This is a genomic window from Pseudomonas sp. NPDC090592 (assembly GCF_044769185.1).
Classification (GTDB): Bacteria; Pseudomonadota; Gammaproteobacteria; order Pseudomonadales; family Pseudomonadaceae; genus Aquipseudomonas.
In genome coordinates this window covers 115,344-229,634 of record NZ_JBIVXJ010000005.1, presented here as the reverse complement: position 1 = coordinate 229,634, position 114,291 = coordinate 115,344, and the positions used below count along the sequence as shown (strand labels likewise).

Below are 114,291 nucleotides of genomic sequence, written 5' to 3'. Positions count from 1 at the left end.
GCCGCGTATGCGCAAGGTCCACGGCGACAGCGACATTCGCCTGAAACCGCTGAGTGCATACCCTGGGCTGGCCACGCCGGAGGACAGCGAAGCTGCGCGGCTGGTGGCGTTGCTCAGTGGCTCGGATGAATTCGGCACGGTGGCGTTTGGTACCGAAGGTGGGCTGTTCGACCAGGCGGGCATTCCGACCGTGGTGTGTGGACCTGGCAGCATGGACCAAGGGCACAAGCCGGATGAATTTGTCAGCGTCGAGCAGTTGCAGGGCTGTGATGCCATGTTGTTCAGGCTGGTGGATTACCTTAAGCAGGACTGATCGAGTTGGCTTCTTCGCGGGCTTGCCCGCTCCACAGGTATTGCGCAGCCCGTGAGACCAGTGGGATCCCTGTGGGAGCGGGCGAGCCCGCGAAGAGGCCAGCAGCCTGAAACTCAAATCTCGATCGCCCCACTGACCAACCCATAAACGGCAATCACCGCCCCCAGCACCACCACCGCAAAAACCACCCGCTCGAATCCGTTGAACACCTGCCGCTGCTGCTCCTTTCGCGCCATGATGTACAGCACCGTCCCCGGCCCATAGATCACCGCCGACAGCAGCAGGTACTTCATCCCGCCCGCCCAAACCATCAGCACCGCATAGGCGGTTGCCAGCAAGGCCACCAGCAGGTCCTTGCCGCGTTCGGCCGTGTCATTTTCATAGGTCTCCCGGCTTACCGCCAACTTCAGCGCATAAGCCGCCACCAACAGATACGGGATCAAGGTCAGCGAACTGGTCAGCTCCAGGGCCAAGGTAAAGGCATACTCGGTAAACCATGTCAGCAACAGGAACAGTTGCACGAACAACGTAGTGAGCCACAGCGCCGCCGAGGGCACCTGTTGCGGGTTCTGCCGGGTAAGAAAGGCCGGCATGGCCTGGTCGTGGGCGGCCGAGTACAACACCTCGGCGGCCAGCAGGGTCCATGACAGGTACGCACCCAGCACCGAGATGATCAGGCCGATGCTGATGAAGATCGCGCCCCAGCGCCCGACAATCGCCTCCAGCACCCCGGCCATCGACGGCTGCCGCAGGCCGGCCAGTTCCGGGCGAAGCATCACGCCATAGCTGAGCAGGGTGATCAGCACCAGCAGGCACAGCACGCCGACAAAGCCGAGCACCGTGGCAATGCCCACGTCACGGCGGTTGCGCGCGTAGCGTGAATAGACGCTGGCGCCTTCGATACCCAGGAACACGAACACCGTGACCAGCATGGTGCTGCGTACCTGCTCGAACAGCGGCTCGCCCGGCGGCAGCAGTTCGGCCGCAGCATGGCCGACCCGGCCAAAGTCGTCGAGGTGGTCCAGGTCGGCTGCCGGGCCGGCCATGGGGGTGCCCCAGAAGTTCTGGCTGAACAGCCCTCCATCGAACGCGGCGATGATGACCACGATGAACACCAGGATCGGGATCATCTTCGCCACGGTGGCAATGGTGTTGATGACTGCCGCCTGTTGTACGCCGCGCAAGACCAGGAAGTGGAAGGCCCACAACAATACCGACGAAACGGCGATGGCAGCCACGGTGTTGCCTTCGCCAAAGACCGGGAAGAATGCACCGAGCGTGGATTTGATCAGGATGAAGTAGGACACGTTGCCGATACAGGTGCCGGCCCAGAAGCCGAAGGCCGAGGCAAAGCCCAGGTAGCTGCCGAACCCGGCGCTGGCGTAGGCATAGATGCCCGAGTCAAGGTCCGGGCGGCGGCGGGCCAGGGTCTGGAACACGAAGGCCAGCATCAGCATGCCCAGGCCGGCGATGCACCAGGCAATGATGGCGCCAAGGCCCCCGGTTGCACGGCCGAAGGTGGCCGGCAGTGAGAAGATGCCGGCACCCACCATGGAGCCCACCACCAGGGCGGTGAGCGACCAGACGTTGAGTTTGCCTTCCGTTGCGCTGCTCATTGGCATTGCTCTCCCTTGCGGTGAAGGGTTGAGTAAAGACCGGGGAGAGGGGGTGTGCCAGTTGTTGAGGGTTATGGCTGATGGCCTGATCGCCGGCAAGCCAGCTCCCACAAATGCTGCACATGGCTTGAAACCGGCGCGGTCGGTGTGGGAGCTGGCTTGCCGGCGAATGGGCCGCAGCGCGGCCCCGGCGACTCAGAAGGTTGCCTTGACCTGCAGGCCAACCACCAGCGCGTTGTCGATGTCTTTCCCGGAGAACGCCCCTGGCTCGATGATGTATTGCACATCCGGGCGCAGGTTCAGCCACGGCGTGGCCTGGTAACCGTAGCTCAGTTCGATCAACTGCTCGGCGCTGTCGATGTCGGGGAACTGCTGGCCAGCATTGAAAGCGGCATCTTCCAGCACATCGCGGCTACGCGGGTTGGGAACGGCGCGGCCGTAACCCAGCGCCACGGTGTCTTTCGGCCGGCCTTCGAACGGCTTGTACAACACCACGCCCGCGCCATACCACTTGGTGAACGGCGAGGCGGCCTTGCTTGATGCCGAGTATTGGCCGAAGGCATGCAGGCTGCGGCCTGGCGAGCCTTGGTCATTCCACACGGCCTGGTCGACCAGCAGGTAGTGGCCGCCGCGGCCGGACACTTCATCATTGCTGCCGATGCGTTTCACATCGGAGCTGTCGTAGTAGTAGCCCAGCTTGTACTCGCCCGGCAGTTCGCCCTGCAGCTTGTATACCAGCTCCACCGGTACCACGGTGCCGGTAGTGTGCTTGGGGCCCAGGTGCCAGGCACGGCTGGAGTTGCCATTGCTCTCGGGGTCGACGTTGAATGCCGCCACACGCAGTTGCCAGGCAGGCGACAGGTCGTACTTGACCCGCACGCCCAGGTGGGCGTTGGGGTAGTTGGTCCAGCCGCTGCCACCGGACATGTTCAGCGGGTGGCCGCAGAAGCCGGCGTTCATGAAGTTGCACAGGATGCCGCTGTCCAGGCCGCCCAGGTCGTTGCCCATGGCCATGTAGCCGAGCTTGACGTTGAGTGCCGGGGTGAACAGGGTGCGCTCGTAGCTCAGCTCGGTCAGGCGGGTGTACAGGCCACCGAAGTTTTCCTGGATCGGCAGGCGGTTGCCTACCAGGTCTTCCGAAGCGCTGTTGCCGCGGCGGTCGTTGATGGTCAGCTGGACCTTGCCGCCGTTGTCCAGGCCATACAGTTTCGACAAGTCGAACTGCACGCCCAGCTTGACGTTCTGCGAATAGCGCGCCGAGCGGTGCAGGCCACCGTGGGCGTTGTAGGCGGTTTCGCCGCTGTAGTCGCCGGTGATTTTAACGCCGTCTTCTTCCAGCTGGTGACGCAGGCCGCCCCAGTCACCGGTCAGGGTGCTGCGGGTCAGCAGGTCGTCGTTGGCGAAGGCAGTGGTGCTGGCCAGGGCCAGCAGCAGGGTAGGGGTGATGCGGATTGCGGATGGCATTGCGTTGTCTCGAATTGTCTATGGGCCATTCGCGGGCGCGCCCGCTCCCACAAGGATCAAGGCAGAACCTGTGGGAGCGGGCGTGCCCGCGAAGCAGGCGACGCGGCTTTACGGCAGAGCGTAAGAAATCACGTAGTCGCCACGGTCAGTCGACTGGCGCGCACCGCCAGCCGTGATCACCACGTACTGCTTGCCGGTCTTCGGCGAAACGTAGGTCATAGGGCCACCCTGGCTGCCCACAGGCAGGCGGGCCTTCCAGATTTCGTTGCCGTTGCTGCTGTCGTAGGCGCGCAGGTAGAAGTCCTGGGTGCCGGCGATGAACACCAGGCCGCCTTGGGTCGACAGGGTGCCGCCCAGGGTTGGCAGGCCGATCTTGATCGGCAGGTGCATGCGGATGCCGAGCGGGCCGGTGTCTTCAACAGTGCCCACCGGTACCTGCCAGGCAACCTGGCGGGTCTTCATGTCGATGGCGGTCAGGGTGCCGAACGGCGGTGCCTGGCACGGAATGCCGGCTACCGACAGGAAGCGGTTCTTGTTCACGGCATACGGGGTGCCCTTGAGCGGTACAGCGCCCATGCCAGTGTTCAGTGCTTCGCCACCGGAAGCCGCGCCGCCCTTGTTCTGCGACGGGATCATCTGGATCCACAGGCCCAGGCGCATATCGTTGACGAAGATGAAGCCATGTACCGGGTCGGTGGAAATGCTGCCCCAGTTCATGCCACCCAGCGAACCCGGGAAGCTCAGCGACAGGTCGGTGCCCGGCGCGGTGTACAGGCCGTCGTAGCGCATTTTCTTGAAGTCGATGCGGCACAGCAGCTGGTCATACGGGGTGGCGCCCCACATGTCCGATTCGGTCAGGGTCTGCGCGCCGATCTGCGGCATGCCCACCGATTTCGGCTGGGTTGGGGAGTACGGCTCGTTCGGGATGTTGCTTGGCTTGACCGGTACTTCGTCGACCTGGGTCAGCGGCTTGCCGGTGGCGCGGTCGAGCACGTAGATCTGCCCGGCCTTGGTGCCGATCACCACCGCAGGTACCGACTGGCCGTCGTCCTTGGTGAAGTCGATCAGGCTTGGCTGCATCGGCAGGTCGAAGTCCCACAGGTCGTTGTGCACAGTCTGGTAAACCCACTTCTGGTTGCCGGTGGTAGCGTCCAGGGCCAGCACCGAAGCGCCATAGGTGTGGTCCAGCTTGTTGCGTTCTACGCCGTAGATGTCGGTGGACGACGAGCCCATCGGCAGGAACACGGTGTTCATCGCCGGGTCGTAGGACATTGGCGCCCAGCTGTTCGGGGTGCTGCGCACGTAGGTGCTATCGCCCTGCGGTGCCTGGCGGTCTTCCGGGTTGCCCGGGTCGAAGGCCCAGCGCATTTCACCGGTGATTACGTCGAAGCCACGGATCACGCCGCCTGGCATGTCGGTCTGGACGTTGTCGGCGACACGGCCGCCGACCACCACGGTGGTGCCGGCCATCAGCGGCGCGGAGGACAGCTGGTAGTAGGAGTCCGGCACATTGCCCAGGCCGGCCATCAGGTTGACCTGGCCGTTGTTGCCGAAGCCCTGGCAGAACTCGCCGTTGTCGGCGTCGACGGCAATCAGGCGGCCGTCGATGGTGTTGGTCAGCAGGCGACGCTGGCAGTTGGCACCGGCCGGCACACTACCGCCGGCGACCGGGGAGCTGTTCGGCTGGGTCGGCTGGGCGATGGCGGCAGTGGCGTCGAAGTAGGCCATGCCACGGCAACGCTGCCAGACCTTGGACTGGGCGTTGATCTCGTTCTTCCACAGCTCTTTGCCGGTGTCGGCATCAAGGGCGATCAGGTTGTTGTGCGGGGTGCAGATGAACACCTTGTTGCCGATCTGAAGCGGGGTCAGCTGATCTTCGGCACCGTTGCCATCGCTGATGGCCACGTCACCGGTGTGGTAGGTCCAGGCCACTTTCAGCTTGTTGACGTTGTTGCGGTTGATCTGGTCCAGCGCGGCGAAGCGGCTGCCACCTTCGGTGTTGCCGTAGTGGGCCCAGTCTTTCTGCTCTTTGCCGGCTTCGACCGGGGTCATGCCCGGGCCTTTGCCGGTAGGGGCGACGCTTGGGTGGGCAACGAACATGTTGCCTGCAGCGATCACCAGTGCCACGGCCATCACCCCGGCAACGCCGTAGGCACCACGGCCAGCGCTGGCGCCATTGGCACGCGCCAGCAGCGGGTAGACCAGCGCCACCACTATGCCGATGGCGGCAAACATGAACAGGCGCGAGAACAGTGGCCAGAACACCAAGCCAGTATCGATCAGCGCCCACACCGCAGTACCGACCAGGAATGCAGCATACAGCCAGGCACCGGCCTTCTTGCGGCGGGCGATGAGGACACCGGCGATGGCCATGGCCAGGCCGCCGATCAGGAAGTACCAGGAACCGCCCAGGCCGGCCAGCTTGACGCCGCCAGCAGCCAGGACAAGACCGAGCAGGGCGATGATCACGCCCAGGCCGATCAGGATGATGTTTGTGGCGCCAGAGGCGCGCGGTGTTTCGTTCATGCCAGGGATCTCAGCAGGTGGAATGCGCGCAGTCTAAGCCCTTAGCTTGCTAATTAACAAGTTAGTACATAAATTTATGAGACTGATTGTCGCAGGGCTGAACTCGCGAACGTGTGGCTAAAAGTCTAGATCATGGGCTGAAAAATGCACTAAACGAGGTGTTCATGCAGGTTGGTCAACCTGCATTCATACTTTGGTCTACTGTGCTGCGCCTACACCGGCCACGGCGCGTTGCTGCTGTAAAACACGGCGAGCCACACGGTGGCTTTGCCGGGCGCAGTCCACTCCACGCGGTGGCGGTAGTGCGGCGGAATGTCGAGGCAATCGCCCGGTGCCAGCAGGCGGGTGTACTGCTCGTGTTCGAAGCGCAGGCCGGCAGCACCACTGAGCAGCACGATCCATTCGCCTTCGACCTGGTCGTACCAGAACCCGGGCGGGCTGGCCTGGCCGCTGGAAACGATACGCTCCACCCGCACCCCAGGGCGGCTGAGCAATTCATCTACGCATTCGGCACTGGTGGGGTCGCAGGGGGGCAGGGCAGTCAGCAGGTTGTTCGGTGTCATGGGAAGCCTCGCTTGAACAGGAGTGGTTCCACTATGGACGTGATTGCTGCGTAGCGCGCTTCTTGACCCACCCCGCGGTTTGTAAGAACTTTCTGAGATTTGGAAAACGGGCAGCAGATGGACAAACTCCTGGCGATGAAAATGTTCGTGACCACCGTCGATGCCCAGGGCTTTTCTGCCGCTGCGCGCAGGCTTGGGCTGGCGACATCGTCAGTAACCCGGCTGGTCGATGCCCTGGAAACCGCGTTGGGTGCCACCTTGCTCAACCGCTCGACGCGCCAGGTCAGCCTGACCGAAGCCGGCGCCCGTTACTATGAGCGCGCCCGGGGCATTTTCGAGGCGCTGGACGAAGCCGATGCCAGTGTTGCCGACCGCGGCGACGAGCCTGTGGGTGTCTTGCGGCTGTGCCTGCCGGTGGAGTTCGGCAGGCGGGTCATCGCACCGTACCTTGGGCCTTTTCTGGCGCGGCACCCGGCGCTGGAGCTGGACATCGACCTCAGTGACCGGCTGGATGACCTGCTGGACGGGCGTTATGACCTGTCGATCCGCCTGGGCGACCCTTCGCCCAATGACGAACTGGTGTGCCGCCAACTTGGCCACTTCGAGCGCTGGTTGGTGGCCAGCCCGGTTTATCTGGCCGGGCGTGACCCGCTGCAGCACCCCCGGCAACTGCTGGAGCACGCCTGCCTGCGTTTTCGCTATGGGCAAAAAGCACGGGCCTGGCGCCTGGCGCGTGGGCAGGACAGCCTGGAGCTGGACGTAACCGGGCCGCTGCGCAGTGCCAATGCCGATATGTTGCGTGAAACCGCGCTGGCGGGCAGCGGCATCGCGCTGCTGGCCGACTGGCTGGTGCGCGAGGATGTGCTGGCCGGGCGCTTGCAGCGGGTATTCCCCGACTGGCAGGTGAGCCCCGGCATGGCCAACAACAGCATCAACGCCCTCTACCTGCCCAACCACCGGGGTTCGCGGCGGGTGAATGCGTTCATGGACTTTTGCGAAAATGTGCTCAAGAACGGCGCTTAGCGTTGCGCAAGGCGCAAAACCGCATTGCGCACAGGCTGGATTCTCCCCAACGACGTGCATGGGTAAGGTAGCCGGCATAAACCACCCCTTGTCGAGGAACCTCGCATGAATCCCTCCCTTGCTGCCGCGCAGCCCGCAGCCACCAGTCTGAGCCGGGCTCTGGTCGTGCTGCTGGCGTTCTGCTGCGGCGCGATCGTTGCCAACATCTACTACGCCCAGCCTATTGTCGGTTTGATTGCCCCGGACCTGGGGCTGTCCACCGAGCATGCCAGCCTGATCGTTTCGCTCACCCAGTTGGGTTATGCGTTGGGCCTGCTGTTACTGGTCCCGCTGGCGGACCTGCTGGAAAACCGCCGCCTGATGGTAGCCACCGCTGTGCTGGCCTGCGTCAGCCTGCTGCTGGCGGGCACCAGCAGCAGTGGCCAGGGTCAGCTGTTCCTGGGCTATGCGCTGTTGATCGGGTTCAGTTCGGTGGCGGTGCAGATGCTCATTCCACTGGCGGCGCACCTGGCGCCGGAGCAGCAGCGTGGCCGCGTGGTCGGCAACATCATGGGCGGGTTGTTGCTGGGTATCCTGCTGGCGCGGCCGTTGTCCAGCCTGGTGGCCGACCACTTTGGCTGGCGCGCGGTGTTCATTGGCGCTGCCGGGGTGATGCTGGCGATCATCCTGCTGCTGGCCCTGACCCTGCCGCAACGGCGGCCGGAGCACAAAGCCAGCTATGCCGGTCTGATGCTGTCGTTGCTCACCTTGTTGCGCCGCTACCCGCTGCTGCGCCAGCGTTCGTTGTACCAGGCACTGATGTTCGCGGCGTTCAGCCTTTACTGGACGGCAGTGCCCATGGCGCTGGCGGGTGAGCATGGCCTGTCGCAGAGCCAGATCGCCGTGTTCGCCCTGGTGGGCGCGGTGGGGGCCGTTGCCGCACCGTTGGCTGGGCGCCTGGCAGACGCCGGGCATGCGCGGGCCGGATCGCTGCTGGCGCTGTTGCTGGCGCCGGCTGCCTTGTTGCTCGGCTTGACGGTGCCGGGCTACAGCGTGATCGGCCTGGGCCTGACTGGCGTGCTGCTGGATTTTGCGGTGCAGATGAACATGGTCATCGGCCAGCGGGAAGTGTATGCACTGGACCCGGCCAGCCGTGGTCGGCTGAACGCGGTGTACATGACCAGCATCTTCCTGGGTGGGGCGCTGGGGTCGGCCGTGGCCAGTGCGCTGTTCAGCCAGTTTGGCTGGCAGGGGGTGGCGCTGGTGGGGGCGGGGTTGCCGGGGGTGGCTTTGCTGGTCTTCCTGCTCAAAGCCCGGAGTGCCTGAGCGATGGTCTGCCGACGTTCGCTGTCGCCGTGGGGGATTGCCCAGCCCATTGGGCTGCGCTGTCGCGCAGAGAATTGATTTCGGGCGCACCGCGTACCCTGTGGGAGCGGGCGTGCCCGCGAAGAATCCAACGCGGTGCATGGCACCGGCTGCGCCGGTGTTCGCGGGCATGCCCGCTCCCACAAGGGCCTTGGATACCTGCACCAGGTGTTAGCGGCTTAGCGGCAACGCCACGCCGATCAAGGCAAACAGGCTGCCGCAGCAGCGGTTGAAACCTTTACCACCCTTGGCCAGCCACGGCCGCACGCGAAACGCCAGGCGTGCCAACAGGTACTCGACCAGAAACTCGACGCTGGCAAAGGTCGCCGCCATCACCACGAACTGCAGCATCAGCCCGCGCTGCGGGTCGATGAATTGCGGCAGGAAAGCGCCATAAAACAGCAGCACCTTGGGGTTGGCCATGGCCGACAACAAGCCTTGGCGGAACAAGCCGGCATTGCCAAGCCGTGCGCTACGCTCGGTCAGTTCCAGGTGCAGGCCCGGGCTGTGCCACAGCTGGATACCCAGCCAGACCAGGTAGGCGCCGCCCACCCACTTCAGCACGCTCAACACCGAAGCCGAGGTTTGCAGCAACGCGCTGAGGCCAAACATGGCCAGGGCAATGAGTGCGCTGAAGCCGAACACGCCGCCAACAATGGTGAACAACGTGCGGCGGGCGCCATACAGGGCGCCATGGGTCAGGGCCAGCAGGCTGTTTGGGCCTGGCGTCAGTGACAGGCCGATGCTGGCCAGCAGGTAGATGAGCCAGGTGTCGAGTGCCATGGTGGTTGCAGCCTTGGTGATGGAGAGGGTGCCAGTCTATGGCGCGATGACCGATCAGCAAGAGTATGATCTGGACATTGAATAGTCATTTCTGGACGCAATGCCATGCTGCCTGATATCCGCCTGCTGATCCTGCCACTCCCGGATTTTGCCCTGCTGCCATTCGGCGGTTTTCTCGACAAATTGCGCTTCAGCGCCGACGACGAAGACTACAGCCAGCAGCGCTATTGCAGCTGGACCGTGGCAGGGCTCACCCTTGACCCGGTACCGTCGAGCAGTGGGGCGGTGGTGCAGGTCGAGGCGGTGGCCGGCCAGCTTGCGCTGGCCAGTTTCGACTACCTGGTGGTGTTCGGCGGGCGCAACGCCATGGCTACAGCTGCTTTGGCGCCGCACTACCAGAGCTTGCTCAGGCAGGCCGGCAAAGCCGGGGTCAAGCTGGTGGGGGTCGACAATGGCGCCTTCCTGTTGGCCGCGTGTGGGTTGTTACGGGGCCACAAGGTGGTCGTGCACTGGCGTCACGAAGCCGAGTTTCGTGCAGCGTTCCCGCAGTTGCAGGTGCTGCGCGATCAACTGTATTGCATCGACGCAGGCCGTATTACCTGCGCTGGCGGCACGGCAGCCATCGACCTGGCGGTGGCGCTGTTGTCACAAGCCTGTGGGCGCACCCGGGCGCTCAAAGGGCTGGCGGATATGCTGGTGGACGAAACCCGCGACAGCCGCCACGCCTTGCGCTCGCTGGAGCTTGGTGTGGGCCAGGGGCGCCAGGTGCAGCGGGCGCAGGCGTTGATGCGTCACCACTTGGGCACCCCGCTGGCGGTGGAGCAGCTGGCTGCAGAACTGGGTATCAGCCGACGCCAGCTGGACCGGCAGTTCCAGGCCAGCCATGGCATGAGTGCCAAGGCCTGGTGGCTGGAGATGCGCTTGCAGCAGGCGCGCTGGCGCTTGCTCAATTCCAGCCACAGCCTGGCGCAGATTGCCGACGAAACAGGGTTAGGCGATGCCAGTTACCTGGGCAAGTGCGTACGGCGGCGGTTTGGCTGCACAGCCCTGGCGTTGCGGGCAGCCAGACACCCGGCTTACTGCGGCGTCCCGAACAACCCTGTCCAGTAGATCCCGGCATCGCTTTTCGGGTCCACGGCATAGGCGGCGCCCAGCTCACGGAACTCCGGGTTCATCAGCGTGGCGCAATGCCCGGGGCTCTGCAGCCAGCCATCGACCACCTTGTGTGCGGTGTCTCGCCCGGCGGCGATGTTTTCGCCCACTTGCTGGTACTGGTAGCCGGCCAGTTCCGCCCGGTCACCGGGGGTGCGGCCATCCTTGTCGATGTGGTCGAAGAAGTTCTGGTTGGCCATGGCCCGTGTGTGGTTGGCGGCGACCCCCGCCAGTACCGTGCTCCAGCTCAGTGCGGGGGCTGCAGCGAATGGCTGGCCACCGCATTGGCGCGGTACCTTGCGCGCAGCGTTGATCTCTTGCAATACCTTCTGCCCCTCGGCCTGCCAGTCGCCCAGGCGGCCGCTGAGCAGCGGCCGGGCCAGCACGATGCGCCAGTCGCGGCCCTCCTGGCTGACGCCGATATCGACGAACTGCGGGTCGAGCACCACCTGGCAGAAGCTCTCTTCGATGGCATGCATGGCCGCGCGCGCATCGCGTGGCCCCGACAGGCTGATGGCCTGTACGTTGACCATGGGGTAGGCAGCGCGGGTCATGGCCTGCTGCAGGTCACGGGTACCCTCTGGCGACAGCGCCAGGCGGGTATCGCTATTGAGCGGCGGCAACTCCAGCGACGCTTCGCCACCGCAGCGCTGGGCCTGGCTGCGGTAGACATTGATCGAATCGATCAGTTGCGCCTCTTCGCCGGTGACAGCCAGCGCCCCGGTCGAGACGACCAGGCCCAGCGACAAGGCGGCAACGGATGACAGGACGCGCATGTGGATCTCCCTATGACTGGCAGCGTCGTGGTATGCGCTGCTCATCCTACACAAGCCCGGGGCTTTTGGCCCCTGGCCGGTGCAAAGCAATGAAAACGCCGGCAATCGTTGCTGGCGGCAAAAGAGGGAGTAGACCACTGGTCGCCGGAAAAGTGCGATCACTTGGTAATCATTCGTAACATCGACTAGAAACAATACTCAAACGCCAGTTATTCCCAACCTGCCAGGAAGGCCCTTACCGATCGGGAGCCTTCCATGGCACGAGTCCGTCCGTATCAATCGACCTTTCTTGCTGTCTGCTGTTCCGTTGCGGTCAATGCCCAGGCCGCCGAGGGTGTCATCGAACTGGATGCCACCGCCGTCAATGCCGAGGCCACAAGGCCCAAGGGCGAGCCACCGGAGCCATTTGCCGGCGGCCAGGTAGCGCGGGGTGGGCAGATGGGTATCCTGGGCAACCAGGACATGATGGATGTGCCATTCACCATGACCAGCTACACCTCGCAGTTGATCGAGGACCAGCAGGCTGAAGACATTGGTGACGTGCTGCTCAACGACCCCTCCGTGCGCCAGTCGTTTGGCTTCGGCAACCAGTCGCAAGTGTTCGTCATTCGCGGCCTGCCGCTCAATGGTGATGACGTGGCGTTCAATGGCCTGTACGGCGTGCTGCCACGGCAGATGATTTCCACCGATGCCATCGAGCGGGTGGAGGTGCTCAAAGGCCCCAATGCCTTCCTCAACGGCGCCAGCCCCACAGGCACTGGCCTGGGTGGCAACGTCAACCTGCAACCCAAACGTGCCGGTGATAAACCCACCCGGCGCTATACCCAGGACATCAGCAGCGATGGCCGCCTTGGCGAACACCTGGACATCGGCCAGCGTTTCGGCGAGGACAACCGCTTTGGCGTGCGCCTGAACCTGTCGCAGCGCGAAGGTGAAACCGCGGTGGACGACCAGCACCAACGTAGCAAGCTGTTCATCGTCGGGTTCGATTACCGCGGTGACAGCTTTCGCTTGTCTACCGATATCGGCTACCAGAAGCAACGCGTCAACCACATGCGCAACAGCGTGCGCCTGGGGGCTGGCCTGACTGACATTCCGCGTGCACCGGCTGCCGACCATAACTACGGCCAGGACTGGTCGTGGACCGAAACCGAGGACACCTTCGGCATGGTCCGTGGTGACTACGACTTCAACGACAACTGGAGCGGCTACCTGGCCGGTGGCATCAAGCACACCCACGAGAACGGCTTCTACGGCACGCCGATCCTGACCGATGCGGCCACCGGCGATGCCACCATCGCCGGCTCCGAGATCCCTCACAATGAAGACAACACCACGTTGATGGGCGGCATCAACGGGCGCTTCCAGACTGGCCCGATCAGTCACCAGCTCAACTTCGGCGCGGCCAGCATCTGGACCCAGCAGGAAAACGCCTTCGTCTTTTACAACTCGCAAGACACCAATATCTACCACACCGACCCATTGCCAAGGCCAACCACTCCGACCTTCACTGGCGGCAAGCTGGACGACCCGGGGGTTACCGGCAAAACGCGCAACCGCAGCCTCGCGGTGTCCGATACGGTGGGCCTGTTCGATGACCGCTTGCTGGTAACACTGGGCGTGCGCCGTCAACAGCTGCGGGTGGAGGGCTACGCCTACGACGGCGAAGGGCCGGATCTGGGGCGCAACGCGTTCTACGACGAGTCGGTCACTACGCCGGTGTATGGCATCGTCTACAAGGTCAACCCGTCGATCTCGCTGTATGCCAACCGCATCGAAGGCCTGGCGCAGGGGGCGACGGCTTCCGGGCAGGGTATCGTCAACGTGGGCGAGGTGTTTCCACCGGCCAAGACCAAGCAAGTGGAAGCGGGCGTCAAGCTCGACTACCAGACGTTCGGCGCCAACCTGGCAGTGTTCCGCATCGAGCGGCCCACCGATGGCTTTGTCCAGGGCAATGTGTTTGTCCAGGATGGCGAGCAGGTCAACAAGGGCATCGAGCTGAGTGTGTTTGGCGAACCGTTGCAGGGGCTGCGCCTGATGGCGGGTGGCACGCGCATGGACACCGAACTGAAGAACACCCAGGGTGGCGCCGACGACGGCAACCATGCCGTCGGGGTGCCCACTTTCCAGCTCAACGCCAGTGTCGATTGGGATGTGCCGGGGCTGCAGGGCGTGGCAGTCAACGCCCGCATGCTGCGCACCGGCGGCCAGTACGCCAACCCGTCCAATACCCTCAGCCTGCCGACCTGGAACCGCTTCGACGTGGGCGCACGGTATAGCTTCAAAGTACAAGACAAAGCCGTCACGCTGCGCATGAACGTGGAAAACCTGACCGACAAGAATTACTGGGCATCAGCCAATGGCGGCTATCTGACCCAGGGTGACCCACGGCTGGTCAAGTTTTCGGGCACCGTGGATTTCTGATTCAGCGCGCCAATGCCTGGTTCGGCTTGTAGAACAGAAAGTGCGTGGTCTGTGCAGTCTTGCGGTAGGCCTTGGTCCAGTCGGGGTGCACCGTGCGGTCGTGGAAGTACAGCGCACCGCCGGTGGGGTCTTTCAATTGCTGGTTGAGCGCCTTGCGGGCGATCTCCTTGGCAACATCGTAGCGCTGCGCTTCCTCGACCTGGTCCGGGCGCCCGTCGCACCACCAGGAAAACTGGCAGGCCTTGGTCTCCACGCCCTGCTTGACCACGCCGCAGATGGTATCGGGGAAGCCGTCATGGCCCAGGCGGTTCAGCACCACACTGGCCACGGCCGACATGTCTTCGGCATCGGCACCTTTGGCTTCCCAGTAGATGGTCCGGGCCAGGCAGGTGAGGCTGTCGTCCAGCGGCGCCTGCCCGGCCGGGTCCACGGCCTGGGCTTCGCTTGAGGTCAGTTTTTCGGTTTTTTTCGGCGGCGGCGCATCGTTGACCACCTTTTCCTCGAGCACTTCGGCTTTCTCTTCAGCCACCGCAGCCTTGGCCGTGTCGGCTGCGTGCAAGGGGCCTGCGAGCAGGGCCGAGGTCAAGCTGATCACGATGCAGGCAAGGCGCATGGCAAAGCTTCCGGATGGGGGCTGATACCAGTCTAGCCAAGCGTAAGCATTAGTACCAAAGGCAGGGTTGCAGCGGCAGCAACAGTCTGCAGGGCAATGATGGTGGCCATCAGGGGGGCGTTGCCACCCATTTGCCTGGCCATCACATACGACGACGAAGCAGTGGGCAAGGCCTGGAACAGCACCGCCACCACCGCTGCCTGGCCACTCAGGCCAAGCACGCGGCACAGGCCCCAGGTGGTCAATGGCATGACCAGGAACTTGAACGCCGACGCAGCCATCAGCGGGCGCACCTGCTGGCCCAGGCGGGCCCCTCCCAGCGCCGCGCCCACACACAGCAGGCCCAGCGGCAGAGCGGCCTGGCCCAGTGCCTTGACCGTGGGTTCGATGCCTGGCGGCAGGCCCAGGCCTGTTACCCGCAGCAGCAGCCCACCTGCACAACCGACGATCAACGGGTTGGCGAAGATTGCCCGTAGCACCGTGGCCGCCGAGCTGTGGCGGGCGCTGAAGCGGGCGAACACCAGCACGCACAGCAGGTTGACCAAGGGTACGATGGCGGCATTGGCCACTGCCGCCAGGGCGATGCCGGCACTGCCGTAGATGCCGGCGGCGAGGGTGGCGCCAATGTAGTTGTTGAAGCGAATGCCGCCCTGGAACACCGAGGTGAAGTCAGCGCCGTCGTGGTTGATCGCACCCTGGTACAGCACCAGCAGCAAGGCCCCGGCCAAGGTCGAGAGCATCAGCACGCCGACCATGCCCATTACCGGCACGCCGTCGAGGTTGGCAGTGGCCAGGCCGTGCAGGAACAGCGAGGGAAGCAGTACGTAATAGCTCAGGCGCTCGGCGCCGGGCCAGAAGCTCTCCGCCAGGAAGCCGCGCAGGCGCAGGAAGGTGCCCAAGGCAATCAGCAGGATGATCGGTAGCAGGGTGGTCAGCAGCAAGTGGAGCATGGTCGACGTTCCGTGGTCGGGTACGTGCATAGACTAGGGGTGACAAAGCATTTGTAAAAACGTTGTTTTCTGCACTGACCGTTGAGAAATAATGCATGGTTGAGGTATTACGCAGGTCCTGTGGGAGCGGGCATGTCGAGGCGTCGAACCGCCGCGAAGAATCCAACGCGATGGATGGCACCGGCTATGCCGGTGTTCGCGGGCACGCCCGCTCCCACAGAGGTCCCGCTAGAACAGCCGGTAATGCGCTACTACGCCTCCAGCGCAGTTTTCAGCACCGCACTCAAATGCCTGCGCTGGCTCTTCTCATGCTCCAGCAACACCACCCGCCGGGTCAGCTGCGGTTCGCCAAATGGCAGGCAGGTGGCGGGTGGCAGGCGTTGCAGGTCGTCGTTCGCCATGGGGATGATCGCCACGCCCAGGCCCATTACCGCCATGCTTGCCAGGGCTTCCTGGCTGTCCAGTTCCATCTGCTCGCTCACCTGTAAATGCTGCCGACGCAGTTCCTGTTCGATCTGCCGCCCGGCCCAGGCGCGTTTGTCGAAGCGCAGGAACGGTTGGCTGGCCAGCAATTCAGGCACGCTGTGCCCGGCCAGTTCGGGGCTGGCGATAGCCCAGAAGCGGTCTTCGAACAGCGGTGTGAAATCCAGGCTCTGCGGGTACGGGCTGACCGGCTCGGTGGTGATCGCCGCGTCCAGCTCACCGTCTTCCACACGGCGTGCCAGCTCTGCCGACATGCCCGAGGCCACGCTGATATGCAATTGCGGGTGGTTGGCCTTGATCCATACCAGCGCCTTGGGCAGGCGTCGTGCCAGCACGGTGTGGATGGCCCCCAGCCGCAGGCGGCCGCGCAGGCTCGGGCCGCTGGCCAGCGCGTCGGCCAGTTCGTCATAGGCGCCCAAAATGGCCTCGGCGCGTGCCACTGCCAGCTGGCCGGCTTCGGTCAACACCACTTGCCGGCGGCTGCGGTCGAACAAGGTGACCTGCAGCTCGTCTTCAAGGGTTTTTATGTGCAGGCTCACCGCCGACGGCGTGAGGCTGAGCAGGTCGGCGGCGCGGGCGAAGGTGCCGTGGCGGGCAATGGTCACCAGGGTGCGCAGGGCTTTGAGGGACATGCGGGTGAGGTCCGGTTGCAAGCTGACAGAGCGGTATTGTCAGGCCCGGCCCTTTCGCAGCACAAGGCTGCTCCTACAGCGGCCTGCACAGTACCTGTAGGAGCAGCCTTGTGCTGCGAAAGGGCCGGTACAGGCAGCACTGTTCAGCGCACAGGGCGCCCATACGCCTGGCTGATCCGGTCGATCACCATGGCCAGCGCGACAATCGCCAAGCCGGCCTCCACACCCTGGCCCACGTTCAACGTCTGGATCCCCGACAGCACATCCTCACCCAGCCCGCGGGCGCCGATCATCGACGCTACCACCACCATCGACAAGGCCATCATCACCGACTGGTTCAGCCCGGCCATGATGCTCGGCAGCGCCAGTGGCAGGGCAATACGCCGCAAACGCTGCCAGCGGCTGGCACCCAGGCCGTGCGCGGCCTGCAACAACGAGGGGTCGATCTGGCTCAGGCCCAGTTCGGTCAGCCGCACCAGTGGCGGCAGGGCATAGATGAGTGTGGCAAACACGGCGGGCACCTTGCCCAGGCCGAACAGCATCAGCACCGGGATCAGGTAAACGAAGGCGGGCAGCGTCTGCATCACATCCAGCACCGGCAACAGCAGGCGCTTCGCCAGGGGGCGGGACGCCAGCAAGATGCCCAGTGGCACACCCACCAGCACGCACAGGCTGGTACTCACCAGCACCAGGGCCAAGGTCTGCAGCAGTTTGTCCCACAACCCGAGCATGCCGATCAGGGCCAGCAGCGCCACCAGCACCGCGCTGCGCAGCAGGTTGCGACTGGCATGCCAGGCCAGCAGGCCAACCAGCAGCAACAGCAGCCACCAAGGCAGCAGGCGCAGCAGGTTTTCCAGGCCAACCAGCAGTTGCAGCAACTGGTCCGAGACGGAGCGCAGGTGATCGCCGTAATGCATTACCAGCCAGTCAACCAGCCGGTTGACGCTGTCGGCGAAGGAAAACTGCAAAGCTTGCGGGAAGCCATCGCTCACAGGCTGGCCTCGACTTTGGCTGCGACTTCACCGGGCAGCCAGGCCTTCCAGACTTCCCGGTTGTCACGCAGGAAGGCGAGGGCGGCTTCGCGCGGTGGCGTGCGCTTCTCGCTCATCCTGGCCAGCGCCTGGTTGAGCCGGTCGATCGGCAGGTCGACCTGTTCGAACACCGCCACCAGGTCCGGGTAGCCGTCGCGAAAGGCCTTGGACACACCAATCGACAACTTCGCTGGCAGCGAGCGGCTGCCCTTCGGGTTGGGGTTGCCGGCATCCGTCAGCGTGGCCCAGGCCTGGGGATCGAATACTGGCTCCTCCAGGCGGATCAGTTTGTAGCGCCCCATCAGCGGCGTCGGGTTCCAGTAATAGAACAGCACCGGCTGGCCGCGGCGAATGGCCGAGCCGATTTCGGCATCCATCGCCGCCCCGGACCCGCTGCGGAAGTTGCTGTACAGCTCGTTCAGGCCATACGCCTTGAGCTTCTGGCTGTTGACCGTTTCTGATGTCCAGCCGCTGGGGCTGTTCAGGAAGCGGCCCTTGTCGGGCGATTCGGGGTCACGAAATACTTGCGGGTAGCGCTTGAGGTCGTCGACGCTGCGCAACTCTGGCGCCACGGGCTTGAGCTTGCGGGCAGCGTCGCCTTCGATCACATACGCCGGTACCCACCAGCCTTCTTCGGCATGCTTGACCGTGTCACCCAGCGCGAATACCTGGCCCGCCTGCTCGGCCTTGACCCATGCAGGGCTGCGTCCGGCCCACTCTTCGGCAATCACTTGCAGGTCGTTGCGGGCCAGCGCCACTTCCATGCTGACCGTGCTGCCCGGCAGGGTATCGGTGGGGTAGCCGTAGCCGCGTTCCACGATCAGCCGCAGGATTTCGGTGGTGAGGGCGCCGCTTTCCCAGCCGATGGCGCCAAAATGGATGGGCGGGCGTTGCTCTGCCGAAGCGGCAGTGTCGGTACTCGCCAGGCCTGCAGCCAGCAGCAGGCCGGCCAGCAGTGTTTGAAATGTCTTCATCCAGACCTCGTCGTTTGCCGCGCCTTGGGGGGGTGGGGCAAGTGTAGACGACGAGGTCGCGGCGGGATTCAGGGCCGCACGCGGCGGCCCGGTTTGCCTCACACGCGGAACTGGTCCATCAGTGCCTGCTGCTGGTTGGCCAGGCTGTTCAGCGACTGGCTGACCCGCGCCGATTCGTTGGCCTGCCCCGACAGCGATTCGGTGACATCGCGGATGGTCGCCACGTTGCTGTTGATCTCCTCGGCCACCGCACTTTGCTCTTCGGCGGCAGACGCGATTTGCAGGTTCATGTCAGTGATCACCGTCACTGCCTGGCCGATGCGCTGCAACGCAGTGACGGCCTGGCCGACCTGCTCGACACCGCCCTGGGCCTGGCGGTGACTGTTGTCCATGGCGCCGACCACTTCGCGGGTGCCGTCCTGCAAGGCCTCGATCACCTGGCGGGTTTCTTCCACCGACTCCTGGGTGCGCCGGGCCAGGTTGCGTACTTCATCGGCAACCACGGCAAAGCCACGGCCGGCTTCGCCTGCGCGGGCCGCCTCGATGGCGGCGTTGAGAGCCAGCAGGTTGGTCTGTTCGGCAATCGAACGAATCACCTCCAGCACCGAACCGATCTTCTCGCTGTTCTGCGCCAGGCCTTCGACTTCGGCCATGGCGTCGCTCATGTTGGCGGCCAGGGCATCGATGCTGGTAGTGGTGCGGTCGATCACCGCCAGCCCCTCGCGGGTGGCCTGGTCGGCGTCACGGGCGGCCTGCGCAGCCTGGGCCGCGCTGCGGGCCACGTCCTGTGCGGTGGCACTCATCTCGTGCGAGGCGGTGGCCACCTGGTCGACCTGGCGGTACTGCTGTTCCATCCCAGCGCTGGTTTGCGTGGCGATGGCCGAGGACTGGTCAGCGGTGCCGCGGGCAGCCTGCACCGAGCGTTTTACTTCGGCGATGGTCGGCTGCAACTTGTCGAGGAAGCGGTTGAACCAGCCGGCCAGCTCGCCCAGCTCGTCCTGCTTCTGGTAGGTCAGGCGGCGGGTGAGGTCGCCTTCACCACTGGCAATGTCCTTGAGCATGGCGGCCACACCAAGAATCGGCCGGGTAACCCCGCGTGCCATCAGCCACACCATAAGCAGGCCGGCAATGGCCGCCGCCAGGCCAAGGCCCAGCTCCAGCAGGGTACCGCTGGTGTTCAGTGCGTCCAGTTCCTGCTTCAGTTTTTCGGCAGGCCCGGTCAGGGCGTTTTCCGGCACGTCCAGCAGCACACCCCAGGGTTGCGCGTCGGGGATCGGGCGGAACGCGGCCAGCACCTTCAGGCGTTGCTGGTCGTGCAGGATGGTCATCTTGCCATCGGCCAGCTTGCGCACCAGCTCGGCACCTTTGGCCGAGTCCACCTGATCGAAGCGCTGGGCCAGCTTGCTGGCGTCGGCGCTGTAGCCGGCAAGCAGGCCGACCGGGCTGAGGATGCCGACCGTCGTGCGGCCTTCGTACAGGCTGCGGCTTGCTTCCTGGCTCAGGGCTTGCAGGCTGTTGAGGTTGATGTCGATGGACAAAGTGGCAATGGTCTTGCCGTTGACGGCCAGCGGGAAGACGATGCTGGTCATCAGCACCTGTTGGCCATCAATGTCGTAGAAGTAGGGCTCCACCACGCACACCTTGCCGGTGGTGCGCGGGCACACCCACCAGGTGTTGGCCGGCTGCCCGCTGGGGCCGATCTCGGTGTTGGCCATGTCATGCTCGGGCAACGCCATGGCGGTCAGTTGGCCGGCACGCGGCTGCGACCAGTACAGGGCAAAGCGCCCGGTTTCGTTGCTGCCCAGCTCTGCCTTGCCGGCGAACAGGCTGTCCTTGCTGTCCAGTGCGTTGGGTTCGAACACCAGCGACAGGCCAAGCAGGTCGGGGTTGGCTTGCAGGGCGGCGCGCACCTGGCGGGTCATGTCCTCGCGCAGGTCGAAGGCATCGAGATAGCGCTTTTGGGCCTGCTCGCGCAGGAACAGCACCTGGCGGGCGAAGCCTGCGCCGTATTGATAGGCGTCCATGAACTGGCGGCGGATATTCAGGGCTTGCACCTCACCCTGCGACTCGATGCGCGACTGCGCCGCTTCGGTCAGCATCTGCATGCTGCTGGCCTTGACCAGGTCCGAGCTGTGGTCCATGCGGTACAGTGACAGGCCGACAAGCAAGGTGACGATACCGGCCAGGCAGAGACCGGCGAGCAGGGTGATCTTCCACTGGATGGAAAGTTGTCGCAAAGGCATGGGGCGGATCCCTTTTTTGGCTGTAAGGGTTATGGCTTTGGGGCTGGATAGGGCTGGCAGGTGCCTGGCTGGAGATTTGTGGCGCCTGTGAGATCGAGCGCCGCCCGCGCGGCGCTTCGCGGGGCAAGCCCGCTCCCACATCTGTTTCGGGCCAATCCCTCCTGTTCCACGTGCGCGCGCACCTTTGGTGCATGGCTCGAAGAGGATGGAGGGCGGTTGCGCATGCCTCGGTATCGAGTCGGACAGGCAAGGCGGGCACCGGTGACATTACAGGCATGACTGGCCCGAAACAGATGTGGGAGCGGGCTTGCCCCGCGAAGCGCCGCGTGGGCGGCGCTCGATCTCACAGGCGCCACAAATCTGCAGCCAGGCCCCCAGCCTCCCACAGTATCGGCCCAGCCTGATTTTTCTTTATTCAAACATTCAATTAAAAATACGGCCTCTGTGAAATCCGCCGCAGCATGGCATTTTTGACATCTGCCCCCCCACTGCTTCAGAGTTCGCGCTTTTTTCTGTCGCAATGAGGTAAGCCAACCATGAATGCAGTGATCGCCGCGGTCGGCATCATGCTGATACTCAGCCTGTCCCGCGTGCACGTGGTCATCGCCCTGATAATTGGCGCCCTGGTCGGTGGGCTGGTCGGAGGCCTGGGTATCGAAGGTACGCTCAAGGCCTTCAACGGCGGGCTGGGCGGTGGTGCTACGGTGGCCTTGTCCTATGCGCTGCTGGGGGCTTTTGCCGTGGCCATTGCCAAGTCCGGGCTGGCGCATGCGCTGGCTGACCGCGCCCTGGCCATGATCGACCGCCAGGGCCACGCCAATGGCGGCAAGGTGAAATGGTTGATGATCGGCCTGATGCTGACGGTGGCGGTGGCGTCACAGAACATCCTGCCCATTCATATCGCCTTCATTCCGCTGCTGGTGCCGCCGCTGCTGTACGTGCTGACCCGGCTGCGCATCGACCGCCGGCTGATCGCCTGCGTGATCACGTTCGGCCTGATTACCCCGTACATGTTCCTGCCGGTAGGCTTTGGCAACATCTTCCTCAACGAAATCCTGCTGGCCAACGTGGCCCGTGCCGGTGTCGATGTGAGTGGTGTCAATGTCACCCACGCCATGGCCATTCCGGCTGCCGGTATGTTGGTCGGCCTGCTGCTGGCGGTATTCATCAGCTACCGCAGGAAGCGTGATTACGACCTGGCGCGCATCGAGCAGGTGGAGCAGGTGAGCGTGCAGTACAACCCGCTGACACTGCTGGTGGCGGGGTTGGCCATTGCCGCGGCATTCATTGTCCAGCTGTTGCTCGACTCGATGATCATCGGTGCCATGGTCGGTTTCCTGATCTTCTCGCTGTCGGGCATCGTCAAGTGGAAGGACACCGACGACCTGTTCACCGAAGGCATGAAGATGATGGCCATGATCGGCTTCATCATGATTGCCGCCTCGGGCTTTGCCGACGTGATGAAGGCCACCGGTGAAGTGAAAAGCCTGGTGGAAACCTCGGCGCAGTGGATCGACCATAGCAAGGGGATTGGTGCCTTGCTGATGCTGCTGGTAGGCCTGTTGGTGACCATGGGCATCGGCTCGTCGTTCTCGACGGTGCCGATCCTGGCTGCGATCTTTGTGCCGCTGTGCGTGCAACTGGGCTTCGACCCGGTGGCCACCGTGTGCATCGTCGGTACTGCGGGTGCCTTGGGCGATGCAGGTTCGCCGGCCTCGGACTCCACGCTGGGGCCGACCTCGGGCCTGAACGTGGATGGCCAACACCACCATATCTGGGACACTGTGGTGCCGACCTTCATCCACTACAACCTGCCGCTGCTGGCGTTCGGCTGGCTGGCAGCAATGACCTTGTAAAACGGGGAGGGTGTCAGCCCTTGTCGGGCGGCGGCGAGATGCGGTTCAGCACGGTGCTGCCGTCCTTGCTGCGGGTCAGGTAGACCGGCAGCACCTTGGGCAGGTTATTGACCAGGCGAGCCACCTCGCGGGTGTTGTAGATGCCACTGATACGGATGCGGCCGGTGCTGGCATCGGCCAGCAGCAGCGGCGCGTCGAGGTAGCGGTTGATCACCGGTAGCGCCTGTTCCAGGCTCAGGTTGTCGAGCACCAGCTTGCCGCTGCGCCAGGCCAGGCTGTTGCCATAGTCATCGCTCTGTTCCAGCTGCGGCTCAAAGTCGCCCTTGTGGTAGCTGGCCTGCATGCCTGGGCCCAGGCGGTAGCCGCCGGCACTGCCGTCACTGGTCACCAGCACCGAGCCCTCCACCAGGGTGACCTTGACCTGATCCTGGTACTTCCACACGTTGAATTGTGTACCGGTAACGCGGGTCTGACCACGGCCGGCATGCACGATGAACGGGTGGCTGCTGTCGTGCTGCACCTTGAAGAATGCCTCGCCACGCTTGAGGGTGACCTGGCGCTGGTCCTTGTAATTGAGGTAGGTCAGTTCGGTATTGAGGTTGAGTTGCACCGTGCTGCCGTCGCTCAACTCCACGGTCTGCATGCGGTCGCCGGCTTCGAAGTGCTGGTAGTGGTTGGGCAGCCAGCCTTGTTCCCAGCCCACCCAGCCGGCCAGCGGCAGTACTGCCAGGGCAATGGCGGCGGCGGATGCCAGCGGGCGCCAGTTGCGCGGGCGCGCAGGTTGGCGAACGGGCGGGTTGAAGTCGACGACGGTAGCGTTGCGCGGCAACAGGTCGGCGGTTTGCCAGATCTCCAGCATCGCCTGGTATTCCTCGGCATGCCGCGGGTCCGACGCCAGCCAGCCAGCAAACGCCTCGCGCTCGGCCGCCGTGCAATCTTCGGCATGCAGGCGCATGCACCAATGCGCGGCAGCGTCGGTGATGGCATCGTCTGGGCTGGGGTTGAGGCGGTCTTGGTTCATTGCGGCTCCGGGTTTTGCGCATTCTACCCTTGCTAGAGGGCTCCCGAGAACCGACGTAATGGCGAATGACTATCAGTTGTGACGGTTTTTCGTCGGATTTGCAATGGTTTTTCAGCGTTTGAGAACCCTTCGCGCACGCATTTACCCGTTGAGATCGCAGGGGGCTGCTTTGCAGGCCATCGCCGGCAAGCCAGGCTCCCACAGGGATTGCATCAGGGCTGACAGGTGTTGGCCGCAAGATATGCAGCGCCTGGGAGACCGAGCGCCGCCCGCGCGGCGCATCGCGAGCAAGCTCGCTCCTACATTTGTTTCGGGCCAATCATTCCTGTGGGATTTGCGCGCGAACGCTTTGGCGCATGACTCGATAGTGGGTCGTACGAACAAGGCGGTCGCGCGCGCATGGCACAGGCGTTACTGGCCCGAAAAAAATGTAGGAGCGAGCTTGCTCGCGATGCGCCGCGCGGGCGGCGCTCGATCTCCCAGGCGCTGAAGATGCCGTGGCGAGCACCTGGCAACCCTGATGCCATTGCCAGAAACCATAGAATCTCCCACAGAGATCTCGCCAAGTCTCCAAACAACGCACGCAGCAAGTGCCAGAAACGCCATTTCATGAAATTTTCCATAGCAAGCTAATCAAAGCTTTGACATTCACTGCCTAAGCAGTAATATTTTTAAACAATTGCCCGAGCAGTCCCCAATGGCCCATTTCTCACCCGAAAACTTCCAGACCTGCGCCATCGGCATGCTGCTCGGCCGCGCGGCGATCCTGAAGGACCGCATTCTCGACTGGCACCTGGAATCAGAGGGTGTCACCGCCGCGCAGTTCAAGGTGCTGATCATCGTCACCCAGTACCAGGTGGACACCCCGGCCGAGCTGTGCCGCTACCTGGGCCTGGACAGCGGTTCGATGACCCGCATGCTCGACCGCCTCGAGCAGAAGGAGCTGATCGTGCGCAACCGCTGCGCCGACGACCGCCGCCTGGTGCGCCTGGCGCTTACCGCCGACGGCCAGCGCCTGGCCGACCGCCTGCCGGAAATTGGCGCTGCCGCCATGAACGAATTGTGCGGCGTGCTGGCCCCAGAAGAGTTGAAGACCCTGGAAGGCTTGCTGGCCAAGGTCCTGCTCGGTGCTGGCGACCCGTTGACGATCCGCCGCTTTGGCGACCGTTGAACCCTGTCACGAATTATCCAAGGTATTGTCATGGCTACCCCCGCAGACACCCCGACCCCCTCCGCCACGCCCGAGCCGTCACGCAAGCGCAAGGCCTGGGTGCTAGGCCTGCTGTTGCTGCTGATCGTTGCCGGTGCGTGTACCTGGGCCTGGTACAGCCTGGTCGGGCGCTGGCACGAAAGCACTGACGATGCCTACGTCAATGGCAACGTGGTGGAGATCACCCCGCTGGTTACCGGCACGGTCACCAGCATTGGTGCCGATGACGGCGACCTGGTCCACGCCGGCCAGGTGTTGCTGCAATTCGACCCGGCCGACAGCGAGGTGGCCTTGCAGTCTGCCGAAGCCAAGCTGGCGCGCAGTGTGCGCCAGGTGCGCGGGCTGTACAGCAACGTCGACTCGCTCAAGGCCCAGCTGGAAACCCGCCAGGCCGAGCTGCGCAAGGCCCAGCAGGACTTCAACCGGCGCAAGGTGCTGGCCGACAGCGGTGCGATTGCTGCAGAAGAGCTGTCCCATGCCCGTGATGACTTGAGCGTGGCCCAGGCTGCCGTCAACAGCGCCCGCCAGCAACTCAGCACCAGCAGTGCGCTGGTCGACGACACCGTGGTGTCCTCGCACCCTGAGGTGATGGCCGCTGCAGCCGACCTGCGCCAGGCCTACCTCGACCACGCCCGCACCACCCTGGTGGCTCCGGTTACCGGTTATGTTGCCAAACGTACCGTGCAACTGGGCCAGCGCTTGCAGCCGGGCACTGCGACCATGGCGGTGATCCCGCTGGACCAGGTGTGGATCGACGCCAACTTCAAGGAAACCCAACTGCGCGAGATGCGCATCGGCCAGCCGGTGCAGATCAGCGCCGACCTGTATGGCAGCGAGGTCAAGTACAGCGGTACGGTCGACAGCCTTGGCGCTGGTACCGGCAGCGCCTTTGCCTTGCTGCCAGCGCAAAACGCGACTGGCAACTGGATCAAGATCGTGCAACGGGTCCCGGTGCGGATTCACCTGAGCCCGGACCAGCTCAAGGACCACCCGCTGCGCATTGGCCTTTCCACCGTGGTGGAAGTCGACCTTCACGACCAGAGCGGCCCCGCGCTGGCCCAACAGCCGCCGCAACAGGCCAGCTACACCACGCAGGTGTACGACCGTCAGCTGGTCGAGGCCGATGACCTGATCGCCCGCTTGATCCACGAAAACAGCGCAACCGGCAAGACGGCCCAGCGATGAGCAACAACGCCGCAGCCCAGTTCACGCCGCCCAGCCTGCTGCTGACCACCATCGGCCTGTCACTGGCGACGTTCATGCAGGTGCTCGACACCACCATCGCCAACGTGGCGCTGCCGACCATTTCCGGCAACCTTGGGGTGAGTTACGAGCAGGGCACCTGGGTTATCACCTCGTTCGCGGTGAGCAACGCCATTGCCTTGCCGCTGACTGGCTGGCTAAGCCGGCGGTTTGGCGAAGTGAAACTGTTCATCTGGGCCACGCTGCTGTTCGTGCTGGCCTCGTTCCTGTGCGGGATTGCCCAATCGATGCCTGAGCTGGTCGGGTTTCGCGTGTTGCAGGGCGTGGTAGCGGGGCCGCTGTACCCCATGACCCAGACGTTGCTGATTGCTGTCTACCCGCCCGCCAAGCGAGGCATGGCGCTGGCGCTGTTGGCGATGGTCACGGTGGTGGCGCCGATTGCCGGGCCCATTCTTGGCGGTTGGATAACCGACAGCTACAGTTGGCCGTGGATCTTCTTCATCAACATACCCATCGGCCTGTTTGCCGCTGCCGTGGTGCGCCAGCAGATGCGCACGCGGCCGGTGGTCACCAGCCGCCAGCCAATGGACTACATCGGCCTGCTGACGCTGATCATCGGTGTTGGTGCGTTGCAGGTGGTGCTGGACAAAGGTAATGACCTGGACTGGTTCGAGTCGTCGTTCATCATTATCGGTAGCCTGATCTCGGTGGTGTTCCTGGCCGTGTTCGTGATCTGGGAGCTGACCGATCGCCACCCGGTGGTGAACCTGCGCCTGTTCGTGCACCGCAACTTCCGCGTCGGCACCATTGTGCTGGTAGGTGGCTATGCCGGGTTCTTCGGCATCAACCTGATCCTGCCGCAGTGGTTGCAGACGCAGATGGGTTACACCGCTACCTGGGCGGGCCTGGCGGTGGCGCCGATCGGCCTGTTGCCGGTAGTCATGTCGCCGTTCGTGGGCAAGTATGCGCACCGCTTCGACCTGCGTGTGCTCGCGGGGTTGGCGTTTCTGGCGATTGGCACCAGTTGCTACATGCGTGCGGGCTTCACCAGTGAGGTGGACTTCCAGCATGTGGCCTTGGTGCAGTTGTTCATGGGCATTGGCGTGGCGTTGTTCTTCATGCCGACCTTGAGCATCCTGCTGTCCGACCTGCCGCCGCACCAGATTGCCGATGGCTCTGGGCTGGCGACCTTCCTGCGTACCCTGGGCGGGAGTTTCGCGGCCTCGCTGACGACCTGGATCTGGATTCGCCGGGCGGACCAGCACCATGCTTACCTGAGCGAGAACATCAGCCAGTTCGACCCGGCAACGCGGCATACCCTTGAGCAGCTGGGCGGGGCCAACCCGCAAAGCTATGCGCAGCTTGAGCAGATACTCAACGGGCAGGCGTACATGATGTCTACGGTGGACTACTTCACCCTGATGACCTGGGTATTTGCAGGCTTGATCTTGCTAGTGTGGTTCGCCAAACCGCCGTTTACCGCGAAGGCGGGGCCCGCGTCGGCGGGCCATTGAGCCAATCCGAGAGACCAGACGATATGTATTGCTCTTGCTCTTGCTCTTGCTCTTGCTCTTGCTCTTGCTCTTGCTTCGGCTTTTGCTTCTAAGCGCGCGATAGTTCAGGCGCCGCCGATTGCGACTTCAGGAGGCCGAGCGAAGGGCTTGCGGAGGGAGGTGACGGGCATGGATGCCCGTCAAGCGCTGAGGCCCCATGGATGGGGCCTGCAGTGCGTACTCCCGGGAGCAAGCCCGTAGCGAGGGGACCCCGGAGCGCAGCGTAGGGGCCGGATGATGGGAGCGAACGGTTTTTGGTTCCTTTTTGCCACGACAAAAAGGGACCCGCCGTAAGGGCGGAAAGGTGATTGAGCGCCACCCTAGGTAATGAATACCTACGCGATGTGAATGCCCACACCCAAAAACCAGACCCAAACCCAAACCCAAACCCAAACCCAAACCCAAACCCAAACCCAGGAAGTGTCTGTGCTGACCATGGTCATTCCCCTGCACAGATATTTCGCCTATTGTCGGCTCTCCCTCCCCAGAGCGATCGACAAAGCCATGGACAAAGTCATCGTCATCACCGGCGGCAGCCGTGGCATCGGCGCTGCCACGGCGCTGCTGGCCGCCCGCCAGGGCTACCGCATCTGCATCAACTATCACGCCGACGAGCAGGCCGCCGAAGACATCCTCGGCCAAGTCCGCGCCCTTGGCGCCGAAGCCATTGCCGTGCGCGCCGACGCCAGCGTCGAGGATGAAATCATCCAGCTGTTCCAGCACGTCGACGAGGCACTCGGCCCGGTTACTGCACTGGTCAACAACGCCGGCACCATCGGCCAGCAAAGCCGGGTCGAGGACATGTCCGAGTTCCGCCTGCTCAAGGTCATGAAGACCAACGTCGTCGGCCCCATGCTCTGCGCCAAGCACGCCCTGCTGCGCATGGCCCGTCGGCATGGCGGGCTGGGCGGCGCCATCGTCAACGTGTCTTCGGTAGCGGCACGCCTGGGCTCGCCCAACGAATATGTCGACTATGCCGCCTCCAAAGGTGCGCTCGATACCTTCACCATCGGCCTGGCCAAGGAAGTGGCAGGAGAAGGCGTGCGGGTCAATGGTGTAAGGCCGGGCTACATCCACACCGGTTTTCATGCGCTATCCGGCGACCCCGACCGGGTCAGCAAGCTCGAACCCGGCTTGCCCATGGGCCGCGGCGGGCGCCCTGACGAAGTGGCGCAGGCCATTCTCTGGCTGCTGTCGGACAACGCGTCCTACTCCACGGGCAGCTTCATCGACCTGGGCGGTGGGCGCTGAACGCGCCTGTCACGCCTCAAGCAGGGTACGTACCTGCTCGGCCAACACCTCCAGTTCGAACGGCTTGGTCAGCACCACGGTGCCTTGCAGCAGCTGGCCGTCACTGAGCGCCGCGCTTTCGTCGTAACCGGTGATGAACAGCACCTTGAGGTCGGGGTAGCGCTCGCGGCAACACTCGGCCACCTGGCGGCCATTCAGGCCACCAGGCAGGCCGATATCGCTTAGCAGCAGGTCTGGCTGTTCACTGTTTTGCAGGTAGGCCAGGGCAGAGGGGCCGTCCTCGAATACATCGACCCGGTAACCCAGGTCCTCCAGCACTTCGCGAACCACCACGCGCAACGCCGTCTGGTCCTCGATCAGCAGGATGCGCTGCGCCAGCGTGCCGGTTCTTTCCTGCAACATGCGCGGTGGCTTGGGGGCAGGTGCCTTGGGTTGCTGGTAGTGGCGGGGGAGCAGCAACTCGATGCGCGTGCCTTGGCCCAGCGTGGAAAGGACGCGCAGTTGGCCCCCCGACTGGCGGACGAAACCGTAGGTCATCGACAAACCCAGGCCGGTGCCCTGGCCCATGGGTTTGGTGGTGAAGAACGGGTCGACGGCACGCTCGGCCACCTCTGCCGACATGCCATTGCCGTTGTCGGCGATGCTCAGGCGCACGTACTCGCCGGCGGGCAGTTCCAGCGCCTGGGCCTGCACCTGGTCTAGCAGCAGGTTGTCGCCGATGATCTCGATCACACCGCCTGCCGGCATGGCATCGCGGGCGTTGATGCACACGTTGAGCAGCGCACTTTCAAGCTGCGGCGGGTCGATAAAGGTCGGCCATAGCTGGGTGGGGAACTGGCTGCCCAGGGTAATGGCCGGGCCCATGGTGCGGCGCAGCAGTTCTTCCATGCCGGCCACCAGCGTGGCCACCTGCGTGGAGCAAGGTTGCAGGGTTTGCTGGCGAGAAAAGGCCAACAGCCTGTGAACCAGTGAGGATGCCCGTTGCGCCGAGCTGCTGGATAGCTCCAGCAGGGGTTCCAGGGTGTCGAAACGGCACTCGTGCAGGCGTTGGCGCATCAGTTCCTGGGCGCCCAGGATGCCGCCCAGCAAGTTGTTGAAGTCGTGGGCGATGCCGCCGCTGAGCTGGCCCACCGCTTCCATCTTCTGGGCCTGGCGCAGGGCCTCCTCGGCTTTGGCCAGGCGCTCATGCTCCTGCACCCGCTCACTGATGTCATAGGCGAACAGGAAGGCGCATTGTATTTCGCCTTCAGGGTCGCGCAAGGCATTGAAGCGCAGTTCAAAGTGGCGCTCCCCGGGCGCCTTGCCGAAGGTGCCGATCTCGACGAACTGCTCGCCTGCCAGGGCACGCTGCCACATGGCCACGCTCAGCGCATGGGCATCGGGGTCATGACCGATCAGCTCTGGCAAGTAATCACCGATTTCAGGCGTACGCCCGAACAGCATGTGAAAGTCACGTTTCGCCTGGCTATTGATGGCCAGCCAGCGCATGGCCCTGTCTACCACATGCACATTCGCCATGCTGTGGTCGACCAATTCGGCAAACAGCCGGCGCTCTGCCAGTGCAGCGCTCACCCGCAGTTCAAGCTCTTCGTTCAGGCGCTGCTGGGCCTGCTCTGCCCGCCGTCGTTCGGTAACGTCCTTGCACAGCACGGCTACCTGGCGTCTTTTGGCAGGTTCTATGCGAAACGTGGTGACGGACAGTACATGACCGGTGGCAACCAGTTCTTGCTCGAAATGCAGGGGCTCTCCCGTACGCAACACCGCGCCATAACGGGCCACCCACTCATCGGCCTCATCGGGCACCATTTCACGCAGCTTCTGCCCGACCACGTCGGGGATGCCGGCATGCTTGGCATAGGCTGCGTTGGCCAGCACATGCACATAGTCACTCAACGGGCCGTGTGGGCCGTCGAAGAACTCGATGATGCTAAAGCCTTCGTCCATGGTGTCGAACAGCGAACGATAAAAGTTCTGATCGTGGGCCTGATGGCTGGCAAGCTGTAACTGCAACTGCGCGTTCTGCCGCTGAAGGGCATCGACTTGTTGGCGCAGTGAGTGCAGGTCGTGGGAGGGCATGCCGACGTCCTACAAAAGGGGAGGCACAGACTTTATCGCGTTCACCTTCAAGCGAACAGTGGCCCACCAGGCCATCAGCCATCAGAACGAGCGAATGATCCGCCCCAGGGTGTCCATGGCCTGTTCGGCCCCGTCATGCCAGGGGCTGCCATAGTTCAGGCGGATGCAATTGCCGAAGCGCCGGGTAGGCGAGAAGATCGGCCCGGGGGCGATGCTGATGCCTTGGGCAAGGGCCATGTGGAACAACTTCAGCGCGTCGATCTGCTCGGGCAGCTCCAGCCACAGGAAGTAGCCACCAGACGGCTGGCTGACCTGCGTGTGCGCAGGGAAGTAGCGGGTGATGGCCGCCAGCATGTTGGCCTGTTGGCCTTCAAGTGCATAGCGCAGCTTGCGCAGGTGGCGGTCGTAGCCGCCGTGCTGCAGGTAGTCGGCAATCGCCGCCTGGGCTGGCATCGACGCGCACAGCGAGGTCATCAGCTTGAGCCGCTCGATTTTCTGCGCAAAGCGCCCGGCCGCCACCCAGCCGATGCGGTAACCGGGCGCAAGGCTTTTGGCGAACGAACCGCAATGCATCACCAGGCCTTGCGTATCGAAAGCCTTGGCGGGTTTGGGCGCCTGTTGCGCGTAATACAGCTCGGCGTATACATCGTCTTCGATCAACGGCACCTGGTGACGCGCCAGCAGTTCCACCAACGCCTGCTTCTTCGCCTCCGGCATGCTCGCGCCAACCGGGTTCTGGAAGTTGGTCATGCACCAGACGGCTTTTACCGGGTGCTTTTCCAGCGTCTGTGCCAGTACCCCGAGGTCCATGCCTTCGCGCGGGTGCACGGGGATTTCCACCGCCTTGAGCTTCAGGCGCTCGAGTACTTGCAGGCAGGCGTAGAAGGCAGGGGCTTCGATGGCCACCAGATCGCCCGGCTGGGTCACCGCCTGCAGGCACAGGTTCAGGGCTTCCAGTGCACCGTTGGTGATCAGCAACTCTTCCATTGGCAGCATCAGCCCGCCGACCATGTAGCGCAGGGCAATTTGCCGGCGCAGCTGCGGGTTGCCAGGCGACAGGTCGGTTACCACCATGCGCGGGTCCATGCTGCGGCTGGCGCTGGCCAGCGAGCGCGACAGGCGCTGCAGCGGGAATAGCTCGGGGCTGGGGAACGCTGAGCCGAACGGGATGGTGTTGGGGTCCTTGATCGAGTCAAGGATCGAGAACACCAGTGCGCTGACGTCGACGTCAGTGGATTCGCTGACGGGCTGCAACGCCTGGGGCTCGCTGAACTGGCGTGGGGCGTGGGCGTTGACGAAATAACCCGAGCGCGGCCGGGCGCGGATCAGCCCGCGCCGTTCCAGCAGGTAGTAGGCCTGGAACACGGTAGACGGGCTGACCCCGTGGGTCTGGCTGGCATAGCGCACCGAAGGCACGCGCTGGCCGGGGCCCAGTACCCCGGAGCGGATCAGTTCGGCAATGTCGTCGGCGAAGCGTTCGTAGCGTTTCATTCTGGCCTTCTGTCGAAGCCTGGCAGGCAAGGTGGAGTCAGTGTAAGGGATCAGCGGTTCATCGGTGCGACGAAGCGGCTTTGGGCAACGCTGCGGATGGCGGGGTCGTCACGCTCGCGAATTTCGAAACTCAGCGCTTGCGAGCTGCTGGCCGGGCGCTCGGCCAGCATCGCGACCGACACCGGCAGTTCGCTCATCTCGCCAGCGGGGATCACCAGGGTGGTGTTGCCCTGCAAGGTGAAACCCTCTGCGTCCAGCAGGCGCAGTTGGTAGTGCTGGGTGCGCTCGGTCTTGTTGATGACCTTGAGCAGGTAGATGTTCTCGATCTGGCCCTGGGCATTCTCGCGGAACAGGCCGCGGTCCTTGATGACGTCCAGCGATACCATCGGGCGCAGTTGCAAGGCCACCACCAGTGCACCGATCATTACCACCAGCGCGGCGGCGTAGCCGATCAGGCGTGGGCGCAGCCAGTGGGTAGTGCCGCCCTGCAGGCTGTGCTCGGACTTGTAGCCAATCAGGCCGCGGGCGTAGCCCATCTTGTCCATCACCCCGTCGCAGGCGTCGATGCACGCTGCGCAGCCGATGCAGGCCATTTGCAGGCCATCGCGGATATCGATGCCGGTGGGGCACACCTGCACACACAGCGTGCAGTCTATGCAGTCGCCGAGGCCCTGGGCTTGTACGTCACTGCCTTTCTTGCGCGGGCCGCGGGCCTCACCGCGGCGCGGGTCGTAGGCAACTGCCAGGGTGTCCTTGTCGAACATCACGCTCTGGAAGCGTGCATACGGGCACATGTGCAGGCATACCGCTTCACGCAGCAGGCCGGCGTTGATGTAGGTGGCGGCAGTGAAGAACAGCACCCAGAACAGCGCCACGCCGCCCAGTTGCAGGGTGAACAGCTCTGCGGCCAGCGGGCGGATGGGCGTGAAGTAGCCGACGAAGGTGAGGGCAGTGGCGACACCGATGGCCAGCCACAGGCTGTGTTTGAGGGCGCGCCGCGCCAGTTTGTTCAGGCTCCAGGGTGCGGCTGCCAGCTTGATACGCTGGTTGCGATCACCCTCGGTAACCTTTTCGCACCACATGTACAGCCAGGTCCAGGTGCTTTGCGGGCAACTGTAGCCACACCACACGCGGCCAGCGTACACGGTGATGGCGAACAGGCCGAAGGCACAGATGATCAGCAGCGCCGACAGCAGGATGAAGTCTTGCGGCCAGAAGGTGGCAGCAAAGATATGGAATTTGCTGTTGGCCAAATCCCACAGCACCGCCTGGCGGCCGTTCCAGTTCAGCCAGGCTGTGCCGAAGAACAGCACGAACAGGGCGCCGGCAAAGCCGATGCGCAGGCTGCGGTACAGCCCGGTGAAGCTGCGGGTGTGGATGCCATTGTCGGCGCGTCGCGGTTGAGAACTGGCTGGGGCGGTGGCGATCTCTGTGAAAGGGATTCTATTGTTCATGGCTCGGTGCTCATCAGGCCTCGATCAGGCATGAGCACTATGGCCCTGAGGCTGTTATCAGCACAGGCTCAGGTTTCGCGATAAAAACCGTATCAGATTGTACCCCGCACCCCGCCAGCCCTTAGATTACCGAGCCTGGCACGCTAGCCTTCAGGTGCCTGCGGCTATCCACCGCACCCGCCACGGTCAGTGCATCGGCCTCGGCTTCGGTGATGGGCACGCGTTGGCCCGCGAGCAAGGCCACTGACATGTGCAGTTGTTCGTCGGTGACGATTTCGATATCCGGGCCATCACCCTCGATGCGCGCGTCTTCGCCGATCAGGGTACAGCGGCGCGTGGTTTCTTCAATTTCAACCGGCATGGCGTTGTCCTCCTGTGGGGTTACAGGGTGGACCGCAGTACAAGGCAGATTGCTGCATCGGCAGGCTGAACGGGGAGGGAAGGCGGGAGCCAGAAAGCACTAAGGGGAGCCGAAGCTCCCCCCAAAGCGTTGTTGCTTGCTCTTTTTTATTATTGAGACGGGCTTTTTGTTGTTTTTGTAAGCCTGCCTTGGTGTTGCGGGCGACCCCCATGCGGGGTCAAGAGCAAACGTATTTTTTTGAGCGCTGACCTGCCTTCATCATGACTGATCCGAACCTGGCTGCTGCTACCTTGAGGTAGTTTTATTATTCTGTGCCAGACCGCGGGGCGTACCCCTGAAAAGCGTGTCGACTCCAAAAAGATCTGCTTGCTACGCCTCTGCCGTGTTGTTCTTGTTATGTCAGAGCCGTTACCTGTTGTTTTTATTGGGTGTCACGTTGTTTTTTTTGTTCTTGTACCAAAGATATAGCAGGGTGCGTGCCAACTTTTGAAAATCCTTTGAAATCAGGCACTTAGCGAGTTTGGTCAAAATATCCAGACCTGAAATTCTGTCGATTTGTTTCCCTGTTACCCGATTTTCTGCTGTAAAACGTGGGGGTGGTAACACTCCGCCCACACCTTTGTGACACCCGTGTGACTTACTGCGCGCTACGCGCTCGTGCTACCCGCGACCCGTTGCCGCGGCCCAGCACGCTGCTGATACGCTGGCCTGCGGCAATCAGCCGGTCCAGGTCGATGCCGGTCTGGATCCCCAGCCCCTGTAGCAGGTACACCACGTCTTCGGTGGCGATGTTGCCCGTCGCGCCTTTGGCGTAAGGGCAGCCACCCAGCCCGGCTACCGAGCTGTCGAACACGCTGATGCCTTCGAGCAGGCTGGCATAGACGTTGGCCAGGGCCTGGCCATAGGTGTCGTGGAAGTGCCCCGCCAGCTGCTCACGCGGTACCTGGGCCGAAACCACCTCGAACAGGCGGCGGGTATCGCCGGCCGTGCCGGTGCCGATGGTGTCACCCAGCGACACCTCATAGCAGCCCATGTCGTGCAGGGCGCGGGCCACCGGGGCTACCTGCCCGGCGCTGACCTTGCCTTCATAGGGGCAGCCGAGTACGCATGACACGTAGCCGCGCACGCGTACGCCGTGGTTACGGGCCGCTTCCATGATCGGTTCGAAGCGCGTCAGGCTGTCGCTGATCGAGCAGTTGATATTGCGCTGCGAGAACGCTTCGGAGGCGGCGGCGAAAACCGCCACTTCCTTTACCCCCGCCGCCAGGGCGTCCTCGAAACCGCGCAGGTTGGGGGCCAGTGCTGCGTAGGTAACGCCAGGGCGCTGCTGGATACCGGCGAACACCTCGGCGGAGCCGGCCATTTGCGGCACCCACTTGGGCGAGACAAAACTGCCCACTTCGATGTAGGCCAGGCCTGCCTCGGTAAGGTCGTCCACCAGGCGCACCTTGTCGGCGACGCTGATGGGCTGTGCTTCGTTCTGCAAACCGTCGCGGGGGCCGACTTCGACCAGGCGAACTTCTTTGGGCAAGGACATGGCGGGTTTCCTGTGGCGTTCAGCGGTTGTCTTTGTGGTTCAGGGTGGCGGCCAGGGCTTGTTCGCAGCGCTCCTGGGCGGTGTCCAGTTCCAGTTGCATCTGGTGGATGTCGAGCATCTGCTGCTCCAGCTGGGCGCGCCGTTCGGCGATTTTCGCCAGCATGCTGTTGAGCTGTTTGAGGTTGCCGCTGGTGGGGTCGTACAGTTCGATCAGTTCACGGCACTCCGCCAGCGAAAAGCCGATGCGCTTGCCGCGCAGGATGAGCTTCAGGCTGACCTTGTCGCGGGCCGAGTAGATACGTTCCAGGCCACGGCGTTCGGGGCTCAGCAAGCCTTGCTCTTCATAGAAGCGGATGGCCCGGGTGGTGATGTCCAGCTCGCGGGACAGGTCGGAGATGCTGTAGGTCTGGGTACTCATGCTGGGGCTCGGCGTGGGGTATGCCGGTATCCTGAGGGCAGGTTGACGTATACGTCAAGCAGGCGGTAGATGTGTGTCGCCTGTACCGGCCTCTTCGCGGGCACGCCCGCTCCCACATGAAGTTTGCGCAGTACCTGTGGGAGCGGGCGTGCCCGCGAAGAGGCCGGCACAGGCCACAGCAATCATTCAGCCAAACCTGCGATATCCATTGGGCGTCTGCCCACTCAAGCGCTTGAACCACCGCGCAAAATAGGTCGGGTCGGTAAACCCCAGGCTATCCGACAACTGCCCGATGCTCATTCGCGTGTAAATCAGGTTACGCCGCGCCTCCAGCAGCAACCGCTGATGCACCACCTGCAATGCGGTCTGTCCGCTCAAGGCCCGGCACAGCTGGTTCAGTTGCAGGCTCGGCACATTCAGCCGGGCGGCAAAATCCTCCACCGACAGGTGCTCACGGTAATGCGCCTCGACCAGGCGCAAGTACTGCCCCAGCAACTGCCGGTCACGTTCATCCCGGTTTCGCGGCGCCTGCCCCAGTTGCTGGCGACGGCTGATCCATACCATCAACGCAGTCACCAATGCTTCCAGCAGCGTCGCCCGCGCCGGCGCACTGCCTTGGTACTCCTGCTGCAAGGTGCCGATCAGGCTGCGCAGGTGCACGCGATCACGGCCCAGCGGGTAACACGCCGGTTTTGCCAGCACCGTCAGCGGCGCGCCCAGGCGCTGCTCCAGGTTCGCCACCAGCGCCGTGCCGAAGGTCAGCACATAGCCCTGGATATCGGCGCTGAAGCGGAAGCCGTGCACGGTCATCGGCGGCACCACCTGGATCGCTGCCTCGCCGATGGCGCTGCGCACGCCCTCGATCTCCACCTGGGCCTGGCCGCGCTGTACGTACAGCAACTGGAACAACTCGGCATGCTGGTGCGGCTTGATCTCCCAGTGGTGCAGGCGGCTGCGCGCCGGGATCGACTCACAGTGCAGCAGATCGGTGCCGGGCCAGGCCTGGTTTTCGCCATACAGCTTGAACAACGGGACGCCGTGGAGGGTGGATTTCATGCAGGTTGGCCTGTCCGCTAATCGAACGTTTTTTGTAAAAGTGCAGGTTTTATATGGAATAGCACACTTATCCGGCGGTTTCTGCCAGTAAAAATGCAAGGGCAAACCCTAACAGCAGATGCCGCCCCACTGCCAGTCCAGGGCCGGCATCGTCCGAACAGAGACAACAACAATGAAAACTCAGGTTGCAATTATTGGTGCAGGTCCGTCTGGCCTGCTGCTGGGCCAGCTGCTGCACAAGGCCGGTATCGATAACGTCATTGTCGAACGCCAGACGCCCGAGTACGTACTGGGCCGCATCCGCGCCGGTGTACTGGAGCAAGGCACTGTCGACCTGCTGCGCGAAGCCGGTGTAGCCGAGCGCATGGACCGTGAAGGCCTTGTGCACGAAGGTGTCGAGCTGCTGGTTGGCGGGCGCCGTCAGCGCCTGGACCTCAAGGCCCTGACCGGTGGCAAGACGGTGATGGTGTACGGCCAGACCGAAGTCACCCGTGACCTGATGCAGGCCCGGGAAGCCAGCGGTGCGCCGATCATTTATTCAGCCAGCAATGTCCAGCCACATGAACTGAAGGGCGAGAAGCCTTACCTCACCTACGAGAAAGACGGCCAGCAACACCGGGTGGATTGCGACCATATCGCCGGGTGTGACGGCTTCCACGGTGTTTCGCGGCAAAGCATTCCCGAGGGCGTGCTGAAACAGTACGAACGCGTCTACCCGTTTGGCTGGCTGGGCCTGCTTTCGGACACGCCGCCGGTCAATCACGAGCTGATCTATGCCCATCACGAGCGTGGTTTTGCGCTGTGTAGCCAACGTTCGCAAACACGCAGCCGCTACTACCTGCAAGTCCCCTTGCAGGACCGCGTCGAGGAATGGTCTGACGAGCGCTTCTGGAACGAGCTGAAAGCCCGTTTGCCTGCTGACGTAGCGGCTGACCTGGTCACAGGTCCTGCTTTGGAAAAGAGCATCGCCCCGCTGCGCAGCCTGGTGGTCGAACCGATGCAGTACGGTCATCTGTTCCTGGTCGGTGACGCGGCGCACATCGTCCCACCCACTGGAGCCAAAGGTTTGAACCTGGCGGCCTCGGACGTCAATTACCTCTATCGCATTCTGCTCAAGGTGTACCGCGAAGGGCGTACCGACCTGCTGCAGCAGTACTCGCCACTGGCCCTGCGCCGGGTATGGAAGGGCGAGCGCTTCAGCTGGTTCATGACCCAGTTGCTGCATGACTTCGGCAGCCACAAGGATGCCTGGGACCAGAAGATGCAGGAGGCCGACCGCGAGTACTTCCTGAACTCCCCGGCGGGGTTGGTGAATATTGCCGAGAACTATGTGGGGCTGCCGTACGAAGAAGTGGCCTGATCTGGCCAGCAGGGTTGCCAGGTGCTCGCCTCGGAATCTTCAGCGCGTTTGAGATCGAGCGCCGCCCGCGCGGCGCTCGATCTATCAGGCGCTGCCTATCTTGTGGCAAGCACCTGAGCCCTGATGCGACCTTTGTTGGAGCGTGCTGGCAATCAAGAAAAACACATCGCTTCTTGAACTCTAGTTCGCGCATGACCGACAGTGGTCTGCTGAATACACAAGGCAGGAAGCAAAACGATGAAGTTCTCCACACCGCTGATGAGCGCGCTGTGCCTGGCGATCGCGAGTGGGTGGGCATGTGCCGAGCAGCTGTTGCCCACGCCACCCGAGCTGGGCTCCGGCTACCGCACTGGCCTGCAGCCGGTGCACGCCAACCGGCATATGGCCGCCGCAGCCAACCCGCTGGCCACCGAAGCGGGGCGAGCGATGCTGCGTGACGGGGGCAGCGCCATCGACGCGGCGATCGCCATGCAAATGGTGTTGACCCTGGTCGAACCGCAATCAAGCGGCATTGGTGGTGGGGCGTTCATTCTTTACTGGGACGGCAACCGCGTGCAGGCCTTCGACGGCCGCGAGGCTGCCCCGGCGAGGGTAACGGAAAAGCTGTTCTTGCAAGCCGATGGTTCACCTATGCCGTTCAGGTCGGCACAGATCGGCGGGCGTTCTGTGGGTGTGCCCGGGGTGCTGCGCGCGCTGGAGCTGGCCCACGCGCAGCATGGCAAGCTGCCTTGGCGGCAACTCTTTGCCCCGGCCATTGCCTTGGCACGAAACGGTTTCCCGGTTTCCGAACGCCTTCACACCCTTGTGGCCGGCGACCCGTACATTGCCCGTTCACCGGCCATGGCCCGCTACTTTCTGGATGAGCAGGGCAAGCCGCTGGCGGTGGGCGCGACGTTGCGCAACCCCGAACTTGCGCAAACGTTCGAGCAAATTGCCGCGCACGGGCCTCAAGCCTTCTACACCGGTGAAATCGCCACGGCCATCGTGGCCAAGGTGCGCAGCCATGCCAATGCCGGTTACCTGTCGTTGCAGGACTTGCAGCAATATCAAGCCAAAGAGCGCAAGCCGTTGTGCGGCCCTTACAAGGCGTGGCGCATCTGCGGCATGCCACCGCCGTCTTCGGGCGGGGTAACGGTGTTGCAGACCCTCGGCATCCTCGAAGCGGTGCAGCGCATCACGCCACAACGCGACCTGGCGACGCTGCGGCCACTCGCCAACAGCTCTGCAGCGGGCCTCGAGGCATCGCCGCTGGCCGTGCACCTGATCGCCGAGGCCGAGCGCCTGGCCTATGCCGACCGGGCGCAATACCTGGCCGACAGCGATTACGTGCCGGTCCCGGTGAAAGCCCTGACCGACGCCAGCTACCTGGCCAGCCGAGCAGCACAGATCGGCGAATACAGCATGAAGCGCGCTCGCCCAGGCCAACCGCAAGGCGTTGATCTGGCCTTGGCGCCTGACCGCTCGCCACTGCGCATTTCCACTTCACACCTCAGCGCAGTGGATGACAGCGGCCAGGCACTGGCCATGACCACCTCGGTGGAGGCCGCGTTCGGCTCGCACCTGATGGTCAAGGGGTTCCTGCTCAACAACCACCTCACCGACTTCTCGTTCATCCCGCAGGAACAAGGCAAGCCCGTGGCCAACCGGGTGCAGCCGGGCAAGCGGCCGTTGTCGGCGATGGCGCCTACCCTGGTATTCTTGCGTGGCTCCGGCGAGTTGGTGGCCAGCCTCGGTTCGCCAGGCGGCTCGCAGATTATCGGTTATGTGAACAAGGCGCTGGTCGGCCTGCTGGATTGGCAACTCGACCCGCAGCAGGCCACCGGCCTGCCCAACTTCGGCAGCCGCAATGCTGGTACCGAGGTTGAAGCGGGGCTGGCGAGCCCTGCGCTGATTCGCCAGCTGGCGGCCTGGGGGCACGAGGTAACACCAATGACCATGACCAGCGGCATGCAGATCATCCAGCGCAGTGGCCCGGGCTGGTCGGGTGGTGCCGATCCGCGGCGTGAAGGTGTGGCCCTTGGCGACTAGGCGTGATAGAACCCAGTCTTGCCATTCAGTAGTTGAATACCAAGATGACTATCAGCGCGAAATCGAATAGAGCCCTGTTCGACCTCGACCTGCTACGCGCCATTGTGGTGGTGGCCGATTGCGGCAGCTTCACCACGGCGGCTGCCCGCCTGCACTCGACCCAATCAACCATCAGCCAGAAGGTGCGCCGCCTTGAAGACATGGTTGGCCATCGCCTGCTGGTGCGTGGCAACCGTGACGTGCTGCCGACCGATGCCGGGCAGACGCTGCTTGGCTATGCCCGCCACATGCTGGCGCTGAACGACCAGATGCTCGAAGCCCTGGCCGGGGCGATGGTGGGCACCACCGTACGCCTTGGTGTGCCCGAGGACTTTGTGGGCGGGCGTACCACCAATGCGCTGTCGGCGTTCAGCCGCCTGCACCCGCAGGTGAAGCTGGAAGTGACCAGCGGCCTGTGCCGCGACCTCAGCCAGGCTTATGACAATGGCGAGCTTGACCTGGTGTTGCTCAAGCAGCGGCGCAACACCCGCGAGGGCGTGGCCTGCTGGCCCGAGCGCTTGCAGTGGATCGACAGTGCGCGCACGCCTGCCTTCGAGTTGGACCCGATTCCGCTGGTGACGTTTCCGCCGCGTGGCCTGTACCGCGAAGACATGATCAACGCCATCGAAGGCATGGGCCGGCGCTGGCGCATCAGCTTCACCAGTTCCAGCCTCAGCGGCATTCAGGCGGCAGTGGCCGATGGCATGGGCATCAGCCTGTTGCCGCCAAGGGCGGCAACCGGGGAGCACCGGGTGTTGGGGGCGGGGCAAGGGTTACCTGAGGTTGACAGCTATGAGATCGTCATTGTGCATCGGCCGACGGCGGATGTGATGATCAAGGCCTTGGCTGAGGTTATGACAGAGTTGCTGGCAAGTGGCGGCATCTGACAGGGCTGGGGCCGCTTTGCGGCCCATCGCTGGCAAGCCAGCTCCCACAGGTACAGCGCTGCCCATGGGAAATGCGCGTCCCTGTGGGAGCTGGCTTGCCGGCGATGGGCTGCGCAGCAGCCCCAAAACTGCAGCACCATCAGGGGATTCTGGGCGACAGGTGAATCCCCGCAATCATGCAGCGCACCGAGCCGCCGGCCATCTCGATAGTCGGCACATCCAGCGGCACCAACCGGGCCGAGCGCTCGATACGTTGACGCTGCTCAGCGGTCAGGCTGTCGAAAGCCTTGCGTGACAGCGCCAGGATGCGCCCGTCACGCCCGGACAATTCGATGGCGTTCCCGGCAAATTGGCTGATCTGCTGGTTGCTCAGGTCGATCACATCGCGACCCGATTCGATCAGGCGCATGCGCACCTCTTCAGCACGCGCCTTGTTGGTGAAGGTGCCAAAACCCACCAGCGCGAACTCGGTTGCCACGCACATCAGCACATTGGTGTGGTAGATCGGCGTGCCTTGTTCGTCGGCCGTGTCGAACACCATCGGCTCGAAGTTGAAATGCGTGCTGAAGCGCTCAAGGGCGATAGGGTCGGCGCGGTTGGAGCGCGCCGTGTAGGCCACCCGCGACAGGTGGTCGAACACCATGGCGCCGGTGCCTTCAAGGAACAACTCGTCCTGTTCCAGCCCGGAATAGTCGATTACATCCTGCACCCGGTATTCCTGCTTGAGCATCTCGATCACGTCCGCACGCCGCTCGCGGCGGCGGTTGCGCGAGTACATCGAGTAGATCGCGATGTGCCCTCCGGGGTGGGTGGAGAACCAGTTGTTAGGGAATACCGAATCCGGGGTGTTGTGCTCGCCGAAGTCGTCGAACAGGTGCACGCGTACACCTTCGGCCTCCAGCGTGCCGACGGCCTGGGTGACTTCATCGCGCGCCACGTTGGCCAGGGCCTGCGCTGCGATGTCGGGGCTGTTGCGCTGGAACGAGTTGTCGGCTGCGGTTTCCGGGTTGGGGGTGAAGGCATGTGGCCTGACCATGACCACTGCTGCCGGGGCTTGAATCGAACGCGTTGGGAATGCCATGTGCAAATACCGGGTTGGGAGCAGGGTTAGGCAACGCGTCGGATGCGGCTTTTGGCAGCGCGGCCACGGGTGTGGCTGAACAAGTCTTTCGGGTCGTCTTCCACCCAGGGCACCAAGTCGATCTTGCACCCCATGCCTCGCTTCTCGGCTTGCTGTAGTACGTAACGTAGTACGGTGTAGTCTTCCAGGGCGAAACCTACCGAGTCGAACACGGTGACCTGGCTGTCGCTCTGGCGGCCTTCGGTCTCGCCTCGCAGCACACGCCACAGGTCGACCACCGGGAAGTCCGCTGGCAGTTGCTGGATATCACCTTCGATGCGGGTTTGTGGCTCGTACTCGACGAACACCCGGGCGTTGCGCAGTACATCGGCGTGCAGTTCGGTCTTGCCCGGGCAGTCGCCGCCCACGGCATTCAGGTGCATGCCGGGCTCCAGCATGTCGGGTGTGATGATGGTGGCGTAGGCCTTGTCGGCGGTCACGGTGGTGATGATGTCCACGCCCTTCACCGCTTCGGCCACCGAGCCGGCGCGGCGGATGGTGAGGTCGCTGTATTCCTTGAGGTTGGCGATCAGCTTGGCGGTGGCCAGCGGGTCGGTGTCGTAGGCAACGATTTCTTCGATGCCCAGGTGTTTGTGGAAGGCCAGTGCCTGGAATTCGCTTTGCGCGCCATTGCCGATCAGTGCCATCTTGCGCGAGTTCGGCCGGGCCAGCGCTTGGGCTGCCATCAGCGAGGTGGCAGCAGTGCGCAGGGCAGTGGCAATGGTCAGTTCGGACAGCAGCACCGGGTAGCCGGTGTCGACATCGGCCAGTACGCCGAAGGCCATTACGGTGTGCAAGTCGCGAGCGGTGTTGGCGGGGTGGCCGTTGACGTACTTGAAGGCATAGCGGCTATTGTCGGCAACCGGCATCAGTTCGATCACGCCCACTTGCGAATGGCTGGCAACCCGCGCGGATTTATCAAACTCCTGCCAGCGCATGAAATCTTCGCGAAGGGCCGCGGCCAACTCGCCAATGAATGGCGCTACGCCAATATCATGTACCAAGTCCGACATGGTTGGAACATCAATGAAATACGTCATGGGCTTGCACCTTGTTATTGCGCTATCACCCCGGCCATTGCAGGGTGCACGCTTGGGATTGTTGAAGTGGCGTTGAACATTTTGCTGAAAAGTTGCGTCAATCGGAAGAATGCAGGTTGCCAGTTTCATCAACTTTCTAGACAATCTGCCACCCCAAAGTAGCAATCTGATTAATTGGCAGGCTTTATGGACACTATCGATCGGGAACTGATTGCGCTGTTGCGGGACAATGCACGCACCCCTGTGCTGACCCTGGCGAAGAAGCTCAAGGTGGCCCGGGCGACCGTGCAAAACCGCATCACCCGGCTGGAAGAGCAGGGCGTGATCATTGGCTACACGGTACGCCTGCGCTCCGATGCTCTGGAGCAGGGCGTGCGGGCGATCACCAGCATCGGCATCAGCGGCCACCACGCCGCAGAGGTCAAGCACGCGCTGCGCGGGCATCCCAACGTGGTGGCCATCCACACCACCAATGGCCGCTGGGACCTGATGGCAGAGTTGCGCGCCGACACCCTGGAAGCCTTCGACCGGGCGCTGAACACCATCCGCTCCATCCCGCACATCGAGAATACCGAGACCAGCATCCTGCTTTCGACCTACAAGATGTGACCGCCGGGTCAGGCCTTTTGACAGGCGCATTGCGCAAACTGTCACCCGGGCTTTCCACACTGCACAAAATAGCGTGAGTGGTGTGCATTCTGTAGCGTTCCGCTTGACCGCAGCCACTGGCAGAATGAAACGGCTTTCGCGGGGCGGTTTAAGGCGCACTAACCGACGGTGCGTTCTAGAATAAGAAAGTCCGCTGCGAAGTTGCATCGGGCATTAGTTTCAATCTTTGTTGTTTTCTGCGCTTACATCATTTCAATGACAAGCAGTCTGCACCTTGGTACCAACTTGTTGGTGCGGTGCGGGGCGTGGATGTTTTACAAAAAAGAATAAGAGTCGACCATCTCCGCGGTGATGATCATCGTTACGTGGTCGCTGATTTTGCTGTCCTATTTCGCTTACTGCCGACAGAATCCGCACGCGCATGAGCAGTCGAATGGGGCTGCTGCGCAGCCCATCGCCGGCAAGCCAGGCTCCCACAGGATTGCATCAGGGCTGACAGGTGTTGGCCACAAGATATGCAGCGCCTGTGAGATCGAGCGCCGCCCGCGCGGCGCTCGATCCCACAGGCGCTGAAGATGCTACGGCGAGCACTTGGTAAACCTGAAGCCATCGCCACAAACCATGGAATCTCCCACAGGTCCAGCGCAGGTCTTGACTTGTGGGAGCTGGCTTGCCGGCGATGGGGCGCAAAGCGGCCCCAATTACCTGTTCAACTGCCGGGCTGGTTGTCGCGCAGCCAGTCCACCAGCCCCAGGATCGTCGGGGTGGTGGTGCGCCCGTGGGGCACTATCAGGTAGTACGCTTCACGCGGCCGCACCACCAGGTCAGTCAGGCGTACCAGTTCGCCGGAGGCCAGCAGGTGGTCGAGCATGCGCCCCCAACCCAATGCCACCCCATGCCCGTGCAATGCGCCCTGGATGGTGTCGGTGTACAACTGGCAACGCAGGTTGTAGTGCAGTTTTGGCGGGTTGCCGCCCAGTGCGCGGAACCAGGTGGGCCAGGTCATCCAGCCTTCGGTAGTGGCGTCGGCATCGAGCAGGTCGGCACGGTACAGTGCCTCCAACGATTCCGGCTGCGGGTTGCGCGCCAGCCACGCCGGTGAGCACACCGGGAAAATCTCTTCATCGAACAGGTGCAGGGCAATGCCGTCTTCCCAGCGGCCATTGCCAAAGCGCACCAGCAGGTCGACATCGTGGTTGCGCAGGTCGCCGGTAAACATCTGCGTGGCCAGGCGCAGGCGCACCTGGGGCAGGGCGCTGCGCAAGTTGCCCAGGCGCGGCATCACGCGCAACTGGGAGAAGGTGGCGGTGGAACTGAGCACCAGCTCCTGCTCGCTGTCGCCTTCGCTGAGGCGGTCGAACACCGAGGCGATCTTCTGCATGGACTCGGAAATCACTGCGTACAGCGCCTGACCTTCACTGGTCAGGCGGATGCCGCGGTGCAGGCGCTGGAACAGCTGGCGGCCGAGGTTTTCTTCCAGCAGCCTGACTTGCTTGCTCACGGCTGCCTGGGTCACGCCCAGTTCCTGGGCGGCTTGGGTAAAGCTGTTGTGACGGGCTACCGCTTCGAATTCGAGCAGCGCGGTCATCGATGAAATGATGCGCCGATAGCCTTTATGTGTGTTGCCGTTTTCTTGTGTTTTCATGCGACGTCCTGGCAAGGCGCGGCGCGCTGGTCCGCGCCGCGCGGGCACAGTGGCAGAAAAAGCATCATGGCGGTAGCTCTGTGGGAGCGGGCGAGCCCGCGAACACCGGCAAAGCCGGTGCCATCCACCGCATTTCCTGATTCGCGGGCGCGCCCGCTCCCACCCTGACCGCATCGCCTTGCGCATCGTTTTTCGATTGCTCTGGAGGGTACTGGCTAGTGCCTTCAGGGCTGACGTTCGGCTACGGCCCGCAAGGTCCTGAGCGTCACCACCGGCGCATCCACCACAAACCGGTTGGCCAGCCACCCCGGTACATCCCCGGCCGGGTCGGCCTGCAACTGATAGGTCACCTCGGTCAACCGTTCCCCCAGCGGCTTCATCCGCCACTCACCGCTCAGGTGCTGCACCCGGATCAGTCCGTCAACCTTGGGGATCCTGTCGGGCTCGGCGCTCAGGTGCCGCAGCAGCGTGCCGTCATCCAGCCGTTCACTGGTCACCTTCAGCACAATGTCCCGCGGCATCGTCGGCCAGGGCAGGTTGGTGGTCAGGTAGACCCAGGTATTCTCGCCATCCACGTCCAGTAAACGCATCTGGTCGCAGGCGTACAGCCACTTGCAGGCTACCCGCAGGTTCTCTTGCAGGTCGGTGAGGGTACGCACACTGGCCTTCATGGTGCTGATACCACGGAACTGCTGGTAGGAAGTGCCGCTGGTGTCGCTCAGGTACACACGGATGCCTTCGCGGTCATAGGCCAGCTTCCAGTCATCGGCGGCCAGGGCAGGGGTGCACAGCAGCAGGGCGGCGAGCAGCAGGCAGCGGTTCATGGCCGGTACCGCGCAAGGGGTGGGTAATTGAGTATGTGCTGCAAACAGAAAGCCCGCCAGGTTGGCGGGCTTGCGGGTATCAGCGTGAACTTAGCGCTTAGGGTTCAGCGTCAGGTGCACATGGCGGTTGACGTCCTTGTACAGCAGGTAGCTGAAGTTGCCAGGGCCGCCGGCGTAGCAGGCTTGTGGGCAGAAGGCGCGCAGCCACATGAAGTCACCGGCTTCCACTTCGACCCAGTCCTGGTTCAGGCGGTACACCGCCTTGCCTTCCAGCACATACAGGCCGTGTTCCATCACGTGGGTTTCAGCGAACGGGATAACGCCGCCCGGCTGGAAGGTGACGATGTTCACGTGCATGTCGTGGCGCATGTCGGCCATGTCGACGAAACGGGTGGTTTTCCAGCGGCCTTCGGTGCCTGGCATTTCGATGACGGTGGCGTTGTCGCGGTGGGTAACGAACGACTCCGGTACGTCCAGGCCTTCGACCTTCTGGTAGTGCTTGCGCAGCCAGTGGAAGGTGACGTTGGACTTGCTGTTGTTGCGCAGGCTCCACTCGGCGCCCGGGGCCAGGAAGGCGTAGCCGCCCGGTACCAGGGTGTGGTTTTTGCCTTCGACGGTGATGTCCAGTTCGCCTTCGACGATGAACACCACGGCTTCGGCATTCGGGTCCAGCTCAGGGCGCTCGCTGCCGCCTTCCGGGGCCAGTTCGACGATGTATTGCGAGAAGGTTTCGGCAAAGCCGGTCAGCGGGCGGGCGATGACCCACATGCGCATCTTGTCCCAGAACGGCAGGTGGCTGGTGACGATGTCACGCATCACGCCTTTAGGGATGACGGCATAGGCTTCGGTGAACATGGCACGGTCAGTCAGCAGCTCGGTTTGAGCCGGGTGCCCACCGTGGGGGGCGAAGTACGAATGGTTCGACATGGACGATCTCGACTTGTTGTTCTCTCCCCATGCCGTGAACCGCACCGGCCGGTGCGGCGCAGGGGATGTGGCGACAGGATAGGGTCGAGCGCATGCCATCCACAAATTAAATGTTGGAATACCCGGTATTTGATCGCTGAATGTCGACCTGGCGTCCAACGTGCTGCTCCGGCAACTGGTCGCCTTGGCCGAACAGCTTGTGGCGCAGGGTGCCCTCGGTGTAGCTCGACGGGTAGCGGCCACGGCGTTGCAGCTCGGGCACCAACAGCTCGACCACCTGGGCCAGGTCGTCCGGCTGCACGGCATACGTCAGGTTGAAACCGTCGATGCCGGTCTGGTCCAGCCAGCTTTCGAGCTGGTCGGCAACCTCGCTGGCTGAGCCGATCAGCACCGGCCCGCGACCACCCAGGCCAACAAACCCGGCAGCCTCGCGCACGGTCCAGCGGCGGTCGGGATCGGCGGCGGTGAAGGCGGCCAGGGCAGCGCGGCCGGCATCGTTTTCGACGTATTCGATCGGTGCATCGGGGTCCAGGCCGGCGAAGTCGATGCCGGTCCAGCCCGACAGCAGCGCCAGGGCTGCGTCCAGGTCGACATAGCGGCGGTACTCGGCGAAACGGGCTTCGGCTTCTTCCCGGGTAGGGGCGACGATCAGCAACGCCTGGGCATAGATCAGTACGTCCTCACGGCCACGCCCGGCGGCCTCGCTGGCTTGGCGGATGCCGTCGGCGTAACGGCGCAGCACCGTGGGTGTCGGCCCGCTGATGAACACGCACTCGGCGTGCCGGGCCGCGAACTGCTGGCCGCGCGCCGAGGCACCGGCCTGGAACAGCACCGGGGTGCGTTGCGGTGAAGGCTGGCACAGGTGCATGCCCGGCACCTGGAAGTGCTCGCCAGCATGGTTGATGGGGTGCACGCGGGTTGGCTCGATGTAGCGCCCGCTGTCGCGCTCCAGCAGCACGGCGTCGTCGTCCCAGCTCTTTTCCCACAGCTTGTACAGCACCTGCAGGTATTCCTCGGCCAGATCGTAGCGTTGGTCGTGGCCCAGTTGGCGGGCCAGGCCAAGGTTGCGTGCGGCGCTGTCGAGGTAGCCGGTGACGATGTTCCAGCCGACCCGGCCATTGCTCAGGTGGTCGAGCGTGGACATACGCCGGGCGAAAGGATAGGGGTGTTCGTAGGTCAGCGAGAAGGTAACGCCAAACCCCAGGTGTTCGGTAACCCCGGCCATGGCCGGCACCAGCAGCAGCGGGTCATTGACTGGCACCTGCACGCCGCCGCGCAGGGCGGCTTCGGGGCCGCCCTGGTACACGTCGTAAATGCCCAGCACATCAGCAATGAACAGGGCGTCGAACAGGCCGCGCTCCAGCAGGCGGGCCAGGTCGGTCCAGTAGCTCAGTCGGTTGAAGGCCACGCTGGTGTTGCGTGGATGGCGCCACAGCCCAGGGGACTGGTGGCTGGCGGCGTTCATGCTGAAGGCGTTGAAGCGGATCGTGCGGGGCATGGTGACTGCGCTCCACTCAAGGCAACACGGAAGCCGGGTAGACCGCATCGGCCACCTGCAGCTTGTGCGGGATCAGGCCCAGGCCCTGGAAGGTGTCGGCCAGTTTCTGTTGTTCGGCAACGATCTGCGGGGTGATGGCCACGGCGTTGTAGTTGCGGCGTTCGCTGGCCACTTCCAGCACGTTGGCGCTGATGCCCAGTTGTGGGGCCAGCAGTGCGGCAACTTCGGCAGGCTTGGCGTTGGCCCATTGGCTGACCTTGCCCAGTTCGGTGAAGAAGGTTTTCAGCAGCGCACGGTGCTGGTCGGCATAGCTGGCGGTGGACAGGTAGAAGGTGCGGTTGTTGGACAAACCGCTGCCGTCACGCAGGTTCTTCAGGCCTGGCTGGCTTTCGGCTGCGGCGAGGAACGGGTCCCACAGGGTCACGGCCTGGACACTACCCGATTGCAACGCCGCCACGGCATCGGCGGCATTGTTGACGTAGGCGGGGGTGATGTCGTTGTAGGTGAGGCCTGCCTGCTCCAGCGCCACGGCCAGCAGGTACTGGGCATTCCAGCCGCGGCCGGTGGCCACGCGCTTGCCTTTCAGGTCTTGCACGCCGGCCAGGTGATCCTGCTCGCGTACCACCAGGCCGATGCCGCGGGGGTAGGGCTGCTCAGCGGCCAGGTAGACCACGGGTTTGCCAGCGGCCTGGGCGAATACCGACGGGGCATCGGCCGCGTGGCCAAGGTCGATGGCGCCGGTGCTCAGGGCTTCGAGCAACTGCGGGCCGGCGGCGAATTCGTGCCAGCTGACCTTCACACCTTGCGGTGCCAGGGCCTTCTCCAGCGCGCCGCTGCCTTTGAGGATGTTGATGCTATTGAACTTCTGGTAGCCGATACGCAAGGTCCTGGCATCGTCGGCCAAGGCTTCGGACCAAGGCAGCAGGGCACTGGCGACGCTGGCCAGCAGGCCGCCGATCAGCAAGCGGCGCAGCGGGGAGAAAGCACGGGTTGGCATGGGGTTGCTCCTTGAAGCCGGGTGGAAAGCGATGGGCCCAGACTAAGGAGGTGGCGTTTGGCTTTCAATTTATATATTCCTGTTTGTTAGATTGTTTTGTTATTTTTATATCCTTTTGTTTTGTAATGGTCTGCATTTTTCGACATTTTTTTCACATTCGCTTGCTAGCATCCCGGCACACCCGAGGAGCCCTTACATGCCGCACATCCTGCGCAAGCGCAGCACCCGCATCGCCCTGACCGCCACCACCGGCCTGCTCACCGCCACGTTGGGCTTTTTTGCCTGGCAGAGCTTCTACCCGGTTCAGGCTGCCTCAGGCTGGGATGTCGAGGTATTGCACCGCGATGTGGCCAAGGCCGCCTCGCTGTTGCCGCAAGCGGATGGCAGCCTGCTGGTCAGCCGCGAGCTGGACGATGAGCGTGGCAGCATCCTCAAGATCACTGCAGCAGGGGACCGGGTGGTGGTGATCGACAACCTGTCCAAGCCCGATGGCATGGTCGCTGCACAGGGGGGTTGGGTGTTCAGCCAGGAAGGTGGCCAGGCACCTGTGAGCCTGGCCCGCGACGGCCAGGTAACGCACCTGTTCGAGGGTGAAAGCGTGCAAGGCCTGTGGAATGACGGCGACCATCTGTATGCCATTGAGGACCGCAAGGGCAACGGCCGTTTGATGCGCTACGACTGGAACAGCGGGCAGCTTGATGTGCTGCGTTCCGGCCTGACCGAGACTGAAGGCCTTACCCGTTGCAGCGACGGTCGCCTGCTTTACACCGAAAAGGCCAATGGCAAGGTTCGCGCCCTGTCCGACGATGGCAAGGACCCGGTGGTGGTGGATGACCTGCGTAACCCGACGTTCCTGTTCTGCGACCAGCGTGGCCTGTGGATCAGCGAAGACAATACCCACCGTGCGCGGCTGCTGCGGGTCGACCCTGATGGCGTCCAGCACACCGTGCTGACCTTCCTCAAGGCGCCGCAATCGATCGTGGCGGACGGCAAGGGCGGCTACCTGCTGGCCGAGGGCGGGCGTAACCGCGTGCTGCACCTGACCCCGCCCCTGGAGCGCAGCACCGCCCAGCGTGACTGACCCCGATCGCTACTCGACCAACAGCGTGCTTCCCTGCATGACCGCGCTCACGGATAATCCCCCTCATTCCAATAAACAGCCTGTGAGTGGGTATGAGTGATTCCGTAGTCGGCCTTGGCCAGCCTGAAACCGTAGGGGGGCGCAAAACGCGCAAGAACAACCCCGAAAAAACGCGCGAGGACATCCTCCAGGCGGCCATCAACGAGTTCGTCCAGCAAGGCCTGGCCGGCGCCCGCGTCGACGCCATCGCCGAGCGCACGGCCACCTCCAAGCGCATGATCTATTACTACTTCGGCAGCAAGGAGCAGCTGTACTGCGAGTGCCTGATCAAGCTGTACGGTGATATCCGCAAGACCGAGCAAAGCCTGGACCTGGAGTCGCTGCCGGCCGAGCAGGCGATCCGCAGGCTGGTGGAGTTCACCTTCGATCACCATGACCGCAACGTCGATTTCGTGCGGATCATCTGCACTGAAAACATTCACTATGGCGAGTACGTCAAGCAGTCACCGGCAATTCGCGAGATGAGCAGCCTGGTGCTCGAAGCGTTGGGCAACACCCTGCGCCGTGGTGTACAGGAAGGTGTATTCCGTGCAGGCATCGAGGTGATCGACCTGCACATGCTGATGAGCTCGTTCTGTTTTTATCGTGTATCGAACCGGCATACCTTTGGCGAGATCTTCCAGATCGACCTGTCTGATGATCAGGTCAAGCAGCGCCACAAAGCCATGATCTGTGACGCCGTGTTGCGCTATATCTGCGCCTGAGCACTGCTCACTCGCCCAGCCGTTGCTCGCGCGACGGCGGGTAGCCGAAGTACGCCGCATAGCACTTGCTGAAGTGCGACACCGAGACAAACCCGCAGGCCACCGCCACTTCCATCACCGACAGGTCGGAGTACTGCAACAGCCGACGGCTCTTGGTTATGCGCAGCTCCATGTAATAGCGCCGCGGCGAAGTACCCAGCTGGGCCTGGAACAGGCGGTCGATCTGCCGGCGCGAGCGGCCGCTGTAGGCTGCCAATTGGTCGAGGCTGAGGGTTTCCTCGAGGTTGTTCTCCATCAGCTCGACGATGGTGCGCAGGTGCAGGCTCATGGACTTCTTCGCCCCTGGGCCTACCTGGCGGTAGCGGGCCCCGGAGAACGACAGAATTTCCTCCACGCCTTCGGCCAACCCGTCACCATACAGCCGCCGCACCAGGCCCAGCATCAGCTCCATCGCGCCATTGGGGCTGGCGGCGCTGAGGCGGTCACGGTCGAGGGTGAAACTGGCCGGCGTGATGCGTGTTTGCGGGCTGCGCTCGGACAGGCTGGCGCGCTGCTCGGGGTGGATACTGCAACCGTAGTCGTCCAGCACCCCGGCGCGGCCAAGGAACCAGGCGCCGTTCCACAAACCGCCCAGGGCCATGCCGTGGACGGCGCAGTCGTCCAGCAGGCGGTCGAGTTCCGGGTACTTCAGTGGGGTGCGCAAACCGCCGCAGATGACCAGCAGGTCCAGCTCCTTCAACGCTTCGGCAGACAGCTCGGTGGCCACCAGCTCCAGCCCAAGGTCACTGAGCACGCGATCGCCGTGCATTGACAACGGGGTGAACTGGAAGCTGTCGGCGCGCAGCAGGTTGGCGGTGACCAGTACGTCCATGGCCACGGTAAAACTGGCCATGGAGAAATGTTCGAGCAGGACGAAATCGACGCGATAAGGTGCCTGGGCGTTGGCGCTGGTGGATTTCAGCCGCAGCATGTTGCTGGTGCTGGTCTTCTTGCTGAACTGACGTGGCGTGGGCACTCTGGTCTCCGCTTCCTGGCTGGCCCGCAGAGTGTGGCGGCTGGCCGGGGGAAAGACAATCTTCCCGGTGGGCGTGTCGTATTTCAGGTCGTGTTCAGGCAACCTGCGTGGTTTGATGCTTTACCCCCTGTGACTGAGGACGCCCTTGATGAAATACGCCATTGCCCTGTTGCTCAGCCTGTTGCCGCTGCTGGCCAATGCCCTGGAACCGGGAGGGAAACTGGCCCCGTGGACGCTGCTCGACCAGCACGACCAGGCCTACAGCCTGAGTGCCGACACGCACATTTTGCTGGTAGCCCGCGACATGGACGGCGCAAAACTGGTCAAGGCGGCGCTGGCTGCGCAGCCCAAGGGCTACCTTGAGGCGCGTGATGCCGTGTTCGTTGCCGATATCCAGCGCATGCCGGCGCTGATCAGCAAGCTGTTCGCGATCCCTGCAATGCGCGATTACACTTACCGAGTGCTGCTCGACCGTGACGGGCGTGTCGCCGGCCGTTATCCAGGGCAGGATGGCCAGGTGCAGTGGTTGCAGGTCGAGCAGGGCGTGTTGGTGAGCCAGCGGGCGTTCACCGATGCGGCGGCGTTGAAGGCGGCGCTGGGGAGCGCCCGGCAGCGTTGAGAGCCAAGCAGTTGGCCAAATCAATCTGAACCCTCAGCGCTGGCAGTAACCCAACCCAATACATGTCAAATGGGAGAGCGCTCATGGAAATCGGAACGGTCTGGATCATTATTGCGGCCTTGGTCATCCTGCTGGAAATCTGGGCCATCTGGCACATCATCGGCAGTGACCGGCGCGCCGAGCGCAAGATGCTGTGGATCATCTTCGTGGTCTATGCACCGTTCCCCGGGTTGCTGTTCTGGGCCTGGCGCGGGCCTCGGGCAGTGAAGGGCAGGGCTGTACTGCAGGAAAAATGACAGTACAGGCGCGGGCGTTCCCCGCGCTTGACCTCGAGTTAACTCAAGGTCCGATACTTCGTCACTCATTCATCTGAACGAGGGCGTGTCGTGACCAATCCAACTGCATTTCAGCTGAGCAACCCCGAAGGGCTGTACGACCCGGCTGGCAATGCCTACTCCCATGTCGCCGAGGTGCGCGCCGGCAGCCGGCTGCTGTACATCGCCGGTCAGGGCGGGGAAGGCAGTGATGGCCAGCTGTCGCCAGTGTTCGCAGAACAAGCGCGCCAGGCGCTGGCCAACCTGGAACTGGCCCTGGCTTCCAAGGGCGCCAGTCTGGCTCAGGTATTCAAGCTGACCTTGCTGATTGTCGAGCACTCCGAGGAGCGCCTGCGGCAGTGGGTGTCCGAGGCTGACCGCGCCTGGGGCCCACACATGAAACCGACCTGCACGCTGATCCCGGTACCCCGCCTGGCGCTGGACGGCATGCTGGTGGAAATCGAGGCAATCGCCGCGATGGGGTAAAGGGCCAGATACCCTGTGGTGGCAACTGCCTTGCTCAACTTCTAAAAGCTGGCGCGATCCCTGTGGGAGCGGGCGCGCCCGCGAACACCGGCAAAGCCGGTGCCATCCACCGCGTCGCCTGCTTCGCGGCGGTTCGACGCCTCGACACGCCCGCGCCCACAGGGATTGCGCAAGCTTTGGGTTAACGCGGTAGCTGTGGGAGCTTCAGCCAGTCGCAGATGTATCTTGGGGAAGTCGCTTGTATATCGGCGCCAGTCCTGACTACATTGCCGCTATAACAACAAACTCCCCTCAGAGGTGACCACACCATGAGCACCGGCAGCACCACGCTTACCGATCATAAGGCCAAGGCCTCGCTCTGGCCTGCACTCTTCAGCCTGATAGCCTTTGCCGCCAACTCGGTGTTCTGCCGGCTGGCGTTGAAGGACGGCGCCATCGATCCGGCCTCGTTCACCGTGGTGCGCCTGGCCAGTGGTGCATTGTTCCTGCTGCTGTTGATCCGCCTGCGCAACCCCGCGCTGGCCATGGGCGGCAGCTGGCGTGGTGGCCTGGCGCTGTTCCTGTACGCATTCCTGTTCTCTGCGGCGTACCTGCAATTGGGCGCAGGGGCCGGTGCCCTGCTGCTATTCGGTGCGGTACAGATCACCATGTTCGGCTTTGCCTGGTACAAGGGTGAACGCATCACCGCCCGCATGCTGCTGGGCATGCTGATCGCCTTTGCCGGGCTGCTGGTGCTGTTGTTGCCTGGTGCAGCCGCACCACCCTTGGCCAGTGCCTTGCTGATGGCCCTGTCTGGCATGGCGTGGGGTGTTTACACATTGCTAGGCAAAGGTTCGCCCAGGCCAGTGGCGGATACCGCCGGCAATTTTGCCCGTAGCCTGCCTTGCCTGGTACTGCTGCTACCGATGCTGATGCTGGGCACTGGCCCACACCTTACCTCGCTTGGCGTGTTGTATGCCTTGGGGTCCGGCGTGCTGGCTTCTGGCGCGGGTTACGCAGTATGGTATGGCGTGGTCAGGCAAGTCAGCGCGCAGCAGGCTGCGACCATGCAGCTCAGTGTGCCGGTGATTGCCGCACTGGGCGGTGTGGCCTTGATTGGTGAGCCTTTGTCGTTGCGCTTGCTGATCGCGTGCGTGGTGGTGCTTGGCGGTATTGCCCTGGCGCTGCTACCACGGCGCTAGAAGAAGCTGCGCTGTGCCTTGAGTGTGACCACGCTGTCGCAATAGGTGTTGAAACCCGAATACGCATCGCAACCGCCGCCACTGAGGTTGGAGTTGCTGTAGATCAGGTTCAGGTCGATGCCAAGCCAGGGCCGTGACAGCTCCAGCGACCAATCGGAAAAGGCATTCACCTGGCTGCCATCGCCAATGGTGAACGGCGTGCCCAGCTGGTGATGGGCAAGCTTTACGGTCAGGTCGACATCGAACAGCGGCAGCTGGCCAAAGTCGGCGAACAGGGTGCTGGTGCGGTTGTCGGGGTTATCGCGCAACGCGCCGCCGAAGCGGCTGCCCAGCACCGAGATGCCACCGTACAGGGCATAACTGTCGGGGCCTGCAATATTCGGCTGACTGTAATGGATCAACCCCACCTCGTAGCCCAGGCTGCTGTCGAAATGGTGCTTGTAGCCCAGGTAGCTGTCCAGGCGCAGGGTCGAGTTGGGGGTAACGCCCATGCTGGGTGCGTACTGGCCCAGGTACCAGCCACTGGGGTGGCTGAAGTCCAGCCCACCATGGAAGGCGCCGACCGCACTGGGTGAGATAAGGCCTTGGGCCATGGTGCGCGAAGGCGTGGTGCCGAGCGTGAAGTCGAAGCTGCCCAGTTCGCGTTTGATCTGCTGGGCCAGTAGCATAGGGCTGAACAGCAGTGCAGCGCTCAGCAACAGAAAGGGCCTGGTCAAGGTGTGCGTCCTGCAAGGCTTGCGATTGAGCGGTAGAGCATACCCGTGTGGGTAAAGGGAGGGAACCGCTGCCTGCGCCACTCAGCCTTTGGTCGAACGGTCTGCGTCGGCGGCTTCGGTGACCACTGGAAGGTTGCCTGCACGCTGGATCACCCGCCGTTGCTGCTCATAGTCGTCCAGGGAAAGGCCACGGCGCTGCAACGCTTCCAGCTGCAGCTGACGGGTTTCTTCGGCGGTAAACGGGCGCAGCTCAGGGTGGCTGGCACAGCCGCTGATGACAGCGATGGCGAAAACGGCAAAGGTGGCGGTCAGCAGGCGGGCCAGGGTGTTCATCGGGGTAGCTCCAGGGGCCGGGGTCTTGGGCGGCGAGTTGATGGAGCAAGGTTATTCGGCCAAGGCGCCTAGCAGAAATTGCCTGCTTCGATAGTGACTATCGATGAACTGGGCTGGGTGTACTGGATATTGCGTTTGGGTGCACAGGGGCGTGAAGGTGGGCTACTGCCCCAGCATCTGCCTGACCAGCCACTGCCCCGCCGGCCCTAACGCCCGCCGGCTCGACCAGGCCACATCCATATCCACCCGGCGCGGGTAACCCGGTATCTGCAACTCCACCAGCTCGTGCCCGAACCGTGCCACAAGCGCCCTGGGCAGTTCCGCCCAGCCAAACCCGCGCACGGCGAACTCCAGCAGGGTGAGGTAGTCCGGCGCCGACCAGGCCTGGCCGCGGCCCTGGTGCAGGCTGGGGGCATAGGTCTTGATGTACAGCTGCCGCGCGTTTTCCAGGTGGTGCGCTTGCACCTTTTCAAGGCCCGCCAGTGGGTGCCCGCTGGCCACGTACACAGCAAACTCCGCCTGCTCGGGCAAGCGCGCCACGGCAACGTCGGCGGGGTAGCGCGGCTGTGTCGCAAGAATGCCGATATGTGCCAGGCCCTGCTGGATCAACTCGATCACATCGGCATCTTCCGAAGGGCCGCAGCGCAATTCGGTATGCGGGTAGTGCTGGTCGAACCGGGCCATCACCGCGCCCTGGAAGGTGACGCTGTAGCTGTCCGACATCACTACCGAGACCAGCGGCTCGACATTTTCAGCCAGCCGCACCGCCAGGGCATCGAGCTGGGCGCTGGCATCGAGAATTGCTTCGACATGGCTCAGTACCTGGCGGCCAGCCTCGTTCAGCGTGGGGTGGCGGCCGCCACGGTCGAACAGCGGGCAGCCTATGTCAGCCTCGAAGTTGGCGATGGCGATGCTGACAGTGGACTGGCTTTTGCGCAATTTGCGCGCCGCAGCAGAGAACGAACCCAGCGATGCGGCTTCGACAAAGGCAACCAGAGCTTCAGGTGAGTAGCGCATGGTATTGATAAAACCGATGATAGCGAAGTGGTAAGTATCGGTTTCGTCAAAGAAAATAGGAAGCACGACTTACGCAACGAATGGAATTTGCAATGAAAACGGTCCGGCTGATGAAGGGACGATGGAACATCGGAAAAGCGGGTTGGCGGCAATGATCGGGCGATGCAGCCGGAGCCCGCTAATCGATGGGCTAGGAATCAGCTCTGGCGGGTTGTCTGGCGTCGGCATCTGAAGCACTGCTGGTATACCTCGAAAGGTCAAAACCTTGCGTGCGGATCGCAGAGGCCTTGCCTGCCAGCAAGTCTGCCAGCAGTCGGCCAGACCCACAGGACATGGTCCAGCCCAATGTGCCATGCCCGATGTTGAGGAAAAGGTTCTTGTACCGTGTGGCGCCGATGATGGGGGTACCGTCAGGCGTGGCCGGCCTCAGACCGGTCCAGAATGTGGCGTGCTCAAGGTCTCCTCCACCAGCGAAGAGATCGTTTGTGACCATTTCCAGGGTTTCTCGGCGCAACGGGTTCAGCGATAGGTCGTGGCCCATCAGTTCAGCCATACCACCGACACGAATGCGCTTGTCGAAGCGGGTAATGGCCACTTTGTAAGTTTCGTCGAGGATGGTCGAGTTGGGCGCGCGCTCCGGCTCGATGATCGGGATGGTCAGCGAGTAGCCTTTGAGCGGGTAGATGGGTGCCTGGACGCCTAGAGGTTTGAGCATCTGCGGGCTGTAGCTGCCCAGTGCGACGACATACTTATCCGCCGTCTCGAGCTTGCCGTTGATACGTACACCGATAATGCTATCACCGGCGAACTCGATACCCTCGATCTGCTGCTTGAAGCGGAACTCGACGCCGAGGCCTTCGGCAAGCCTGGCCAGCTTGCTGGTAAACATCTGGCAATCGCCAGTCTGATCATTGGGTAAGCGCAATGCGCCGCTTAGCTTATGCTTGACGTGTTCCAGTGCCGGCTCAGCCTGACCGATGCTGTCGCGGTCTAACAGTTCATAAGGTACACCGGAGCGTTCCAGTACAGCGATGTCCTTGGCAGCGTTATCGAACTGCGCCTGTGTACGGAACAGTTGCATGGTCCCCAGTTGACGGGATTCGTAATCGATCCCGGTCTCGATGCGCAGCTCATCCAGGCAGTCGCGGCTGTATTCGGAGAGCCGAACCATACGTTCCTTGTTCACCGCGTACCGTGCGGCCGTGCAGTTCTTCACCATCTGCGCCATCCACAGGTACTGGTCGACATTGGTCGTGGGCTTGATAGCCAGAGGCGCGTGCCGCTCGAACAGCCACTTCATGGCTTTCAGCGGTACGCCAGGCGCCGCCCAGGGGGAAGCGTAGCCGGGCGATATCTGCCCGGCATTGGCATAGCTCGTTTCCAGGGCAGGCCCTGGCTGCCGATCAATGACCGTGACTTCAAATCCTTCACGGGCCAGGTAATAAGCACTGACGGTGCCGATGACGCCGCTTCCCAGAACCAATACACGCATTGCATTTCTCCTGCAGCATCAAAGCTTTACCCCTGGAACGCGCTGCCGCGGCACCCGCGCCCAGGGTTTATCCGATGGATCAGTTGGCTTCCCGCACGGCACTGAGGAATGCGCGGGTGCGCTCCTGCTGGGGATGGTTGAATAGCTCATCTGGGGTCCCTTGCTCGTGAATCCTGCCCTGGTGGAAGAAGCAGACACGATCGGCGAACTCCCGTGCGAAGCCCATTTGATGGGTCACCATCAGCATGGTCAGGTTGTGCTCCTCCCCCAGTTCACGAATGACGTTGAGTACTTCGCCGCACAACTCGGGGTCGAGGGCAGAGGTCACCTCGTCGAACAGCATCACCTTTGGCCGCATGGCCAATGCCCGGGCCATTGCAACCCGCTGCTGTTGGCCGCCGCTCAGCTGGGATGGGTAATTGTCCATCTTGTTACCCAGGCCGACTTTTTCCAGCAGGGTGGCGGCGCGCTCCCGTGCTTCGGCCGCAGGGATCGCCAGCACCTGCACTTGCGCCTCTATCACGTTCTGCAGAGCAGACATGTGCGGGAAGAGGTTGAAGCTCTGGAACACCATGCCAATCTTCCCGCGCACTTTGCGAACGTGGGCGCTGCTGGGAGCAATGCGCTCGCCACGCTTGTTGAGCATGTAGTTGAGCGGATCTCCTTCGATGATGATCTCGCCCTCATCGATGGTTTCGAGGGTCATCAACGCCCGCAGCAATGTCGACTTGCCTGACCCGCTCGGGCCGATGATTGCTACTTTCTCGGCCGGCTTGACCGCCAGATTGAGGTCATTCAGGACGGTGATATTGCCGTAGCGTTTGGTCACATTGCGCATCTCGACGATGGCTGTGGCTGGCGTGATGACCGGTACACCACGCAGTTGCTCGCTCTGTGTCATGGCGCCGTTGCTCTTGATAGCTGCTGAAAAATCCGACTGCTGGGAAGTCGAGCGGGAAATATTCATTGTCATTTTTGGCTCTCCAGACGGGATTCAACCTTACGAACGCCCACCGCGAGTACGATGGAAATGATCAGGAAAAATGCGCCCACCATGGTGATGGGTTCCAGGAACCGGAAGCTTTCGGAGCCCAGGTTCTTGGCTTTGAGCATGATTTCCACAACAGTGATTGCAGAGAGCACCGGCGTTTCCTTGAGCATCGCGATGAGATAATTGCCCATCGGTGGAAGGATCGGTTTGAGGGCCTGCGGAATAATGATCCGGCGGTAGGCTGCTGATGCCTTCATGTTCAGGGCGGTTACCGCTTCCCACTGCCCTCTGGGCACACTTTCCAAGCCTCCCCGGTACACCTCCGCCAAGTAGCAGGCGTAGTGGAGACCGAGACCGATCAGGCCTGCCTGCATTGCAGAAAGGTTGATCGAGAACGTCGGGAACACGTAGAAAATGAAGTAGATCTGTATGAGCAGAGGCGTGCTGCGCATGAACTCGATGAACAAACTGGCCGACCACGACAGCGTCTTGATGTGGCTGCGCCTTGCCAGCGCAAGAACCAAACCCACCACTACAGCGATGCCAAATGCGATCACCGTGATTTGCAATGTTTTCACCGAGGCCAACAACAGGTCCGGAAGAATCTCCCAGGCATAATCCCAATCGAATATTTTCATCGCAGGCTACCCCCCATACGACCAAGTTGTACACGCCTCTCGACTCTGCGCATGGCTAGGCTGATGCACTGGGCCATAATGAAGTAGAGCAGCAGCGTCAACGCGTAAACTTTCACTGTCTCGAATGTGTACTGGTCGAGTTGTTTAGCGCGGAAGGACAAGTCGGCCAAGGTGATCAACGAGAGCAGTGAGGTGTTTTTAAGTAGCTCAATCAGCAAGTTCGTGCCCGGCGGGATTGCCGCGACCATGGCCTGGGGTAAAATGATTCTGCGAAATTGTGAAAAACGTCCGAAGTTCAAAGCCGTGCAGGCTTCATATTGCCCTTTGGGAATTGCCTTGAATGCCCCTCGCATGATCTCTGCGCCATAGGCGCCTATATGCAAGCCCATACCAAGTACTGCGACTTGATACGGTGTCAGTTCGATATTGAATGGCGGCAGGGGTAATACGAAGAACAGCCAGAATAATTGCACCAGCAGCGATGACCCTCTGAACACTTCCACGTAGCAGATGCTGAACCAGCGAACCGGCTGCCATGTGGCGCGGCGCCCGAGTTCTGCAAGGATTGCGGCCGGAATGGCCAGTAAGGTGCTCAATACCGTGATCTGGATGGTGATCCAGGCTCCCTGCATGAGCAGTGGCATAAGTTCGCCCATAGCGCTTCTCCAGGACTGCGGAAAGCCACCACAAAGAGGAGTGGCCTCCCGGGTTCAAGACGTCAGGTTCTGCCGCACACTTCGGCGGCGGTCTTGTCTGGAATATTGGTTTCATCGAAGCCGAATTGGCTCACGGTTTTGCGATGCTCTTCACTGCCTAGCCACTTTTTCAGTTCGGCGTTGACAGCGTCACGTAAGGCCGTGTCATCGGGTCGGAAGGCAAGGGCGCCATAGTTGATATGGTCTGGGCTGTCTTGGAAGTCTTGGACTGCTTCAACTTTATCCCCGCCTTTGGCTGCAATCCCCTTGATCGTCAGCCGGGTGCTGACGGCTGCGTCGGCGCGGCCAGCCAGAATCGCCTGCAACTGAGCTGTGGCATCTGGCACCTGGAGGATCTGATCGTCATTGATCCCGGCATCACGGGCGTATTTGGTGTAGACCGATCCTGCGAGCATGGCCAGTTTGGCGTCTGGGTTTTTCGCCACGTCTGCATAGCTGCGCAGATTTTTCGGATTGCCCGGTGCGACAAGGAAAGTGTCGGTGATCTTGGACAGCGGATCGCTGAAGATTACCTGCTTGCAGCGCGCCGGGGTGATGTACATCCCTGCTGCGATGACGTCGAAACGCTTGGCTGTGAGCCCCGGAATGAGCGCCCCCCATTCAGTCAGTACGCCAGTAGCCTCTTTGACGCCGAGCCGTTTGAAGATCGCCTTGGCGATCTCTGGCGATTCTCCGGTCACCACACCATCTGGTGTGGCGAAGGCGAAGGGAGCCTCACTGGCGTAACCCACCCTGACTGTACCTTTCTCGGTCAGCGATTCGAGTGTCGTCGCTTGGGACGTCAGGGGCGTAGCAGCAACCAGGAACGCGGTCAGGACTGCTGCAGTGATACCGTTTTTTCTTGTATTTGTACTACTCATCGCATAACTCCTTTTGTGATCCGTATACGGCATAGGAGGCAGTATTTGAGTGTCGGTAAAGGTCGACCTGCGCTGGGTCGACGATCTAAAAAAGCCAGTGCCAGAGGCATCGGCGGCGTTGTCCGGACGCAATTCGAGAATACCCAAACGATTAGAAATCAGTAATGCTCTAGGGCATTAGCCGTTTGTCGGCGTCAAACAACCATAAAAATAAAGTCGAGGTGAGTTCATGCTGGAAGAGTGGCGGGCAGCGTTGCAGCATGCTGAAGAGGGTGAGTCGAAGTACAAGACCCTGGTAAGGACCATTGCCGACGATATCGAGCAAGGGCGATTGGCGGAGTTGCAACGGTTGCCATCCCAGCGCCAGGTAGCCCATGCCTTGGGCATCAGTGGCCAGACCGTTACCAACGCTTACCAGGAACTGGAGCGCCTGGGATTGCTACGGTGTGAAGTCGGGCGCGGTAGCCATGTCTCCAAGCGCGTGACGAAACACATCACCACCTACATTCTCGATGAAGACCAACCCGCGATTGCCGATCTTTCGACGGCAACGCTGATGCGTACAACCGAGCATGAACGTTATTGGCGGGCGTTGTGCGAACGAATGAGTCAGGAGCAGGAGCAGCCCTGGTTGCGTGCCTCCCGCCCCATCGCCGGAGCCCAGTCGCATCGAGAAATTGCCAGTGCCTGGATAGGCAGTCATGGTCTGAAAGTAGAGCCGGGCCGAGTGATGATCACCAATGGCGCGACACATGCGTTGCACATAGCACTGACCTCAATTACGGGCCATGGTGACCTGGTCGCCTGCGAGAACCTGACAGATCACGGGATCATCGGCAGTGCACAGGTGGTTGGATTCAGTCTCAAAGGGCTCGACACTGACGCGTACGGTATCAAACCCGAGGACTTCGATGATTTGTGCTGTAACGACCGCGTCACGGCGTTGGTGTGCACGCCCAACCTCAACAACCCGACCAGCAGCATCATGCCTGACGCGCGGCGCCGCGAGATTGCCGAGATCGCGGGCAATCATGGTGTTTTTATCATAGAGGACGATGTTTACGGCCCGTTGCTGGGTGCTGGAAGCTACGTACCCATCAGTCAGTATTTGCCGGATCTTTCGTTCTACTGCACCAGCCTGACCAAATCCGTGATGACCTCGCTTCGCGTTGGATTCCTGGTTCCTCCCAAGCGAGCTGCAGCCAGGGCTGAAACGGTATTGCGTCTGACCAGTTGGATGACCAACCCGATCATGTCGGAAGTGGCGGCGCGCTGGTTACGCGACGGTACGGCCGAGGCGCTGACCAGGGTGCAGCGCCAATTGATCGAGGCGCGTCAGGCGCTGGTGAGTGCCTACCTCAAGGAATACATCCTGGCTCATCACCCTCGTGCATTGATCGCATGGCTCCGAGTGCCCCCGTACTGGGGAATGCAGGCCTTGGTGAGCCGATTACGCGAACTCGGTATTGCAGTGACTTCCTCCGAACCGTTTACCGTACCGGGGGGAAAGCCGCCGCAGGCGATCCGAATTTCTATTGGTGCCGAGTACGACGACGTTCAGATGAAGCGGACGCTCGAGCTGATCTCGGGCACATTTGCTTCGGTTGCCTGAGCCCTATGACAAAGCAAGTTCCGCATCGATTATTCGGCGCCTGACCTGGTCAGGTGCAGCTTTTTCCGGTGTTGCATCATTACTGTGCGCGCCCCAACAAATCGCGTCTGTAAAAAATGTTCTAGGGCAATGAGGGGCAATTGAACGCTCGGTAAGCTGAGCCCGTATCCAGAAATAAACCTCGCGTTGTTGAATGACACCATTGTTGCTCTCGGATTGGAGAGCGTGAGTTTAAATGATCCGAGGCAGTGTGTTGTTAATCAGCAGGCGGCGTGTAAGTGTTGTGCCTGTTATGTGTTTCTTGAGGTGACGTGATTTCCATATAAAAAAGGAGATGCGCAATGCCAGATTCAGTGATCAATTTGCCGTTTTCATTAAAGGAATATGATGAACGCCTGGCCAAAGTCAGAACTTCCATGCAGCAAAAAGGTATCGAGCTGCTGGTCGTCACTGATCCTTCCAACATGGCCTGGTTGACCGGGTATGATGGTTGGTCGTTCTATACCCATCAATGCGTGCTGGTAGCACTTGATGGCGAGCCGGTCTGGTATGGCCGGGTTCAGGACTCCAACGGCGCCAAGCGCACGGTGTACTTGCAACTCGACAATATCATTCCTTATCCGGATATCTACGTTCAGACGCCTGAGCGCCACCCGATGGACTACCTGTGCAAGGAAGTCATCATTCCGCGTGGCTGGTCGAACTTGCGCATCGGCGTGGAAATGGATAACTACTATTTCAGCGCCGCTGCTTACCAGTCGTTAATCAAGCACTTGCCCAATGCCACCTTCAGTGATGCCGAGGGACTGGTGAACTGGCAGCGGGCAGTCAAGTCGCCGCAGGAAATCGTGTACATGCGCCGCGCTGCGCGCATTGTCGAGAACATGCACAACCGCATTCTGGAGGTCGTCGAACCAGGTATCCGCAAGAACGATCTGGTGGCCGAGATTTACCACACAGCCATCGCTGGTACGCCAGAGCACGGCGGCGATTATCCAGCCATCGTGCCCATGCTGCCGACCGGACCTGATGCCAGTGCTGCTCACCTTACCTGGGACGACACGCGCTTCGAGCGAGGGGCGGGCACTTTCTTCGAGATCGCCGGTTGCCACCGCCGGTATCACTGCCCGATGTCACGCACGATCTACCTGGGCAAGCCGCCGAAGCACTTCCTTGAAGCTGAGCAGGCCGTCGTTGAGGGTATCCATGCCGGGCTGGAAGCTGCTCGCCCAGGCAACACCACCGGGGATATCGCCCGGGCATTCTTCAAGGTGCTGGAAAAATTCGGCATCCACAAGGACTCGCGTTGCGGCTACCCCATCGGTATCAGTTATCCGCCGGATTGGGGCGAGCGCACCATGAGCTTGCGTCCGACCGATACCAGTGTGCTCCAGCCCGGCATGACGTTCCACTTCATGCCTGGATTGTGGATGGACGACTGGGGCCTGGAGATCACCGAAAGCATCCTGATCACCGACACCGGGGTTGAAACCCTGGCCAACGTACCGCGCAAACTCTTCGTCAAAGACTGATGACCGCAGCGTCATGGCCTCCATGCTTTTCAGTGCGGAGGCTTTGGCGATGCTTCCTAACCGTGGTTCCCGATGGGAACAGTATTCTTTGCAGGTTATACCCATGAATCAGATGGCTTCCCACCCGATCTCCCTCGACTGGATCGAACGCCTGGTTTCGATCGACACCGTCAGCCGAAATTCCAATCTGGGGCTGATTGAGTTGGTGCGCGACGAACTGGCCAAGCTCGGTGTTCAGTCCGTGCTCACTCACCACTCGACAGGCAAATGGGCCAACCTGTTCGCCACCATCCCCAGTGTAACCGGTCAGACCACCGGCGGAGTCGTGCTGTCCGGCCATACCGATGTGGTGCCGGTAGACGGCCAGGACTGGGCGACCGACCCCTTCAAGCCGGTAATCATCGACGGCAAGATGTATGGCCGCGGCACCTGCGACATGAAAGGCTTCATCGGCGCATCGCTGGCCCTTGTGCCGCAGATGCAGGCTGCGCAGTTGCAAAAGCCGATTCACTTGGCGCTTTCTTTTGATGAGGAGGTGACCTGCCTTGGGGCGCCGATCATGATTGAAGAACTGATGCGACGCGGTGTGAATCCTGATGGCTGTATTGTCGGTGAGCCGACCGGCATGCGCCCGATCGTTGCCCACAAAGGCATCAATGCCTATGAATGCTGTGTTCACGGCCATGCGGCGCATTCATCGTTGACGCCTCACGGATTGAATGCCATCGAGTATGCCGCACGGCTGATCTGTTACATCCGTGACATGGCCGATGAGTTCAAGCAGAAGGGGCCGTTCGATCAGCTCTATGACGTGCCATTCACCACGGCTCAGGCCAGCACGATCGTGGGTGGCAACGCGATGAATACCGTGCCGGCGCTGTGCAAGTTCCAGTTCGAATTCCGCAACCTGCCAACCATGAACCCGAAGCCTATCTTCGAGCGCATTCAACGTTATGCCAACGAAGTGCTGTTGCCGCAGATGCAGAAAGAGCATGCCAGTGGCGCCATCGACTTCACCCTTATCTCTGATGCTCCGGGTCTAGACGCGTCGGAGCAGGCTGCGATCACTCAGCTAGTGCGAGCACTGACCGGTGATGACGAAAAGCGCAAGGTGGCTTACGGCACCGAGGCTGGACAGTTCCAGGAGGCAGGTATTCCGAGTGTCATTTGTGGGCCGGGTGACATCATGCAGGCGCACAAGGCCAACGAGTTCGTGACGCTGGAACAGATTGGTCAGTGTGAGGCATTCATCCAGAAGGTCATTCGTAGTCTTGAGCAATAGGCCACCCACCGGGGCCTGCCCCATTGCGTCCCGCAAGGCGCATGGTTAGCCGAGTCTTGTGGAGACGGGTTTGCCTGCGAAGCAACCGTTGCGGCGTCAGGCTTGGCCTTTCCCCTGACACTGGTATCAGTGAGTGCGTTGCTTGCTGTCGATCGAGTGAAAGGTGTTTTTGCAGTATAAAGACCAAACGTAAAGCAATAGCCAAAAACAGTTGACGAATGCGTTTGTTCGTGTGATTTTACATTTCATATGATCGCTGGTGTCGATGGCGTGACCGAGAGGCTGGGTGTGGCATGCCCAGCCTGCAGGCAGGTCGGCTAAGGGTCATCTAGCCCTGGTGGACGGGTTCAGCCCTGAAACCATTGACCAAGACAGGAAAGTGCTATGAACGATAAAAACTACCAAGAAATCATGGAGCAGGATCGCGCGTCGGTACTGCACCCTTTCACTCAGCTCAAAGACTTGGCCACCGGTAAGATCGACCCCACCGTGATCGTCGATGCCAAAGGCATCCGCGTGACCGACTCCACCGGCCGTGAGTACATCGACAGCTTTGCCGGTCTGTACTGCATGAACCTGGGTTATGGCCGTACCGAAATCGCCGATGCGATTTCCGAGCAGGCACACAAGCTGGGCTTCTTCCACACTTACGCCGGCCACACCACCGATCAGCTGGCTCGCCTGTCGTCGCGTCTGGTCAAGATGGCACCTGGCAAGATGAGCAAGGTGTTCTATGGCCAGTCCGGTTCGGACGCCAACGAAACCCAGGCCAAGCTGGTGTGGTACTACAACAACTTGCGCGGCAAGCCGAACAAGAAGAAGATCATTGCCCGTGAGCGCGCCTACCACGGCAGCTCGATCATCTCCGGCTCGATGACCGGCATGAGCTTCTACCACAACAACATGGACCTGCCGCTGCCGATCATCCTGCGCACTGGCGTTCCTCACTACTACTGGGGTTCCAACCCAGGCGAAACCGAAGAGCAGTTCTCTGCTCGCCGCGCAGCTGAACTCGAAGAACTGATCCTCAAAGAAGGTGCAGATACCATCGGCGCCCTGATTGGTGAGCCGGTGCTGGGTTCGGGTGGTATCGTGCCGCCGCCGAAGGGTTACTGGACCGAGATCAAGCGTGTGCTGGACAAGTACGACATCCTGCTGATCGCTGACGAAGTGGTGTGCGGCTTCGGTCGTACCGGCAAGATGTTCGGCTGCGACCACTTCGGTCTTGAGCCAGACCTGATCACTTGCGCCAAAGGCCTGACCTCTGCCTACTTCCCGTTGTCGGCCGTGATCGTCAGCGAGAAGGTGTACAAGGTCTTCGAAGACGGCGCAGACAAAGTGGGCCCGTTCTCGCACGGATACACCTACTCGGGCCACCCTATCGGCCTTGCCACTGCCAACGCGGTGCTGGACATCATCGAGCGGGAAAACATCCCGGAGCATGCTGAGAAGGTTGGTGCCTACTTCCTGCAGAGCCTGCAAGAAACCTTCGGCAACTGCCCGATCGTCGGCGAGGTCCGCGGTATCGGTCTGCTGGCTGCACTGGAGTTTGTAGCCGACCTTGAGAAGAAGGTCCGCTTCGATGCATCGCTGAAGGTGGGTGCCCGCATTTCCCAGGCTGCCCGTGATCGCAACCTGATCGCCCGTGCAATGCCGCATGGCGATATCCTAGGCTTCTCGCCACCCCTGACCATCACCATCGACGAGGTCAACGAAATCGTCGAGCTGACCCGTCAGGCAGTAGAGCAGGTTGTCGGCGAGCTGCGTGCTGAAGGCGTGATCGCTTAAGCGGGTAGTCCGAACAAGAGGCGCCAGGTTTGAAGCCTGGCGCCTTTTTTGCGTTCAGGCCCATGCGTTAGTCATGCCTCCCGCTGTTCCTTGAGGAACTCCTCAATCTCCAGCAACAGCCCTTCGGAGAAATTCTTCGCTGGCATTTCAGCTATCGACACTTGTGTGGCAGTCCCTTGCAGGCCGGTGACCTGCCAAACCCTGTCCATGAGGATGGCGCGCAGGTGATTGTGGTCTCGGGCCCGCAGACGCACCAGCAGGTCGAGGTCACCGGTGACCAGCAGCACGTCCTGCACCTCGGGGATCTTCCACATCTGGCTCATCACGTCACCGATGTCGTAACCGGGGGTGGCTACCACCGACAGGAAAACAGTCAGTGGGTAACCCATTGCGGCCCAATCCACCTCGGCAGTGTAACCGCGGATGACGCCTGCCTTTTCCAGGCGGCTCATGCGCTCGCTGACAGTGGGGGCGGAGATGCCCAGGTTTCCGGCAATCTGACGCTGAGAGAGCCTGGCGTCGGTCACCAGCACCTTCAGCAGGGCAAGGTCGATCTCATCGAATGCAAACGTAGGTGTTTCGGGAGCAGTCACCTGGCGGATGGTGGAGTGGGTGGAGGATTTTTGCACGTAGCGCTCCTGAGAGGGGTTCGGGTTTACAAATGTAAGCCTATCACACCGAATGGATATAAGAATTTCAAATGCAAAAGAATAAGGCTTTTAAGATCTTTCATGTGAAAGAGATGTAGTTAATTGTCTTGCCGTACGAAAGGCATTGTGTAATATTCTCCTTGCGAATGAATTTGATCTCTCGTGACCGGGACGAGCAATCAATGCTACGCATGACTCCGCTGCAGGACCTCAGGGCCGAGAGGCTCGATTTGTTCCGGCGGACGCGCAAAGACAAGAGGCTGACTTGAGGAGCCCCTGAATGAATACGTTTGAAGCACTCGGTACCGCCGCTGGCACAGCTGGGCAGATGCCTGCTTCTCTGGAATGGGTGAAGCGGCTGGTGGCGATGAACACCGTAAGCCGTCTTTCCAATCTGGAGCTGATCGAAGACGTGCGTGGATATCTGACCGGGCTGGGTGTTGAGTGCACCCTCACGCACCACAAGAGCGGGCAGTGGGCGAACCTTTTCGCGACCATTCCGGCAAGCTCCGGCGTCACCCACGGCGGCATCGTGCTGTCCGGCCATACCGATGTAGTACCAGTGGATGGCCAGGACTGGCATAGCGATCCGTTCAAGCCTGAGGTGCGGGACGGCAAGCTGTATGGTCGTGGCACCTGTGACATGAAGGGGTTCATTGGTGCCGGCTTGCACCTGGTGCCGGAAATGCTGGGCATGCGCTTGGCCCGGCCGATTCACTTTGCCTTGTCGTTCGATGAGGAAGTGACTTGCCTGGGTGCGCCGCTGATGATCGAAGAGCTGATGAAGCGTGGCATCAACCCAGACGGTTGCATCGTCGGTGAGCCAACCAACATGCGCCCGATCATCGCGCACAAAGGCATCAATGCTTATCGCTGCTGCTTCAAAGGCCACGCTGCCCATTCGTCGCTGACGCCGCACGGGCTGAATGCCATCGAATATGCCGCGCGGCTGATCTGCTTCATTCGCGACACCGCGGAAGGATTCCGTCGCAGTGGCCCGTTCGACGAGCAGTACGATGTTCCGTTCACCACCGCGCAGACCAGCACCATCAGCGGCGGCAACGCGATGAATACCGTGCCGGCCGAATGCAATTTCGAGTTCGAGTTCCGCAACCTGCCGACCCTGGATCCTAAAGTGATCTTCAAGCAGATCGAAGCCTACGCCTTCGATGTACTGCTGCCGAAGATGAAGGCAGAACACCCCGATGCGGCCATTGCCTTCGACATGATCTCTGATGCACCGGGCCTCAACGCCAGCGAGCAGGCGGAAATCACCAAACTGGTGCGTGCGCTCACGGGTGACCAGGACAAGCGCAAGGTTGCGTATGGCACCGAGGCTGGCCAATTCCAGGATGCCGGGATCCCCAGCATCATCTGCGGCCCAGGTGACATTCAGCAGGCACACAAGGCTAACGAATACCTTTCGCTGGACCAGCTGGCTCAGTGTGAAAGCTTCCTGCGCAAAGTGGTGCGCAGCGTTTCGCTCGATCAATAAGTTCAGGTCAAGCCACTGCTGCAGTGGCTTGTTCGAACCTGACATCTCCCGATTTGTAATGCTCGACCTTAGTTCTGCCTTAAATAAAGTTAATAAAATCAAAGGTGAAAGGTATGCAAAAGCAACCCGTGCACGCATCGTCGGATGCGTCGGCCAGCACCCCTGACGGTGAAGGCACATTGGTTCGCGGCTTGGCGAACCGCCATATCCAGTTGATCGCCATCGGCGGCGCCATCGGTACTGGCCTGTTCATGGGCGCCGGCAAGATGATCCATGTCTCCGGATCGTCCATTGTCCTCACATACGCCATCATTGGCTTCTTCCTGTTCTTCGTCATGCGCGCGCTCGGTGAGTTGCTGCTGTCGAACTTGAAGTTCAAGACATTCGCGGACTTCGCCACCCATTACCTTGGGCCGTGGGCTGGCTTCTTCGTTGGCTGGTCGTACTGGATGACGCTGGTGATCGTGGGTGTGGCCGACTTCATCGTGATCGGTGGTTACTTCAAATTCTGGTTCCCGGACTTGTCGCCCTGGATACCCGGGATGGGCACGCTGGCTTTCCTGTTCCTGCTGAACATCATGGCGGTCAAGGCTTTCGGGGAAATGGAGTTCTGGTTCGCCCTGATCAAGATTATCGCCATCGTGTCGCTGATTGTGGCGGCCTTCGTGATGGTCGCCAGCGGGTTCGTCTCGCCCACGGGAGTAACGGCTTCGTTCAAGCATGTGATCGAGCCTGGAACGATGTTCCCTAATGGCATCATGGGTTTCTTCGCCGGTTTCCAGATCGCCATTTTCTCTTTCGCAGGCATCGAGTTGCTGGGTACCACGGCCGCTGAAGCCAAGGACCCCTACAAAACCCTGCCCAAGGCCATCAACGCTGTACCGATCCGGGTGCTGCTGTTCTACGTACTGTCGCTGTCCTGCATCATCGCCGTTTCTTCCTGGGCCATGGTTGCCCCGGACAAGAGCCCGTTCGTTCAGTTGTTCCAGATCGCCGGTCTGCCAATCGCGGCAGGTGTGATCAACTTCGTGGTGATCAGCTCGGCCATGTCGGCGGGCAACTGCGACGTGTTCTCTTCCAGCCGCATGCTGTTCGGTTTGTCTTGTGAAGTTGATGCGCCTTCGGTGTTCAAGCGCCTGTCGAAGTCTGCGGTGCCTATGCCTGCGCTGATCTTCTCGTGCTTCTGCATGTTCATGGGCACTGCGCTGCTGGTATTGATTCCAGACCTGATGACAGTGTTCACCACGGTGTCGACCATCGCGGCGATCCTGTTCATATTCACCTGGTGCATCATCCTGGGTTCGTACCTGGCCTACCGTGCCAAACGACCTGATCTGCATGAAACCTCGACGTTCAAGATGCCTGCCGGGATCTTCATGTCCTGGGCATGCCTTGTGTTCTTCGTCTTCGTTCTCGGCCTGCTCGCGCTGGAGCCTGATACGCGCCAGGCACTGGTTTTCATGCCGCTGTGGTTTGTCTATCTGTTCGTGATGTATCGCATTCAGCGCGTCAAAAAGCGCGCGATCAAGCGCGGTCTTTCAGCCGCATCTGTGCAAACAAGTGGCGCCCGCCCGGAAGCAGCGGCAGGTGTCTGAGTGGCCGAACACTCAACGTTTTACGGTAGGAGTCGGTATGAGTGAGAGTGCAAGTGGTTTTCCGTCTCTGAGGCAGTATTTCACTGTCGACGAGTACGCGGCGAGGTTGGTCCGGGTCCGGCAAATGATGCAGCAGTGCGGTGTCGAGTTGCTGATTGTGGCCGACCCGACGAATATCGCCTGGTTGACTGGGTATGACGGTTATTCGTTCTACAACCACCAGTGTGCCGTGGTCGCAATGGAAGGGGAGCCTGTCTGGTACGGCCGAGGCCTGGACCTGAATGGGGCACGGGCAACGACTTATCTGGCCAATGACAACCTAGTGGGTTATCCGGAAGAGTACGTTCAGCGCGACTTGCACCCAATGGAGCATTTCGCCCGGGAAGTGATTCAGGCGCGTGGCTGGGAACGCCGGGTTGTCGGCCTTGAAATGGACAGCTTCTATTTCTCGGCCGCCAGCTTCATGACCCTGCGTACGTTGTTGCCCAATACCACCTGGGTGGACGTCAACAACCTGGTCAACCTGGCCCGTGCCGTCAAGTCCGAGGCCGAGCTTGAGTACATGCGTATCGGTGGCCGCATTCTCGAGAAGATGTACGAGCGTGTGGTCGAAGTTGCCGAGCCGGGTGTACGCAAGGCTGATGTGGTAGCCGAAATCTATTCCACGGCCATCCGTGGTGTCGACGGGTTTGCCGGTGACTATCCGTCGATCGTCCCGATCGTACCGTCTGGCATCGAGGCCGCTACGCCCCACCTGACGTGGGATGATTCGGTTCTGGTCGCAGGTGAAGGCACGTTCTTCGAGATTGCTGGCGTATACCGCCGTTATCACTGCCCGGTTTCACGTACGGTGTTTCTGGGCAAGCCGCCGAAGAAGTTCCTCGATGCGGAAAAAGCAGTGGTCGAGGGGATCGAGGCAGGGCTTGAGGTCGCGCGGCCAGGCAACACTTGCGAAGACATTGCCCGCGCTTTCTTCGATGTCATGGCCAAGCACGGTATCAAGAAGGCAGGGCGTGTCGGCTACCCGGTCGGTCTCAGCTATCCACCTGACTGGGGCGAAAGAACCACCAGCTTGCGCATTGGGGACCAGACGGTCCTGCAACCTGGCATGACGTTCCATTTCATGCCGGGCCTGTGGTTCGACGATTGGGGTATCGAGATCACCGAAACCATTGCGATCACTTCCACTGGGGTGAGTTGCCTGAGCAACGTCCCTAGGAAGATGTTCGTCAAGGAGTAAGTGCGTCCAGGCGCAGGGTATGTCGGACTGTTCTGACGACTGCCGTACTTGCCCGACGCGTGGATGAAAGGGGAGCCAGAGTGTTACAGACCCCCGCTTGGCGCTGGCTTTCCGAACTTACGCAAACCTCCGCATCCGCGGAGGTTTGTTTTTTCCCGGCACACATTCTTGATTGAAGAATCAGGCAGGGGTATTTTTCTCTTTATGAGAAATATGGACCTTGAAGATTTGCATATCTTCCGCGCTGTGGTTCAGCACGGGGGAATCGCCCATGCCGCCCGGCAACTGAACCGCGTGCCTTCCAACGTGACGACGCGAATCAAGCAGTTGGAAGAGCGCTTGAGCGTGGCGCTGTTCCGGCGCCAAGGGCGGCATCTGGTGCTTACCGACAATGGGCATACATTGCTCAGGCATGCGCAGCGGTTGCTACAGATGGCCGATTTGGCTGAGCAAGAGCTGCAAATGGGCATCGCAGCGGGTGTGCTGCGTCTGGGCTCCCTGGAGAGCACCGCGGGTGCCCGGCTGCCACCCTATCTATCGGCTTATCATCAGCACTTCCCGGAAGTCAGCATCGAATTGCAGACCGGCATCACTGATGTGTTGCTGCAAAAGCTTGCGCAATATGAACTGGACGCAGCATTCGTCGCCGAGCCGTTCGAGCTTGGGCGGTTTTCCAGTGTGCCCGTCTTCGACGATGTTTTGACCCTGATCACTGCCAAGGGGGAGGCCACAATCAGTCAGGCAGCCGATTTGCAAGGGAGGACGGTGGTGGTATTCCCGCATGGTTGCTCTTATCGGCGGCGCCTGGTGGAGTGGCTGGCCGAAGAAGGCGTCTCACCCGGTAAGCTTCTCGAGTTTGGCTCTTATCACGCAATCGTGGCCTGTGTGGCAGCAGGGATGGGAGTCGGTGTCATCTCCCAAGCGCTGCTCGATCATGCAGTGCTGGGTGCCAGCGTTCAGTGTCATCCGTTGCCGGCTGCATTGGCGAGCAATCGAACGCATCTGGTATGGCAGGGTGAGATGACTGCGCCTGTGGCAGCTTTCATGCATCTTTTGCAGTCTCCCGAAGCCGCCGCTGAGTGTATGCGGCCAAGGGCTGGTAGCGAAGCTCAGCCAGCCCTGGTGAAGTGATGCTGCAGCTTTACTTTCACTCGCCAAGGGCGAAGGCGACAGCGGCATCGACATGAATGGCAGTTGAATCGAAGCCTGGTAGCGGGAGCTTGTCCGTTTCCAGAATCATGCAGATCTCGGTACAGCCGAAAATAACCGAGTCAGCGCCTTGGGCCTTGGCTGTTTCGATGATACCGATCAGCAGATCACGCGAACCAGCGAGCACTTTACCGATGCTCAATTCGTCAAAAATGATGCTGTGGATCTGCTCGCGAGCTTCGGCATCTGGAACCATGACGTCGATGCCCGCTGCTTTCATCCGGGCCGGATAGAAGCCGTTCTCCATGGTGTATCGCGTAGCGATCAGCAGTGGCTTGCGTTTGTTGGCAGCGATCAGGCGCTGGCCAACCGCGTCGACGATATGGATGAAGGGCAGGGGCGTGGCTTGGGAAACTGCGTCAGCTACCAGGTGCATGGTAACTGCGCAGATCATGATGCAATCGGCTCCGCCCGCTTCCAGGCTGCGCGCCACCGCTGCAAGGTGGTCACCCGCATCTTTCCAGCGGTTGGTTTTCTGCATGTCGACGATGGTCTGAAAGTCGACAGAGTGCAACAGCACTTGTGCAGAGTGCAGGCCGCCCAGGCGTTGGTTGATCGCTTCGTTGATCCGCCGATAGTACACGGCAGAGCCCTCGAAGCTCATACCGCCAATCAGGCCTATTTTACGCAGGGACATTGTGACTCTCCATTGAGCTGGAAACGGTTCGACGACTGAGTTGAATAAAGCTGAGCAACAGACGCTTTGCGTCGGCGGTGTCTTGAAGGTCTGACAGCAGTTGCGCTAGGTCCAGTCCTTGCGATGCGAGTGTTGCCTCACGGCGACGTATGCAGGCCGCTGCCAAGGGCAGGGTGAATTCGGGATGGAACTGAACGGAAATGGCATTTGCTGCGTAGCGGATGATCTGATGTGGGTCATGATCCGAGTACGCAAGCACCTGTGCGCCGGGCGGCAGGCAAGTGACGGTCTGCAGGTGAGTGAGGTGAGCAGGAAATGCTGACGGCCATTGGCCGAGCAGTGGGTCGCTGGTGCCCGCTGCAGTTAGTCTGACTGGCAGGCAGCCGATTTCGCAACCGTCGACATGGTAGTCGACGCTCCCTCCCAGCGCGTGGGCCATGAGCTGGTGTCCGTAGCAGATCCCGAAAAGCGGCATGCCGACGGCAATTGCCTGGCGGATCCAGGCAGCGAGATTTTCGCTCCAGGGGTGCCTGTCAGTCACCATCGACCATGATCCGGTAATGATGGCCACCCTATCGGTGGTGGGGGTGGGCAGCGTTGCGTCTTCCAGGTAGGCCTTGACCACTTCCACGCCGTGCGCTGTGCTTTGCAGGGCGTTCAGAAACCAATGAGGTATGTCGCCGTTGTCATGGCGCATGTCGTCTGGAGCGGTACCTGCTTGGAGGATTACGACATCGGTCACGTTGGGCTAAGCCTATGGTGGGTGACTGGCAGCTGATCCTAGCGGGCTTTTTAAATCATGAATACTGAATAGTATTGGTCGATATTTCTCATTTTGAGAAACATCGGGATGAGGGCTGTGACTTGTATGAACTCGTGTGATTGAGGGCGCAGGCGGCGGGGCGTGCACCCCGCCACTGGCCGGATCAGATGATGTTGTCCTTGGTCAGTTGGTCGATCTGACCCACGCTATAGCCCAGCTCCGCCAGAATTGAAGACGAATGCTGCCCAACAGCCGGTATTGCGCCCATGCGCGGCTCGAATGCGGAACTGCGTCCTGGGGGCAGCAGTGCGGGTATAGCGCCCACTGGGCTTCCCACTTCACGCCAGCGATCGCGCGCCTTGAGCTGTGGATGCTGCCATACGCCGGCCATCTCGTTGACTCTTGCATTGGCGATCTGTGCTTCATCCAGGCGCTGCACCACGGCGTCGGCGCTGAGGCTGGAGAACAGGTCGAGAATAATCTGCCTCAGCTCCACCCGGTTGGCCGAGCGCAGTGGGTTGGTGGCAAACCGCGGGTCATCGGCAAGCTCGGGCAGTTGCAATACGCTCTCGCAGAACGACCGCCACTCGCGCTCGTTCTGCAGCCCCAGCATGACCACGCCGCCGTCGCCCGCATTGAAGGGGCCGTAGGGGTAGATGGTGGAGTGCGAGGCGCCGGCCCGTGGTGGTGGTGGCGCGTCGTTGTAGGCGTAGTACAGCGGATAGCCCATCCACTCCACCAGGCTCTCGAGCATGGAGATGTCGACGCGGCTGCCGGCGCCGGTCTTCTCGCGCAGCAGCAGCGCACTGAGAATGTTGGTGTAGGCGTACATGCCGGCCGCAATGTCGGCAATCGAACAGCCGGCCTTAGCCAACTGGTCTTCGCCCTGGCCGCCGGTCACCGACAGGAAACCGCCCTCACTCTGAATAAGCAGGTCGTAGGCTTTCTTTTTCTCGTACGGGCCACCGACGCCATAACCAGAAATGTCACAGACGATCAGGCGCGGAAAGCGCTCCTTCAGCGCCTCGTAGTCGAGCCCCATGCGCGCTGCCGCACCTGGCGCCAGGTTCTGTATCAGCACGTCGGCGTCTTCCAGCAACTTGAGCAGGATTTCCTTGCCCTCAGCAGCTTTGAGATCCAGGCCCAGGCTCTCTTTCGTGCGGTTGGTCCAGACGAAGTGGGAGGATAGGCCATTGACTTGAGTATCGTAGCCGCGGGCGAAATCACCGCTGCCTGGGCGTTCTACCTTGATAACTCGGGCGCCGAGGTCTGCAAGTTGACGGGTGCAGAAGGGGGCCGCGATTGCGTGCTCCAGGCTGATGACTTTGACGCCGTCCAGCGGCCGGACAGTGTGTGCATTGTTCATTGATAGTCTCCCGTTGCAACGCCAGCCGTCTGGCGGCTGGCCGGACAGTCAGTTGAGAGTGGCATGCGCTGCCTGAGCGAGAATTTGCTCGGCACGCAGCACCACCGGGCGATCGATCATCTGGCCGTCGATCGTGGCCACGTTGCTGTCTGATGCGCGCTGAACAATTGCGGTGGCCCAGGCGATCTCGTCTTCGGTAGGCAGGTAGGCGCGTCGTACCGGGGCGACTTGGCGAGGGTGAACGCAGAGCTTGCCGGTGAAGCCCAGGGAGCGGGCATATTCAGCCGCATGCAAGGTCACTGACTCATCGAGGATATTGGTCGTAACCCCGTCGATGGGGCCGGCGATCTGGCTTGCAGCGCAAGCCAGCACCAGTTGAGAGCGTGCGAACAGTTGTGCCTGGTTGTCGTCGGACTTGATCTGCACGTCTGCAGCAAAATCGACATTGCCGAAGGCCAGGCGGGCAACGCGGGGAGAGGCCGCGATCTGTGGCGCGTTGAGGACACCCTTGGCGGTTTCGATCAGGGCGACGATCAGAATCCCGTCGCCGAGTGTGGCAACGGTTTCGGCAATGTCCTCAGGGGTTTCGGCCTTGGGCAGCATGACTGCACGCGCAAGCCCGGCAAGGGCTTGCACGTCTTCCTCGAACGCCGGGGTCGTACGTGGGTTGATGCGTACGACCGTCGGCAAGGTCGGGTTGTTCAGGAGCCAGGTCCGCACGTTTGCTCGCGCTTGTGCTTTCTCGGCTGTTGCGACGGCATCCTCAAGGTCGATGATGACGATATCGGTGCCTGACTCATGGGCCTTCTGGAAGCGTTCAGGACGGTTGCCTGGTACAAACAGGAACGAAGTGGCGCCATTGATGACGGTGTGCAGCGACATGATTCTTATCCTCTGAGGCGACGCAGGCGCCGCCCCGTGCATCAGTGGTCAGGAACGCTCGATAAGGCTGGCGATCCGCAGAGCGCGGTTCATCTCGTTGAAGACGATGTTGTAACCCTCGTCGAAGCCCATGCCGGGCTTGGCCAGCATCTGGCTAACGCCTGTTGCCACGCCGATGTGGGCGGTGGTACGCGCTGATTGGTCCGTTTCTGCGCAGGTGCCGCCGAGTACCGGGCCGATACCGTATTTGTGGCAGTCGAGGATGGCGTCGATGGAATTGTGAATCGAGCCCAGGTCCGGGGTCTTGATTTGCACCATGTCGGTAGCGCCGGCGGCTGCGAACAGGTGGACATCCTCGGCCGTGTTGGCCCATTCATCGGCAATGATCGATACTTTGCTGCCACGCGATTTCAGCGTTTGTCGCAGATTCCCCATGGCTTCGATCTGAGCGTCACGGTTACCGGCATCAAGTGGGTGTTCGATGCGCAGTTCGTGGTCGCCTGCAGCACGTTCGAGTTTCTGGATGATGTTGGCGGTGTGCTCGATCGAGCCTTGTGCCACGCTGCCGATCAGGCCATACACGTCGATGTGGAGGATGGGTTTGTAGCTTTCGCTGACGCGCAGTTGGCCGATGCGCGCGCGCAGCCAGCCGATGTACTCTTCCAGTGCGACGCCGTCGGTGCCTACCAGGCTGGGAGTGTTGATCAAGCCATGGGGAAGGACCGGGACGCTCTTGAGGATCATCTTGTCGACGGTGGTATAGCGTTCATCGCCGCATTGCCCGTAGATCGGTACCGCAGCCAGTGGGCGACTGATGTCCCATTCGTCCTTGATCACCTGAGCCATCAGGTGGTGACCCGCGGCATGCGCAGCAGCATTGAGCAGTGCCTGGGACACGCCGTAGGCAGCAGCTCGCTTGCTGTCGAACAGTTCATCGACCAGGCGCTCGGTGGCGATCGCGGCTTCACGGAAGCCGTTCACCGGCATACCCACCAGGCGAGGCCCCAGTTCCTGTTCGATCTGCTGGGCGAGGGCGGCGGCGTGGAAGCGTGGCTCGCGGCCGCCCACGCCGGTGTACTGCACGCTCGCGCAGTCGCCGTGGGCGATGTAACCATCGCTCAGCACCAGCATCACCGAGACGGCTTCGGAGGGCTCGCGAACCGCTTTGAAGCCAGGGGTCACAGGGACGCCCAAGTAAGCCGAGCCATCCCTTACTGCACCCGCCTTGATCGCGGCTTGGTCATCGAAAAAGAACGAACCTACGCCAGGGGACGCAATTACCTTGGCGATTGTGAGTGGAGTAGCCATTTCAACCTCTTCGAGATGTCGCGAATAATCGCGCCCATTGATATTTGGCAAAGGGCGCTCCCGAGCCAGGCCGGTGAGCGCCAGTTCGTCATGTTGCGAGTCACAGCGCAGACTGGTTGATCAGCTTGAGTTGGGTGTAGGCGAGCACGCCTTCGCTGCCGCCTTCGTAGCCGTAACCACTGTTACCCAAGCCACCCAGCGCAACGTCGGGCAGGGAAGGGGCTGTCTGGTTGATGCCCAGGTTAGAAGCGTTCAGCTTCGCCACGACCTCGTTGCGCACGCGCAGCGAATCGCTGAACAGGTACGCAGCGAATGCATAAGGTGCTGCGTTGGCATGCTCGAGGGCTTGCTCAAGCGAGGCGACTTTCTGCACGGTGGCAATCGGACCAAAAGGTTCTTCGAAGAGGATCTTGGCGTCGCCAGGTACATTGCTGAGGATGGTTGGCTTGAAGAAGAAGCCGGGGCGGTCGACTTGGTAGCCGCCCGTCTCGACCACTGCACCTTTGCTGACCGCATCCTCGATCAGCGCCTTGAATTCGGCGATACGACCTGCATGGGCAACAGGGCCTAGGGTGGTGCCGTCCTCAAGGCCGTGGCCCAGCTGATAGGACTCGGCCTTTGCGACGAGACCCTGAACAATCTTGTCATGCAGGCTTGCATGAACCAGGTAGCGAGTCGGCGCGACGCAGGACTGACCGGCGGTGCCGAACTTGGCAGGTGCCGTCACCTGGATAACGCGCTCTGGATCGGCATCCTCCCAAACGATCACCGGGGCGTGGCCACCGAGCTCAAAGACGCAGCGTGTCAGATTGCGTGCCGCTTGGGCGGCCAAGAGCTTGCCGACATGGGTGGAGCCAGTGAACGAGACGATCTTGACCTCAGGTGCGGCAAGCAGTTGCTCACTCACTGCGGCAGGGTCGCCGTACACCAGGTTCACAACCCCGGCCGGGATACCCGCATCGGCGATGGCACGAATGATCACGGTGGCACTGTATGGCGTGAACTCAGACGCTTTGAGCACTGCCGTGCAACCGGCGGCCAGCGCAGCACCCAGCTTGCGGGCAATCAGCACGGCCGGGAAGTTCCACGGGGTGATCGCTGCTGCCACTCCCAGTGCAGTGGGTACTGAAAGGCGCGTGCTGCCTTCGACGATGCCCGTGTGGACTTTGCCGAAGACGCGCGAAGCCTCTTCCCCGTTCCAGCCGAAAGCTTCGATAGCGCGCCCGGCTTCGCCGTAGGCATCTGCCTTGGTCTTGCCACCTTCCAGCAGCAAGGCATTGGCCAGCTCATCGACGCGTTCCGCCAGCAGGGCCGAAACTTTCTTCAGCAGCAGCCCGCGGTGGACGGCAGGGGTTCGGCTCCAGGCTGGGAACGCCGCGTCGGCCGCCTTGATAGCGGCATCGACCTGACTAGCGCTGGCCAGGCTGACAATGCCAAGGATCTCGCCGTTGCCAGGGTCCACGTTGTCGCGTTTGCCCGCGCTGCCCTCCTGCCATTGGCCATTGATGAAGAGATGTGCATCCAGGTTCTTAGCGGGCATAGCGGACTCCGAAGTATCAATCGAGGGGCATCAGCGCCAGGGCTCGGCGGTTGTTTTTTGGATATCGTGCCGAGAATTTCATTCGCATGACTGATTCTACACAATGCCTTTCGAATGACAACAGCCTGCTTGAAAATCCTTTCTTATGAAAGATATTGATTCAATGTTGTTTTTGTATGTAGAGTCGTCCAGGGCTTTCGCTTTAGCAGCCCTCAGGCCTCTTCGTTAAGCCTTGACCGCTGCAGTTCTGCTGCAGCGGTCTTTTTTATCCGGCTGTGTGCGGCTTCAGGCGTCGGCGCGCAGCAAAATGCGTTCGCTCCAGTACTGCGGGCCGGTTTGATGCACCGAGGTGCCTTGGCTGTCGACTGCCACGGTAACGGGCATGTCTTTGACCTCGAACTCGTAGATGGCTTCCATGCCTAGGTCCTCGAACGCCAGCACGGTCGACTTGCGGATGGCTTGCGCCACCAGGTAAGCGGCGCCACCGACGGCCATCAGATACACCGCCCGGTTATCCTTGATGGCCTCGATTGCCGCAGGGCCGCGTTCGGATTTGCCGATCATGCCAAGCAGGCCGGTCTGTTCCAGAATTTGCCGGGTGAACTTGTCCATGCGAGTAGCAGTTGTGGGGCCGGCAGGACCAACGATTTCGTCACCCACCGGATCGACGGGGCCGACGTAGTAGATGAATCGGCCTTTGAGGTCGACGGGCAGCGACTCACCCCGGTTTAGCATTTCCACCATGCGCTTGTGCGCCGCATCGCGCCCGGTCAGCATCTTTCCGTTAAGTAGCAGCGTCTCGCCCGGTTGCCAGCTGGCGATGTCCTCCGAGGTCAGGCTATCCAGGTCGATGCGGCGTGCGCTGGGGCCAGCCTCCCAGACGATCTCGGGGTAGGCATCGAGCGAAGGTGCTTGCAGCTCGGCGGGTCCGGAGCCATCAAGCACGAAGTGAACATGCCGAGTCGCCGCGCAGTTGGGAATCATGCAGATGGGTAGAGATGCCGCATGGGTGGGGTAGTCGAGGATCTTCACATCCAGAACCGTGGTGAGCCCGCCCAGGCCCTGTGCACCAATCCCCAATTGATTGACCTTCTCGAACAGCTCCAGGCGTAACTCCTCGATCCGGTTCGCTGGGCCACGGGACTTGAGTTGGTGAATATCGATCGCCCCCATCAGGCTTTCCTTGGCCATCACAGCAGCTTTTTCCGCAGTACCGCCTATGCCAATGCCGAGCATGCCGGGAGGGCACCATCCGGCACCCATCGTTGGCACCGTCTTCAACACCCAGTCAACGATCGAGTCGGAGGGGTTGAGCATGGCCATCTTTGATTTGTTTTCCGATCCACCGCCTTTGGCAGCGATGTCGATTTTGATAGTCGCGCCCGGTACCAGCGAGTAGTGAATGATTGCCGGCGTGTTGTCGCGCGTATTGGGGCGTCGACCTGCCGGGTCGCTGACGATCGATGCGCGCAGGACGTTCTCTGGCAATTGGTAGGCGCGACGTACACCCTCATTGACCATGTCGTCGACGCTCAGGCCAGAATTCTCCCAGCGGACTTGCATGCCAACGCGTACGAATACCGTGACGATCCCGGTGTCCTGGCAGATAGGCCGGCGCCCGGTCGCACACATGCGTGAGTTGATCAGTATCTGCGCCATTGCATCTTTGGCAGAGGTTGACTCTTCGCGCAGGTAGGCGCCATGCAAGGCTTCGATGAAATCGGTGGGGTGGTAGTAGGAGATGTACTGCAGAGCGTCCGCCACGCTCTGGATCAGGTCTTCGCTTCGGATGACAGCTGCATTGCTGGGGGGGCTTTTGGCGTTATCGTCGGAACGCATAGAAGGATCTCGAATCTCGATGGTGGTCATTTGATTTGTTTTTCTCTGATTAATCTTTCCTTCGCAATGTATTTTGCAAAAAATAATTTCAGATGAGAATATTTTGTGATTTTTCTATATTTTTGCGTTTTATGGAAGCTGACGTATGACGCCACGGAGCTGGACTTCGGAGGGGGATAGCTCGGTTTGATTGCTGCGATTGCGGTTTACAGCACCGGTGGTTGCTGCAGGGGGCCGTGCGACAATGATGCGGTTGACAATCGTGACAGAAACAAATTGTTACCACATAGGTAGCCTGCTACCATTTGTCATCCGTGAGATACGATGTCTGTCATGTGTATGACTAGTCGAGTTCGCTGCATTCAATTCAGCGTTCTGGAAGGTCGACAAGAGCAGGGCTTGAGCCTGCCGATGAGCACGTTTCACGGGTCTGAGTGATTAGTCATAGGTAGACCTGCATGTTGCTAGCCAAACAAACCTCGCGAAGGAAGTTCCTGCTTTCGTCGCTGATCGCCTTGCCCGCGATGGGCATCAACGTCAACGGCCTGAGTGCCGCGCTGGCGGCAGAAATGGCGGCGCCGAGCCTCGACAGCTACACCCCATGTTTCTTCACCCCGGCCGAATGGACCTTCATCCTCGCCGCCTGCGATCGCCTGATCCCCGCCGACGGCCGTGGCCCCGGTGCGCTGGAAACCAACGTGCCGATCTTCATCGACCAGCAACTGGCCGGTGACCTGGGCAGCGAGATCTACCTGGAAGGTCCGTTCGACCTGAATGCCCCGGCCACCCTGGGCTACCAGCTGCCGTACACCCCGCAAGAGATCTATCGCAAAGGTATCGCCGCGCTGGAAAGCTGGTGCCAGGCCACTCATGGCCAGCATTTCGCCCTGCTGGAGCTTGGCAAGCGCGATGATGCGCTGAAGAAGCTGCAAGCCGGCCAGGTCGACTTCGCCGCCCATGGCGAAAGCGTGCTCAAGGCCAAGCTGTTCTTCGGCGAACTGCTCAACCACAGCCGCCAGGGCTGGCTGGCCGACCCGATCTACGGCGGCAACAAGGGCATGAAGGCGTGGATTGCCATTGGCTTTCCCGGTGCCCGGGCCAGCTACCTGGAATGGGTCGCCCAACACAACGTCCCGTACCCCCTCGGCCCGGTCAGCCTGACCGGCCAACGCGGTTGATCCCTTCGCTTCGAGTTACAGCATTCAAGGTTTTTTATGGCACACATTACCAATGACGAAGTCGACGTCGCCGTCGTCGGCCTGGGCTGGGCCGGCTCGCTGATGAGCATCGAGCTTGCCCAGGCAGGCTTGAAAGTGCGCGCTTTCGAGCGCGGTGAAGACCGCACCAACGCCGATTTCGCCTACCCCAAGCCGGCTGACCAGTACGCCTACGGCGTGCGCAACAAGATCATGGTCACGCCCAAGGACGGCGCGCTCACCGTGCGCCACAACCTCAACGGCACCGCCTTGCCGACCCGCCAGTGGGGCGCCTTCGTGCCCGGCACTGGCGTCGGTGGCTCGGGCCTGCACTGGACCGGCGTGCTGATCCGCCCGACGCCGACCGACATCAAGCTCAAGACCTACGCCGACCAGGCCTATGCCCCGGGCATCCTGCAAAGCGACATGACCATCGGTGACTTCCCGTTCACCTGGGACGAGATCGAGCCGTACCTCGACAAGTTCGACAAAATCTGCGGCCTGTCGGGCAACACCGGCAACCTCAACGGCCAGATCCTGGTAGGCGGCGACCCGTTCGAAGGCCCGCGCTCCAACCCGTACCCGCTGCCCGCGCTGGAAGATACGCTGAACAATAAAATGTTCGCCGACGCCGCGCGCAAGCTGGGTTACCACCCGTTCCCCAACCCCTCGGCCAACGTGTCGCGGGCCTGGAAGAACCCCTACGGCAACCAGATCGCGCCCTGCAACTACTGTGGGTACTGCAGCAAGTACCCGTGCCTGAACTACTCCAAGGCCTCGCCGCAGACGGCGGTGATGGACGCGCTCAAGCGCATGGACAACTTTGACTACCGGGTCAACGCCAACGTCCTGCGTGTGGAACTGCACCCGGACGGCAAGACCGCCAAGGGCATCACCTACGTCGATGCCCAGGGCAACGAGGTGTTCCAGCCGGCCAGGATCGTCGTGCTGGCGGCGTTCCAGTTCGTCAACGTGCGCCTGATGCTGCTGTCGGGCATCGGCCAGCCGTACAACCCGGTCACCCGCAAGGGCACCATCGGCCGCAACTACGCGTTCCTCAGCAACGGCGGCGCCACGCTGTTCTTCAAGGACAAGCACTTCAACCCGTTCGCCACCGCCGGTGCCACCGGGCAGATGTTCAACGACGTTTCCCCGGGCAACTTCGACGGCCCGTCCCTGGGCTTCATCGGCGGCGCCAAGATCCACAGCTCGCAAGCCACTGGTACGCCGATCGGCACCGCGCTGCCATCCGGCACGCCGGAGTGGGGCCAGGGCTGGAAGGAAGGCATGCAGGACTGGTACGGCCATTCGATGAAGATCAGCATCTCCACCGGCTGCATGTCGTACCGCGACCACTACGTCGACCTCGACCCGACCTACAAGGACCCGTGGGGCCAGCCGCTGCTGCGCATTACCTTCGACTGGAAGGAGAACGAACTCAAGCTGCAGCAGCACCTGCGCAAGATCGTGCTGGACATCACCAGGGAACTGAACCCAGACAGCTACAGCGAAAGCTTCCTGGGCATGGACTCGCACTGGGATATCACCAAGTACGTGTCCACCCACAACGTCGGTGGCGCAATCATGGGTGACTCGCCGGAAACCAGCGCACTCAACCGCTACCTGCAGAGCTGGGACGTGCACAACGTGTTCGTGCCGGGCGGCAACGCCTTCCCGCAGAACTTCCAGGCCAACCCGACTTCCATGATCGGCGCCCTGACCTTGTTCGCGGCCCAGGCCATCAAGGACCAGTACCTGAAGAACCCTGGCCCGCTGGTGCAGGCGTGAGGAACGAGAACATGACCATCAAATCCCGTTCCATCCTGTCGATCGTGCTGGGTGTCGCCGTAATGGCCGCCGTGCTGGCGTGGATCGTCGCCGGCCTGCTCAACCGCTCCGGTGACGCCTCCGCGCAGTTGACCCAGGCCGTGACCCCGGCGCTGATCGAGAAAGGTGCCTACCTGGCCCGTGCTGGTGACTGCGTGGCCTGCCACACCAGCCATGATGGCGGTAAGCCGTTCGCCGGCGGGCTGGGCATCGCCTCGCCGATCGGCACCATCTACTCCACCAACATCACGCCGGACAAGAACACCGGCATCGGCAACTGGACCTATGGCGAGTTCGAGCGCGCGGTACGTCGTGGTATTGGCCATGACGGCAGCGCGCTGTACCCGGCGATGCCGTTCCCGTCCTATGCAAAGGTCAGCGATGAAGACACCCAGGCGCTGTATGCCTACTTCATGCGGGGCGTGGCATCGGTCGAGCAGCCGAACAAGGCCAACGACATTCCGTGGCCGCTGTCGCTTCGCATGCCGCTGGCCTACTGGCGCGCGATCTTCTCGCCGGGGCCCGAGGCAACTGCTGCGGTCGTTGGCGGTGATGCTCAGATCAGCCGTGGTGCTTACCTCGTCCAAGGCTTGGGCCACTGCGGCTCGTGCCACACCCCTCGCGCTCTGACCATGCAGGAGAAGGGCCTGGACGATTCGGCCAGCGGCTACCTTACCGGTGCCGAGCTGAACGGCTGGAACGTCCCGGCCCTGCGCGGCATGCCGCACTGGAGCGAGGAAGAGCTGGTCGAATACCTGGGCAGCGGCCGTAACGCCAAGGCCTCGGTGGCTGGCGAGATGACCGACGTGATCGCCAACAGCACCTCGCACATGAGCGATGCAGACCTGCAGGCCATGGCCGCATACCTGAAATCGCTGACACCTGCCAATGGCCCTGCGTACCAACAGCAGGCCGACCGCAGCGCGGCGACCACCGCCAAGCTGACCGCGGCCAAGGGCCTGACGCTGGGGGAGCGGCTGTACATCGACAACTGCGGGGCCTGCCACTTTGTTTCCGGTCAGGGTGCAGAGCGCGTATTCCCGCGTCTGGACGGCGCTTCGGTGGTCAATGCGGCCAATGCCGATGCGTTGTTGCACGTGATCCTCGCCGGCGCGGCGACGCCGTCGACCGAGCGTGCGCCTTCGGTGCTGCCGATGCCCGGCTTTGCCGAGCGCATGAACGATGCCGAAGTGGCCGAACTGGCAACCTTCCTGCGCCAGGGCTGGTCGAACCAGGCCTCGACTGTGACGGCGGAGCAAGTGCGCAGCGTGCGTGCAGAGCTGCACGCTCACCCTTAGTGCCGAGGCACAGTTGCAAGTAACCTCGGCTTTCTTTGCCAAGGATGGTGCTAGAAGCCTGAGGGATGTAAGTAGCGCATTCTATTGATAAAACCGATGGTAGCTATGTGGTGAGTATCGGTTTCGTCAAAGAAAATAGGGGCACGACTTACGCAATGGATGGAATTTGCAATGAAAACGGTCTCCTTCACCGAACGCCTGGTACACGCCGTGGGCTACGAACTGTTCGCCGTGCTGCTGTGCGCACCGCTGTTGTCCTGGGTGATGGGCAAGTCGCTGGCGACGGCAGGCGCACTGGCAGTGACCCTGTCGGTAATCGCCATGCTGTGGAACATGGTCTACAACGCGCTGGTCGATCGCTGGGTGCAAACCGAACGCATCCACTGGAAAGCCAGTGCGCGTTTTGTGCACGGTTTGGGCTTCGAGGCCGGGCTGGTGGTGTGGTGCCTGCCGGTGGCGGCGTGGATGCTGGATATCTCGCTGCTGCAGGCGTTCATGGTCGAACTGGGCTTCTTCGTGGTCATCCTGCCCTACACCGTGCTGTACAACTGGGCGTTCGACAAAGCCCGGCACTTGCTGATGCAGCGCCGCCTGGCATAAGTTGGCGCTCTCGCGAGTACGAATGCACGCGCGGTCTCTGTGGGAGCGGGCTTGCCCGCGAACACCGGTGCAGCCGGTGCCACCCTACCGCGGCGGCTGCTTCGCGGGTGAACCCGCTCCCACAGGGTCGTGAATGTCAAAAAAACGGGGCATGCCATTGCTGGCATGCCCCGCTTTCATACCGCCAAGGCCCCTCAGGCGACCTTGACGATCCAGCCTGCCGGTGCTTCGACATCGCCGCTCTGGATACCGGTCAGCTCGTTATAGAGCTTTTGGGTAACCGGGCCGACCTTTTCCAGGTCGTGGAACACGTGCAGCTTGCCGTTGTACTCGATACCACCGATCGGGGTGATCACCGCCGCGGTACCGCAAGCGCCTGCTTCGATGAAGCGGTCCAGCTTGTTGATTTCCACGTCACCTTCGATCACGGTCAGGCCCAGGCGCGATTGCGCCAGTTCCATCAGCGACAGGCGGGTAATGCCTGGCAGTACCGATGCCGATTTCGGCGTGACGAACTCGTTGTTGGCGGTAATGCCGAAGAAGTTGGCCGAACCCACTTCCTCGATCTTGGTGTGGGTCAGCGGGTCGAGGTAGATGGCGTCGGCGAAGTTGGCTTTCTTCGCTTCAGCGCCCGGCTGCAGGCTGGCGGCGTAGTTGCCACCGACCTTGGCCGCGCCGGTGCCTTGTGGGGCGGCACGGTCGAAGCTGGAGATCTGGAAGTTGTGCGGCTTCATGCCGCCCTTGAAGTACGAGCCAACCGGGATGGCGAATACCGAGAAGATGAACTCGGGGGCGGTGCGCACGCCAATGTTGTCACCGGTGCCGATCACGAACGGGCGCAGGTAGAGGGCGCCTTTGCCGTGCGGTGGCACGAACTTTTCGTTGGCCTTGACCACTTGCTTGCACGCTTCGATGAACACATCGGTCGGCACCTGCGGCATCAGCAGGCGGGCGCAGCTGCGTGCCATGCGGGCAGCGTTCTGGTCCGGGCGGAACAGGTTGATCGAGCCGTCCTTGCAGCGGTAGGCCTTCAGGCCTTCGAAGCACTGCTGGCCATAGTGCAGGGCAGTGGAGCCTTCACTGATGTGCAGGACGTTGTCTTCGGTCAGGGTGCCCTTGTCCCACTCGCCATTGCGCCATACGGACAGGTAGCGTTTGTCGGTCTTGATGTAGTCGAAACCCAGCTTGTCCCAGTTAATGCTTTCGTTGCTCATGACACCCTCATTGTCTTGCAAGTGCCCGATCGCTCGGGCTGCTGTTATATGCGCACCACGCCACCATAATACATCCGTGGCAGATCGGGAACGGCCAGTCACGAATTGATAGCCTGCAATGCATTGCTTGGGGGCTGGCGCGGGTAGTGCAGGGGGGCTGGGAGGTGTTTGGCGAAAGATTTGCAGCGCCTATGAGATCGAGCGCCGCCCGCGCGGCGCTTCGCGGGGCAAGCCCGCTCCCACATTTGTTGCAACGTGCCAAACCTGTCAGGCCATGGTTGTCAGCTTCGTTGGCTCGACTCGATTTCCCGGTGGGCGCTGCCGCCGCCCCACCTGTCTCAAGACATGCGCCAAGGCGGACAACGCCGATCCCACAGGCATGGGCACGTTGCAACAAATGTGGGAGCGGGCTTGCCCCGCGAAGCGCCGCGCGGGCGGCGCTCGATCTCATGGGCGCAGCAAATGTTTCGCCCTACGCTCAGCGCCCCTTCAAGCGCTTGCCCCAGTCCCCACCGTGGCTCTGCTGGCAGGCTTGTTCACTGTCAAACCGCACATGCCACGCTGGATGGTCTAGCTGTATCCCAGCCTGCTCCAACGCCACCTCCGTCAGTGCCAGCATGCGCACCTTGGCGTCACCCGCGACCGCAGCCGCCTTGTCGGCTTCTTGCTCGAATACCCAGGTAATGCGCAGGCTGGCCGGAAAATCCTCAGGATCAAGCCGATGGGTCAGCCAACTGAAACCGACGATCTCTGCCTTGGCGGTTTCGCAGGCTTCGGTCAGGCATGCGACCAGCTCTCGCTCCAGCCTGGCCATTTCGCGTTTGCCCATGGCCTTCAAGGGTTGGCCTCGTCATCGATCTGCTGGCAAAAGCGCAAGCGGTTGCCGAACGGGTCGTGCACCTGCATCTGCAATCCCCAGTCCAGTCGCTCTGCCTCTGGCCGGGCATAGCCATACCGTTTGGCCTGCAGTTCGCGCTCCAGTGCGCGCAGGTCGTCGATGCGGGCGAATACCGTGGAACCGGGGCAAGCATCACCATGGTGCTCGGACAGGTGCAGGATCAGGCCGTCCCGGTGAATCTGCAGGTACAACGGCAGGTCGGGGCTGAAACGGTGCTCCCAGTCGACGCTGAAACCGAGGAAGTCGAGGTAGAACTCGCGGGCCTTGTCGACCGAGAAAATGCGCAGTACGGGTATGGCGGGGGCGAGGTGCATGGGGGCGTCCGTGGCCGTGGGTGAGGGTGTCACTGTAGCGCAGTTGCGCGCCTTGTGGTCAGCCAGCCAGCCGCAACGGTTGACCACCCGCCAGCCACTGCGTAGCCTTGCCACTTCGAGGTTCTTCGGCCAGGCCGAAGCTAAGACGGGAACGCGGTACATGCCGCGGCTGCCCCCGCAACTGTAAGCACCGACAACGGATCGACACAGCCACTGCGCACGCGCGCGGGAAGGCGTCATCCCGCCACAGCCTGCTTTATAAAGGGCAAATGGAACGGTGCAAGCCAGGAGACCTGCCTCGCAACGTTTTCGACTTTCAACCGGGCGGGGTGATCCGGTGGCGAACACGCCCGGCCGGCCTGGCCCGCGGCTGTCGTCCTGCATGCCCGCGCCATACTGCCAAGGGCAATGCGACATGAAAACACTGGCCAAGCTTCCCGTCACTATCGTCACCGGCTTCCTCGGCTCGGGCAAGACCACCTTGCTGCGCCACATGCTCGACAACGCCCAGGGCCGCCGCATTGCGGTCATCGTCAACGAATTCGGCGAACTGGGTATCGATGGCGAAATCCTCAAGCAGTGCAGCATCGGTTGCACTGAAGAAGAGGCCAGTGGCCGCGTCTACGAGCTGGCCAATGGCTGCCTGTGCTGCACCGTGCAGGAAGAGTTCTTCCCGGTCATGCGTGAGTTGGTGGCACGCCGTGGCGACCTGGACCATATCCTGATCGAAACCAGCGGCCTGGCGCTGCCCAAACCACTGGTGCAAGCCTTCCAGTGGCCGGAAATCCGCAATGCCTGCACCGTCGATGCAGTGATCACCGTGGTCGACAGCCCGGCCGTGGCCGCTGGCACCTTTGCCGCCTACCCGGACCAGGTCGATGCCCAGCGCAAGCTGGACCCTAACCTGGACCACGAATCGCCGCTGCACGAACTGTTCGCCGACCAACTGGCCAGCGCCGACCTGGTGGTGCTGAACAAGGCCGACCTGATCGACGCCGAAGGCCTGGCCAAGGTACGTGCCGAAGTGGCTGAAGAGCTGCCACCGGCCGTGAAAGTGATCGAGGCCAGCAGCGGCAAGCTGCCACTGGAAGTGCTGCTGGGCGTGGGCGCCGAGTCCGAGGCGCATATCGATGGCCGCCGTACCCATCACGACTCGCACCACGATGGCGACGACCATGACGACCATGACCACGACGCCTTCGATTCCATCTCCATCGACCTGCCAGAGGCCGACGAAAGCCTGCTGCTCGACGCCCTGACGCAGCTGGTGGTGGAGTTCGGCGTGCTGCGTGCCAAAGGTTTCGCCGCCATCCCGGGCAAGCCGATGCGCCTGCTGGTACAAGGCGTGGGTACCCGTTTTGACAAGCACTTCGACCGCGCCTGGCGCGCCGACGAGCCGCGCATTACCCGCCTGGTACTGATTGGCCAGGACCTGGACGCTGCCCAGCTGGAAGCGCGCCTGCGCCAGGCCCTGGGCGCCTGACCCATGCACCTGCTGCGGACCCAGCCCGGCGGCTTCGTGCCGGATGACAGCATTGCCGACCTCGGCCAGACACCCGCCGAGCTGGTGATTCTCTGCAGCGGCGATTCACACCTGGCATTGCTCGCCGACACCGCCGAGCAATTGCCCGAAGGCTACCCCAGTCTGCGCCTGGCCAACCCGATGCAGGTGCAGAACCACGCCTCGGTCGATTTGTATGTCGACCAGGTGCTGCGCCATGCCAAGGTCATCCTGGTGTCGCTGCACGGTGGCGTTGGCTACTGGCGCTATGGCGTCGAGCAGCTGGTCGAGCTGGCCGCCCGTGGCGTGCAACTGATCCTGGTGCCGGGCGATGACCGCCCGGACCCGGAACTGACCAGCCTGGGCAGCGTCACCGGCGAGCAGGCCGAGCGCCTCTGGCATTACTTGCGCCAGGGCGGCAAGGCCAACGCCATCAACCTGTTCAACTGCCTGGCCAGCCAGTGGCTGGGCCGCGATTATGCCTGGGACGAGCCGCAACCCTTACCGCGCACCGCCGTGTATCACCCGGCCAAGGGTAGTGCCGTGCTGGAAGACTGGTACCCGCACTGGCATCCCGAACACCCGGTGGCGCCGTTGCTGTTCTACCGCTCGCACCTGCAGGCGGCCAACACTGCGTTCATTGATGTGTTTTGCCAGCGCCTCCAGGCTGCCGGGCTGAACCCGCTGCCGATTGCCGTGGCCAGCCTCAAGGAAAGCGCTTGCCTGGAGCAGGTCGAAGCCTGGCTGGACGAGGTCGGTGCCGAGGTGCTGGTCAATACCACCGGTTTTGCCTTGTCCAGCCCCGAGCGGCCCAACCTGCGCCCGTTCCGTCGCGACATCCCGGTGCTACAGGCCATTTGCGCGCAAGACAACCAGCCCGGCTGGGAAGCCAGCGAGCAGGGGCTGGGGGCACGTGACCTGGCGATGCACATTGCCTTGCCTGAACTGGACGGGCGCATCATTACCCGGCCTGTCAGTTTCAAGGACATGGCCTGGCGCAGCGAGCGCAGCCAGTCTGATGTGGTGTGCTACCGCGCCCACCCCGAACGCATGGACTTCGTTGCCGAACTGGCCCGCCGCTGGGTCGAGCTGGCGCGCCTGCCCAATGCCCAGAAGCGTGTGGCCCTGGTGTTGGCCAACTACCCGACCCGCGATGGCCGCATTGGCAATGGCGTCGGCCTGGACACGCCCGCTGCCGCGCTGAACATCCTCAAGGCACTTCAGGCCGAGGGCTATCCGCTGGCGGGTCTGCCGGGCAGTGGCACGCAGCTGATCCACCAGTTGCTTGGCGGCGTCACCAACGACCTCGACCACCTCGACCAGCGCCCCTGCGCCCAGAGCCTGAGCCTGGCGGACTACCAGGCCGCGTTCGAGCGCCTGCCACAGGCCAACCGCCAGGCCGTGCTGGAACGCTGGGGGCCACCCGAGCAGGACCCGATGTACCGCGGCGGCAGGCTGATGGTCGCCGGCCTGCGCTATGGCCTGACCTTCGTCGGCATACAGCCGGCCCGCGGTTATCAGGTAGACCCCAGCGCGGTCTACCACGACCCGGACCTGGTGCCGCCGCACGGCTACCTGGCGTTTCACTTCTGGCTGCGCCATGCCTTTGCCGCCGATGCGGTGATCCACGTGGGCAAGCACGGCAACCTCGAATGGCTGCCCGGCAAGGGTGTCGGCCTGTCGGCGCAGTGCTGGCCAGACGCTTTGCTGGGCCCGCTGCCGAACATCTACCCGTTCATCGTCAACGACCCGGGCGAGGGCGCTCAGGCCAAGCGTCGCACCCAGGCAGTGATCATCGACCACCTGATGCCGCCCCTGACCCGCGCCGAAACCTATGGCCCGCTGCGTCACCTGGAACAGCTGGCCGACGAGTTCTACGAGGCACAGATGCTCGACCCGCGCCGAGCCCGGGAGTTGCAGCGCGACATCCTGGAACTGGTCAAGGCCAACCACATCGACCGTGAGCTGCAACTGGAAGGCCAACTGGACGATGCTGCCGTGTGGCTGCCGCGCCTGGACACCTACCTGTGCGATCTTAAGGAATCACAGATTCGCGACGGCCTGCACGTGTTCGGCCAGTCGCCTGAAGGCCGCTTGCGCCTGGATACCTTGCTGGCGCTGCTGCGGGTGGAGCGTGGCGACGGTCGCGGCGGCAATGCCAGCCTGCTGCGGGCGTTGGCCAAGGCGCTGGTGCCAGGTTTCGACCCGCTCGATTGTGAGCTGGGGCAACCGTGGCAGGGCATACGCCCAGAGCAGTTGCAGGCCATGAGCAGCGAGCCCTGGCGCACCTGTGGGGATACCCGCGAGCGCCTTGAACTGCTGGCGCTGCACGTGATCGGGCAGGCGCTGGAAGGCAACGCACAGTTACCCGCGCTGAGCGAATGGCAGCCGGTGCACGACGTGATCCAGGCCTTGCGCGACGCCGTCGCTCCCAGCCTGGACGCCTGCGGCATCGCCGAAATGAACGGCTTGCTGGCAGCGCTGGCCGGCCGCTTCGTACCGGCCGGCCCCAGCGGTGCGCCCAGCCGTGGGCGCCTCGACGTGCTGCCCACCGGGCGCAACTTCTATACCGTGGACGTGCGCAACCTGCCCACCACCACGGCCTGGCGCCTGGGCTTTGCCTCGGCCAGCCTGATCCTCGAGCGCCACCTGCAGGACCACGGCGACCACCTGCGCCAGCTCGGCCTGTCGGTGTGGGGCACGGCGACCATGCGCACCGGCGGCGACGACATCGCTCAGGCCATGGCGCTAATGGGCGTGCGGCCGGTGTGGGCCACTGGCAGCCAGCGCGTCGACGACTTTGAAATCCTGCCGCTGAGCCTGCTTGACCGCCCGCGGGTGGATGTGACCTTGCGTGTTTCCGGCTTTTTCCGTGACGCCTTCGGCAACCTTATCCGCCTGTTCGATGCAGCCGTGCAGGCCGTCGCGGCACTGGACGAACCCGACGACCTCAACCCCCTGGCCGCGCGCGTACGCAGCGAGCGTGTGGCACTGCAAACGCAGGGTGTGGACGCCGAGCAGGCCGCGCGCCAGGCCGGCTGGCGGGTGTTCGGTGCCAAGCCCGGTGCTTATGGTGCCGGGGTACAGAACGCCATCGACGGGCGCTTGTGGCACGACCGTGACGACCTGGCCGAGGTCTACCTCAACCATGGTGGTTACGCCTACGGCGCCAGTGACGAAGGCACCCCGGCCCGCGCCCAGTTCGCCCAGCGCCTGGCCACGGTGCAGGCGGTGCTGCAGAACCAGGACAACCACGAGCACGACCTGCTCGATTCCAACGATTACTACCAGTTCCAGGGCGGCATGCTGGCCGCGTCGGAAACCTTGTCCGGTGCAGCAGTGGCCAGTTACCACGGCGACCACAGCCAGGCCGACCGGCCACGCATCCGCACCCTCAAGGAGGAGCTGAACCGAGTCATCCGCGCCCGTGCCCTCAACCCCAAGTGGATCGACGGAGTCAAGCGCCACGGCTACAAGGGTGCTTTCGAGATGGCGGCGACGGTCGACAACCTGTTCGCCTTCGACGCCACCACGCACCTGATCGACGACCATCATTACCAGGGGCTGGCCGATGCCTACGTGCTCGACCCGGCCACCCGCGACTTCATGCGCGAGCACAACCCCGAGGCCCTGCGCGACCTTACCGAGCGCCTGCTGGAGGCCCAGCAGCGTGGCCTGTGGCAGGCGCCGGGCGACTACCGCGAAGCCCTTGAGGCGCAACTGCTCGACGGCGAGGAACAGGCTTGAAATGAGTGAACCCGTACAATTCCCGCTGGCCGCAGTGGTCGGTGCCGACGACCTGAAACTGGCGCTGTGCCTGACCGCCATCGACCCCAGGATCGGCGGCGTGCTGATCGAAGGGCCACGCGGCATGGCCAAGAGCACCCTGGCCCGCGGCCTGGCCGACCTGCTTGGCGAGGGTCCGTTCGTCACCCTGCCGCTTGGCGCCAGCGAAGAGCGGCTTGTCGGTACCCTCGATCTGGATGCCGCACTGGGGCAGGGCAAGGCGCAGTTTTCCCCGGGTGTGCTGGCCCAGGCCGACGGCGGCGTGTTGTATGTCGATGAGGTCAACCTGCTGCCTGACACCTTGGTCGACCTGTTACTCGATGTGGCGGCCAGTGGCACCAACCGCATCGAGCGCGATGGCATTTCGCACCGGCACAGCGCCCGCTTCGTGCTGATCGGCACCATGAACCCGGAAGAGGGTGAACTGCGCCCGCAGTTGCTTGACCGGTTTGGCCTGAACGTCGCCCTTGAAGGCCTGCCTGAGCCTGAAGCCCGTCAGCAGATCATTCGCCGTCGGCTGGCCTTCGACAGCGACCCGCAGGCCTTCTGCGCGCAATGGGCTGCGGCCCAGGCGCAACTGCGTGAACGCTGCCAGGCGGCGCGCCATGCCTTGGATGGCATTGCCCTGGATGATCAGGCGCTGGCGTGGATCACCGAGCGCTGCTACGCCGCGGGTGTCGACGGCCTGCGCGCCGACCTGGTCTGGCTGCGTGCCGCGCGCGCCCATTGCGCCTGGCGCGGTGGTGCGGCCATCGAGGAAGCGGATGTCGATGCCGTGGCCGAGTTTGCCTTGCGCCATCGCCGGCGCGTTCCCCCCCAGGCCAACCCGCCGGCGGCGCCGCAACAGCCCGAACAGCAGGGTTCAGGCAGCCCCGGCGAACAGGGCGGGCAGGGTGACTGGGGGGCATTGCCGGCACTTCCGGTAGCCAGCGGCGCGCGGCGTGAGGTGCCGAACTGGGCAAAAAAGCCCTGAGCATTCGCCAGCCACCTGCCAAAGGGGCGGATGCCAGACCAGGCGCGGGCAGGCAGGCCGGGGCCAGCCGTGGCCGGGCGCGCAGTGCGGCGGCCGGGCGAGTGGCCTGGCTGCCGACATTGCTCAAAGGGCGACCACGCCTGCGCCAGGACTTATGCTGGCAACTGCGCCAGGCCAAACCCGCAGAGCTGTGGCTGGTGATTGTCGATGCTTCGGCCTCGACCCGTCGCCATCAGGCGCTGGCGCAGACCAAAGGGCTGCTGGCGGCCCTGTTCGACCAGGCCTATCGCCAGCGCGCCCGGCTCGCCCTGCTGACCGCCAGCGGGCGCACGCCACAATGGCAGCGCCATGGTCTGAAGGCTTCGGCGGCCTTGCAGCCCTGGCTGCAAGCCTTGGGCGCCGGTGGTGGTACGCCGCTGATCGCCGCACTGGAACAGGCACGGCACTGGCTACAGGCACGCCAGCGTGCCCACCCGGAAGAGGCGTTGCGTTGCCTGGTGTTTACCGATGGTCGGCTGCAGCATTGGAACACCGTACAGCCCATGCCCTGCGCAACTTTATTGGTGGATATGGAACTGGCGCCCGTTCGTCTTGGGCGCGCACAGCGTCTGGCTGAGCAATTGCAGGCCGATTACCAGCACTTGCAGCAATTCAAAGTCTTGGGCTGAGTCGGAGTGGCGCGACACTATGTCGCAATAGAGAAAGTTGCCAGGGCAGCAACTTTGCATTCGAACAAGTGCGTGGCGATGCACGCACTTGGTTTGCCGGGTGCTATTACTTAGGCATCGACCATGGTTGCAGGTCGTAGCCTTTTTCGCACAGTTCGGCGCGCACTTCCTCGATCAGGCTGGCCCATTGGGCAGGGTCGGAATAGATACGCGAGGACACCTGCTTGCTGCCGATGCGGGTGCTGGTCCGGTCGATCACTGCCAGGCTTAGCTCACCAGTACCGTTGGGTGCATCCCAGGCTACGCACTGGAAAGGTTCGAAGGCGTGGTCGGCAATCAGCAGTGCTTCGTTGACACGGAGCGGGGCATTCATGGTTCGGTCTCTCTATGGTCCCAAACATCGAAGTTAAGTCCGCGTTGCTTCAAAGTCGCCTCATTCATCGCGAAGTGCAGCGCGGGGTTATGTGTACTGATGCTCGTTGTCCGGGGGCAAGTCACACAATAGGTGTAAATTTTTTTGTCAGGGGCAAATCCGTTGTTGCCTGCGCCGCCATGTGATGTCGATAAAACGCGAAAATTCCCGTGGCACTTTGTAAAAAAATGCGTCGGCAGACAGACGGTACTGGGAACTGTCAACTTCGTTGCTACTGTTTAACAGGCGCCACAACTTGCTGTTTTACTTCATAAAACCAAAAACTGGCGCCAAGGATCGGTCATGCTACAGCTTGCCGCTCAACGCCGTTTGCTCATCGTCGACCCCTGCGACGACTGCCACCGTTTGTTGCCTGGCCTGCGAAACGCAGGTTGGGATGTAGACAGCTGCATGCTCGGCGCGGCGCTGGATCATCCTTGTGACGTGGGCTTGTTGCGCTTGCAGGCTTCGCACCTGAGGCAACCGGATGCGGTCAAGGACATGATCAAGCGCAGTAACACCGAATGGATCGCCGTGCTCAGCGCCGAACAGTTACGGATGCCGGCATTCGGCGATTTCGTCTGCGAATGGTTCTTCGATTTCCATACCTTGCCGTTCGATGTCTCCCGTGTGCAGGTCACCCTGGGCCGGGCCTTCGGCATGGCGCGCCTGCGTGGCAAAGGGGCAGCCAAGGTGGATGAGTCCACCCACGAACTGCTGGGCGAAAGCCGCCCCATTCGAGACCTGCGCAAGCTGCTGGGCAAGCTGGCGCCCACCGAGTCACCTGTGTTGATCCGTGGTGAAAGCGGTACCGGCAAGGAGCTGGTGGCCCGTACCCTGCACCGGCAGTCGCAACGTAGCGAGCAACCGTTCATCGCCATCAACTGCGGCGCCATTCCCGAGCACCTGATCCAGTCGGAACTGTTCGGCCATGAAAAAGGCGCCTTTACCGGGGCCCACCAACGCAAGACCGGGCGCATCGAGGCGGCCCATGGCGGCACGCTGTTTCTCGATGAAATCGGTGATTTGCCACTGGAGCTGCAAGCCAACCTGCTGCGCTTCTTGCAGGAGAAGCATATCGAGCGGGTGGGCGGCAGCCAGCCGATCCCGGTGGATGCCCGCGTGCTGGCCGCGACCCATGTGGACCTGGAAAGGGCCATCGAGCAGGGGCGTTTTCGTGAAGACTTGTATTACCGCCTGAATGTGTTGCAAGTGGTGACCGCGCCACTGCGTGACCGGCATGGTGACTTGTCGATGCTGGCCAGCCATTTTGCCCATTTCTACAGCCTGGAAACCGGGCGCAGGCCGCGCTCGTTCAGCGACCATGCCCTGGCGGCCATGGGCAGGCATGACTGGCCGGGCAACGTGCGTGAACTGGCCAACCGCGTACGACGTGGCCTGGTGCTGGCCGAAGGCCGACAGATCGAAGCGCAGGACCTGGGCCTGCTGACCATCGACCAGGGGCAACAGCCGCTGGGTACGCTGGAAGAGTACAAGCAACGGGCCGAGCGCCAGGCGTTGTGCGACGTGCTTAACCGGCACAGCGATAACATGAGCGTGGCGGCCAAGGTGCTGGGGATATCGCGGCCAACCTTTTACCGGTTGCTGCACAAGCACCAGATCCGCTGACCTGCGCGATTCCTGTAGGAGCGGCCTTGTGTCGCGATCGGGCGCGAAGCGGCCGAAATTCAGGCGCCGCCGTTTGTCAGACAGTTACGGGATGCAGATTTGGCGGCCGCTTCGCGCCCGATCGCGACACAAGGCCGCTCCTACAGGTATCGCATGAGCTCCTGGTTTCACAATTATTAACAAAGTATCAGATGAGACAAAATTGACTCATTTTGCGCTCATGCCTATCATCCGAGCCGTTTTTCCATTTAAAGCTCGGGTGAATCATGAGCAACTTGCGTGCAATAGGAATGGCCAGTTGCCTGGCGGCGGCCGTCGTCCTGGCCGGCTGCGGCGAAGCTGAAGCGCCGCCGACCGAGGCACAGAACGCCTTGCCAGTCCAGACCGTAACGGTCGCCAGCGAACCCCTGACCCTGGCGGCAACCCTGCCTGGCCGGGTCGAACCCATGCGCGTGGCCGAGGTGCGTGCCCGGGTGGCAGGCATCGTCCTGCACAAGGGTTTTGAAGAGGGCGCCGACGTCAAGGCCGGCGACGTGCTGTTCCAGATCGACCCGGCCCCGTTCAAGGCTGCCCTGGCTCGCGCCGAAGCCGACCTGGCCCGGGCCCAGTCGGTTATGTTCGAAGCCCAGGCGCGGGTGCAGCGCTACCAGCCGTTGGTGAAGATACAGGCCGTCAGCCAGCAGGATTTCGACACTGCCAGTGCCAACCTGCGCAGTGGCCAGGCCGCCGTGCGTTCGGCCCGGGCTGATGTCGAGACGGCACGCCTGAACCTGGGCTACGCCACGGTCAAGGCACCGATTTCCGGGCGCATTGGCCGGGCGCTGGTCACCGAAGGGGCGCTGGTGGGGCAGGGCGACGCCACGCTGATGGCGCGCGTGCAGCAACTGGACCCGATCTACGTCGATTTCACCCAGTCCGCCGCCGACGCCCTGCGCCTGCGCCAGGCGCTGAAGGACGGTGCACTGGCCGCCGGCGACCAGCAGGCCCTGACGGCCCGGGTAGAAGGCACCGACTACGAGCGCCAGGGCGCACTGATGTTCACGGATATCGCGGTGGACCGGGGCACTGGCCAGGTCACCCTTCGCGGTCGCTTCGACAATGCCGATGGCATCTTGCTGCCGGGCATGTATGTGCGCGTGCGCACCCCCCAAGGCACCGACAACCAGGCCATCCTGGTACCGCAGCGCGCCATTCAGCGCGGTAGCGACGGCGAGGCCCGGGTAATGCTGGTGGGCATCGGCGGGGTTGCCGAGGCGCGCAGTGTGCGCACAGGTGTGATGCACGGCGCCCGCTGGCAGGTCACCGAAGGCCTGCACCCCGGTGACCAGGTGATCGTCGGCAGCCCTGCCGGCCTGGCTCCGGGCATGTCGGTAACACCGGCCCCGGCGCAACAAGCCGCCGTACGCTGAGGCGAGGGTAACGCGATGTCCAAGTTCTTCATCAAACGGCCGAATTTTGCCTGGGTCGTGGCGCTGTTCATTTCCCTGGCCGGGCTGCTGGTAATCCCCACGCTGCCGGTGGCCCAGTACCCCAACGTGGCGCCACCACAAATCACCATCACCGCCACCTACCCGGGCGCTTCGGCCAAGGTCCTGGTGGATTCGGTCACCAGCATCATCGAAGAGTCGCTCAACGGCGCCAAGAACCTGCTGTACTTCGAGTCCACCAACAACTCCAACGGCATGGCCGAAGTGGTGGTCACTTTCGAGCCGGGTACCGACCCGGAGCTGGCCCAGGTCGATGTGCAAAACCGCCTTAAAAAGGCCGAGGCACGCATGCCGCAGGCGGTGATCACCCAAGGCATCCAGGTCGAGCAGACCAGTGCCGGCTTCTTGCTGATCTACGCGCTCAGTTACAAGGAAGGCGCTGGCAAGGCCGACACCACGGCGTTGGGCGACTACGCGGCGCGCAACATCAACAATGAGCTACGCAGGGTACCGGGTGTAGGCAAGTTGCAGTTCTTCTCGTCGGAAGCGGCCATGCGCGTCTGGGTCGACCCGCAGAAGCTGGTGGGCTACGGGCTGTCGATCGATGACGTGAGCAACGCCATTCGCGGGCAGAACGTGCAGGTGCCTGCCGGCAGCTTCGGCAGTGCGCCGGGCAGCAGCCAACAGGAACTCACCGCCACCCTGGCCGTGCAAGGTACCCTGGACGACCCACAGGCGTTTGGCCGTGTGGTGCTACGAGCCAACCCGGACGGTTCGTTGGTGCGCCTGGCCGATGTCGCCCGCCTGGAAGTGGGCATGGAAAGCTACAACTTCGCTTCGCGCCTGAACGGCAAGCCAGCCGTGGCCGGCGCGGTGCAGCTGGCGCCGGGCGCCAATGCGCTGAAAACCGCCGAGCTGGTCAAGGATCGCCTGGCCGAGCTGAGCGCGTTCTTCCCCGAGGGCGTCGAGTACTCGGTGCCGTATGACACCTCGCGCTTTGTCGACGTGGCCATTGAAAAGGTCATTCACACCCTGCTCGAAGCCATGGTCCTGGTGTTTCTGGTGATGTTCCTGTTCCTGCAGAACATCCGCTACACCTTGATCCCGTCGATCGTGGTGCCCGTGTGCCTGCTGGGTACGTTGATGGTGATGAAACTGCTGGGCTTCTCGGTGAACATGATGACCATGTTCGGCATGGTGCTGGCCATCGGCATTCTGGTGGACGACGCCATCGTGGTGGTGGAGAACGTCGAACGGATCATGGCCGAGGAGGGGCTGTCGCCCGTCGATGCCACCGTCAAGGCCATGGGCCAGGTCTCGGGTGCGATCATCGGCATCACCCTGGTGCTGTCGGCGGTGTTCATGCCGCTGGCGTTCATGTCTGGTTCGGTGGGGGTGATCTACCAGCAGTTCTCGCTGTCATTGGCAGTGTCGATCCTGTTCTCGGGCTTTCTGGCGCTCACCTTCACCCCGGCCCTGTGCGCCACGCTGCTCAAGCCGGTGGCCCCCGGGCACCATGAGAAGCGCGGTTTCTTCGGCGCCTTCAACCGTGGCTTTGCCCGGCTGACCGAGCGTTATTCGGTCATGAACACAACCTTGGTACGGCGTGCCGGCCGCTACATGCTGGTGTATGTCGGCATCCTGGCGATGCTCGGCTACTTCTACCTGCGTTTGCCGGAGTCCTTCGTGCCGGTTGAAGACCAGGGCTACGCGATTGTCGACGTGCAGTTGCCGCCGGGGGCCAGCCGTGTGCGCACCGACGCGACCGGGCAGGCCCTGGAGCAGTTCCTGATGTCGCGTGAAGCACTGGCGTCGGCGTTCATGGTCAGCGGCTTCAGCTTCTCGGGCATGGGCGAGAACGCCGCGCTGGCGTTCCCTACCTACAAAGACTGGTCGGTACGTGGCGCCGGGCAATCGGTGGACGCCGAAACCCAGGCGATCAATGCGCAGTTCGCCGGTTACGGCGATGGCACGATCATGGCGGTCAACCCGCCACCCATCGATGGCCTGGGCAATGCCGGTGGCTTTGCCCTGCGCCTGCTCGACCGCGGCGGCCTGGGCCGTGAAGCGTTGCTGGCGGCCCGTGACAAGATCCTTGGCGAGGCCAACGGCAACCCGGTCATCTTGTACGCAATGATGGAAGGGCTGGCCGAGGCGCCGCAACTGCGCGTCGATATCGACCGGGAAAAGGCCCGCGCCCTGGGGGTGGCCTTCGAGACCATCAACAGCACCCTGGCCACTGCGTTTGGCTCGGCGGTGATCAATGACTTCGCCAACGCCGGCCGGCAACAGCGGGTGGTGGTGCAGGCGGAGCAGGGCGAACGCATGACGCCGGAGAGCGTGCTGCGCCTTTACGCGCCGAACGCCGATGGCCAGCAGGTGCCGTTCAGCAGCTTCGTTACCACCCGCTGGGAAGAAGGGCCGGTACAGATCGTGCGCTACAACGGCTACCCGTCGATCCGTATTTCCGGGGATGCCGCACCGGGCTACAGCACCGGCCAGGCCATGGCCGAGATGGAGCGCCTGGTCAGCGAGTTACCGCCGGGTATCGGCTATGCCTGGACTGGCTTGTCCTACCAGGAAAAGGTCTCCAGCGGCCAGGCCAGCAGCCTGTTCGCCTTGGCGATCCTGGTGGTGTTCCTGCTGCTGGTGGCGCTGTACGAAAGCTGGGCCATCCCGCTGACGGTGATGCTCATCGTGCCGATTGGCGCGCTGGGGGCGGTGCTGGCGGTGATGGTTACCGGCATGCCCAACGATGTGTACTTCAAGGTCGGCCTGATCACCATCATCGGCCTGGCGGCGAAGAACGCCATCCTGATCGTCGAGTTCGCCAAGGAGCTATGGGAGAAGGGTTACAGCCTGCGGGACGCCGCCATCGAGGCTGCACGCCTGCGCTTCCGGCCCATTGTGATGACCTCGATGGCCTTCATTCTTGGCGTTGTGCCCCTGGCCATCGCCAGCGGTGCCGGTGCTGCCAGCCAGCGGGCGATTGGTACCGGGGTGATTGGCGGCATGCTCAGCGCCACGTTGCTGGGTGTGGTGTTCGTGCCGATCTGTTTTGTCTGGGTGCTGTCGCTGCTCAAGCGCAAACCGGCGCCGCCGGCCCAAGCTCCTTTGGTTGGATGATCCAGCCGTTTCGGCCCCTGGGACCCGTGCCCAGGGGCCTTTTTTTTGTCAGGACGCAGGCCGGGCCTGTGCGCCTTGCAGGAACAATTGCTCCAGCGCCAGCGCCGAATTGGCACTGGCCGCGCGGCCGCGCCGCTCGGCGTCGACCATGCCGTAGATCTGGGTGATGAACATCTCGGTGAATACGGCAGCGCTGATGTCGATACGCAACACACCCATTTGCTGCGCACGCAGGAAGAACGCATCCATCGCCTGGGTGTAGGCCAGCCAGCGGCGGTCTTCGCTGTCACCCAGCAAGGTGTCGGGGCGGTACTGGAACATCAGGAACACCAGCATCTCGCGGTGCTTGAGGTGCTCGGCAATCAGGTGGCGCACTGCGGCCAGGGGTTCGGCCGTGTCCAGGGCGGCATTGTCGATTACCTGGTTGAGCACCCGCTCGCCATGGTTCTCGAGCATGGCGACCAGGTTATCGCGGGTGCCGCAGAAGCGGTGCAGGGTGGCTTTGCTGACGCCAGCGGTTTCGGCCAGCTCCTTGAGGGTGGCGCGGGGGTGGACCACGATGGCGTGGGCCAGGGCCTTGAGCAGGCGTTCATCGTGCGGGGTGGGGTGCATCGGCATGCCTCGCGTGGGTTGCATGGCGATTATTGTGCAGGAACTGAGAGGGGGATCAAGTGCCGAAGTCTCATTTGAGACTTTTTTGTGTCTTTGCTGGCCTCTTCGCGGGCATGCCCGCTCCCACAGATGCTGCACAGCCATGGAGGCTGTGGATATTCCCTGTGGGAGCGGGCGAGCCCGCGAAAGGGCCCTTACAGGCTAACGATCAATGCATCCCGCGCGGAATGGTCTTCAGCAGGTCTTCCGGGCTGATATGCCCGACCACCTGGGCCACCGCGCTGCCTGGGGTCGGCAGGTCGATGATGTGGCTCTTCATCTTGCCGACCACATGCATTTCGCAGGGTTTGCAGTCGAATTTCAGGGTCAGCACCTCGTCACCCTGAATCAGCTGCATCGGTGCCACCTTGGTGCGCACGCCGGTCACGCCTTTGGCCTGCTTGGGGCACAGGTTGAAGGAGAAGCGCAGGCAATGCTTGGTGATCATCACCGGCACTTCGCCGTGCTCTTCATGGGCCTCGTAGGCCGCGTCGATCAGTTGCACGCCATGCCGGTGGTAGAAGTCGCGGGCCTTCTGGTTGTACACGTTGGCCAGGAACGACAGGTGCGACTCGGGGTACACCGGCGGCGGCGTGGTTTCAGCTTTGCGCCCGCCACGTGGGTGCGCCTTGATACGCGCCTCGGTCAGCGCCTCGATGGCTTCACGGCGCAGGGCCTTGAGCTGCGAGTTGGGGATGAAGTACGCCTGCGGCGCGTCCAGTTCGATGCTGCTGGCGTGGTACATCGTGGTACCCAGTTGGCCGAGCAGGTCGTGCAACTGGTCCAGTGCCTGCTGCGGCTTGTTGGCCTCGCCGAACGGGCCGTCCAGGGCCACCTGCACGCTGACGCCTTCCTCACTGCTCAGCGTCAGCATCAGGCGCTGCTCGCGCAGTACCGCATGCCACTCCACGCCAACCCGGCGCTCGGACGAGGTGCGTTGCAAAGCCTGCTGCCAGTTGTGGTCGAGGTTGCGCGACAGCGGGTGGTTGGGCCGCAGTTTATGCAAGCCTTCGGGCATTTCGTTGGGCTCGACACGGTAGCGGTAGCGCTTGTTGCCGTCTTCCTCGAACTCGCCACGCGGTTCGGCGATGTTGGCCCGGAAGCCCACCACTTCGCGCTTGACCAGTACATTGAGGCCGTCGCCGTTGGTCAGCGGTACATCGGTAATCACTTGCATGTCCCGCTTGCCGACCTTCTCCACCACGCCCACCGGCAGGCCGGTGAAGGTTGGCGAGTCGAAGGCACCGATATCGACCTTGCGGTCGGTAACGAAGTAATCGGTGCTGCCGCGGTGGAAGGTCTTGTCCGGGTCAGGCAGGAAGAAGTGCTCGGTACGGCCGCTGGATGCACGGGCATATTCCGGGCGGCCTTCGAGGATGGCGTCGAGCTCTTTGCGGTAGTGGGCGGTGATGTTTTTCACATAGCCCATGTCCTTGTAGCGGCCCTCGATCTTGAACGAGCGCACGCCGGCATCGACCAGGTCGGCCAGGTTGGCGGTCTGGTTGTTGTCCTTCATCGACAGCAGGTGCTTCTCGAACGCGACCACGCGGCCCTGGTCATCCTTCAGGGTGTAGGGCAGGCGGCAGGCCTGCGAGCAATCGCCCCGGTTGGCGCTGCGGCCGGTTTGCGCGTGGGAGATGTTGCACTGGCCGGAGAAGGCCACGCACAGCGCGCCGTGGATGAAGAACTCGATGGCAGCGTCGGTTTCGCTGGCGATGGCGCGGATTTGCTGCAAGTTCAGCTCCCGGGCCAGTACCATCTGGGAGAAACCGGCCTGGTCGAGGAACTTGGCCCGCTCCAGGGTGCGGATGTCGGTCTGGGTGCTGGCGTGCAGTTCGATCGGCGGGATATCCAGCTCCATCACCCCCAGGTCCTGCACGATCAGCGCGTCGACACCGGCGTCGTACAGCTGATGGATCAGCTTGCGCGCAGGCTCCAGCTCGTTGTCGTGGAGGATGGTATTGATGGTGGTGAACACGCGTGCGTGGTAGCGACGGGCGAACTCGACCAGTTCGGCGATGTCGCTGACTTCGTTGCAGGCGTTATGGCGCGCGCCAAAGCTTGGGCCACCGATGTAGATGGCATCGGCGCCGTGCAGGATCGCTTCACGGGCGATGGCCACGTCACGGGCAGGGCTGAGCAGTTCCAGGTGATTCTTTGGAAGGGACATGTCGTTATATTTTCGGGCTGTCACGGTTTAGGCGGGCATTGTAGCGGTGAAACGGGCTGGCGGCATCATCGGGGTGCCGGGAGGTGTATTGCCTGGACAAGCCTCATCGCCGGCAAGCCAGCTCCCACAGGTACAGCGCAGCTTTCAAGGCCTGCGCTGTACCTGTGGGAGCTGGCTTGCCAGCGATAAGGCCTTGGCAGGTAAATCAGCGCTTGGCGGCCATCGCCGTCACTTCGACGCGCATGCCTTCAAACGCCAGCGACGCCACACCCACTGCAGCCCGCACCGGCCAAGGCTTGCTGAAGAAGCGCTGATACACCTCGTTGAACGCGGCGCGGTCAGCCATGTCGGTCAGGTAGATGGTCAGGTGCAGCACGCGGTCCATGCCGCTGCCGGCCTTTTCCAGCGCCACTTTCAGCGCCTGCAGGGTGCATTCGCTTTGCGCGACGATATCGCCCAGTTCCAGGCTGCCATCGGCGTGGGTCGGGATCTGCGTGGTAACCAGCACGCCGTTGTACTCGGCGACGTCGGACGAAATCGACTCGGCGTCCGGGTCCGGGGTGTAGATGATGTCTGCTTGTGCCATGGTGTGTTTTGCCTTGCAACGGAAGGAAAGCGGCAAGCCTACGCGAGCAGGCGGGTCCGGTCGAGGGTGCCCCGGTGTTTGAAATACGCCGCGTTCGCCGTCAGAATCGCGCCCCATTGCAAAGCCGGGGGCACACTTTGAACGAACAGACTTTGTCCAGGCGCCTGGAGCGCGTGGCTGCACATGTGCCGCAGGGCGCGCGCCTGGCTGACATCGGCTCCGACCATGGCTTTCTGCCAGTGGCGTTGATGCTGCGTGGCGTGATCGAGGCCGGGGTGGCAGGCGAGGTGGCGCAGACGCCGTTCGCTTCGGCTCAGCGCACTGTGCTCAGGAACGGCCTGCAGGCCTACATCACCGTGCGCCTGGCCGATGGCCTGGCTGCGGTCGAGCCGCAAGACCGTATCTCGGTGGTCAGCATCTGCGGCATGGGTGGCGAAACCATGTGCGAGATCCTGGAGGCCGGCAAGCAGCGCTTGGCGGGTGTCACGCGCCTGGTGCTGCAGCCCAATGGCGCTGAGTGCGAGTTGCGCCAGTGGCTGGCGGGTAATGGCTACCAGATCGTCAGCGAAGAACTGCTGCGGGAAAACCGCTTCGACTACGAAATCATCGTCGCCGAGCCGGGCGGGGCAGCGTACACCGCTGAACAGCTGTACTTCGGCCCGGTGCTGATGCAGGAAAAAAGCGAGGCGTTTCTGGTGAAGTGGCGGCGCATGCTGAAGCAGAAGCAGCAAACCCTGGCCAATTTCGAACGTGCCCGCGATGCGGTGCCTCAGGTAAAGATTGACGCCTTCAACCAGCAGGTGGCCTGGATCACCCAGGTGCTGGCGTGACTTACTGCTGCGAGCAGTTGCCCATTTCGCGGTAGTCTACTTCGCGTTTCTGGCCCTGGTGGTCCACATACACCATGTGCGCGGTACCCACCTGGCAGTCGGCGGCGTTGCTGGCCGGGGTGATGGAGATCACTTTGGCCACATCCAGCGGCATCCCGTACTCATAGTTGGCGCTGCTGCTGACCGGTTGGCTGTTACCTGCATCGGCAAAGGCACCGAACGAGCCGAGGGCAGCGGCAACGGCAATTACAGCGATCGAACGTTTCATGGCAGGCTCCTTTCTTCAATGTATGACATATGATCTATTCATTGGTCATTCACAATAAATGGGCTAGTCCGTGATAGATTCCTGCCTGTAACGCAAGAATAAGACCGAACAAGGAGCACACCTTCATGGACATGCTGCATGCCATGCGTACCTTTGCCCGTGTGGTGGAATGTGGCAGCTTCGCTGCAGCTGCCAATGCCCTGGACATCTCTGCGGCGCAGGTTTCGCGCATTGTCGCGGAACTGGAAAACCAGCTCCAGACGCGCCTGCTGCACCGCACCACGCGGCGCCTGCGCATGAGCGAGGCGGGCGAGCGGTTTCTCGAGCGGGCGCGGCAGATCATGCTGCTGACCGAAGAGGCAGTCGGCGAAGCCCGTGGCGCGCACCTGACCCCACGTGGCCACCTGCGTTTGCATTGCCCGCACGGGCTGGGGCTGTTACTGATGCCGCTGGTGGCTGGCTATAACGCGCTGTTTCCGGACGTGGTGATCGAACTGACCCTGTCCCAGCGCAACCCCGACCCGCTGGCCGAAGGGCATGACGTGGTGATTACTGTGGACGGCGCGCTGCCGGATTCGCAGCTGATAGCCGTGCCGTTGGGCAACATTTTCAGCATCCCCTGCGCGGCCCCCGCTTACCTGGAAACCCATGGTGTGCCCGAGCGCCCCGAAGACTTGCACAACCACCGCTGCCTGCGCATGGCCTACCCGATGTATGAAGGCGACTGGGTATTCCCGCAGGGGGTCGACCAGTGTGTGATCGCGCCGAACGACAGTTTCTCGACCAACGTCGCCGACGCCATGTTGGTGGCCAGCGAGCTGGGCATGGGCATCGGCCTGCTGCCGTTCTATACCGCCAGCCAGGCGATCGGGCAGGGGCGCTTGTGCCGGTTGTTGGCGCCGTACCGCCTGCGCGAAAGTGCGCTGTATGCGATGTATCCGTCACGGCACTACCTGGATGCCAAGGTGCGTACCTGGATCGATTACCTGAAAGAGCAGCTGCCGGCGTTGTTCGAGGGGCATGCGAAAGTGGTGGATGATGCGCGGTATTGGCGCTGAAAGACGGACCTGCGTTGTTGTGGGAGCAACTGTCTCATTCAAAATCTTCAAGCTCGCACAATCTCTGTGGGAGCGGGCGTGCCCGCGAAGCAGGCAACGCGGTGGATGGCACCGGCTTTGCCGGTGTTCGCGGGCACGTCGGATCGCCGCACCGCCGCTCCCACAGGGGTTCGCGCCAGCTTTTAGAAATTGAGCAAGACAGTTGCTCCCACAGACTGGACTGCGGCCGCCTTACTATAGGGGATAGTGCTTCAACTCCCGCGCAATCAGCATCCGCTGGATTTCGCTAGACCCTTCATAGATCTGCGTGATCCGCGCATCCCGGTAGTAGCGCTCCACCGGGTAATCCTCCAGGTAGCCATACCCGCCATGCACCTGGATCGCCATCGAGCACACCCGCTCGGCCATTTCCGAGGCGAACAGCTTGGCCTGTGACGCCTCCGACAGGCACGGCTTGCCGGCGCTGCGCAGGCGGGCGGCATGCAGGATCAGCAAGCGTGCGGCGTTCACCTGCACCTGCATGTCGGCCAGCAGGTTGGCGATGCTCTGGTGCTCGTTGATCGGCTTGCCGAACTGCACGCGGTCACGCGAGTACACCAGCGCCGCCTCGAACGCGGCACGGGCGATGCCCAACGCCTGGGCGGCGATGCCGATTCGGCCGCCTTCAAGGTTGGACAGGGCAATGGCCAGGCCCTTGCCACGCTCGCCAAGGAGGTTGGCAGCGGGGATGCGGCAGTTATCGAAGGTTACTGCGCAGGTATCGGAGGCGCGGATGCCCATCTTGTGTTCGCTGCGGTCTACCTTGAACCCCGGGTTGTCGGTGGGCACGAGGAACGCCGACAAACCCTTCTTGCCCAGTTCAGGGTCGGTCACCGCGAAGACGATGGCCAGGCCGGCGCGGCGGGCATTGCTGACGAACTGTTTGGCACCATTGATGACCCACTGGCCATCGACCAGTTCGGCACGGGTGCGCAGGTTGTGCGCTTCGGAGCCGGCCTGGGGCTCGGTCAGGCAGAAGCAGCCGATCACCTCGCCGCTGGCCAGGCGCGGCAGCCATTGCTGTTGCTGCTCGGCAGTACCGTAGGCCAGCAGCGGGCCGCAGCCCACCGAGTTGTGAATGCTCATCATCGCCCCGGTGGCGCCGCAGCCGGCAGCGATTTCTTCCACGGCCAGGGCGTAGGCGACGTAGTCGGTATAGCTGCCGCCAAAGTCCTCCGGCACCACCATGCCCAGCAGGCCCAGTTCGCCCATCTTGCGCACCACACCATCATCGATCCAGCCGGCCTTTTCCCAGGCTTGTGCATGCGGGGCGATTTCGCCACGGGCAAAGTCCCGGGCCATGTCGCGGATCATGATCTGTTCTTGGCTCAGTTCCAGGTCTTGCATCGGTGTACTCCCGGGCTCACAGGCCTTCGAAGAATTGGTCAACCCGCTGCTGCTGCAGCGCGGCCAGGGTCGGCGGGTTCCAGCGGGGCTGCTTGTCCTTGTCGACGATCAGGGCGCGTACCCCTTCGATGATATCGCCGTGCCGGAACCACTGGCGGTCCAGGTGCAGCTCCATGGCAAAGCAGTCGTCCAGGCCCAGGTGGCGGCCACGGCGCAGCATCTCCAGCGTAATCGCCATGGCCAGTGGCGAGCGGCTTTCCAGCTGGTCGGCAGTGGCGACGGCCCAGGCATGGCTGTCGCCGATGCTTACCGCACGCAGCTGCTCGACGATGGCTTGCACGGTAGGCAGGGCGAAAAAGTGGTCGATGACCGGGCGCAGTTTTTCCAGTGGCGCATCGTCCAGCACCTGCGTGCCCAGCTTGGCCAGCAGGTTCTGCAGGTCCTTGAGCGGGTTGTCGCCAAAACTCAGTTGGTCCAGGCCTTGGTCAAGGGCGGCGAGCTGGCCGCTGGCCAGGTACCAGTCGGCCAGGCCGCAGTACAGTGCGTCGGCCGCCTGGATCTGGGCGCCGCTGACGCCCAGGTAAGTACCCAGCTCGCCGGGGATGCGCGACAGGAAGTAGCTGCCGCCAACATCGGGGAAGTAGCCAATGCCGACCTCGGGCATGCCCAGCCGGCTGCGCTCGGTGACCACGCGCAGGTCGCAGCCTTGGGCCAGGCCCATGCCGCCGCCCAGGGTAAAGCCGTCCATCAGCACCAGCACCGGTTTGCGGTAGCGGTGGATGACCAGGTCGAGGGCGTATTCCTCGACAAAGAAGGTTTCATGCAGTGTGTCGCCGGCTTTGAAGCTGTCGTGCAGCGAGCGGATATCGCCCCCGGCGCAGAAGCCTTTGGGGCCCTCGCCGCGCAGTACCACGGCGCGCACGTGTGGGTCTTCGGCCCACTTGTCGAGGTGCTGGCGCAGGCTGCGGACCATGTCCAGGGTCAGGGCATTGAGGCCGGCGGGGCGGTTCAGGGTCAGGTGGCCGACCTGGTTGCGGACCTCGGCCAATACATGATCGGTTGCCGAGGCTTGAGCGTGCGCAGTCATTGCGTTCTCCCTGCTTTGTTATTGATTTTCCAAGTGAAGTCTGGAGTTCGCTGGAGGATCGCAGGATCCTGTCATGCGAATTTGCCTTGCACAATCGACAATTATGCAGGGGCATCGTGCATTTTTGCCGTGAGCCGGTCAGTTGGCTGGATCATTCATTAACCTTACCGTAATGAACGCGCTGCCAGCTTGATTGATCCGCCACGCAGCGCAGCCCTAAGGTGGCCCCCACGACAGCGAACCTGTGGAGCCACCATGACAATAACTCAGAATCCACCGCCGCAATGGTCGCGACGGCGCGCAGAAAAGCAGCGCCGTCTCGACCGGGTCCGTCACCTTGCCGACGGCGTGGTGCTGCCCACCGAACGTATCGTCGAAGCCCTCGAACTGCTGCTGGCCCCCGGCGACCGGGTGGTGCTGGAAGGCAACAACCAGAAGCAGGCCGACTTCCTCTCGCGCTCGCTGGCCAAGGTCGACCCCGGGCGTTTGCACGACCTGCACATGATCATGCCCAGCGTCAGCCGCGCCGAGCACCTGGACCTGTTCGAACGCGGCATCGCCCGCAAGCTCGACTTTTCCTTTGCCGGCCCGCAGAGCCTGCGCATCGGCCAACTGCTGGAAGATGGCCTGCTCGAAGTCGGTGCCATCCACACCTACATCGAGCTGTACTCGCGGCTGCTGGTCGACCTGATTCCCAACGTCACCCTGGTGGCCGGCTTCATGGCCGACCGCGACGGCAACCTGTATACCGGCCCCAGTACCGAAGACACCCCGGCACTGGTTGAGCCGGCGGCTTTCAGTGACGGCATCGTCATTGCCCAGGTGAACCGGCTGGTGGACCGTGTAGATGACCTGCCACGGGTCGACATTCCGGCATCCTGGGTCGATTTCGTGGTGGTCGCCGACCAGCCCTTCTATATAGAACCGTTGTTCACCCGCGACCCGCGCCACATCAAGCCGGTGCACGTATTGATGGCGATGATGGCCATTCGCGGTATCTACGAAAAACACCAGGTGCAGTCACTGAACCATGGCATTGGCTTCAATACCGCCGCCATCGAACTGATCCTGCCCACCTACGGCGAGTCCCTGGGCCTGAAAGGCAAGATCTGCCGCAACTGGACGCTTAACCCGCACCCCACGCTGATCCCCGCCATCGAGACCGGCTGGGTACAAAGCGTGCACTGCTTTGGCACCGAGCTGGGCATGGAGGACTACATCGCCCAGCGCCCGGACGTGTTCTTCACCGGGCGCGATGGCTCGCTGCGCTCCAACCGCATGATGTGCCAGCTGGCGGGGCAATATGCGGTCGACCTGTTCATCGGTGCCACGTTGCAAGTGGATGGCGATGGCCATTCTTCCACCGTTACCCGCGGCCGCCTGGCTGGCTTTGGCGGTGCACCGAACATGGGCCACGACCCGCGTGGCCGGCGCCACGCAACCCCGGCCTGGCTCGACATGACCGTGCCGCAGACCCTGCTGGAGCGCGGCCGCAAGCTGGTGGTGCAAATGGTCGAGACCTACCAGGAAGGCGGCAAGCCCACTTTCGTGGAAACCCTCGATGCCGTGGAAGTGGCCAAGAAAGCGGGCATGCCGCTGGCGCCGGTAATGATCTACGGCGACGACGTCACCCACCTGCTGACCGAGGAGGGCATTGCCTACCTGTACAAGGCCCGCAGCCTGGAAGAACGCCAGCAGATGATCGCCGCTGTGGCCGGCGTCACCGCCATCGGCCTGCGGCATGACCCGAAAGACACCCTGCGCATGCGCCAACAGGGCCTGATCGCCTTGCCCGAAGACCTCGGCATCCGCCGCACCGACGCCAGCCGCGAGCTGCTGGCCGCGCGCAGCATCGCTGACCTGGTCGAGTGGTCCGGCGGCCTCTACAACCCGCCTGCACGGTTCAGGAGCTGGTGATGAGCGCACTCGACTTGCAACCGCACCGGCTTCTTCGCGGGCACGCCCGCTCCCACAGTGGGTTTGCTGAACTTGATACCAATGCGATCCCTGTGGGAGCGGGCATGCCCGCGAAGAGGCCAGCCCAGACAACCCAG

At 62.4% G+C, this 114,291-nt stretch carries 97 protein-coding genes, 1 pseudogene and 1 riboswitch (2 of these 99 running past the window's edge); of the genes and pseudogenes, 43 read left to right on the top strand and 55 right to left on the bottom strand.

Annotated elements, in window-relative coordinates; genetic code table 11:
* Window positions 1–313 carry the 3' portion of an acetylornithine deacetylase gene (gene argE / locus ACIQUI_RS06530; protein ID WP_403196153.1) on the top strand. The gene continues 848 nt to the left of window position 1, outside the view, so only the last 313 of its 1,161 coding nucleotides appear in the window; its start codon lies off the left edge, out of view; it ends in the stop codon at window positions 311–313.
* A 113-nt stretch (window positions 314–426) separates the two neighbouring features.
* On the opposite strand, the gene ACIQUI_RS06525 is transcribed toward argE (ACIQUI_RS06530), so the two are convergent.
* The 4 genes from ACIQUI_RS06525 to ACIQUI_RS06510 all read right to left on the bottom strand — a co-directional run bounded on the left by ACIQUI_RS06525 (window position 427) and on the right by ACIQUI_RS06510 (window position 6,482).
* The gene (locus ACIQUI_RS06525; RefSeq protein ID WP_403196150.1) at window positions 427–1,929 is read right to left on the bottom strand and encodes an amino acid permease; all 1,503 of its coding nucleotides are present in this window, start codon (window positions 1,927–1,929) and stop codon (window positions 427–429) included.
* Between the two features lie 195 nt (window positions 1,930–2,124).
* Complete coding sequence (locus ACIQUI_RS06520) at window positions 2,125–3,393, bottom strand: carbohydrate porin (protein ID WP_403196148.1); 1,269 nt, start codon at window positions 3,391–3,393, stop codon at window positions 2,125–2,127.
* A gap of 108 nt (window positions 3,394–3,501) precedes the next feature.
* Entirely contained in the window at window positions 3,502–5,919 is a 2,418-nt protein-coding gene (locus ACIQUI_RS06515) for a glucose/quinate/shikimate family membrane-bound PQQ-dependent dehydrogenase (protein WP_403196146.1), read from the bottom strand.
* Window positions 5,920–6,131: 212 nt separating this feature from the next.
* Window positions 6,132–6,482: a cupin gene (locus ACIQUI_RS06510; protein WP_403196143.1), complete on the bottom strand. Its 351-nt coding sequence runs from the start codon at window positions 6,480–6,482 to the stop codon at window positions 6,132–6,134.
* Between the two features lie 117 nt (window positions 6,483–6,599).
* Here ACIQUI_RS06510 and ACIQUI_RS06505 point away from each other — a divergent pair, with 117 nt between their 5' ends.
* Together ACIQUI_RS06505 and ACIQUI_RS06500 are read left to right on the top strand one after the other, a co-directional pair.
* Window positions 6,600–7,505 (top strand): LysR family transcriptional regulator, encoded by a 906-nt coding sequence (locus tag ACIQUI_RS06505; protein ID WP_403196140.1) that lies wholly within the window; start codon window positions 6,600–6,602, stop codon window positions 7,503–7,505.
* A gap of 105 nt (window positions 7,506–7,610) precedes the next feature.
* Entirely contained in the window at window positions 7,611–8,810 is a 1,200-nt protein-coding gene (locus ACIQUI_RS06500; protein WP_403196138.1) for an MFS transporter, read from the top strand.
* A gap of 210 nt (window positions 8,811–9,020) precedes the next feature.
* Here ACIQUI_RS06500 and ACIQUI_RS06495 read toward each other — a convergent pair whose 3' ends face one another.
* The gene (locus ACIQUI_RS06495) at window positions 9,021–9,632 is read right to left on the bottom strand and encodes a LysE family translocator (protein ID WP_403196135.1); all 612 of its coding nucleotides are present in this window, start codon (window positions 9,630–9,632) and stop codon (window positions 9,021–9,023) included.
* 105 nt (window positions 9,633–9,737) lie between these two features.
* On the opposite strand from ACIQUI_RS06495, the gene ACIQUI_RS06490 reads away from it, so the two are divergent.
* On the top strand, window positions 9,738–10,742 hold the full coding sequence (locus ACIQUI_RS06490; protein WP_403196132.1) for a GlxA family transcriptional regulator: 1,005 nt from the start codon (window positions 9,738–9,740) through the stop codon (window positions 10,740–10,742).
* Here ACIQUI_RS06490 and ACIQUI_RS06485 read toward each other — a convergent pair.
* Complete coding sequence (locus tag ACIQUI_RS06485) at window positions 10,709–11,560, bottom strand: CAP domain-containing protein (protein WP_403196130.1); 852 nt, start codon at window positions 11,558–11,560, stop codon at window positions 10,709–10,711. The genes ACIQUI_RS06490 and ACIQUI_RS06485 overlap by 34 nt on opposite strands.
* 255 nt (window positions 11,561–11,815) lie before the next feature.
* Between ACIQUI_RS06485 and ACIQUI_RS06480 the strand changes: the two genes are divergently transcribed.
* A complete protein-coding gene (locus tag ACIQUI_RS06480) occupies window positions 11,816–13,984 on the top strand; it encodes a TonB-dependent receptor (protein WP_403196127.1) in 2,169 nt (722 codons plus the stop codon).
* A gap of 1 nt (window position 13,985) precedes the next feature.
* On the opposite strand, the gene ACIQUI_RS06475 is transcribed toward ACIQUI_RS06480, so the two are convergent.
* The 7 genes and pseudogenes from ACIQUI_RS06475 to ACIQUI_RS06445 all read right to left on the bottom strand — a co-directional run.
* Window positions 13,986–14,597, bottom strand: coding sequence for a cell wall hydrolase (locus tag ACIQUI_RS06475; RefSeq protein WP_403196124.1), 612 nt, complete (start codon window positions 14,595–14,597; stop codon window positions 13,986–13,988).
* Window positions 14,598–14,629: 32 nt separating this feature from the next.
* Window positions 14,630–15,547 carry an AEC family transporter gene (locus ACIQUI_RS06470; protein ID WP_403196121.1) on the bottom strand — a complete coding sequence of 306 codons (918 nt, stop codon included), beginning with the start codon at window positions 15,545–15,547 and terminating at the stop codon, window positions 14,630–14,632.
* A 251-nt stretch (window positions 15,548–15,798) separates the two neighbouring features.
* Window positions 15,799–16,662 (bottom strand): LysR family transcriptional regulator, encoded by an 864-nt coding sequence (locus ACIQUI_RS06465; protein ID WP_403196119.1) that lies wholly within the window; start codon window positions 16,660–16,662, stop codon window positions 15,799–15,801.
* A 143-nt stretch (window positions 16,663–16,805) separates the two neighbouring features.
* Window positions 16,806–17,654: an ABC transporter permease gene (locus ACIQUI_RS06460; protein WP_403196116.1), complete on the bottom strand. Its 849-nt coding sequence runs from the start codon at window positions 17,652–17,654 to the stop codon at window positions 16,806–16,808.
* Window positions 17,651–18,667, bottom strand: a complete 1,017-nt coding sequence (locus ACIQUI_RS06455; protein ID WP_403196113.1) for an ABC transporter substrate-binding protein — start codon at window positions 18,665–18,667, stop codon at window positions 17,651–17,653. The genes ACIQUI_RS06460 and ACIQUI_RS06455 overlap by 4 nt, the downstream gene beginning before the upstream one ends.
* 98 nt (window positions 18,668–18,765) lie before the next feature.
* Window positions 18,766–19,521: a methyl-accepting chemotaxis protein gene (locus ACIQUI_RS06450; protein WP_391134077.1), complete on the bottom strand. Its 756-nt coding sequence runs from the start codon at window positions 19,519–19,521 to the stop codon at window positions 18,766–18,768.
* Between the two features lie 102 nt (window positions 19,522–19,623).
* Window positions 19,624–20,589 (bottom strand): annotated as a pseudogene (locus tag ACIQUI_RS06445) (HAMP domain-containing protein); the annotation flags it as partial.
* Between the two features lie 857 nt (window positions 20,590–21,446).
* Here ACIQUI_RS06445 and ACIQUI_RS06440 point away from each other — a divergent pair.
* Window positions 21,447–22,766 (top strand): Na+/H+ antiporter family protein, encoded by a 1,320-nt coding sequence (locus ACIQUI_RS06440; RefSeq protein WP_403196110.1) that lies wholly within the window; start codon window positions 21,447–21,449, stop codon window positions 22,764–22,766.
* A gap of 13 nt (window positions 22,767–22,779) precedes the next feature.
* Here ACIQUI_RS06440 and ACIQUI_RS06435 read toward each other — a convergent pair whose 3' ends face one another.
* Window positions 22,780–23,787 (bottom strand): FecR family protein, encoded by a 1,008-nt coding sequence (locus ACIQUI_RS06435; RefSeq protein ID WP_403196108.1) that lies wholly within the window; start codon window positions 23,785–23,787, stop codon window positions 22,780–22,782.
* Window positions 23,788–24,484: 697 nt separating this feature from the next.
* On the opposite strand from ACIQUI_RS06435, the gene ACIQUI_RS06430 reads away from it, so the two are divergent.
* The 4 genes from ACIQUI_RS06430 to ACIQUI_RS06415 all read left to right on the top strand — a co-directional run bounded on the left by ACIQUI_RS06430 (window position 24,485) and on the right by ACIQUI_RS06415 (window position 29,004).
* On the top strand, window positions 24,485–24,958 hold the full coding sequence (locus ACIQUI_RS06430; protein WP_012272018.1) for a MarR family winged helix-turn-helix transcriptional regulator: 474 nt from the start codon (window positions 24,485–24,487) through the stop codon (window positions 24,956–24,958).
* A 30-nt stretch (window positions 24,959–24,988) separates the two neighbouring features.
* A complete protein-coding gene (locus tag ACIQUI_RS06425) occupies window positions 24,989–26,182 on the top strand; it encodes an HlyD family efflux transporter periplasmic adaptor subunit (protein ID WP_403196105.1) in 1,194 nt (397 codons plus the stop codon).
* The gene (locus tag ACIQUI_RS06420) at window positions 26,179–27,714 is read left to right on the top strand and encodes a DHA2 family efflux MFS transporter permease subunit (RefSeq protein ID WP_391133855.1); all 1,536 of its coding nucleotides are present in this window, start codon (window positions 26,179–26,181) and stop codon (window positions 27,712–27,714) included. Before ACIQUI_RS06425 ends, ACIQUI_RS06420 begins: the two co-directional genes overlap by 4 nt.
* Before the next feature lie 543 nt (window positions 27,715–28,257).
* Window positions 28,258–29,004 (top strand): SDR family oxidoreductase, encoded by a 747-nt coding sequence (locus ACIQUI_RS06415; protein ID WP_403196101.1) that lies wholly within the window; start codon window positions 28,258–28,260, stop codon window positions 29,002–29,004.
* A 9-nt stretch (window positions 29,005–29,013) separates the two neighbouring features.
* Here the strand turns inward: ACIQUI_RS06415 and ACIQUI_RS06410 are convergent, their stop codons facing one another.
* From ACIQUI_RS06410 to ACIQUI_RS06380, 7 genes are all read right to left on the bottom strand, one after another.
* Entirely contained in the window at window positions 29,014–31,080 is a 2,067-nt protein-coding gene (locus tag ACIQUI_RS06410) for a PAS domain-containing protein (RefSeq protein ID WP_403196098.1), read from the bottom strand.
* Between the two features lie 81 nt (window positions 31,081–31,161).
* A complete protein-coding gene (mapR, locus tag ACIQUI_RS06405; RefSeq protein WP_403196097.1) occupies window positions 31,162–32,571 on the bottom strand; it encodes a GntR family transcriptional regulator MpaR in 1,410 nt (469 codons plus the stop codon).
* A gap of 50 nt (window positions 32,572–32,621) precedes the next feature.
* The gene (ccoG, locus tag ACIQUI_RS06400) at window positions 32,622–34,025 is read right to left on the bottom strand and encodes a cytochrome c oxidase accessory protein CcoG (RefSeq protein ID WP_403196094.1); all 1,404 of its coding nucleotides are present in this window, start codon (window positions 34,023–34,025) and stop codon (window positions 32,622–32,624) included.
* 121 nt (window positions 34,026–34,146) lie between these two features.
* Window positions 34,147–34,386, bottom strand: coding sequence for a DUF3203 family protein (locus ACIQUI_RS06395; protein WP_403196091.1), 240 nt, complete (start codon window positions 34,384–34,386; stop codon window positions 34,147–34,149).
* Between the two features lie 637 nt (window positions 34,387–35,023).
* Window positions 35,024–35,923, bottom strand: a complete 900-nt coding sequence (locus ACIQUI_RS06390) for a hydroxymethylglutaryl-CoA lyase (RefSeq protein ID WP_403196089.1) — start codon at window positions 35,921–35,923, stop codon at window positions 35,024–35,026.
* Window positions 35,924–35,942: 19 nt separating this feature from the next.
* Complete coding sequence (locus tag ACIQUI_RS06385; RefSeq protein WP_403196086.1) at window positions 35,943–36,341, bottom strand: MerR family DNA-binding transcriptional regulator; 399 nt, start codon at window positions 36,339–36,341, stop codon at window positions 35,943–35,945.
* A 186-nt stretch (window positions 36,342–36,527) separates the two neighbouring features.
* A complete protein-coding gene (locus tag ACIQUI_RS06380) occupies window positions 36,528–37,397 on the bottom strand; it encodes a helix-turn-helix domain-containing protein (RefSeq protein WP_403196083.1) in 870 nt (289 codons plus the stop codon).
* A gap of 172 nt (window positions 37,398–37,569) precedes the next feature.
* On the opposite strand from ACIQUI_RS06380, the gene pobA reads away from it, so the two are divergent.
* The 3 genes from pobA to ACIQUI_RS06365 all read left to right on the top strand — a co-directional run bounded on the left by pobA (window position 37,570) and on the right by ACIQUI_RS06365 (window position 41,711).
* Window positions 37,570–38,757, top strand: a complete 1,188-nt coding sequence (gene pobA, locus ACIQUI_RS06375) for a 4-hydroxybenzoate 3-monooxygenase (protein ID WP_403196080.1) — start codon at window positions 37,570–37,572, stop codon at window positions 38,755–38,757.
* 237 nt (window positions 38,758–38,994) lie between these two features.
* On the top strand, window positions 38,995–40,785 hold the full coding sequence (gene ggt / locus ACIQUI_RS06370; RefSeq protein ID WP_403196078.1) for a gamma-glutamyltransferase: 1,791 nt from the start codon (window positions 38,995–38,997) through the stop codon (window positions 40,783–40,785).
* A gap of 44 nt (window positions 40,786–40,829) precedes the next feature.
* Window positions 40,830–41,711, top strand: a complete 882-nt coding sequence (locus tag ACIQUI_RS06365) for a LysR substrate-binding domain-containing protein (protein WP_403196076.1) — start codon at window positions 40,830–40,832, stop codon at window positions 41,709–41,711.
* A gap of 139 nt (window positions 41,712–41,850) precedes the next feature.
* Here ACIQUI_RS06365 and ctlX read toward each other — a convergent pair whose 3' ends face one another.
* Window positions 41,851–42,792, bottom strand: coding sequence for a citrulline utilization hydrolase CtlX (gene ctlX / locus ACIQUI_RS06360; RefSeq protein ID WP_403196074.1), 942 nt, complete (start codon window positions 42,790–42,792; stop codon window positions 41,851–41,853).
* Window positions 42,793–42,818: 26 nt separating this feature from the next.
* Window positions 42,819–43,871, bottom strand: a complete 1,053-nt coding sequence (locus ACIQUI_RS06355; protein WP_403196071.1) for an ornithine cyclodeaminase — start codon at window positions 43,869–43,871, stop codon at window positions 42,819–42,821.
* Window positions 43,872–44,057: 186 nt separating this feature from the next.
* Here ACIQUI_RS06355 and ACIQUI_RS06350 point away from each other — a divergent pair, with 186 nt between their 5' ends.
* A complete protein-coding gene (locus ACIQUI_RS06350) occupies window positions 44,058–44,480 on the top strand; it encodes an Lrp/AsnC family transcriptional regulator (protein WP_012272037.1) in 423 nt (140 codons plus the stop codon).
* 709 nt (window positions 44,481–45,189) lie between these two features.
* Here the strand turns inward: ACIQUI_RS06350 and ACIQUI_RS06345 are convergent.
* The 5 genes from ACIQUI_RS06345 to ACIQUI_RS06325 form a co-directional block, all read right to left on the bottom strand.
* Window positions 45,190–46,125: a LysR substrate-binding domain-containing protein gene (locus ACIQUI_RS06345; RefSeq protein WP_403196069.1), complete on the bottom strand. Its 936-nt coding sequence runs from the start codon at window positions 46,123–46,125 to the stop codon at window positions 45,190–45,192.
* Between the two features lie 224 nt (window positions 46,126–46,349).
* Window positions 46,350–46,949 carry an START domain-containing protein gene (locus tag ACIQUI_RS06340; protein ID WP_403196066.1) on the bottom strand — a complete coding sequence of 200 codons (600 nt, stop codon included), beginning with the start codon at window positions 46,947–46,949 and terminating at the stop codon, window positions 46,350–46,352.
* A 90-nt stretch (window positions 46,950–47,039) separates the two neighbouring features.
* Window positions 47,040–47,876 carry a bifunctional allantoicase/(S)-ureidoglycine aminohydrolase gene (locus ACIQUI_RS06335; RefSeq protein WP_391137736.1) on the bottom strand — a complete coding sequence of 279 codons (837 nt, stop codon included), beginning with the start codon at window positions 47,874–47,876 and terminating at the stop codon, window positions 47,040–47,042.
* A 106-nt stretch (window positions 47,877–47,982) separates the two neighbouring features.
* Complete coding sequence (locus tag ACIQUI_RS06330) at window positions 47,983–49,374, bottom strand: LLM class flavin-dependent oxidoreductase (RefSeq protein ID WP_403196064.1); 1,392 nt, start codon at window positions 49,372–49,374, stop codon at window positions 47,983–47,985.
* Window positions 49,375–49,390: 16 nt separating this feature from the next.
* Window positions 49,391–50,371 (bottom strand): aliphatic sulfonate ABC transporter substrate-binding protein, encoded by a 981-nt coding sequence (locus ACIQUI_RS06325; RefSeq protein WP_403196061.1) that lies wholly within the window; start codon window positions 50,369–50,371, stop codon window positions 49,391–49,393.
* 196 nt (window positions 50,372–50,567) lie between these two features.
* On the opposite strand from ACIQUI_RS06325, the gene ACIQUI_RS06320 reads away from it, so the two are divergent.
* Both ACIQUI_RS06320 and ACIQUI_RS06315 read left to right on the top strand, forming a co-directional pair.
* A complete protein-coding gene (locus tag ACIQUI_RS06320; RefSeq protein ID WP_403196058.1) occupies window positions 50,568–51,452 on the top strand; it encodes a hypothetical protein in 885 nt (294 codons plus the stop codon).
* A gap of 92 nt (window positions 51,453–51,544) precedes the next feature.
* Window positions 51,545–52,216, top strand: a complete 672-nt coding sequence (locus ACIQUI_RS06315) for a TetR/AcrR family transcriptional regulator (protein WP_403196056.1) — start codon at window positions 51,545–51,547, stop codon at window positions 52,214–52,216.
* A 7-nt stretch (window positions 52,217–52,223) separates the two neighbouring features.
* Here the strand turns inward: ACIQUI_RS06315 and ACIQUI_RS06310 are convergent, their stop codons facing one another.
* Window positions 52,224–53,231: a GlxA family transcriptional regulator gene (locus ACIQUI_RS06310; protein ID WP_403196054.1), complete on the bottom strand. Its 1,008-nt coding sequence runs from the start codon at window positions 53,229–53,231 to the stop codon at window positions 52,224–52,226.
* A 148-nt stretch (window positions 53,232–53,379) separates the two neighbouring features.
* On the opposite strand from ACIQUI_RS06310, the gene ACIQUI_RS06305 reads away from it, so the two are divergent.
* The 4 genes from ACIQUI_RS06305 (at window position 53,380) to ACIQUI_RS06290 (ending at window position 55,831) form a co-directional block, all read left to right on the top strand.
* Entirely contained in the window at window positions 53,380–53,850 is a 471-nt protein-coding gene (locus tag ACIQUI_RS06305) for an FAD/FMN-containing dehydrogenase (RefSeq protein ID WP_403196051.1), read from the top strand.
* 83 nt (window positions 53,851–53,933) lie between these two features.
* Window positions 53,934–54,146: a PLDc N-terminal domain-containing protein gene (locus ACIQUI_RS06300; protein ID WP_403196048.1), complete on the top strand. Its 213-nt coding sequence runs from the start codon at window positions 53,934–53,936 to the stop codon at window positions 54,144–54,146.
* Window positions 54,147–54,236: 90 nt separating this feature from the next.
* On the top strand, window positions 54,237–54,650 hold the full coding sequence (locus tag ACIQUI_RS06295) for a RidA family protein (RefSeq protein WP_403196045.1): 414 nt from the start codon (window positions 54,237–54,239) through the stop codon (window positions 54,648–54,650).
* 308 nt (window positions 54,651–54,958) lie between these two features.
* Window positions 54,959–55,831, top strand: coding sequence for a DMT family transporter (locus ACIQUI_RS06290; protein ID WP_403196042.1), 873 nt, complete (start codon window positions 54,959–54,961; stop codon window positions 55,829–55,831).
* Here the strand turns inward: ACIQUI_RS06290 and ACIQUI_RS06285 are convergent.
* The 8 genes from ACIQUI_RS06285 to ehuB all read right to left on the bottom strand — a co-directional run bounded on the left by ACIQUI_RS06285 (window position 55,828) and on the right by ehuB (window position 62,594).
* Window positions 55,828–56,547 carry a TorF family putative porin gene (locus tag ACIQUI_RS06285; protein ID WP_403196039.1) on the bottom strand — a complete coding sequence of 240 codons (720 nt, stop codon included), beginning with the start codon at window positions 56,545–56,547 and terminating at the stop codon, window positions 55,828–55,830. The two genes, ACIQUI_RS06290 and ACIQUI_RS06285, sit on opposite strands and share 4 nt — an antisense overlap.
* Before the next feature lie 81 nt (window positions 56,548–56,628).
* On the bottom strand, window positions 56,629–56,880 hold the full coding sequence (locus tag ACIQUI_RS06280; protein ID WP_403196036.1) for a hypothetical protein: 252 nt from the start codon (window positions 56,878–56,880) through the stop codon (window positions 56,629–56,631).
* Between the two features lie 162 nt (window positions 56,881–57,042).
* Window positions 57,043–57,897 (bottom strand): LysR family transcriptional regulator, encoded by an 855-nt coding sequence (locus tag ACIQUI_RS06275; protein ID WP_403196201.1) that lies wholly within the window; start codon window positions 57,895–57,897, stop codon window positions 57,043–57,045.
* Between the two features lie 190 nt (window positions 57,898–58,087).
* Window positions 58,088–59,389 carry a D-amino acid dehydrogenase gene (locus ACIQUI_RS06270; RefSeq protein ID WP_403196034.1) on the bottom strand — a complete coding sequence of 434 codons (1,302 nt, stop codon included), beginning with the start codon at window positions 59,387–59,389 and terminating at the stop codon, window positions 58,088–58,090.
* A gap of 79 nt (window positions 59,390–59,468) precedes the next feature.
* Complete coding sequence (gene ehuA / locus ACIQUI_RS06265) at window positions 59,469–60,227, bottom strand: ectoine/hydroxyectoine ABC transporter ATP-binding protein EhuA (RefSeq protein ID WP_403196199.1); 759 nt, start codon at window positions 60,225–60,227, stop codon at window positions 59,469–59,471.
* A 131-nt stretch (window positions 60,228–60,358) separates the two neighbouring features.
* Window positions 60,359–61,018, bottom strand: a complete 660-nt coding sequence (gene ehuD, locus ACIQUI_RS06260) for an ectoine/hydroxyectoine ABC transporter permease subunit EhuD (RefSeq protein ID WP_403196031.1) — start codon at window positions 61,016–61,018, stop codon at window positions 60,359–60,361.
* A complete protein-coding gene (gene ehuC / locus ACIQUI_RS06255) occupies window positions 61,015–61,674 on the bottom strand; it encodes an ectoine/hydroxyectoine ABC transporter permease subunit EhuC (RefSeq protein WP_403196028.1) in 660 nt (219 codons plus the stop codon). The genes ehuD and ehuC overlap by 4 nt, the downstream gene beginning before the upstream one ends.
* A gap of 62 nt (window positions 61,675–61,736) precedes the next feature.
* Window positions 61,737–62,594, bottom strand: a complete 858-nt coding sequence (gene ehuB / locus ACIQUI_RS06250; protein ID WP_403196026.1) for an ectoine/hydroxyectoine ABC transporter substrate-binding protein EhuB — start codon at window positions 62,592–62,594, stop codon at window positions 61,737–61,739.
* A 229-nt stretch (window positions 62,595–62,823) separates the two neighbouring features.
* Here ehuB and ACIQUI_RS06245 point away from each other — a divergent pair, with 229 nt between their 5' ends.
* The 4 genes from ACIQUI_RS06245 to ACIQUI_RS06230 all read left to right on the top strand — a co-directional run bounded on the left by ACIQUI_RS06245 (window position 62,824) and on the right by ACIQUI_RS06230 (window position 68,808).
* Window positions 62,824–64,206, top strand: coding sequence for a PLP-dependent aminotransferase family protein (locus ACIQUI_RS06245; RefSeq protein ID WP_403196023.1), 1,383 nt, complete (start codon window positions 62,824–62,826; stop codon window positions 64,204–64,206).
* Between the two features lie 341 nt (window positions 64,207–64,547).
* On the top strand, window positions 64,548–65,738 hold the full coding sequence (gene doeA, locus ACIQUI_RS06240) for an ectoine hydrolase DoeA (protein WP_403196020.1): 1,191 nt from the start codon (window positions 64,548–64,550) through the stop codon (window positions 65,736–65,738).
* A gap of 103 nt (window positions 65,739–65,841) precedes the next feature.
* Complete coding sequence (gene argE / locus ACIQUI_RS06235) at window positions 65,842–67,020, top strand: acetylornithine deacetylase (protein WP_400688308.1); 1,179 nt, start codon at window positions 65,842–65,844, stop codon at window positions 67,018–67,020.
* 384 nt (window positions 67,021–67,404) lie between these two features.
* On the top strand, window positions 67,405–68,808 hold the full coding sequence (locus tag ACIQUI_RS06230) for an aminotransferase (RefSeq protein ID WP_403196018.1): 1,404 nt from the start codon (window positions 67,405–67,407) through the stop codon (window positions 68,806–68,808).
* Between the two features lie 71 nt (window positions 68,809–68,879).
* On the opposite strand, the gene ACIQUI_RS06225 is transcribed toward ACIQUI_RS06230, so the two are convergent.
* Window positions 68,880–69,437: an Lrp/AsnC family transcriptional regulator gene (locus ACIQUI_RS06225; protein WP_403196015.1), complete on the bottom strand. Its 558-nt coding sequence runs from the start codon at window positions 69,435–69,437 to the stop codon at window positions 68,880–68,882.
* 301 nt (window positions 69,438–69,738) lie between these two features.
* On the opposite strand from ACIQUI_RS06225, the gene argE (ACIQUI_RS06220) reads away from it, so the two are divergent.
* The 4 genes from argE (ACIQUI_RS06220) to ACIQUI_RS06205 all read left to right on the top strand — a co-directional run bounded on the left by argE (ACIQUI_RS06220) (window position 69,739) and on the right by ACIQUI_RS06205 (window position 74,919).
* A complete protein-coding gene (gene argE / locus ACIQUI_RS06220; RefSeq protein WP_403196013.1) occupies window positions 69,739–70,953 on the top strand; it encodes an acetylornithine deacetylase in 1,215 nt (404 codons plus the stop codon).
* Between the two features lie 113 nt (window positions 70,954–71,066).
* Window positions 71,067–72,548 (top strand): amino acid permease, encoded by a 1,482-nt coding sequence (locus ACIQUI_RS06215; protein ID WP_403196011.1) that lies wholly within the window; start codon window positions 71,067–71,069, stop codon window positions 72,546–72,548.
* A gap of 37 nt (window positions 72,549–72,585) precedes the next feature.
* Window positions 72,586–73,788, top strand: a complete 1,203-nt coding sequence (gene doeA, locus ACIQUI_RS06210) for an ectoine hydrolase DoeA (protein WP_403196008.1) — start codon at window positions 72,586–72,588, stop codon at window positions 73,786–73,788.
* A 168-nt stretch (window positions 73,789–73,956) separates the two neighbouring features.
* Window positions 73,957–74,919, top strand: a complete 963-nt coding sequence (locus tag ACIQUI_RS06205; RefSeq protein ID WP_403196005.1) for a LysR substrate-binding domain-containing protein — start codon at window positions 73,957–73,959, stop codon at window positions 74,917–74,919.
* Window positions 74,920–74,935: 16 nt separating this feature from the next.
* Here the strand turns inward: ACIQUI_RS06205 and ACIQUI_RS06200 are convergent, their stop codons facing one another.
* The 7 genes from ACIQUI_RS06200 to ACIQUI_RS06170 form a co-directional block, all read right to left on the bottom strand.
* The gene (locus ACIQUI_RS06200) at window positions 74,936–75,634 is read right to left on the bottom strand and encodes an aspartate/glutamate racemase family protein (protein ID WP_403196004.1); all 699 of its coding nucleotides are present in this window, start codon (window positions 75,632–75,634) and stop codon (window positions 74,936–74,938) included.
* The gene (locus ACIQUI_RS06195) at window positions 75,621–76,376 is read right to left on the bottom strand and encodes a glutamine amidotransferase (protein ID WP_403196001.1); all 756 of its coding nucleotides are present in this window, start codon (window positions 76,374–76,376) and stop codon (window positions 75,621–75,623) included. The genes ACIQUI_RS06200 and ACIQUI_RS06195 overlap by 14 nt, the downstream gene beginning before the upstream one ends.
* Window positions 76,377–76,560: 184 nt before the next feature.
* On the bottom strand, window positions 76,561–77,763 hold the full coding sequence (locus ACIQUI_RS06190) for a CaiB/BaiF CoA transferase family protein (RefSeq protein ID WP_403195998.1): 1,203 nt from the start codon (window positions 77,761–77,763) through the stop codon (window positions 76,561–76,563).
* Window positions 77,764–77,811: 48 nt separating this feature from the next.
* Window positions 77,812–78,645 carry an HpcH/HpaI aldolase/citrate lyase family protein gene (locus ACIQUI_RS06185; RefSeq protein ID WP_403195995.1) on the bottom strand — a complete coding sequence of 278 codons (834 nt, stop codon included), beginning with the start codon at window positions 78,643–78,645 and terminating at the stop codon, window positions 77,812–77,814.
* Window positions 78,646–78,693: 48 nt separating this feature from the next.
* Window positions 78,694–79,953 (bottom strand): methylaspartate ammonia-lyase, encoded by a 1,260-nt coding sequence (locus ACIQUI_RS06180; protein WP_403195993.1) that lies wholly within the window; start codon window positions 79,951–79,953, stop codon window positions 78,694–78,696.
* Window positions 79,954–80,053: 100 nt separating this feature from the next.
* Entirely contained in the window at window positions 80,054–81,493 is a 1,440-nt protein-coding gene (locus tag ACIQUI_RS06175) for an aldehyde dehydrogenase family protein (RefSeq protein WP_403195990.1), read from the bottom strand.
* Between the two features lie 285 nt (window positions 81,494–81,778).
* Entirely contained in the window at window positions 81,779–83,332 is a 1,554-nt protein-coding gene (locus ACIQUI_RS06170) for a fumarate hydratase (protein ID WP_403196196.1), read from the bottom strand.
* A 458-nt stretch (window positions 83,333–83,790) separates the two neighbouring features.
* Between ACIQUI_RS06170 and ACIQUI_RS06165 the strand changes: the two genes are divergently transcribed.
* From ACIQUI_RS06165 to ACIQUI_RS06150, 4 genes are all read left to right on the top strand, one after another.
* Window positions 83,791–84,510 (top strand): gluconate 2-dehydrogenase subunit 3 family protein, encoded by a 720-nt coding sequence (locus ACIQUI_RS06165; RefSeq protein WP_403195987.1) that lies wholly within the window; start codon window positions 83,791–83,793, stop codon window positions 84,508–84,510.
* Between the two features lie 36 nt (window positions 84,511–84,546).
* On the top strand, window positions 84,547–86,316 hold the full coding sequence (locus tag ACIQUI_RS06160) for a GMC family oxidoreductase (RefSeq protein WP_403195985.1): 1,770 nt from the start codon (window positions 84,547–84,549) through the stop codon (window positions 86,314–86,316).
* 11 nt (window positions 86,317–86,327) lie between these two features.
* Window positions 86,328–87,653 carry a c-type cytochrome gene (locus ACIQUI_RS06155; RefSeq protein WP_403195983.1) on the top strand — a complete coding sequence of 442 codons (1,326 nt, stop codon included), beginning with the start codon at window positions 86,328–86,330 and terminating at the stop codon, window positions 87,651–87,653.
* Window positions 87,654–87,824: 171 nt separating this feature from the next.
* Complete coding sequence (locus tag ACIQUI_RS06150; RefSeq protein ID WP_391138315.1) at window positions 87,825–88,253, top strand: multidrug/biocide efflux PACE transporter; 429 nt, start codon at window positions 87,825–87,827, stop codon at window positions 88,251–88,253.
* A 194-nt stretch (window positions 88,254–88,447) separates the two neighbouring features.
* Here the strand turns inward: ACIQUI_RS06150 and ACIQUI_RS06145 are convergent, their stop codons facing one another.
* The 3 genes from ACIQUI_RS06145 to ACIQUI_RS06135 all read right to left on the bottom strand — a co-directional run bounded on the left by ACIQUI_RS06145 (window position 88,448) and on the right by ACIQUI_RS06135 (window position 90,679).
* Window positions 88,448–89,467: a branched-chain amino acid aminotransferase gene (locus ACIQUI_RS06145; RefSeq protein WP_027916771.1), complete on the bottom strand. Its 1,020-nt coding sequence runs from the start codon at window positions 89,465–89,467 to the stop codon at window positions 88,448–88,450.
* A gap of 478 nt (window positions 89,468–89,945) precedes the next feature.
* Window positions 89,946–90,305: a hypothetical protein gene (locus ACIQUI_RS06140; protein ID WP_403195979.1), complete on the bottom strand. Its 360-nt coding sequence runs from the start codon at window positions 90,303–90,305 to the stop codon at window positions 89,946–89,948.
* Window positions 90,302–90,679: a glyoxalase superfamily protein gene (locus ACIQUI_RS06135; RefSeq protein ID WP_403195976.1), complete on the bottom strand. Its 378-nt coding sequence runs from the start codon at window positions 90,677–90,679 to the stop codon at window positions 90,302–90,304. Before ACIQUI_RS06135 ends, ACIQUI_RS06140 begins: the two co-directional genes overlap by 4 nt.
* 101 nt (window positions 90,680–90,780) lie before the next feature.
* Window positions 90,781–90,995: riboswitch (cobalamin riboswitch) on the top strand.
* Window positions 90,996–91,094: 99 nt separating this feature from the next.
* Between ACIQUI_RS06135 and cobW the strand changes: the two genes are divergently transcribed.
* The 4 genes from cobW (at window position 91,095) to ACIQUI_RS06115 (ending at window position 97,607) form a co-directional block, all read left to right on the top strand.
* Window positions 91,095–92,162 (top strand): cobalamin biosynthesis protein CobW, encoded by a 1,068-nt coding sequence (gene cobW, locus ACIQUI_RS06130; RefSeq protein ID WP_403195973.1) that lies wholly within the window; start codon window positions 91,095–91,097, stop codon window positions 92,160–92,162.
* A 3-nt stretch (window positions 92,163–92,165) separates the two neighbouring features.
* Window positions 92,166–95,927, top strand: a complete 3,762-nt coding sequence (gene cobN, locus ACIQUI_RS06125) for a cobaltochelatase subunit CobN (protein ID WP_403195971.1) — start codon at window positions 92,166–92,168, stop codon at window positions 95,925–95,927.
* Window position 95,928: 1 nt separating this feature from the next.
* The gene (locus tag ACIQUI_RS06120) at window positions 95,929–96,939 is read left to right on the top strand and encodes an ATP-binding protein (protein WP_403195968.1); all 1,011 of its coding nucleotides are present in this window, start codon (window positions 95,929–95,931) and stop codon (window positions 96,937–96,939) included.
* Between the two features lie 101 nt (window positions 96,940–97,040).
* Window positions 97,041–97,607, top strand: coding sequence for a VWA domain-containing protein (locus ACIQUI_RS06115; protein ID WP_403195965.1), 567 nt, complete (start codon window positions 97,041–97,043; stop codon window positions 97,605–97,607).
* Window positions 97,608–97,713: 106 nt separating this feature from the next.
* Here ACIQUI_RS06115 and ACIQUI_RS06110 read toward each other — a convergent pair whose 3' ends face one another.
* Entirely contained in the window at window positions 97,714–97,980 is a 267-nt protein-coding gene (locus ACIQUI_RS06110; RefSeq protein WP_013972506.1) for a hypothetical protein, read from the bottom strand.
* Window positions 97,981–98,322: 342 nt separating this feature from the next.
* On the opposite strand from ACIQUI_RS06110, the gene ACIQUI_RS06105 reads away from it, so the two are divergent.
* The 3 genes from ACIQUI_RS06105 to ACIQUI_RS06095 all read left to right on the top strand — a co-directional run bounded on the left by ACIQUI_RS06105 (window position 98,323) and on the right by ACIQUI_RS06095 (window position 104,201).
* On the top strand, window positions 98,323–99,648 hold the full coding sequence (locus tag ACIQUI_RS06105; protein ID WP_403195962.1) for a sigma 54-interacting transcriptional regulator: 1,326 nt from the start codon (window positions 98,323–98,325) through the stop codon (window positions 99,646–99,648).
* Window positions 99,649–99,914: 266 nt separating this feature from the next.
* On the top strand, window positions 99,915–101,057 hold the full coding sequence (locus ACIQUI_RS06100; RefSeq protein WP_403195960.1) for a MexC family multidrug efflux RND transporter periplasmic adaptor subunit: 1,143 nt from the start codon (window positions 99,915–99,917) through the stop codon (window positions 101,055–101,057).
* 15 nt (window positions 101,058–101,072) lie between these two features.
* A complete protein-coding gene (locus ACIQUI_RS06095) occupies window positions 101,073–104,201 on the top strand; it encodes a multidrug efflux RND transporter permease subunit (protein ID WP_403195957.1) in 3,129 nt (1,042 codons plus the stop codon).
* 48 nt (window positions 104,202–104,249) lie between these two features.
* On the opposite strand, the gene ACIQUI_RS06090 is transcribed toward ACIQUI_RS06095, so the two are convergent.
* The 3 genes from ACIQUI_RS06090 to ACIQUI_RS06080 all read right to left on the bottom strand — a co-directional run bounded on the left by ACIQUI_RS06090 (window position 104,250) and on the right by ACIQUI_RS06080 (window position 107,608).
* Window positions 104,250–104,813, bottom strand: coding sequence for a TetR/AcrR family transcriptional regulator (locus ACIQUI_RS06090; protein ID WP_403196194.1), 564 nt, complete (start codon window positions 104,811–104,813; stop codon window positions 104,250–104,252).
* A 208-nt stretch (window positions 104,814–105,021) separates the two neighbouring features.
* Entirely contained in the window at window positions 105,022–107,022 is a 2,001-nt protein-coding gene (locus ACIQUI_RS06085) for a U32 family peptidase (protein ID WP_403195954.1), read from the bottom strand.
* A 205-nt stretch (window positions 107,023–107,227) separates the two neighbouring features.
* Entirely contained in the window at window positions 107,228–107,608 is a 381-nt protein-coding gene (locus tag ACIQUI_RS06080) for a Rid family hydrolase (protein ID WP_391133590.1), read from the bottom strand.
* 137 nt (window positions 107,609–107,745) lie between these two features.
* On the opposite strand from ACIQUI_RS06080, the gene ACIQUI_RS06075 reads away from it, so the two are divergent.
* Window positions 107,746–108,438, top strand: coding sequence for a tRNA (adenine(22)-N(1))-methyltransferase (locus tag ACIQUI_RS06075; RefSeq protein WP_403195951.1), 693 nt, complete (start codon window positions 107,746–107,748; stop codon window positions 108,436–108,438).
* 1 nt (window position 108,439) lies between these two features.
* Here ACIQUI_RS06075 and ACIQUI_RS06070 read toward each other — a convergent pair whose 3' ends face one another.
* On the bottom strand, window positions 108,440–108,706 hold the full coding sequence (locus ACIQUI_RS06070) for a DUF2790 domain-containing protein (RefSeq protein ID WP_403195948.1): 267 nt from the start codon (window positions 108,704–108,706) through the stop codon (window positions 108,440–108,442).
* Between the two features lie 125 nt (window positions 108,707–108,831).
* Between ACIQUI_RS06070 and ACIQUI_RS06065 the strand changes: the two genes are divergently transcribed.
* Window positions 108,832–109,764: a LysR family transcriptional regulator gene (locus tag ACIQUI_RS06065; protein WP_403195946.1), complete on the top strand. Its 933-nt coding sequence runs from the start codon at window positions 108,832–108,834 to the stop codon at window positions 109,762–109,764.
* Window positions 109,765–109,998: 234 nt separating this feature from the next.
* Here the strand turns inward: ACIQUI_RS06065 and ACIQUI_RS06060 are convergent, their stop codons facing one another.
* The gene (locus ACIQUI_RS06060) at window positions 109,999–111,150 is read right to left on the bottom strand and encodes an acyl-CoA dehydrogenase family protein (RefSeq protein ID WP_403195943.1); all 1,152 of its coding nucleotides are present in this window, start codon (window positions 111,148–111,150) and stop codon (window positions 109,999–110,001) included.
* 16 nt (window positions 111,151–111,166) lie between these two features.
* Window positions 111,167–112,237 carry an enoyl-CoA hydratase/isomerase family protein gene (locus ACIQUI_RS06055; protein ID WP_403195940.1) on the bottom strand — a complete coding sequence of 357 codons (1,071 nt, stop codon included), beginning with the start codon at window positions 112,235–112,237 and terminating at the stop codon, window positions 111,167–111,169.
* Between the two features lie 255 nt (window positions 112,238–112,492).
* Here ACIQUI_RS06055 and mdcA point away from each other — a divergent pair, with 255 nt between their 5' ends.
* Window positions 112,493–114,154, top strand: coding sequence for a malonate decarboxylase subunit alpha (gene mdcA / locus ACIQUI_RS06050; RefSeq protein ID WP_403195939.1), 1,662 nt, complete (start codon window positions 112,493–112,495; stop codon window positions 114,152–114,154).
* Window positions 114,155–114,258: 104 nt separating this feature from the next.
* Window positions 114,259–114,291, top strand: partial view of a triphosphoribosyl-dephospho-CoA synthase gene (locus ACIQUI_RS06045; RefSeq protein ID WP_403195937.1) — the 5' portion only. Its footprint extends 819 nt past the window's final position; only the first 33 of its 852 coding nucleotides appear in the window; its start codon is at window positions 114,259–114,261; its stop codon lies beyond the right edge, outside the window.

Excerpts from the sequence above, each read along its gene's own strand:
- ACIQUI_RS06525 (WP_403196150.1), bottom strand. The coding sequence starts at position 1,929 with ATGAGCAGCGCAACGGAAGGCAAACTCAACGTCTGGTCGCTCACCGCC.
- ACIQUI_RS06520 (WP_403196148.1), bottom strand. The coding sequence starts at position 3,393 with ATGCCATCCGCAATCCGCATCACCCCTACCCTGCTGCTGGCCCTGGCC.
- ACIQUI_RS06515 (WP_403196146.1), bottom strand. The coding sequence starts at position 5,919 with ATGAACGAAACACCGCGCGCCTCTGGCGCCACAAACATCATCCTGATC.
- ACIQUI_RS06510 (WP_403196143.1), bottom strand. The coding sequence starts at position 6,482 with ATGACACCGAACAACCTGCTGACTGCCCTGCCCCCCTGCGACCCCACC.
- ACIQUI_RS06505 (WP_403196140.1), top strand. The coding sequence starts at position 6,600 with ATGGACAAACTCCTGGCGATGAAAATGTTCGTGACCACCGTCGATGCC.
- ACIQUI_RS06500 (WP_403196138.1), top strand. The coding sequence starts at position 7,611 with ATGAATCCCTCCCTTGCTGCCGCGCAGCCCGCAGCCACCAGTCTGAGC.
- ACIQUI_RS06495 (WP_403196135.1), bottom strand. The coding sequence starts at position 9,632 with ATGGCACTCGACACCTGGCTCATCTACCTGCTGGCCAGCATCGGCCTG.
- ACIQUI_RS06490 (WP_403196132.1), top strand. The coding sequence starts at position 9,738 with ATGCTGCCTGATATCCGCCTGCTGATCCTGCCACTCCCGGATTTTGCC.
- ACIQUI_RS06485 (WP_403196130.1), bottom strand. The coding sequence starts at position 11,560 with ATGCGCGTCCTGTCATCCGTTGCCGCCTTGTCGCTGGGCCTGGTCGTC.
- ACIQUI_RS06480 (WP_403196127.1), top strand. The coding sequence starts at position 11,816 with ATGGCACGAGTCCGTCCGTATCAATCGACCTTTCTTGCTGTCTGCTGT.
- ACIQUI_RS06475 (WP_403196124.1), bottom strand. The coding sequence starts at position 14,597 with ATGCGCCTTGCCTGCATCGTGATCAGCTTGACCTCGGCCCTGCTCGCA.
- ACIQUI_RS06470 (WP_403196121.1), bottom strand. The coding sequence starts at position 15,547 with ATGCTCCACTTGCTGCTGACCACCCTGCTACCGATCATCCTGCTGATT.
- ACIQUI_RS06465 (WP_403196119.1), bottom strand. The coding sequence starts at position 16,662 with ATGTCCCTCAAAGCCCTGCGCACCCTGGTGACCATTGCCCGCCACGGC.
- ACIQUI_RS06455 (WP_403196113.1), bottom strand. The coding sequence starts at position 18,667 with ATGAAGACATTTCAAACACTGCTGGCCGGCCTGCTGCTGGCTGCAGGC.
- ACIQUI_RS06450 (WP_391134077.1), bottom strand. The coding sequence starts at position 19,521 with ATGGAACAGCAGTACCGCCAGGTCGACCAGGTGGCCACCGCCTCGCAC.
- ACIQUI_RS06440 (WP_403196110.1), top strand. The coding sequence starts at position 21,447 with ATGAATGCAGTGATCGCCGCGGTCGGCATCATGCTGATACTCAGCCTG.
- ACIQUI_RS06435 (WP_403196108.1), bottom strand. The coding sequence starts at position 23,787 with ATGAACCAAGACCGCCTCAACCCCAGCCCAGACGATGCCATCACCGAC.
- ACIQUI_RS06430 (WP_012272018.1), top strand. The coding sequence starts at position 24,485 with ATGGCCCATTTCTCACCCGAAAACTTCCAGACCTGCGCCATCGGCATG.
- ACIQUI_RS06425 (WP_403196105.1), top strand. The coding sequence starts at position 24,989 with ATGGCTACCCCCGCAGACACCCCGACCCCCTCCGCCACGCCCGAGCCG.
- ACIQUI_RS06420 (WP_391133855.1), top strand. The coding sequence starts at position 26,179 with ATGAGCAACAACGCCGCAGCCCAGTTCACGCCGCCCAGCCTGCTGCTG.
- ACIQUI_RS06415 (WP_403196101.1), top strand. The coding sequence starts at position 28,258 with ATGGACAAAGTCATCGTCATCACCGGCGGCAGCCGTGGCATCGGCGCT.
- ACIQUI_RS06410 (WP_403196098.1), bottom strand. The coding sequence starts at position 31,080 with ATGCCCTCCCACGACCTGCACTCACTGCGCCAACAAGTCGATGCCCTT.
- mapR (WP_403196097.1), bottom strand. The coding sequence starts at position 32,571 with ATGAAACGCTACGAACGCTTCGCCGACGACATTGCCGAACTGATCCGC.
- ccoG (WP_403196094.1), bottom strand. The coding sequence starts at position 34,025 with ATGAACAATAGAATCCCTTTCACAGAGATCGCCACCGCCCCAGCCAGT.
- ACIQUI_RS06395 (WP_403196091.1), bottom strand. The coding sequence starts at position 34,386 with ATGCCGGTTGAAATTGAAGAAACCACGCGCCGCTGTACCCTGATCGGC.
- ACIQUI_RS06390 (WP_403196089.1), bottom strand. The coding sequence starts at position 35,923 with ATGTCCTTGCCCAAAGAAGTTCGCCTGGTCGAAGTCGGCCCCCGCGAC.
- ACIQUI_RS06385 (WP_403196086.1), bottom strand. The coding sequence starts at position 36,341 with ATGAGTACCCAGACCTACAGCATCTCCGACCTGTCCCGCGAGCTGGAC.
- ACIQUI_RS06380 (WP_403196083.1), bottom strand. The coding sequence starts at position 37,397 with ATGAAATCCACCCTCCACGGCGTCCCGTTGTTCAAGCTGTATGGCGAA.
- pobA (WP_403196080.1), top strand. The coding sequence starts at position 37,570 with ATGAAAACTCAGGTTGCAATTATTGGTGCAGGTCCGTCTGGCCTGCTG.
- ggt (WP_403196078.1), top strand. The coding sequence starts at position 38,995 with ATGAAGTTCTCCACACCGCTGATGAGCGCGCTGTGCCTGGCGATCGCG.
- ACIQUI_RS06365 (WP_403196076.1), top strand. The coding sequence starts at position 40,830 with ATGACTATCAGCGCGAAATCGAATAGAGCCCTGTTCGACCTCGACCTG.
- ctlX (WP_403196074.1), bottom strand. The coding sequence starts at position 42,792 with ATGGCATTCCCAACGCGTTCGATTCAAGCCCCGGCAGCAGTGGTCATG.
- ACIQUI_RS06355 (WP_403196071.1), bottom strand. The coding sequence starts at position 43,871 with ATGACGTATTTCATTGATGTTCCAACCATGTCGGACTTGGTACATGAT.
- ACIQUI_RS06350 (WP_012272037.1), top strand. The coding sequence starts at position 44,058 with ATGGACACTATCGATCGGGAACTGATTGCGCTGTTGCGGGACAATGCA.
- ACIQUI_RS06345 (WP_403196069.1), bottom strand. The coding sequence starts at position 46,125 with ATGAAAACACAAGAAAACGGCAACACACATAAAGGCTATCGGCGCATC.
- ACIQUI_RS06340 (WP_403196066.1), bottom strand. The coding sequence starts at position 46,949 with ATGAACCGCTGCCTGCTGCTCGCCGCCCTGCTGCTGTGCACCCCTGCC.
- ACIQUI_RS06335 (WP_391137736.1), bottom strand. The coding sequence starts at position 47,876 with ATGTCGAACCATTCGTACTTCGCCCCCCACGGTGGGCACCCGGCTCAA.
- ACIQUI_RS06330 (WP_403196064.1), bottom strand. The coding sequence starts at position 49,374 with ATGCCCCGCACGATCCGCTTCAACGCCTTCAGCATGAACGCCGCCAGC.
- ACIQUI_RS06325 (WP_403196061.1), bottom strand. The coding sequence starts at position 50,371 with ATGCCAACCCGTGCTTTCTCCCCGCTGCGCCGCTTGCTGATCGGCGGC.
- ACIQUI_RS06320 (WP_403196058.1), top strand. The coding sequence starts at position 50,568 with ATGCCGCACATCCTGCGCAAGCGCAGCACCCGCATCGCCCTGACCGCC.
- ACIQUI_RS06315 (WP_403196056.1), top strand. The coding sequence starts at position 51,545 with ATGAGTGATTCCGTAGTCGGCCTTGGCCAGCCTGAAACCGTAGGGGGG.
- ACIQUI_RS06305 (WP_403196051.1), top strand. The coding sequence starts at position 53,380 with ATGAAATACGCCATTGCCCTGTTGCTCAGCCTGTTGCCGCTGCTGGCC.
- ACIQUI_RS06300 (WP_403196048.1), top strand. The coding sequence starts at position 53,934 with ATGGAAATCGGAACGGTCTGGATCATTATTGCGGCCTTGGTCATCCTG.
- ACIQUI_RS06290 (WP_403196042.1), top strand. The coding sequence starts at position 54,959 with ATGAGCACCGGCAGCACCACGCTTACCGATCATAAGGCCAAGGCCTCG.
- ACIQUI_RS06280 (WP_403196036.1), bottom strand. The coding sequence starts at position 56,880 with ATGAACACCCTGGCCCGCCTGCTGACCGCCACCTTTGCCGTTTTCGCC.
- ACIQUI_RS06275 (WP_403196201.1), bottom strand. The coding sequence starts at position 57,897 with ATGCGCTACTCACCTGAAGCTCTGGTTGCCTTTGTCGAAGCCGCATCG.
- ACIQUI_RS06270 (WP_403196034.1), bottom strand. The coding sequence starts at position 59,389 with ATGCGTGTATTGGTTCTGGGAAGCGGCGTCATCGGCACCGTCAGTGCT.
- ehuA (WP_403196199.1), bottom strand. The coding sequence starts at position 60,227 with ATGCGCAATGTGACCAAACGCTACGGCAATATCACCGTCCTGAATGAC.
- ehuD (WP_403196031.1), bottom strand. The coding sequence starts at position 61,018 with ATGAAAATATTCGATTGGGATTATGCCTGGGAGATTCTTCCGGACCTG.
- ehuC (WP_403196028.1), bottom strand. The coding sequence starts at position 61,674 with ATGGGCGAACTTATGCCACTGCTCATGCAGGGAGCCTGGATCACCATC.
- ehuB (WP_403196026.1), bottom strand. The coding sequence starts at position 62,594 with ATGAGTAGTACAAATACAAGAAAAAACGGTATCACTGCAGCAGTCCTG.
- ACIQUI_RS06245 (WP_403196023.1), top strand. The coding sequence starts at position 62,824 with ATGCTGGAAGAGTGGCGGGCAGCGTTGCAGCATGCTGAAGAGGGTGAG.
- doeA (WP_403196020.1), top strand. The coding sequence starts at position 64,548 with ATGCCAGATTCAGTGATCAATTTGCCGTTTTCATTAAAGGAATATGAT.
- argE (WP_400688308.1), top strand. The coding sequence starts at position 65,842 with ATGAATCAGATGGCTTCCCACCCGATCTCCCTCGACTGGATCGAACGC.
- ACIQUI_RS06230 (WP_403196018.1), top strand. The coding sequence starts at position 67,405 with ATGAACGATAAAAACTACCAAGAAATCATGGAGCAGGATCGCGCGTCG.
- argE (WP_403196013.1), top strand. The coding sequence starts at position 69,739 with ATGAATACGTTTGAAGCACTCGGTACCGCCGCTGGCACAGCTGGGCAG.
- ACIQUI_RS06215 (WP_403196011.1), top strand. The coding sequence starts at position 71,067 with ATGCAAAAGCAACCCGTGCACGCATCGTCGGATGCGTCGGCCAGCACC.
- doeA (WP_403196008.1), top strand. The coding sequence starts at position 72,586 with ATGAGTGAGAGTGCAAGTGGTTTTCCGTCTCTGAGGCAGTATTTCACT.
- ACIQUI_RS06200 (WP_403196004.1), bottom strand. The coding sequence starts at position 75,634 with ATGTCCCTGCGTAAAATAGGCCTGATTGGCGGTATGAGCTTCGAGGGC.
- ACIQUI_RS06190 (WP_403195998.1), bottom strand. The coding sequence starts at position 77,763 with ATGAACAATGCACACACTGTCCGGCCGCTGGACGGCGTCAAAGTCATC.
- ACIQUI_RS06185 (WP_403195995.1), bottom strand. The coding sequence starts at position 78,645 with ATGTCGCTGCACACCGTCATCAATGGCGCCACTTCGTTCCTGTTTGTA.
- ACIQUI_RS06180 (WP_403195993.1), bottom strand. The coding sequence starts at position 79,953 with ATGGCTACTCCACTCACAATCGCCAAGGTAATTGCGTCCCCTGGCGTA.
- ACIQUI_RS06175 (WP_403195990.1), bottom strand. The coding sequence starts at position 81,493 with ATGCCCGCTAAGAACCTGGATGCACATCTCTTCATCAATGGCCAATGG.
- ACIQUI_RS06170 (WP_403196196.1), bottom strand. The coding sequence starts at position 83,332 with ATGCGTTCCGACGATAACGCCAAAAGCCCCCCCAGCAATGCAGCTGTC.
- ACIQUI_RS06165 (WP_403195987.1), top strand. The coding sequence starts at position 83,791 with ATGTTGCTAGCCAAACAAACCTCGCGAAGGAAGTTCCTGCTTTCGTCG.
- ACIQUI_RS06160 (WP_403195985.1), top strand. The coding sequence starts at position 84,547 with ATGGCACACATTACCAATGACGAAGTCGACGTCGCCGTCGTCGGCCTG.
- ACIQUI_RS06155 (WP_403195983.1), top strand. The coding sequence starts at position 86,328 with ATGACCATCAAATCCCGTTCCATCCTGTCGATCGTGCTGGGTGTCGCC.
- ACIQUI_RS06150 (WP_391138315.1), top strand. The coding sequence starts at position 87,825 with ATGAAAACGGTCTCCTTCACCGAACGCCTGGTACACGCCGTGGGCTAC.
- ACIQUI_RS06145 (WP_027916771.1), bottom strand. The coding sequence starts at position 89,467 with ATGAGCAACGAAAGCATTAACTGGGACAAGCTGGGTTTCGACTACATC.
- ACIQUI_RS06135 (WP_403195976.1), bottom strand. The coding sequence starts at position 90,679 with ATGCACCTCGCCCCCGCCATACCCGTACTGCGCATTTTCTCGGTCGAC.
- cobW (WP_403195973.1), top strand. The coding sequence starts at position 91,095 with ATGAAAACACTGGCCAAGCTTCCCGTCACTATCGTCACCGGCTTCCTC.
- cobN (WP_403195971.1), top strand. The coding sequence starts at position 92,166 with ATGCACCTGCTGCGGACCCAGCCCGGCGGCTTCGTGCCGGATGACAGC.
- ACIQUI_RS06120 (WP_403195968.1), top strand. The coding sequence starts at position 95,929 with ATGAGTGAACCCGTACAATTCCCGCTGGCCGCAGTGGTCGGTGCCGAC.
- ACIQUI_RS06110 (WP_013972506.1), bottom strand. The coding sequence starts at position 97,980 with ATGAATGCCCCGCTCCGTGTCAACGAAGCACTGCTGATTGCCGACCAC.
- ACIQUI_RS06105 (WP_403195962.1), top strand. The coding sequence starts at position 98,323 with ATGCTACAGCTTGCCGCTCAACGCCGTTTGCTCATCGTCGACCCCTGC.
- ACIQUI_RS06100 (WP_403195960.1), top strand. The coding sequence starts at position 99,915 with ATGAGCAACTTGCGTGCAATAGGAATGGCCAGTTGCCTGGCGGCGGCC.
- ACIQUI_RS06095 (WP_403195957.1), top strand. The coding sequence starts at position 101,073 with ATGTCCAAGTTCTTCATCAAACGGCCGAATTTTGCCTGGGTCGTGGCG.
- ACIQUI_RS06090 (WP_403196194.1), bottom strand. The coding sequence starts at position 104,813 with ATGCACCCCACCCCGCACGATGAACGCCTGCTCAAGGCCCTGGCCCAC.
- ACIQUI_RS06085 (WP_403195954.1), bottom strand. The coding sequence starts at position 107,022 with ATGTCCCTTCCAAAGAATCACCTGGAACTGCTCAGCCCTGCCCGTGAC.
- ACIQUI_RS06080 (WP_391133590.1), bottom strand. The coding sequence starts at position 107,608 with ATGGCACAAGCAGACATCATCTACACCCCGGACCCGGACGCCGAGTCG.
- ACIQUI_RS06070 (WP_403195948.1), bottom strand. The coding sequence starts at position 108,706 with ATGAAACGTTCGATCGCTGTAATTGCCGTTGCCGCTGCCCTCGGCTCG.
- ACIQUI_RS06065 (WP_403195946.1), top strand. The coding sequence starts at position 108,832 with ATGGACATGCTGCATGCCATGCGTACCTTTGCCCGTGTGGTGGAATGT.
- ACIQUI_RS06060 (WP_403195943.1), bottom strand. The coding sequence starts at position 111,150 with ATGCAAGACCTGGAACTGAGCCAAGAACAGATCATGATCCGCGACATG.
- ACIQUI_RS06055 (WP_403195940.1), bottom strand. The coding sequence starts at position 112,237 with ATGACTGCGCACGCTCAAGCCTCGGCAACCGATCATGTATTGGCCGAG.
- mdcA (WP_403195939.1), top strand. The coding sequence starts at position 112,493 with ATGACAATAACTCAGAATCCACCGCCGCAATGGTCGCGACGGCGCGCA.